Here is a 115,343-nt window from a genome sequence, read left to right on the forward strand (position 1 = left end):
CTCCTGACTTGGAAACAAGTAGAAGCATCAGATTGCGGTGTGTGAAGACGCAACGAACCGAAAGTTCGATGTTCACAAAACACCGAAAGCTGTCACATACCCAATTTGCTGAAGCGAGGCCAACTGGCCACGACTCAGTACCCGAATTTCTTGACGACCATAGAGCATTGGAACCACCTGATCCCATCCCGAACTCAGTAGTGAAACGATGCATCGCCGATGGTAGTGTGGGGTTTCCCCATGTGAGAGTAGGTCATCGTCAAGATTAAATTCCGAAACCCCATTTGCGAAAGCAGGTGGGGTTTTGTTTTGCTCGGTCGAAAAGTGCCCTAAAATTTCTGGGTGAATTCATGAATGTTCTCAGCGATAAATTTGCTGCAGTCGTCCCATTTTTTCCTACTCGTAAAGCGTCGGTTTCCCCAGAGCCTGCATCGCATCAATAGATGCGCTGACACGCTTCTGAATCCTGATGAGTTCTGGCGCGGGCGGCATTCGTCCATCACGTGAAGCAGTATCCCCGCTCGAAGCCCGAGCGGTGCTTTGGGTGGGCTTTGAGATAATCAGGAGGGGTGTTTTTAGCGGCCTTGCAAGGCCTCTGAGTGGGCTCGCTGGACTTTATGGTGGCTGGGGAGGCGGATGGTGCTAACTCGCTCTCTGGGCGCCGTTGCGGCCTCAGGGCGCTTTTCTATAGACGAAAAAAAAGACCTTGAAATTCAAGGTCTTTCTTTAAGATGGTGCCCCGAGGGAGACTCGAACTCCCACTCCTTTCGAAAACGGATTTTGAATCCGCCGCGTCTACCAATTCCGCCATCAGGGCTCAATGGCGGCGAAGTATAGAGATGAGATTACCGTTGGTCAATCACGTTTCATGGTCTATTTTCACTATTTCCGCTAGACTTCCCGGCCCTGCTAGACGAACCCCATCATGCGCGTTGCTGACTTTACTTTTGAACTCCCTGATTCGTTGATTGCTCGCCACCCTTTGGCCGAGCGTCGCGCCAGTCGACTGCTGACCCTGGACGGGGCCAGCGGCACCCTTGCACACCGTCAATTCACTGATTTGCTTGAGCATTTGCGTCCGGGCGATCTGATGGTGTTCAACAATACCCGGGTAATCCCGGCGCGTCTGTTTGGCCAGAAAGCATCCGGCGGCAAGTTGGAAATTCTGGTGGAGCGAGTGTTGGACAACCATCGTGTGCTGGCCCATGTACGCTCCAGCAAGTCGCCGAAACCGGGGTCGAGCATCCTGATTGACGGCGGTGGCGAAGCCGAGATGGTTGCGCGTCATGATGCGCTGTTCGAACTCCGATTCGCCGAAGAGGTTCTGCCGTTACTGGAGCGCGTCGGCCATATGCCATTGCCTCCTTATATCGACCGTCCCGACGAAGACTCGGACCGCGAGCGCTATCAAACGGTCTATTCCCAGCGCCTCGGTGCAGTTGCTGCGCCGACTGCCGGGCTGCATTTTGACCAGTTGCTGCTGGATGCGATTGCCGCCAAGGGCGTCGAGACGGCCTATGTGACCCTGCACGTGGGGGCCGGCACGTTTCAGCCGGTGCGTGTGGATAACATCGAGGATCACCATATGCACAGCGAATGGCTGGAGGTCAGCCAAGACGTTGTGGACGCGGTTAACGCCTGCAAGGCGCGTGGCGGGCGGGTGGTTGCGGTGGGCACCACCAGCGTGCGCTCCCTGGAGAGCGCGGCGCGAGATGGCGTGCTCAAACCGTTCAGTGGCGACACCGATATCTTTATTTACCCAGGCCGGCCGTTTCATGTGGTCGATTGCCTGGTGACCAACTTCCATTTGCCGGAATCCACGTTATTGATGCTGGTGTCGGCCTTCGCGGGTTATCCCGAAACAATGTCGGCGTATAAAGCAGCCATCGACAATGGATACCGTTTTTTCAGCTACGGTGATGCGATGTTTATCACCCGTAATCCGGCGCCGCGCGGCCCTGAGGAACAACTATGAGTCGTATGTCGTTTGAATTGCTCGCCACTGACGGCAAAGCCCGTCGCGGCCGCCTGACGTTTCCGCGCGGTACGGTAGAGACCCCGGCGTTCATGCCTGTGGGCACCTACGGCACCGTCAAAGGCATGCTGCCGCGTGACATCGTCGCCACCGGCGCCGAGATCATCCTCGGCAACACCTTCCACCTGTGGCTGCGGCCAGGCACTGAAGTGATCAAGAAGCATGGCGACCTGCATGACTTCATGAAGTGGCAGGGCCCGATCCTCACGGACTCGGGTGGTTTCCAGGTGTTCAGCCTGGGCGCCATGCGCAAGATCAAGGAAGAGGGCGTGACCTTTGCCTCGCCGGTGGATGGTTCCAAAGTGTTCATGGGGCCGGAAGAGTCCATGCAGGTGCAGCGCGACCTGGGCTCCGACATCGTGATGATTTTTGACGAGTGCACGCCGTACCCGGCTGACGAAGATGTCGCACGGATTTCAATGGAGTTGTCGCTGCGTTGGGCCCAGCGCTCGAAGAACGCACACGATGATAATACCGCTGCGCTGTTCGGTATCGTGCAGGGCGGTATGCATGAAAGCCTGCGCAAACGCTCGCTGGAAGGCCTCGACAAGATCGGCTTTGACGGCTTGGCCATCGGCGGTTTGTCGGTGGGTGAACCCAAGCACGAGATGATCAAGGTCCTGGACTACCTGCCAGGCCTGATGCCCGCTGACAAACCTCGTTACCTTATGGGCGTTGGCAAACCCGAAGATCTCGTAGAGGGTGTGCGCCGCGGTGTGGACATGTTCGATTGCGTGATGCCAACCCGTAATGCCCGCAATGGGCATCTGTTCATTGATACAGGCGTGCTGAAGATCCGTAACGCGTTCCATCGCCATGATGATTCGCCGCTGGATCCCACCTGTGATTGCTACACCTGCCAGAACTTCTCCCGTGCTTATCTGCACCATCTGGACAAATGCGGGGAAATGCTGGGTAGCATGTTGAATACCATCCACAATTTGCGTCACTACCAAGTCCTGATGGCTGGTTTGCGCGAGGCTATTCAACAGGGTACATTGGCCGCCTTCGTCGATGCCTTCTATGCCAAGCGCGGGCTCCCTGTGCCGCCCTTGGACTGAGTTTTCCGACCCTAAGATTCACTATTTTGCAACTGGAGTGCTAAATGAGCTTTTTTATCTCTAACGCCATGGCTGACGCCGCTGCGCCTGCTGCTGCCGGCCCTATGGGCGGTGGTTTCGAGTGGATTTTCCTGGTCGGCTTCCTGGTCATCTTCTACCTGATGATCTGGCGCCCACAGGCCAAGCGCGCCAAAGAGCAGAAGAACCTGCTGGGCAGCCTGCAGAAAGGTGACGAAGTTGTGACCACTGGCGGTATTGCCGGCAAGATCACCAAGGTTTCCGATGCTTTCGTGATTCTGGAAGTCTCCGACACCGTAGAAATGAAGTTCCAGAAAGGCGCCATCGCCGCCACGCTGCCAAAAGGCACGCTCAAAGCGATCTAAGTTCCAACCTTTACCAATCGACGGGGCGCGCAAGGCGCCCCGCGTTATAAGCGGGCGGCGTGATGCTGAACAAATACCCTCTGTGGAAATACGTACTGATCCTGGCGGTGCTGGCGATCGGTTTTATTTATTCCGCTCCCAATCTTTACCCTGATGACCCGGCGATCCAGATCACTGGCGCCAGCACTTCGCTGCAGGTCAACCAGGCTGATCTGGAACGCGCGAGCAAGGCACTGACCGACGCGGGCATCCAGGTTAAAGCGGCAACATTGGCAGCTGGTGCGAAGGGCGGGTTGTTGCGCCTGACCAAGCAAGAAGACCAATTGCCGGCAAAAGATGTCGTGCGCAAGGCCATGGGTGACGACTATGTTGTCGCGCTCAACCTGGCACAGACCACTCCGGCCTGGTTGCGCAGCATTGGCGCGCACCCGATGAAGCTGGGTCTGGACTTGTCCGGTGGTGTGCACTTCCTGCTGGAAGTCGACATGGACAAAGCCCTCGACGCGCGCCTGAAGGTCTACGAAGGCGACGTGAAGAGCCTGCTGCGTAAAGAGAAGCTGCGTTATCGCAGCCTGCCGCAGCTCAACGGTGCCATCCAGCTTGGCTTCTCTGACGAAGCCTCCCGCGAACAGGCCCGTGCGCTGATCCGCAAGAATTTCAACGATTTCGACATCGTACCGGCCGACCTGAACGGTCAGGCTGTACTGCGTCTGGCGATGAGCCCTGCCAAAATCGCGGAAATCCGCGAATACTCCATCAAGCAGAACTTGACCACGGTACGTAACCGCGTCAACGAGCTGGGTGTGGCTGAGCCGATTGTCCAGCGTCAGGGCGCCAACCGCATCGTGGTTGAGCTGCCGGGCGTGCAGGACACCGCTGAAGCCAAGCGTATCCTGGGTAAAACCGCCAACCTGGAGTTCCGCCTCGCGGCTGAGCCGGGGGCTTCCCGTGCAACTTCCGAAGAGTTTGAGTTCCGTGAAGGCAACCGTCCTCCAGCACTAATCGAGCGTGGCTTGATCATCACCGGTGACCAGGTGACTGACGCCAAGGCCGGTTTCGGTGAGCATGGTACCCCTGAAGTGAACATCCGCCTGGATGGTCACGGTGGCGAACTGATGAGCCGCGCCACACGCAGCAACGTTGGTCGCAGTATGGCGGTGATCTTCATCGAGCAGCGCCCGGTCACCACCTACACCAAGCAAATGGTCAACGGCGTCGAGAAAGACGTGCCGGTGCAGACCTTCAAGGAAGAAAAGAAGATCATCAGCCTGGCGACCATCCAGTCGCCGCTGGGTGCTCAATTCCGCATCACCGGCCTGAACGGCCAGGGCGAATCCTCGGAGCTGGCCCTGTTGCTGCGTGCCGGTGGCCTGGCTGCACCGATGTACTTCGCTGAAGAACGTACCATCGGCCCGAGCCTAGGGGCTGACAACATCACCAAGGGTATCGACGCGGCCTTGTGGGGCATGCTGTTCGTGTCGCTGTTCATCATCGCCATCTACCGCTTCTTCGGCATCATTGCCACCGTGGCCCTGGCGGGCAACATGGTGATGCTGCTGGCCCTGATGTCGCTGCTGGGCGCTACGCTGACCCTGCCAGGTATCGCCGGTATCGTACTCACCATGGGTATGGCGGTAGACGCCAACGTGCTGATCTTCTCGCGGATTCGTGAAGAGATCGCCGCCGGCATGACCGTGCAGCGTGCAATCAACGAAGGCTTCGGCCGGGCATTTACTGCGATTCTTGACTCCAACCTGACCACATTGCTGGTCGGCGGGATTCTCTTTGCCATGGGCACCGGCCCCGTCAAAGGTTTTGCGGTAACCATGTCCCTCGGTATCTTTACCTCGATGTTCACGGCCATCATGGTGACCCGCGCAATGGTCAACCTGATCTTTGGCGGGCGTGACTTCAAGAAGTTGTGGATTTAAGGGGCTGCCATGTTACGTACAATCAACTTCATGGGCGTTCGCAACGTTGCGTTCGGCGTCACCGTGCTCCTTACCGTTCTGGCGTTGTTCAGCTGGTTCCATAAGGGCCTGAACTACGGTCTGGACTTCACCGGCGGTACGCTCATCGAGCTGACCTATGAGAAGCCGGCCGACGTTACCCTGGTGCGCAATGAGCTGGTCAAGGCCGGTTATCACGAAGCCATCGTGCAGAGTTTTGGTGCGACCACCGACCTGCTGGTGCGCATGCCTGGCGAAGACCCGCAACTGGGGCACCAGGTAGCCGAAGCCTTGCAGAAGGTAGGTGGCGACAACCCGGCGTCGGTCAAGCGCGTCGAGTTCGTGGGCCCGCAAGTGGGTGAGGAGCTGCGCGATCAGGGCGGCCTGGGCATGCTGATGGCGTTGGTCGGCATCATGATCTACCTGGCTTTCCGCTTTCAGTGGAAGTTCGGTGTCGGCGCCATTGTGTCGCTGATCCACGACGTGGTCGTGACCGTGGGTATCCTTGCGTACTTCCAGATCACCTTCGACCTGACCGTGCTGGCGGCTGTACTGGCGATCATTGGTTACTCCCTCAACGACACCATCGTGGTATTCGACCGGGTTCGTGAGAACTTCCGTGTACTGCGCAAGGCGTCGTTGATCGAGAACATCAACATCTCCACCACCCAGACCCTGCTGCGGACCATGGCGACGTCGATCTCCACCTTGCTGGCGATCGCGGCACTGATGATCTTCGGTGGCGACAACCTGTGGGGCTTCTCCCTGGCGCTGTTCATCGGCGTTCTGGCGGGCACCTACTCGTCGATCTACATCGCCAACGTGGTGCTGATCTGGCTGAACCTCAACAGCGAAGACTTGATCCCTCCTGCCGCCACTGGCAAGGAGGTCGACGACCGCCCTTGATGGGCGCTTGTTGATCTGCTGTTACAAAGAAGGCGCGAGTATTGAACTCGTGCCTTTTTTTTTGCTCCAAGGCTGGGTATAGCGCGGATCTTTCGGTCCGTTTGTGATGGTCAGGAGGTTCAACGTGAACAAGTCGTTACTGGTTGGTGCGGTATTGGGTGCTGTCGGTGTAACTGCCGGGGGTGCTGTTGCCACCTACAGCCTGGTAAAAAGCGGCCCTGAGTATGCGCAAGTGCTGGCGGTGCAGCCGGTGAAAACCCAGATTAAAACGCCTCGTGAGGTCTGCAAGGACGTCGCAGTGACCCGGCAGAAGCCAGTGCAGGATCAGCATCAAATCGTCGGTACTGTGGTTGGTGCGCTGGCCGGTGGCCTGTTGGGTAACCAGGTCGGTGGCGGTAACGGCAAGAAGCTGGCCACCGTGGCCGGTGCGGTTGGTGGTGGTTATGCGGGTAACAAGGTTCAGGAAGGCATGCAGAACCGTGATACCTACACCACAACGCAGACTCGCTGTAACACCGTCAACGACATCAGCGATAAGGTAGTCGGCTACGACGTGCGTTACACCTTGGATGGCAAGGAAGGTTCGGTGCGCATGGATCGTGATCCGGGCGGCCAGATTCCGGTCGACAAGGAAGGGCGTCTCGTCCTGGGCCAGAACCAGCAGTAATTCCAAGGCCTGGTTCAATTCAAAGTTATTTAAGCCCGCAGCAAAAACCAGGCATAAAAAAAGCACCCCTCGGGGTGCTTTTTTTGTGCTCGCTCGCTTAGCGCTTCAGCGAGGCCGGCAGGTGCGGCTGGATCGCCGTCAATACCGCTTTGAAGCATTTGGTGTTGCCGGCAACCACGTGGCCTTTTTCCAGGAAGTCATGACCGCCAGTGAAGTCGCTCACCAGGCCACCGGCCTCTTGGATCAGCAGGGCGCCTGCAGCCATGTCCCACTCGGACAGGCCCGACTCCCAGAACGCATCAAAACGACCGGCAGCCACGTAAGCCAGGTCCAGGCTTGCCGCGCCAGCGCGACGGATGCCGGCGGTCTGGCCAACCAGGGCGCGGAACATGCCCAGGTAGTTCTCCAGGTTGTCCATCTGGTCGTCACGGAACGGGAAGCCGGTACCCAGCAGGGCGCCGTCCAGGCTGGTGCGACCGCTGACGCGCAGGCGACGACCGTTCAGTTGGGCGCCACGGCCACGGCTGGCGGTGAATTCTTCCTGGCGAACAGGGTCGAGTACTACAGCGTGTTCCAGGCGGCCACGGTATTTGCAGGCAATGCTGACAGCAAAGTGTGGGATGCCGCGCAGGAAGTTGGTGGTGCCATCCAGTGGGTCGATGATCCACAGGTAGTCTTCGCCTTCGTCGCTGCCTTTGTGCAGGCCGGTTTCTTCACCGAGGATGCCGTGGGTAGGGTAGGCCTTGCGCAGAGCGTCGATGATTTTCTGTTCGGCGGCGCGATCCACCTCGGATACATAATCCTTGGCGTCTTTTTCGTCGACCTTGATGGTATCCAGGCGCTCGATGGAGCGGAAGATCAATTCACTGGCGCTGCGGGCGGCGCGCAGCGCGATATTCAGCATGGGCTGCATGGATGTGTCACCTAAGGTTGTTAAAGAAAGCCGAGCATTCTAGCAGAAACTTTCTTCAGGTGAAGGACGACGTTAGCTTTCATGGCATAACCTTAGGCTGTTCTGTAAGATTTGCTCCCCTTTCCCGTGTCCGAGAGCGCCTACCTTGCTGCAAAACATTCGTGTCGTCTTGGTCAATACCAGTCATCCCGGCAATATCGGCGGTGTGGCGCGAGCCATGAAAAACATGGGGCTGACGCGCCTGGTGCTGGTCGAGCCGCGCGTGTTCCCACACCACGAAGCCGATGCCCGAGCATCCGGTGCCAATGACATCCTGGAAAAAGCCCAGATCGTTGCCACTTTGGAAGACGCCTTGGTCGGCTGCAACCTGGTGCTCGGCACCAGTGCCCGTGATCGCCGCATTCCCTGGCCACTGCTGGATCCGCGTGAGTGCGGCACCAAAGTGGTGGAAGAGGCTGCCGGCGGCGCTGAAGTTGCCCTGGTGTTTGGCCGTGAAGACTCTGGCCTGACCAATGAAGAGCTGCAGCGATGTCATTATCACGTGCACATTCCATCAGACCCTGAGTTCAGCTCGCTGAACCTCGGGGCAGCGGTGCAGGTGTTGAGTTATGAAGTGCGCATGGCCTGGCTGGCCGCTGAAGGTCAGCCGAGCAAGGTTGAGAAGGATGAAGTGGCGTCGACCAAGAGTGGCGAGTTGGCCACCATGGATGAGCTGGAGCGGTTCTATGAGCACCTGGAGCAAACCCTGGTGGCCATCGAATTCCTCGATCCGGAAAAACCGCGGCACTTGATGGCGCGCCTGCGTCGCCTGTACGGGCGCAGCTCGGTCAGTCGAGCGGAAATGAATATATTGCGTGGCATCCTCACGGAAACCCAGAAAGCGGCCCGTGGCGAGCTTCTTAAGCGGAAGGATTAAAAATGTTCGAGCGTTTGCGAGAAGATATCCAGAGTGTTTTTCACCGTGATCCGGCGGCGCGCAACGCGTTTGAAGTGCTGACCTGCTATCCAGGCATGCACGCGATCTGGATCCATCGCCTGTCCGGTGCCTTGTGGAATATGGGCTGGAAATGGCTGGCGCGGCTGGTGTCGAACTTCGGCCGCTGGTTGACCGGGATCGAAATTCACCCAGGTGCCAAGGTGGGGCGTCGCTTCTTTATCGATCACGGTATGGGCATCGTCATTGGCGAGACTGCCGAGATTGGTGACGACGTGACCTTGTACCAGGGCGTGACATTGGGGGGCACCAGCTGGAACAAGGGTAAGCGCCACCCGACGCTGGAGGATGGCGTGGTGGTGGGCGCGGGCGCCAAGGTGCTTGGTCCGTTCACGGTAGGGGCTGGCGCCAAAGTCGGCTCCAACGCTGTGGTGACCAAGGCTGTGCCGGCCGGCGCCACCGTGGTGGGTATTCCTGGGCGGATCATCGTCAAGCCGGAAGTGGGTGACGAGCAGGAGGCCAAGCGCAAGGCCATGGCCGAGAAAATCGGATTCGATGCCTACGGTGTCAGCGAAGACATGCCCGACCCGGTCGCACGTGCTATCGGCCAGTTGCTTGACCACCTGCAAGCGGTGGACGGCAAGCTGGACGGTATGTGCGGCGCGTTGAAGGAGTTGGGCAGCAGCTACTGTGCGAAAGACCTGCCTGAGCTGCGCGAAGAGGACTTCGCCGAGATCAAGGACGAAGCTACAACCAAGGCCGGCTGAGATCTCACATTCGCTGCAAAAACCATGTGGGAGGGGCCCTCGATGGCCATCTGTCAGTCACTCAATATATTGACTGATCCACCGCTATCGGGGGCAAGCCCCTTCCCACATTTGATCTCCATTGGTCTCGATATCGAGCCATCGCCCCGCTGCCGCTGTTCGTCCCTGCCCCACCCTGCTATGATTCGCGCGCCCTTTTTGCGGGTAATCCTGACTAAAGTACTAGGTCTTATAGTTGACTTAAATACTCGGGAATCGCATACTTGCTCCCATTCTGAAACACCTTGGTACTTGTCCATGAGACTGACTACAAAAGGCCGATACGCGGTAACCGCCATGCTTGACCTGGCCTTGCACGCGCAAACTGGGCCGGTGTCCCTGGCCGATATCTCCGAGCGCCAAGGCATTTCCCTGTCCTACCTCGAGCAACTGTTCGCCAAGTTGCGCCGTAGCAATCTGGTCTCCAGCGTACGTGGGCCGGGCGGCGGCTATCAACTGTCCCGTGACATGCAGGGCATCCAGGTAGCCCAGGTGATCGACGCGGTCAACGAATCCGTCGATGCGACCAAATGCCAGGGCCTGGGTGACTGCCACGCCGGCGACACCTGCCTGACGCACCACTTGTGGTGTGACTTGAGCCTGCAGATCCATGAGTTTTTGAGTGGTATCAGCTTGGCTGATCTTGTGACTCGCCGTGAGGTGCAAGAAGTAGCCCAGCGTCAGGACCAGCGCCGTTGCAACACCAAGGCGCCGCGTCTGGACAAGATCGAAGCGTCCGCCGTCGAGTGACAGCCGAAGAGCTAACGGCACGCCAGCCAGCCTGATTTAGGAGAAAGTCCATGAAATTGCCGATTTACCTTGATTACTCAGCGACCACCCCGGTTGATCCGCGTGTCGCGCAAAAGATGAGCGAATGCCTGTTGGTCGACGGAAACTTCGGCAACCCGGCCTCCCGTTCCCACGTGTTCGGCTGGAAAGCCGAGGAAGCGGTCGAGAACGCTCGTCGCCAGGTCGCTGACCTGGTTGGCGCAGACCCGCGCGAAATCGTCTGGACCTCCGGTGCCACCGAATCCGACAACCTGGCTATCAAGGGCGCGGCGCATTTCTACGCGACCAAAGGCAAGCACCTGATCACCACCAAGATTGAGCACAAGGCTGTCCTCGACACCATGCGCCAACTGGAACGTGAAGGTTTCGAGGTGACTTACCTCGAGCCAACCACCGACGGTATCGTCACCCCGGCCATGATCGAAGCCGTGCTGCGTGAAGACACCATCCTGGTTTCCGTGATCCACGTGAACAATGAAATCGGCACTATCAACGACATCGCGGCTATCGGCGAACTGACTCGCTCCAAGGGCATCCTGCTGCACGTCGACGCTGCTCAGTCCACCGGCAAGGTCGACATCGATCTGTCCAAGCTGAAGGTCGACCTGATGTCGTTCTCGGCCCACAAGACCTACGGTCCTAAAGGTATCGGCGCGCTGTACGTGAGCCGTAAGCCACGCGTGCGCATCGAGGCCACCATGCACGGTGGCGGTCACGAACGTGGCATGCGTTCGGGCACCCTGGCGACCCACCAGATCGTCGGCATGGGCGAAGCCTTCCGTGTAGCCAAGGAAGACATGGCTGCCGAAAACGTACGTATCAAGGCCCTGAGCGATCGCTTCTACAAGCAGGTCGAGAACCTTGAAGAGCTGTACATCAACGGCAGCATGACTGCTCGTGTACCGCACAACCTGAATTTGAGCTTCAACTATGTCGAAGGCGAGTCGCTGATCATGGCGCTCAAGGACCTGGCGGTTTCGTCCGGTTCGGCCTGCACCTCGGCTTCGCTTGAGCCTTCGTACGTACTGCGCGCCCTGGGCCGCAACGACGAACTGGCACACAGCTCGATCCGCTTTACGTTCGGCCGCTTCACCACCGAAGAGCAAGTCGACTACGCCGCGCAGAAAGTCTGCGAAGCCGTCAACAAGCTGCGCGTTCTGTCGCCGCTGTGGGACATGTACAAAGACGGTGTCGATATTTCCAAGATCGAGTGGGCGGCACACTAACTATAGAAGCCGCCACCCAAGCTCTGTAGGAACGTGGCGGAAAACGCAGGCGTTTTTACAGGGTTCCAGAGCGGCCCTGATGAGTGAGGATTCAGTACCATGGCTTACAGCGAAAAGGTCATCGACCACTACGAAAACCCGCGCAACGTCGGCAAGATGGACGCGGAAGATCCTGATGTCGGCACTGGCATGGTTGGCGCTCCGGCGTGCGGCGATGTGATGCGCCTGCAGATCAAGGTCAACGAAGCTGGCGTTATCGAAGACGCCAAGTTCAAGACTTACGGCTGCGGTTCGGCCATCGCCTCCAGCTCCCTGGCGACCGAATGGATGAAAGGCAAGACCCTGGATGAGGCTGTGACTATCAGCAACACCCAGCTGGCCGAAGAGCTGGCCCTGCCGCCAGTGAAAATCCACTGCTCCGTACTCGCTGAAGACGCCATCAAGGCGGCCGTTCGCGACTACAAGCAGAAGAAAGGCTTGATCTAAGCATTTGGCGACGAGTAAGGAGTCAACGATGGCTATCAGCATGACAGAAGCGGCTGCGCGGCACGTGCGACGCTCCCTGGATGGGCGCGGTAAAGGTGAGGGGATTCGTCTGGGTGTACGCACCACGGGCTGTTCCGGCCTTGCCTATGTGCTGGAGTTCGTCGACGAGGTGGTTGAGGAAGACCAGGTGTTCGAAAGTCACGGCGAGAAAGTGATCATCGACCCTAAAAGCCTGACCTACCTGGACGGCACCGAGCTCGATTTCGTCAAGGAAGGGTTGAACGAAGGCTTCAAGTTCAACAACCCCAACGTACGCGGTGAATGTGGCTGCGGCGAAAGCTTCAACATCTGAGGCTATTCGTGGGTACTCCTTGTCATTTCGCTTTATTCGAGCTGCAGCCGAGTTTTCGGTTGGACCTCGAGCAGCTTGCCACGCGCTATCGAGAATTGGCGCGTGGGGTGCATCCGGATCGCTTCGCTGACGCTTCCGAGCGTGAGCAACGCTTGGCGCTGGAGCAATCGGCCAGCCTCAACGAAGCCTATCAGACGCTCAAGAGCCCTCCGAAGCGCGCGCGTTACTTGCTCGCGATGAACGGTGGCGAGTTGCCGCTTGAGGTCACGGTGCATGATCCCGACTTCCTGATGCAGCAGATGCAGTGGCGTGAAGAGCTCGAAGACTTGCAGGACGAAGCCGATGTGGCGGGTGTCGCGGTCTTCAAGCGTCGTCTGAAAACCGCCCAGGATGAGCTCAACGAAAGCTTCGCAGCCTGTTGGGATGATGCTGCGCAGCGTGAACAGGCCGAACGCCTGATGCGGCGCATGCAGTTCCTCGACAAGCTCACCTACGAAGTGCGCCAGCTAGAAGAGCGCCTCGACGATTAACCCAGTGCTGCCCGTGATGCACGCCTGATAGACAGATAAGACCTGATTACCATGGCTCTACTGCAAATCGCCGAACCCGGCCAAAGCCCTCAACCGCACCAGCGTCGCCTGGCGGTGGGGATTGACCTGGGCACCACCAATTCCCTGGTTGCTGCCTTGCGCAGCGGCCTGTCCGAGCCGCTGCCCGACGCCGATGGCCAGGTGATCCTGCCGTCCGCCGTGCGCTATCACGCTGATCGCACCGAAGTGGGTGAGTCGGCCAAGCTGGCGGCGTCTACCGATCCTTTGAACACCGTGCTATCGGTCAAGCGCTTGATGGGTCGTGGTCTGTCCGACGTCAAGCAACTCGGCGACCAGTTGCCGTACCGTTTTGTTGGCGGCGAATCCCATATGCCGTTCATCGACACCGTCCAGGGGCCGAAAAGCCCGGTGGAAGTGTCGGCGGATATTCTCAAGGTGCTGCGCCAGCGCGCGGAAACCACGTTGGGCGGCGAACTGGTCGGTGCGGTGATCACCGTTCCGGCATATTTCGATGATGCACAGCGCCAAGCTACCAAGGACGCGGCGAAGCTCGCCGGCCTGAACGTGTTGCGCCTGCTCAACGAGCCGACCGCTGCGGCCGTGGCCTATGGCCTGGACCAGCACGCTGAAGGGCTGGTCGCTATTTACGACCTGGGCGGCGGCACCTTTGATATTTCGATCCTGCGCCTGACCGGCGGTGTGTTTGAAGTACTGGCTACCGGTGGCGATACAGCACTGGGTGGCGATGACTTCGACCACGCTATCGCGGGCTGGATCATCAGCAGCGCCGGCTTGTCCGCTGACCTGGATCCGGGCGAGCAACGTAACTTGCTGCAAACGGCCTGTGCCGCTAAAGAGGCGCTGACTGACGCCGCTTCTGTTGAGGTTTCCTACGGCAGTTGGTGCGCCCAGCTGACTCGTGAAGCCTTCGATTCGTTGATCGAGCCGATGGTTGCCCGCAGCCTGAAGGCCTGCCGTCGCGCCGTGCGTGATTCCGGTATCGAGCTGGAAGATGTCGGTGCCGTGGTCATGGTCGGCGGTTCCACCCGCGTCCCAAGGGTTCGCGACGCCGTTGCCGAAGCCTTTGGCCGCCAGCCGCTGACAGAAATCGACCCGGACCAGGTGGTAGCCATCGGTGCCGCCATCCAGGCTGACACCCTGGCCGGTAACAAGCGTGATGGCGGCGAATTGCTGCTGCTTGACGTGATTCCGCTGTCCCTGGGGCTCGAGACCATGGGGGGGCTGATGGAGAAGGTGATTCCACGGAACACCACCATCCCCGTCGCCCGCGCCCAGGACTTCACCACTTACAAAGATGGCCAGACGGCCATGATGATTCATGTGCTGCAAGGCGAGCGCGAACTGACCAGCGACTGTCGCTCCCTGGCGCGCTTTGAGTTGCGCGGCATCCCGGCCATGGTCGCGGGTGCGGCGAAGATCCGCGTGACCTTCCAGGTCGACGCTGACGGCCTGCTCAGCGTCGCCGCGCGTGAGTTGGGTTCGGGCGTTGAAGCGAGCATCCAGGTCAAGCCGTCCTACGGCCTGACTGACGGCGAAATCGCCAAGATGCTCAAGGATTCTTTCCAATACGCCGGTGACGACAAGGTCGCTCGCGTACTGCGTGAACAACAAGTGGATGCCCAGCGCCTGCTCGAAGCGGTGCAGGGCGCCCTTGACGCCGACGGCGAGCGCCTGCTGGATGCCGAAGAGCGCATGGTCATCGACCTGCAGATGCAGGAACTGGCCGAACTGATGAAAGGCAACGATGGTTACGCCATCGAGCAACAGACCAAGCGCTTGTCGCAGGTCACTGACGCCTTTGCCGCCCGCCGCATGGATCAGACGGTGAAAGCCGCACTGGCCGGGCGCAACCTGAATGAAATCGAGGAATAATTAATGCCGCAGGTCATTTTTCTGCCACACGCCGAGCATTGCCCGGACGGTATGGTTGTTGAGGCTGAGACCGGCAAGTCCATCCTCGAAGTTGCCCATGACAACCACATTGAGATCGAAAGCGCCTGTGGTGGTGTGTGCGCCTGCACCACCTGCCACTGCATCATTCGCGAAGGCTTCAACAGCCTGGAAGAGGCAGATGAGTTGGAAGAGGACTTTCTTGACCGCGCCTGGGGCCTGGAAGCCACTTCTCGCCTAAGCTGCCAGGCAAAGGTCGGGACTGAAGACATCACCGTCGAAATTCCGAAGTATTCGCTCAACCATGCGGCCGAAGCGCCGCACTGATTCAAGGAAGTGTCATGAGTCTTAAATGGGTTGATGTGCAAGAGATCGCTATCCTGTTGGCCGACGGCAACCCGGATATGGATCCCTATTCCCTGAATTTTGTTGCTTTGCGTGACATGGTCATGGCCTTGCCAGGCTTTGAGGATGAGCGCGATCGCGGCGGCGAAAAGGTTCTGGAAGCTATCCAGACCGCCTGGAAAGAAGAACAGGACTGACGCCTCCCTTACGCAGTTAGGCAATACCTAAGAACCCGCGTATAATTCGCGGGTTTAATTTTTCGTAAATTACCGTTTCTGGAGTTACACCATGGCTGTTCAACGTACTTTCTCCATCATCAAGCCTGACGCTGTTGCAAAAAACGTCATCGGCGAGATCACCACTCGTTTCGAAAAAGCCGGCCTGAAGGTTGTAGCTTCGAAACTCAAGCAACTGTCCAAGGCTGAAGCTGAAGGCTTCTACGCTGAGCACAGCGCTCGTGGCTTCTTCGGCGACCTGGTTGCCTTCATGATCTCCGGTCCTGTTGTTGTTCAGGTTCTGGAAGGCGAAAACGCTATCGCTTTGAACCGTGAGCTGATGGGCGCTACCAACCCTAAAGAAGCTGCTGCCGGCACCATCCGTGCTGACTTCGCTGACTCCATCGACGCCAACGCTGTACACGGTTCGGACTCCGAAGCCGCTGCTGCCCGTGAAATCTCGTACTTCTTCGCAGCTACTGAAGTAACCACTCGCTAAGCATCGGCTTAAAGAGTGAGGGTGAATCCATGACGACATCGACTGTAAAAACCAACCTGCTGGGTCTGACTCAACAGGAAATGGAAAAATTCTTCGACTCAATCGGGGAGAAGCGTTTCCGTGCCGGTCAGGTAATGAAATGGATTCACCACTTTGGCGTCGACGATTTCGACGCCATGACGAACGTCAGCAAGGCCCTGCGCGACAAGCTCAAGGCCATTGCTGAGGTCCGTGGCCCCGAAGTGGTCAGCGAGGACATCTCCAGCGACGGCACCCGTAAATGGGTGGTGCGCGTGGCGTCCGGCAGCTGCGTCGAGACCGTGTACATTCCCCAGGGCAAGCGCGGCACCTTGTGCGTTTCGTCCCAGGCAGGCTGTGCCCTGGATTGCAGTTTCTGCTCCACCGGCAAGCAAGGCTTCAACAGCAACCTTACCGCCGCCGAAGTGATCGGCCAGGTGTGGATTGCCAACAAATCCTTTGGCAGCGTCCCGGCGACCGTCGACCGTGCCATCACCAACGTGGTGATGATGGGCATGGGTGAGCCGCTGCTGAACTTCGACAACGTCATCGCGGCCATGCACCTGATGATGGACGACCTGGGCTACGGCATCTCCAAGCGCCGTGTGACCCTGTCTACCTCCGGTGTGGTACCGATGATCGATGAGCTGGCCAAGCACATCGACGTCTCCCTGGCGTTGTCGCTGCACGCACCCAATGACGCATTGCGTAACCAATTGGTGCCGATCAACAAGAAGTATCCGCTTAAGATGCTGCTCGAATCTTGCCAGCGTTATATGGCGACCTTGGGCGAGAAGCGCGTGCTGACCATTGAGTACACCATGCTCAAGGACATCAACGACAAGGTCGAACACGCGGTCGAGATGATCGAACTGCTCAAGAACACCCCGTGCAAGATCAACCTGATTCCGTTCAACCCGTTTCCCCATTCTGGCTACGAGCGGCCGAGCAACAACGCCATCCGCCGTTTCCAGGATCAACTGCACCAGGCCGGCTACAACGTCACCGTGCGCACCACCCGTGGTGAAGACATCGACGCCGCCTGTGGCCAATTGGTAGGACAGGTGCTGGACCGCACCCGTCGCAGCGAACGTTATATTGCGGTGCGTGAACTGAGCGCTGCCGACGATATGCCGCAAAGCGCTGTGAATCGAACCTGAGAGAGGATCTCTATGCCCTTGCGCCTTGCGCTGCTTCTGCTTGTTACCGGTCTCGTGGCCGGTTGTGTTTCATCGGGCCATGACAGCCCTTTGCAAACCGGCAAGGGCCGTGACGAGGCGCGAGTTGCCTATGTGCAACTGGGGTTGGGTTACCTGCGACAAGGCATGAGCGAGCAGGCCAAGGTGCCGTTGAAAAAGGCCCTTGAGCTGGACAGTGACGATGCCGATGCCAATGCCGCACTGGCCCTGGTGTTCCAGGCCCAGGCCGAGCCTGAACTGGCTGACCGGTATTTCAACAAAGCCCTGGCCGCAAGACCTGCCGACCCGCGGCTGCTGAACAATTACGGCAGCTTCCTGTTCGAGCAAAAGCGTTATGACCAGGCAGCCCTTTATTTCCAGCAAGCCAGCACCGATACCCTCTATCCTGAGCGCTCAAGGGTGTTCGAGAACCTTGGGGTGACCTCAATGCGCCTCGGCCAGCGCGACAGCGCACGCCAGCAGCTGGAAAAAGCCCTGCACTTGAACGGTCATCAGCCACGAGCGCTGCTCGAAATGGCTGAGTTGTCCTACGAAGACAGGCATTATGTGCCTGCACGTGACTATTACGAGCGTTTTAGCCTGCTCAGCGGGCAAAATGCACGTAGTCTATTGCTCGGCGCGCGCCTGGCGACGGTTCATGAAGAACGCGACACGGCCGCACGTTTTGGCCAGCAACTCGAACGACTCTATCCCGGTACGCCGGAATATCAGCAATACCTGTCGGAGCAATGATGAAAGCGGCGCACCCGGAAGTTGTAGCAGCTAATCGCGTAAACCCAGGCGACACTTTGCGTCAGGCCCGCGAAAGCAATGGTTGGTCGCTGGCGGAAGTGGCCCTCAAGCTCAATTTGACCACCACATCCCTGGGCAACCTTGAGGCCGGCGCATTCGACAAGCTGCCTGGGCATACCTTCGCCCGCGGTTATATCCGCGCCTACGCCAAGCTGCTGGGCATCGACCAGGCCATATTGGTCCAGCAATTCGATCAATTCACCGGTACCGACTCCCAGGGCAGCAGTGTCCATGGCCTGGGTCGTATTGAAGAGCCGGTACGGGTTTCCCACACAATCCTGCGTATTGTCAGCCTGTTGTTGCTGATCGCCGTGATCGGCGGCGGTTTTGTCTGGTGGCAAGACCAGACGTCCCAGCGTAGCAAAGACCTGACCAGCAACGCCATGGAGCACGTCGAAGTCGAGAGCGCTGACGGCACCACCCAGATACATCCGCTGGATGAGCCGGAAGACCAGGCCGTTGCCCAAGGCCAGGCTGCCCCTGAAATTCCGGCCGCCACCGAGCAGCCCGAACCGGAAACCGCGCCGACCGCTGCCGTACCGGCCCCAGTCACACCGGCCGCGCCAGCTCACACGCCGGCCGCCCCGATTGCCCAGGCCAATACACCGGCCGCTTCAGCCCAGGCGCCAGCAACTACGGCGCCAGCCGCTCCGGCCGCCCCGGCGATGTCACCACCCACCACCCCAGCGTTGATCGCCGGTGACGGGCGTGTACAAATTACCTTCGTAGCTGACTGCTGGACGCAAGTCACCGATGGCAACGGCAAAGTGCTGGTCAGTGGTCTCAAGCGTAAGGGAGATACGCTCGACCTGGGCGGCAAGCCTCCTCTGACGCTGCGTCTGGGCTTTGCCCGTGGCGCGCAAGTGGCCTACAACGGCCAGCCTGTGGACGTAGCGCAGTTCACCACTGGCGAGACCGCTCGCCTGAAGTTGGGACAATAGTCATGCACGGCGAATCTCCAATCAAACGTCGCGTATCGCGCAAGATCTGGGTCGGCTCGGTGCCGGTGGGTGGCGACGCCCCCATCGCGGTGCAAAGCATGACCAACAGCGACACCAATGACGTTGCCGCTACCGTTGCCCAGATCAATCGTCTGGAAGCGGCCGGAGTAGACATCGTCCGGGTATCCGTCCCGGACATGGATGCTGCCGAGGCTTTCGGGCGCATCAAGCAACTGGTCAAGGTGCCGCTGGTTGCCGACATTCACTTCGACTACAAGATCGCACTGCGCGTGGCCGAGTTGGGCGTCGATTGCCTGCGCATCAACCCGGGCAACATCGGTCGTGAAGACCGTGTGCGCGCCGTGGTGGACGCTGCCCGTGATCGCGGGATCCCGATCCGCATCGGCGTCAACGCCGGTTCCCTGGAAAAAGACCTGCAAAAGAAGTACGGCGAGCCCACTCCGGCAGCGCTGGTTGAGTCTGCACTGCGCCACGTTGAACACTTGGAACGCCTGAACTTCCAGGACTTCAAGGTCAGCGTAAAGGCCTCCGACGTGTTCATGGCGGTAGAAGCCTACCGCCTGCTGGCCAAGGAAATCGTGCAACCGTTGCACCTGGGGATCACTGAAGCCGGCGGTTTGCGCTCAGGCACAGTGAAATCTGCGGTCGGTCTCGGTATGCTGCTCGCCGAAGGAATTGGCGATACTATCCGCATCTCGTTGGCGGCAGACCCGGTAGAGGAAGTGAAAGTCGGCTACGACATTCTCAAATCCCTGCGTTTGCGTTCCCGCGGTATCAACTTCATTGCCTGCCCGAGCTGCTCGCGGCAGAACTTCGACGTGGTGAAAACCATGAACGATCTGGAGTTGCGCCTCGAAGACCTGCTGGTCCCGCTGGATGTTGCAGTGATCGGCTGTGTGGTCAACGGCCCGGGTGAAGCCAAGGAAGCCCATGTGGGCTTGACCGGCGGCACACCGAACCTGATTTACATCGACGGCAAGCCGTCGCAGAAGTTAACGAATGACAATCTGGTGGATCAGCTGGAAAAGTTGATCCGCGAGAAAGCGGCCGAAAAGGTCGCCGCTGACGCAGCGCTGATCGCTCGCGGCTGATTGAACGAATTTAAGGATTTGATGTGAGCAAGTCTCTGCAAGCCATTCGTGGCATGAACGACATCCTGCCGGAGCAAACGCCGCTGTGGCGCTACTTCGAGAGCACTGTCGCGCGCCTGCTGGATAACTACGGTTACAAGCAGATCCGCATGCCGATCGTCGAGTTCACCGAGCTGTTCAAGCGCTCCATCGGTGAAGTGACCGACATCGTCGAAAAAGAGATGTACACCTTTGAAGACCGTAACGGCGACTCCCTGACCTTGCGTCCGGAAGGTACCGCCGCGTGCGTGCGCGCCGTGCTAGAACATGGCCTTACCGGTGGCGGCCAGCCGCAGAAGCTGTGGTACATCGGCCCGATGTTCCGTCACGAGCGCCCACAGAAAGGCCGTTATCGCCAGTTTCACCAGATCGGCCTGGAAGTGTTCAATCTCGATGGTCCGGACATCGATGCCGAGCTGATCGTGCTGACCTGGCGCCTGTGGGGCATGCTGGGTATCCGCGATGCGGTCAAGCTTGAGCTTAACAGCCTGGGCACCAGCGAATCCCGGGGCCGCTACCGCGAAGCGCTGGTGGAGTTCCTGTCCGCCCACCTGGACAAGTTGGACGAAGACAGCCAGCGCCGTCTGAAGACCAACCCGTTGCGCGTGCTGGATACCAAGAACGCCGACACGCAAGCCGTACTGGTCGACGCGCCGAAAATGGCCGACTACCTCGACGACGAGTCCCGTACGCACTTCGAGGGCCTCAAGGCTCGCCTGGATGCGGCCGGTATTCCTTACGTGATCAACCCGAAGCTGGTACGCGGCCTCGATTACTACAGCAAGACCGTGTTCGAGTGGGTCACCGACAAACTCGGCGCCCAGGGCACTGTGTGTGCGGGGGGCCGTTACGACGGCCTGGTCGAGCAGATGGGCGGCAAGCCGACCACTGGCGTAGGTTTTGCCATGGGCATCGAGCGGCTGATCCTGCTGCTGGAAACCCTGGAGCAGGTTCCGGAAGAAATCTCCCGCCAGGTGGATGTGTACCTGTGCGCCTTTGGCGAGGCCGCCGAACTGGCCGCCCTGGCCCTGAGCGAAAAAGTACGTGACCAGTTGCCGAACCTGCGCCTGCAGATCAATGCCGGCGCAGGCAGCTTCAAGAGCCAGTTCAAGAAGGCCGACAAGAGCGGTGCACTGTATGCACTGATCCTTGGCGATGACGAGCTGGCCCAGCAAGTGATAGGTTTCAAACCCCTGCGTGGCCAGGGCGAGCAACAGAACATAGCCTTTGATGCGCTCGCTGCGCACTTGGCCACCTGCGTCGTGCAGGGTTGAAGCTGTCGAACAGCCGAATTTAGCGATTAAGGAGTATTGGGGTGTCGAGTACTGATGATGAGCAGTTGGCCGAGTTCAAGGACTGGTGGCAGCGTAACGGCAAGCCCCTGGTTACTGGCGGTCTGCTGGCTTTAGTGGTGGTGTTCGGCTGGCAAGCCTGGACAAAGTATCAGGCTAACCAGTCCCAAGGCGCCTCGATCGTTTATCAGCAATTGCTGGAAACCACCCTGACGCCGGATGGCAAGCCTGATCCTGCGCAAGTGGCGGACCTGGCTGGCAAGCTGAAGAACGAATTCGGCGGTAGCACCTACGCCCAATACGGCAGCCTGTTCGTCGCGAAGGTCGCGGTTGATACCGGCAAGCTGGATGACGCCGCCGCAGAACTGAAGGCCATCGCCGACAAGCCGACCAACCCGACCCTGGGTGAGATCGCACGTCAGCGCCTGGCCCAGGTATTGGCGGCACAGAACAAGGCCGACGAAGCACTCAAACTGCTCGACGGCGATGCGGACAAGGCATTTGTAGCCACTCGCGAAGAGCTCAAGGGCGACCTGTTGGTCCAATTGGGTCGTACCGACGAAGCCAATGCTGCGTACAAGAAAGCCAAGGCGGCGCTGTCTGATGAAGCGGCGGTCGGTGGCTTACAAATCAAGCTGGACGACCTGGCCAAAGGGGATGCGTGACGTGATCCGTTGGAAACATGCAGCATTGCTGGCTCTGGCCGTTCTGGCCGCGGGTTGCAGCAGCAACAGTAAAAAAGAACTGCCGCCGGCCGAGCTGACCAGCTTCAAGGAAGAAGTCGTCCTGCAAAAGCAATGGAGCCGCTCCATCGGTGACGGCCAGGGCGAGACCTACAACATGTTGGTGCCGGCAATCGACGGTGACAACATTGTGGCCGCTGACGTAACCGGCGTGGTGATCTCCATGGATCGCCTGAACGGCGACGTGAAGTGGAAGAAAGACCTCGAATTGCCTGTGTCCGGCGCCGTAGGCGTAGGTTACGGCATGGTCATGCTCGGCACGCTCAAGGGCGAAGTCGTAGCGCTGGACTCCAGCACCGGTGAAGAGAAATGGCGCGCTCGCGTGACCAGTGAAGTCCTCGCACCGCCTGCCACCAATGGCGATATCGTCGTGGTGCAAACCCAGGACGACCGTGTGATCGGCCTGGACGCCAGCACTGGCGAGCAGCGTTGGTTGTACGACAGCACCCCTGCGGTGCTGACACTGCGCGGTACCAGTGGTCCGGTTGTGACCAACAATCTGGCCGTTGCAGGCCTGTCGACCGGTAAAGTAGTCGCCTTGAACACCCAGAACGGCGTGCCGGCCTGGGAAACCCGTGTGGCCATCCCGCAAGGTCGTTCAGAGCTGGATCGCGTAGTGGACATCGACGGTGGCTTGCTGCTGTCGGGTGAAACCCTTTACGTGGCCACTTACCAGGGCCGTGTTGCTGCGCTGGACCTGCAGAGCGGCCGTGTTAACTGGCAGCGTGATGCGTCCAGTTATGCGGGTGTCGCCCAAGGGTTTGGCAGCGTCTACGTAAGCCTGTCGTCCGGCACCGTTGAAAGTGTCGACGAGCGTTCCACCACTGCACTGTGGAGCAATGACTCCCTGGCCCGTCGTCAACTGTCGGCCCCGGAAGTGTTCTCCAGCTACGTAGCGGTCGGCGACTTCGAAGGCTACCTGCACCTGCTGAGCCAGGTGGATGGTCGTTTTGTAGGTCGTGAGCGTATCGACAGCGATGGCCTGCGTGCCCGTCCGCTGGTCGTGGGTAACATGCTTTATGTGTTTGGCAACAGCGGCAAGCTGGAAGCCCTGACCATCAAGTAAAGGTTTGACTATGCTTGGGGTAAAACCCAGGCGGCCCCGCTTCGGCGGGGCATGCGGCATTTGAATATGCTGCCCCGAGCACCAGCCGCTGCCTTGCAGCGGCTTTTGTATTTTCTGAAATAACGAAGTGGAGAGCCGCATGGTTCCCGTAATCGCCCTGGTGGGCCGACCTAACGTCGGCAAGTCCACCTTGTTCAACCGCCTGACCAGGACTCGTGACGCCATCGTCGGCGACTTGTCCGGTCTGACCCGTGATCGCCAATACGGTGAGGCAAAGTGGCAAGGGCGCTCCTACATTATTGTCGACACCGGTGGTATCTCCGGTGATGAGCATGGCATGGACGAAAAGATGGCCGAGCAGTCGCTGCTGGCCATTGAAGAAGCTGATGTCGTGTTGTTCCTGGTGGACGCCCGCGCGGGTTACACCGCCGCCGACCAGATGATTGGCGAGCACCTGCGCAAGCGCAACAAGCGTTCCTATTTGGTCGCCAACAAGATCGACAACATCGATCCTGAGGCGGCCCGCGCCGAGTTCAGCCCAATGGGCCTGGGCGACGCGATCCCGGTCGCTGGTGCCCACGGTCGTGGTATCACCCAGATGCTGGAAATCGCCCTGCGCGACTTCCCCAAGGATGACGCCGAAGAAGAAGAGGGTGATGAAGAGATCGTTGCCGAAGGCGAGGAAGCCAAGCGCATTCCTGGCCCAAGCGAAAAAGACGGTATCAAGATCGCGATCATCGGCCGCCCGAACGTGGGCAAGTCGACCCTGGTCAACCGCATGCTCGGTGAAGACCGGGTAATCGTCTATGACCAGCCCGGCACCACCCGCGACAGTATCTACATCCCGTTCGAGCGTAACGACGAGAAGTACACGCTGATCGACACCGCCGGTGTGCGCAAGCGCGGCAAGATCCACGAGGAAGTTGAAAAGTTCTCCGTGGTGAAAACCCTGCAGGCGATCAAGGACGCCAACGTGGTGATCTTCGTGATGGACGCCCGCGAAGGCGTGGTGGATCACGACCTCAACCTGCTGGGCTTTGCCCTCGAAGCCGGTCGCGCCCTGGTCATCGCGATCAACAAGTGGGACGGCATGACGCCGAGCGAGCGCGATTTCGTCAAGATCGAGCTGCAGCGCCGCCTGTTCTTTGTTGAGTTCGCCGATATTCACTTTATCTCGGCCCTGCACGGCACGGGTGTGGGCAACCTCTACGCTTCCGTACAGAACTCGTTCAAGTCTGCGGTTACCCGCTGGCCGACCAACCGTCTGACCCAGATCCTCGAAGACGCAGTCGGCGAGCACGCACCGCCGATGGTCAACAACCGCCGGATCAAACTGCGTTACGCCCACTTGGGTGGTGCCAACCCGCCGATTATCGTGATCCACGGTAACCAGATCGAGAAGGTGCCCAAGTCCTACGTGCGTTACCTGGAAAACACCTACCGCCGTGTCTTGAAACTGGTCGGTACACCGATCCGTATCGAGTTCAAGGGTGGCGAGAACCCGTACGAAGGCAACAAGAACACACTGACTGACCGTCAGGTGAACAAGAAGCGTCGTTTGATGACTCACCACAAGAAGGCCGACAAGAAGCGCAGGGATAAAAAGTAGCAGCTGCAAGTTGTAAGCTACAAGCTGCAAGCTAAAGCGGGTTTGCTTGCGGCTTGAGGCTTACAGCTTGTAGCTCAAACCGCCAGGCACAAAAAAGGGCTCTGAATGAGCCCTTTTTTGTGCCTGTCGGTTTGCCCCTTGACCTGCTTGCAGCTTGCAGCTTAAAACTTGCAGCTCACCCGAAGGGGGCTCCCATGATCACCAGCAAGCTGCCAAATGTCGGCACGACCATTTTCACCACCATGTCGCAACTCGCTGCCGAAACCGGCGCGCTCAACCTGTCCCAGGGTTTTCCCGACTTCAATGGGCCTCAGGCTTTGCTCGATGCCGTGGGCAAACATGTTGCCAGCGGGCATAACCAATATTCCCCGATGACCGGCTTGCCGGCCCTGCGCCAACAAGTGGCGGCCAAGATCACCCGCAGCTACGGCGCCACGGTCAACCCTGACAGCGAAGTGACCATCACCCCTGGGGCCACCGCTGCGATCTTCTGCGCGATCCAGGCGGTAATTCGCAATGGCGATGAAGTCATTGTGTTCGACCCTTGTTACGACAGCTATGAGCCCTCGGTCGAGCTGGCCGGTGGCCGCTGCGTGCATGTGCAACTGAGTCTGGATGGCTTTGCTCTCGACTTCGAGAAGATCCAGGCCGCGCTGTCGCCACGTACGCGCATGATTATCCTCAACACCCCACACAACCCTACTGGCGCGCTGATCAGCCGCGCCGAGCTGGACCTGTTGGCGGCATTGATCCGCGACCGCGATATCTACCTGGTCAGCGATGAGGTGTACGAACACCTGGTATTCGACGGCGTGCCCCACGTGAGCGTGCTGGCCCATGAAGAGCTGTACCCGCGTGCGTTCGTGGTCAGCTCCTTTGGCAAGACCTACCACGTCACCGGCTGGAAAACCGGCTACGTCGTCGCGCCACCGGCCCTGACGGCCGAACTGCGCAAGGTGCATCAATACGTCAACTTTTGTGGGGTGACCCCGTTGCAGTTCGCGTTGGCCGATTTCATGGCCGAACACCCGGAGCACGTCGACGAACTGCCGGCGTTTTACCAAGCCAAGCGCGATCTGTTCTGTGACCTGCTGGCACCGTCGCGCTTGCGCTTTACCCGGGTGGCCGGAACCTACTTCCAGTTGGTCGATTACTCACAGATACGCCCGGACCTGGATGACGTCGCCATGTCTCTCTGGATGACCCGCGAACACGGCGTGGCGACCATCCCTATCTCGGTGTTCTACCAGCGCCCACCACAAGGCCAGCGCCTGGTGCGCCTGTGTTTTGCCAAGCGCGAGGAGACGCTGCGCCAAGCGGCTGAAAAACTATGCGTGATCTGACTGCATTGCCTGACTTGAATATCGCCCTGGTCCAGACCACCCTGGCCTGGCACGACCGCCAGGCCAACCTCGAGCATTTCGAGGGGCTGCTGGAGCAGGCCCGCGGCGCCGACCTGATCGTGCTGCCGGAGATGTTCACCACCGGTTTCTCCATGGACTCGCAAACCCTCGCCGAGCCGGAAAACGGCCCGACCCATCATTGGCTCCAGGCCCAGGCTGCGAAGTACAACGCCGTGATCACCGGCAGCGTGATCATCCAGGCCGCCGACGGCAGCCACCGCAACCGCCTGTTGTGGGCGCGGCCGGATGGCGAGGTGTTGCATTACGATAAGCGTCATCTGTTTCGTATGGCCGGTGAACACAATCACTACACCCCCGGCGAGCGCCAGGTGCAGTTCGAGTTGAAAGGCTGGCGTGTTCGTCCGTTGATTTGCTACGACCTGCGCTTTCCGGTGTGGAGTCGGGATGCCCGGGACACTGACTTGCTGCTGTACACCGCCAATTGGCCGGGGGCGCGGCGCCAGCATTGGAACCGATTGTTGCCGGCGCGGGCTATCGAGAACCTGTGCTACGTGGCGGCGGTGAATCGAGTGGGCACCGACGGCAAGGGCTTTGCCTATACCGGTGATAGCCAAGTGTTGGACTTCCAGGGCGAAAGCCTGCTGAGCGCTGGAGAGGCAGATGGGGTATTCCAGGTCTGCCTGGACGCGGTTGAACTGGCGGCGTATCGCACCAAGTTTCCGGCGAACCTGGATGCCGATAGCTTTCAGTTTGTCTGACAGACCGCTATCGGGGGCAAGCCCCTCTCACACTTTGATTTGTGAATACATTCAAAATGTGGGAGGGGGCTTGCCCCCGATGAGTCCCTGACAGGCAACCCAAATCTGAAACTCAATAAAAAGGCCCCTGGGTTCTCACCCAGGGGCCTTCTGTATTGCGGTGATGATTACGCCGCCTTCGCTTCCAACTGGCTCAGCGAGCGGTTCAGCGCGCTGAACACTGCCTTGAAGCTGGCGGTGGTGATGTTTTCATCAATGCCCACGCCATGCACCGGACGCTCACCGTTCACGCGTAATTCAATGTAAGCGGCAGCCTTGGCATTGGTGCCTGCGCCAATCGCGTGTTCGTTGTAGTCCATGATCTCCACGCCAATCGGCAGGGCGGCAACCAGGGCTTCCAGGGTGCCGTAGCCCTTGCCGTGCCAGCGCAGGTTGGTTTCGCCCTGGCCTTTGCCCGAGACTTCCACTTCCACCGAGCTGTTGCCGTTTTCTTCCTGCAGGCGATGGCTGACCAGCGCGTACGGGGTATTGGCTTGCAGGTATTCACGCTGCAGCAAGGCGTAGATCTGCGGCGCGGTCATCTCCAGGCCCACGCGGTCGGTTTCGGCCTGGACTACCTGGCTGAATTCGATCTGCATGCGGCGTGGCAAGCTGATGTCGTATTCCTGCTCCAGCAGGTAGGCGATACCGCCTTTGCCCGACTGGCTGTTCACGCGGATCACCGCCTCGTAGCTGCGACCGATGTCAGCCGGGTCGATCGGCAAGTACGGCACCTCCCACAGCGCGTCGGCTTTCTGCTGGGTAAAGCCCTTGCGGATCGCGTCCTGGTGAGAACCCGAGAATGCGGTGTGCACCAGGTCGCCGACGTACGGATGACGTGGGTGTACCTGGATCTGGTTGCACTCCTCGACGACTTTGCGCACACCGTCGATGTCGGAGAAGTCCAGTTGCGGGTCGAGGCCCTGGGTGTACATGTTCAACGCCACGGTGACCAGGTCGACGTTACCGGTACGCTCGCCGTTACCGAACAGGCAGCCTTCGACACGGTCCGCGCCGGCCATCAGGCCCAGCTCGGTGGCGGCTACGCCGGTGCCGCGGTCGTTGTGGGTGTGCAGGCTGATGATCACGCTGTCGCGACGGTTGATATGGCGACCGAACCACTCGATCTGGTCGGCATAGATGTTCGGCGTGGCGCACTCGACGGTGGCTGGCAGGTTGAGGATCATCTTGTGCTCAGGCGTCGGGTTCCAGACCTCGATCACCGCGTCACAGACTTCCTTGGCGAACTCCAGCTCGGTAGCGCTGAAGGTCTCCGGCGAGTATTCGAAGGTCCACTGTGTTTCCGGCTGCTGGGCGGCGTATTTGACGAACAGCTTGGCCGCGTTGACTGCGATGGCCTTGATGCCGTCCTTGTCCTGGTTGAACACGATGCGGCGGAACGACGGCGACGTAGCGTTGTACAGATGCACGATGGCTTTTTTGGCGCCGCGCAGGGATTCGAAGGTGCGTGCGATCAAGTCTTCACGGCCCTGGGTCAGCACCTGGATGGTGGTGTCCTCGGGGATGTGGTTGTCTTCGATCAGGGTACGCACGAAGTCGAAGTCGGTTTGCGACGCGGCGGGGAACGAGGCTTCGATTTCCTTCACGCCGACGGCGACCAGGGTCTTCCAGAAACGCAGCTTTTTCACCGCGTCCATCGGCTCGATCAGCGACTGGTTGCCATCACGCAGGTCAGAGCTGCACCAGATCGGCGCGGTGGTGATGGTCTTGGACGGCCAGGTGCGATCCGGAATATCGATGGTCGGAAACGCGCGGTACTTCGAAGACGGGTCTTTGAGCATGCTCATCGGGAAATCCTTTGTTGTAGGGGCCGAGAAAAGGCGGCCTGCCGTAGAACTGTTATTGGGGATAAAGCTTGAAGACGAGGCAGATCGATTCAGCCTGGCAGTCGTGCGCTGACGAGGCACAGGCTGCGGTGCTGGCGGAGCTGAATGAGGGTATGAGAGGTTTTCATAGGCTCAACCCTAACCCCAGAGGTGAAAGATGGCAAGCAGTCGCTAAAAATTGAGATAACTTCTTATATTCACGTAGGGGACGAGATTTTATGGCTGAGAATTGCTCTGTGGCTTGTTCCGATTGCGCGCTCATTATCGGGCGCGCAATTGGGCATTTCAGGGTTGGAACGCGCCGATAAAGATCGCCGGGTCTACCCGTGCATCGTTGAGGCTGACATTCCAATGCATATGGGGGCCGGTCGCGCGGCCGGTCGAACCGACTTTGCCCACTACCGCCCCGCGTACCAGTTGCTGGCCGACCTTCACGTCGATCTTCGACATATGGCAGAACATGCTGATAAAGCCCTGGCCGTGGTCAACGAACACGGTGTTGCCGTTGAAGAAATAGTTGCCGACCAGAATCACCTTGCCGTTCGCTGGCGTCTTGATCGGTGTACCGGCTGGCACGGCGAAATCCAGGCCCGAATGGGGATTACGCTCTTCACCGTTGAAGAAGCGACGAACGCCAAACTTGCTCGACAGCGGGCCGTTCACCGGTTTGTCCAGCACCAGATTGCTCGGCAGGTTCGGGCTGAAACTGCGATAGGCCTTGAGCTGTACGGCCAACTCGCCTTCGATGCGCTTGAGTTGCGCCGGGTCGGGGTTGACCTGGCTTTTGTTCTTCAAGGTGATGCGTTGCTCGGGGTACTTCTTGTAACCAACGATAAATGGCAGGTTGCGCCCACCGCTGCTGATGCGCTCATTGCCCGGCTTGACCGTCAGCGCAATACCGACAATCGCCAGCCAGTTGTCCTGCTCCTTCACCACCAACACCGGTTTGCCTTGGTACGTGGCTTTCGGCGCGGCAGCCGCAGGGCCCAGCTCAACCACCGCAACGCCGCCCGGCACCGGCTTGTTCAAGGTCCGGCTGATATAGCTGTCGGCATGGGCGTTAACGGTGAGGCATAGCAGCAACAACACACTAAGGAGACGTGGCATCAATCAATCCAATAACGAAAGGGTGACGGGTGTCAGGTGGTTGTCTTCCACCCGCACTTGCAATTGACCTTCACCGAGGCGAGCGGTGAGCCGCTGGCCGGTGTGGGTCTGTGCGGCGTTGCGGATGGCCTGGCCGCGCTCGTCAAGCAGGATGCTGTAGCCACGACCCAGCGTCGCCAGCGGGCTGACCACGTGCAGCGTCTGCACCTGGCTTTGCAGTTGCAGGCGACGCGCCTTGAGGCCTTCGCGCATGGCACGCGGCAGGCGTTCGGCAAGGCTGTCCAGGCGCTGGCGCAACAGGGCCAGTTGGCGGCCTGGATGCTGGCCGGCGAGGCGAGTTTCCAGGCGGATCAGGCGTTCGCGTCGCGTATTGAGGCTGCGCTCGAAGGCGCGGCGCAGGCGCATATCCAGGTCATCCAGGCGCTGGGCCTGCTGGCGCAGACGTTCGCCAGGGTGTCGCAGGCGCCGGGCCATGCCTTCCAGGCGCAGGCGGTCGTGGGTCAGGCGATTGCGCATCAGCATCACCAGGCGGCGGTGCAGGCTCTCGACCTGACGCACCAGGTTGCTGGCGTCGGGAGCCAGCAACTCAGCGGCCGCGGATGGTGTGGGCGCGCGCACGTCGGCGACGAAATCGCTGATGGACACATCGGTCTCATGGCCGACGGCGCTGACGATTGGCGTCACGCACGCGTCCACTGCGCGGGCCACGGCCTCTTCGTTGAAGCACCAGAGGTCTTCCAGCGAGCCGCCCCCACGGGCGAGGATCAACGCGTCAAAGCCACGGGCGTCCGCCAGTTTCAGCGCGCGCACAATCTGCGGGATTGCTTCGCGGCCTTGTACAGCGGTGGGGATCAACGTCAATTGCACTTGTGGCGCGCGGCGGCGGAACACGCTGATGATGTCGCGGATCACCGCACCCGTGGGCGAACTGATAATGCCGATGCGGCGCGGGTGGGCAGGCAGCGGCACCTTGCGTTCGGCGCTGAACAGGCCTTCGGCGCTGAGTTTTTCCTTCAGGGCGTCGAAGGCCAGGCGCAGCGCGCCATCCCCGGCGGGCTCGACGGTATCGAGGATCAACTGGTAGTCGCCACGGCCCTCGAACAGCGAGACCTTGCCGCGAACCTTGACCGCCAGGCCATCCTTCAGCGCCTGGCGAACCCGCGCGGCGTTATTGCGAAACAGTGCGCAACGCACCTGGGCGCCACTGTCCTTGAGCGTGAAGTACACATGGCCGGAGGCCGGGCGGGCGAGGTTGGAGATCTCGCCTTCGACCCAGATATTGGTGAACACGTCTTCCAGCAACACCCGCGCGCGGCCGTTGAGCTGGCTGACAGTCAGGACTTCGCGGTCGAGGCCCAAGCGGGCAAAAGGATCTTTAATCATGGGCGGCAGTTTATAGGCATTCGTGCAGGGTTTGACAGAATTGCTCCACCAATGCGCTCGGTGACTGCTGGCTGGCCAGGGCCACGGTGCTCAGGCAGTCCGGGTCGGCCAGGGGCAAGAAGTGCACGTTGGCCGGGGCGATGTCCTGCATGGACTTTGGTAACAAGGCAATACCGAAGCCGGCCTGGATCAACTGTAACTGGGTGGTCTTGCGTGACATCACCCGTGCGGCCTTAGGGAAGAATCCGGCACGCATGCACAGTTCGGCCGACAGATAACTCAGCCCGCCGCGCTGGGGATGAGGTATCGAGATAAACGCTTCGTCCTTGAGCTGTGCCAGGTCGACTGGCGCGTTGCTACGCGCCAGCGCGTGATTCGGCGGCACTGCCAGCAGCAATTGCTCCTTATAGATAGGTTCCACACGTACGCCTTCGCGCTGGCGCAACACGGGCAAACGTAGCAGGCCGACATCCAGGCGACCGTCAGCGATTTCCTCCAATTGCGCCTCGGAGGACAGTTGGGCGATATCCATCGACACGCCAGGACAGCGTTCCAGCCAAGTGCTGATGCCTCGCAGTAACGGGCCGCTCATCGGCACAGTGCTCGAATGGCTCAGGCGCAGGGTACCGAGTTGGCCATTGCCGACCTGGGTCGCCATTTCACTGGCCTTGTGCAGCTCACCCAGCAGGTTGCGCGCCCGTGGATAAAACGCTTCACCGGCGGCGGTCAGCCGGGGCTGGCGCGCGGTGCGTTCGAACAGCGCGGTTTGCAGTTGGGTTTCCAGCTCCTTGATCTGCCGGCTCAAGGCCGATTGCGCGACAAACAAACGTCCGGCGGCAGCACTGAAGCTGCCGCTGTCGGCGATTTCGACGAAGTAACGCAGTTGGCGAGTGGAAATCACGCGTCATGCCTTTTCGAGATGGGTGGAGGGCTTTGAAGATATTAGTCGCAACCCTCGCCGCTGGCTAAAGTGATGGCTATCTCTTACAAGGAATAACCCATGAGCCCGGTAGAGCTGTTGAGTCAGTGGTCGTTTGGCGGTGTCGATTGGCTGGTGATCGGCCTGGGCATCGTCGTGGCCTATATCGTGTTTGGCATCGCAGGCTTCGGCACGGCGTTGGTGGCGGGGCCGATCCTGCTTATGTTTATGCCGCTGTCGAAGATCATCCCGCTGTTGGTACTGCTGGATTTTGTCGCGGCATTTGGCGGCCTGCTGCAAACGCGACGGGACGTAAATAAGCCGGAGCTGCTGCGATTGCTGCCGTGCATGGCGATTGGCTGCACCTTGGGCGTGGTGTTTTTGCTCAATTTGCATTCGGATCTGTTGCTGCTGTTGATGGGGCTGTTTATCAGCGCCTATGCGATTTACAGCCTGGCGGTGAAAGCCCGGCCCACGCAACTGGCGGCGGGGTGGTCGATCCCGATGGGCACCGTGGGCGGGCTGTTTGGAGCGTTGTTCGGCAGTGGTGGCTTTTTATATGCAATCTATCTGAACAGCCGTTTGCCCAAGGACGCGGCACGCGCGACCCAAAGCGCGTTGATCAGTTGCAGCACGGTGGTGCGCCTGAGCCTGTTTTTGATCGCCGGGGTGTATGCTGATTTGCCGCTGCTGATGTTGGCACTCTGCCTGTTGCCCGCGATGGTCCTGGGGCTGTGGTGTGGGCGCAGGCTGACGATGCGCATGTCCCGTGAGGCGTTTGTGCGCTTGGTGACGTGGCTGGTACTGGCCAGTGGCATTGCATTGATTGGGCGGTACTTGAGCACTTGACCTGATTGCTTCAGGGATTAAGCTGCCGTCCTCCCGGGCGTCATCGCGGGCTTGCCTGCGATGACGCCAGCAGCCACACCGCAGGACTCTCATGAACTCCCAAAGCATCCTTGTCCCGAAAATCTCCACCTTGCCCGTCCACGAACCCCGCGCCCGGGCGATCGTGCGCTGGCTGGTGCGCAAGAACATCATCAAGGAAGAACTGACCACCTGTGGCCGTACCGGCAACCGCATGGCCTATGCCCTGGCCGACGGTGCCCGCGCCGTGGTGCTGCACCCTGAAGCGCTGCCGTTCAACGAGCCGGTCAATGGCCTGGAGATCATCTACAAACGCTGCATCTACACCCCGGCCAAGGGCTTTCTCGAAGAAGCCGGCTGCCCGGAATGCCTCAAGGAAGTCGGCGAGGCGTTGTTCGAAAGCCTGGAAGACTGGATGCCCGGCCACACCGATAACTTCACCTGCCCGCTGTGTGGGCATGAAGATGACATCAATGGGTTTCTGTTCCTGCAGGCGTGCGGGTTTTCCAACCTGGGATTCATCTTCAACAACTGGGCGGAGGCCGGGTTCAAGCAGAGCTTTATCGACGAATTCGCCGATTGGCTGGACCAGAAGATCAGTTGGGTCAAAGTCGAGTTGTAGTCCTTCTATCACTATTCCCAAATATGTCAGAGTTTTACATTGAGACCTGGGGGGTGTCTGAGTATAATGGCGCGCTTCCATTTTCCCGCTCGGGAGCCCCCGCGATGCTGCGTATCAGCCAAGAAGCTCTGACATTCGACGACATTCTCCTAGTGCCCGGTTATTCCGAGGTGCTTCCTAACGAAGTCAGTCTCAAGACCCGCCTAACCCGTGGCATCGAGCTGAATATTCCCCTGGTTTCCGCTGCCATGGACACCGTCACCGAAGCCCGTCTGGCCATCGCCATGGCTCAGGAAGGCGGTATCGGCATCATCCACAAGAACATGACCATCGAGCAGCAAGCTGCCGAAGTGCGCAAGGTCAAGCGTTACGAAGCTGGTGTGGTGAAAGATCCGATCACCATCGAAGCCGACGCTACCGTGCGTGACCTGTTCGACCTGACCCGCCTGCACAACATCTCCGGTGTTCCCGTGCTGCACGATGGTGACCTGGTCGGCATCGTCACTTCCCGTGACGTACGTTTCGAAAACCGTCTTGAAGTGACCGTCCGCGACGTGATGACGCCTAAAGAGCGCCTGGTCACGGTCAAGGAAGGCGCCGACAAGAACGACGTACGCGAACTGCTGCACAAGCACCGCATCGAGCGCGTGCTGATCGTCGATGACAAGTTCGCCCTCAAAGGCATGATGACCGTCAACGACATCGAAAAAGCCAAGGCGTACCCGCTGGCCAGCAAGGACGACCAAGGCCGTCTGCGCGTAGGCGCTGCGGTCGGTACCGGTAAAGACACCGGTGACCGTGTCGCGGCCCTGGTTGCTGCCGGTGTCGACGTGGTAGTGGTCGACACTGCCCACGGTCACTCCAAAGGCGTGATCGACCGCGTTCGCTGGGTCAAGCAGAACTTCCCTGAAGTGCAGGTGATCGGCGGCAACATTGCCACCGGCGCTGCCGCCAAGGCCCTGGCCGAAGCGGGCGCGGATGCAGTCAAGGTCGGTATCGGCCCTGGCTCGATCTGCACCACGCGTATCGTTGCCGGTGTAGGCGTGCCGCAAATCAGCGCCATCGCCAACGTCGCCGCGGCCCTTGAAGGCACCGGCGTCCCGTTGATCGCCGACGGCGGCATCCGTTTCTCCGGTGACCTGTCCAAGGCCATCGTTGCCGGTGCCTCTTGCGTGATGATGGGCTCGATGTTCGCCGGTACCGAAGAAGCACCGGGCGAGATCGAACTGTTCCAGGGCCGTTCCTACAAGGCTTACCGCGGCATGGGTTCGCTGGGCGCCATGTCCCAGGCGCAAGGCTCTTCCGACCGTTACTTCCAGGACTCCTCGGCAGGCGCCGAGAAGCTCGTACCGGAAGGCATCGAAGGCCGTGTGCCGTACAAGGGCACCCTGAGCGCCATCATCCATCAACTGATGGGCGGCCTGCGTTCCTCGATGGGCTACACCGGCAGTGCCGACATCGAAGAAATGCGCACCAAGCCAGAGTTCGTACGGATCACCGGCGCCGGCATGGCTGAATCCCATGTCCACGACGTGCAGATCACCAAGGAAGCGCCAAACTATCGGGTCGGCTGATGCCGACAGCTATAAGCCACAAGTTATAAGCTGCAAGCGGGGCTGCATTAGTGCAGCTACCGTGCGGCTTCCGATTACTTGCAGCTTGCAGCTTGAAGCTTGCAACTGCTTTTCAGAGTTTCTTTCATGGCCCTCGACATTCACGCCCACCGCATCCTGATCCTCGACTTCGGTTCCCAGTACACCCAGCTGATCGCCCGCCGCGTGCGTGAAATCGGCGTGTACTGCGAACTGCACCCGTTCGACATGGATGACGAAGCGATCCGCGAATTTGCCCCGAAAGGCGTCATCCTCGCCGGTGGCCCCGAGTCCGTGCACGAAGCCAACAGCCCGCGTTGCCCGCAAGCCGTGTTCGACCTGGGCGTGCCCGTCTTCGGTATCTGCTACGGCATGCAGACCATGGCCGAGCAACTGGGCGGCAAGGTTGAAGGTTCCGAGCTGCGTGAATTCGGTTATGCGCGTGTCGACGTGGTCGGCAAGAGTCGCCTGCTGGACGGCATCGAAGACCACGTCGACGCAGACGGCCTGTTCGGCCTCGACGTATGGATGAGCCACGGTGACAAAGTCACCAGGATGCCGGAAGACTTCCACATCCTGGCCAGCACCCCGAGCTGCCCGATTGCCGGCATGTTCAACGATGAGCGCGGCTACTACGGCGTGCAGTTCCACCCGGAAGTGACCCACACCAAACAAGGCGGGCGCATCCTGTCGCGCTTCATCCTCGACATCTGCGAGTGTGAAGCCCTGTGGACCCCGTCGAAAATCGCTGAAGACGCAATCGCCAACGTGCGCGCCCAGGTCGGCACCGACAACGTCCTGCTCGGCCTGTCCGGCGGCGTTGACTCCTCCGTGGTCGCCGCGCTGTTGCACAAGGCCATCGGCGACCAACTGACCTGTGTGTTCGTCGACAACGGCCTGCTGCGCCTGCACGAAGGCGAGCAAGTGATGGCCATGTTCGCCGAGAACATGGGCGTCAAGGTGATCCGCGCCAACGCCGAAGATCAGTTCCTCAACAACCTGGCCGGCGAGTCCGACCCGGAGAAGAAGCGCAAGATCATCGGTCGCACCTTCATCGACGTATTCGATGCCCAGTCCAACAAACTGGACAACATCAAGTACCTCGCCCAGGGCACCATCTACCCCGACGTGATCGAGTCGGCCGGCGCCAAGAGCGGCAAAGCCCACGTGATCAAGTCCCACCACAACGTGGGTGGCCTGCCTGAGGAAATGAACCTCAAGCTGGTAGAGCCGCTGCGCGAACTGTTCAAGGACGAAGTCCGCCGTCTGGGCCTGGAGCTCGGCCTGCCATACGACATGGTCTACCGCCACCCATTCCCAGGCCCGGGCCTGGGCGTGCGCATCCTCGGTGAAGTGAAGAAGGAATACGCCGACCTGCTGCGTCGTGCCGACCACATCTTCATCGAAGAACTGCGCAAGGCCGACTGGTACCACAAGGTCAGCCAGGCGTTCGTGGTGTTCCAGCCGGTGAAATCGGTTGGCGTGGTCGGCGATGGCCGTCGTTACGCCTGGGTTGTGGCCTTGCGTGCCGTAGAAACCATCGACTTCATGACCGCCCGCTGGGCACACCTGCCGTACGAACTGCTGGAGACTGTCAGCGGCCGTATCATCAATGAGATCGAAGGTATTTCGCGCGTTACTTATGACGTGTCGAGCAAGCCGCCGGCGACGATTGAGTGGGAGTGAAATCAGGTCCTTCGAGGACTATCGCCAGCTATCGAAAGATCGTCGTAACGTATTGATCCGTTAGGAAAAAGCGTCACGGCATCTATCGGTAGCTATCGCCGGCTAGCAAAACAGATTGACGGTAGCGTTGGCGGTAAGAATCGAGGCTGGATTAAGACACTCTCGTTGGGAGATCAGGCGGCAACGTAGCCCCTCTATCTGATAACAATAGAGAAAAGATGTAGTGGTCTAATGAAACCGGACACCCATTTAGGCGAGAATGCTCGCCAGATCGAGGTGTCAGATGACCAAACAACGCCGCTCCTTTACTCCTGAATTCAAGCGCGAGGCTGCCGACCTTGTGCTCAAACAAAACTACAGCTACATCGAAGCCAGCCGTTCACTCGGCATTGGTGAGTCGGCATTGCGCCGCTGGGTTGACCAGATTCAGAAAGAACATAAAGGCATCACTCCGCAGAGCAAGGCACTGACGTCGGAGCAGCAAAAAATTCAGGAGCTGGAAGCCCGGATTGCTCGGCTTGAGCGAGAGAAATCAATACTAAAAAAGGCTACCGCGCTCTTGATGTCGGAAGATCATGAGCGTTCGCGCTGATTGACCAGTTGAGCGCCCATGAGCCGGTTGATTGGCTGTGCAAGGTGTTTGACGTCACTCGCTCGTGTTACTACGCCCAGCGCCTGCGGCGCCGCACGCCCGATGTTGAACGGCTTCGATTACGTAGTCGCGTCAGTGAGCTGTTCTCGCAAAGTCGCAGCTCTGCGGGCAGTCGTAGCATTCTGTCGCTGATGCGTGAAGACGGTGAGCAACTCGGTCGATTCAAAGTGCGTAGCTTGATGCGCGAGCTTGATTTAGTCAGCAAACAACCCGGCTCCCATGCCTACAAACGAGCAACAGTAGAAAGACTGGATATCCCGAACACATTGAACCGCGAGTTCGACGTGCCAGCGCCCAATCAAGTCTGGTGCGGCGATATCACCTACATTTGGGCGCAAGGAAAGTGGCATTACCTGGCTGTCGTCTTGGATCTTTGTACGCGTCGGATCGTGGGTTGGGCGCTGTCGGAAAAGCCAGACGCTGAGCTGGTGATCAAAGCGTTGGATATGGCCTACGAGCAGCGTGGCAGGCCTTCGGATCTGCTATTCCACTCGGACCAAGGATCGCAATATGCAAGCCGACTCTTTCGCCAGCGGTTGTGGCGATACCGCATGCGCCAGAGCATGAGTCGACGAGGAAACTGCTGGGATAACGCACCGATGGAGCGCGTATTTCGCAGCTTGAAAACAGAATGGATACCGACCGTGGGCTATCGAACTGCGCTGGAAGCACAGCGCGATATCAGCCATTTTTTGATGCATCGCTACAACTGGATTAGGCCTCATCAATTCAACGATGGGTTGGCTCCAGCGCGGGCCGAGGAAAAACTTAACGTCGTGTCCGGGATTAGTTGACCACTACAAGATCTTTCCTACGATTTAACGGCTGCTCCCTTCTTCGCTTCGTCGAGCAGCCATTGAGCGAAAGCTTGTATTGGCTCTCTGCCCAATCCGATGGGCTCAGGGAGGATGAGGCAGAAGGTTTTGGAGATGGTTTTTCCCTCCGGCCACGGGGCGATCAGGCTTCCTGACGCAAGTTCGGTTTCAACGTACAGGCGCGGTACTAGCGCAACGCCCAGGCCGGCCAATGCGGCTTCTATCAACATTCCATGGAGATCAAAGCGTGCGCCAATTGCAGGATTGGTCAGCGGGCTTCCCGTCTCCTGGGCGTAGTGTTGCCAAGCTTCAGGGTTCTGTCGTCGGTGAAGGCGCGGTAATTCATCCAGTGCGGTTGTTCGATTGCGTCCTGTCAGAAGTTCAGGATGGCAAACCGGAACCAGCACTTCATGCAAAAGTTCGTGAGTCCGCATTCCCGTCCACGCTGGGTGCTCGAAATGGATGGCAGCATCGAATCCGCTCCCGGCCAGGACGAAGGGTTCCATGCGCTCGGCCAAATGCACAGTAATGTTCGGATGCTTCTGCTGGAATCGTCCCAAGCGAGGAATGAGCCATCGCATCGCGAACGTCGGGATAGTGGCAATGTCCAGGCTTGCGCCATCGTTCGGCTGCCCCATTAAGTACTGACTGTCCCGATCCAAGCGGTCAAGCGATTCGCGAACTTGGACCGCGTAACGCTCTCCGTTAGGAAGGAGTCGGACGCGATTGCCGACCCGCTCGAACAGCGTGACCCCGAGGAAGGCTTCCAGCCTGCCAATCTGGCGACTGATGGCTCCTTCAGTCAAAGACAGTTCCTCTGCCGCGCGCGCGAAGCTGCCGTGGCGCGCAGCCACTTCGAATGCCATCAGTGCCGTGCTGCTGGGGATCTTCCTTCGCATGAGCGTTCCTAGCTTAAAACTGGTGATCGGTTTAGCTTGATTTTTTGTCACTGAAGCATACCGAAAAATCGTTTTATACGTCGATTTCCAGGTCATACCATGATGAAACATCAACAGTGAGGACCGAACGCACAAGCGATTCGGTAGCGTGATTCCATGATCTATACCGTCGAGTGCAGCTTTGCCGACCCAGCCAGCGAAGCAGAGTGGAATGATTTCTATAGCCTGGAAAAGCTACCCGCGCTTATTTCCGTGAGCGGGTTCCATACTTCGCAGCGCTTCAAGGCGTTTAGCGATGGCTGCCCTGTCTACCTGGCCATGCACTCGATCGACGGTCTGGCTGTGCTTGAGGGTGACGAGTATCGCCAAAAGGGCGGGGGCAACTTCGCACGCTGGCAGCAGCACATCACCGATTGGCACCGCAATCTTTACGGCGGCCTTGAGCGTGCGCCTGCCATCGGTGAAGGCGAGCATCTGATCGTGAGCGCAGTCGGTCCCGAGCCGCTCATCGAGATGGGGCTCACGCCTGAGCAGATGTGGGCCGTCGCATTGGAGAAGTGTCCTGAAAACAGGTGGCTGGCGAAGCTGGATAGCGCCATTAGTCTTGGTGTAGATACCCTTCCGAAGAACGTGCATCTCTATGCCCCGATGACCGTGCAATTGACGAGTGGCAGAGGCGCAGAGCCCCAGACGCAGGTGCAGAACCGACATGCCTAACCTGACGATCTTCATCCAGGCGGACGAGATGCCACCCGACGCAAATCTGGCGGAACTCACCGAACGATGCACTCGACTTTGCACGGACGTCCTTCAGGCGGCGCTGGACAACGTGCATGTCATCTACGTCGCTGCCCGCCAGGGGCGTGGGCATCCTGCTTACGCGGAAATCAAGTACCGCCTCGAACCGTTCAGAACGCCATCGGTCATGGACGATTTCATGGCGCGACTGGATGAGGCAATAAAACGCCATGCGGGGCTAACGGCGCGCATCCGTTGCTTTGGCTATCCAGCCGATACCATCTACGCGCGGAACTGATGACCCGCAAGGAGTGCCGCAATGAACGACATGAAATTTCCAGGCCAGCAGATCGGCGAGTTTTCGATCACGGCCATCAGTGACGGATACCTTTGCGCAAGTCTAGATCTTCTCTCCAATATCGATCCTATGGAGGCGTCCAAGTTGCAGCAGGACGCAGGTGTGAGCGATCCATTCTCAATCCACATCAACTGTTACCTGGTGCGTGGAATGGGCCGCACGATCCTCATTGATGCGGGGGCTGGTGGTTTCAAGCAGTGGGGCGGCAAGCTAAAGGCGAATCTCGCGCGTGCTGGCGTGCAACCCGCTGACATTGACACCATTCTTCTGACCCATGCACATCCCGACCATGTTGGGGGGTTGCTTGACTCTTCAGGGGAAGCAGCCTTTCCCGATGCAGAGCTAGTCGTCCACCAGCGTGAGGTTTCTTTCTGGGAGGACGATGGCAATCTCAGTCGAGCGAGTGAACGTGCTCGTGGCAACTTCCTGTTTGCTCGGAAGGTGTTCGATCAGTATCGGGAGAAGACGCGCCTGTTTACTGATAGCGAAGTTCTCCCTGGCATTAGTGCGATGCCCCTTCCGGGGCATACCGCAGGACATTCCGGTTATCGTCTCGATTCCAATGGTCGTAGTCTGCTGGTTTGGGGGGATATCGTTCATTTCCCCCAAATTCAGATTGCTCGTCCCGACGTATCGATTGCATTCGACCAAGATCCGCTTCTTTCCGCCGAAACACGATCCAAACTATTGAATGTTGTTAGCTCGGATAAGATTCTTATCGCGGGTATGCACCTTGGCGAACTCGGTTTTGCACATGTCGAGCGGTTAGGCAAGACCTACAAAATTTCCTACGAAACTTAGCGGCTGTTCGAGATGCCTACGATGCGTCGGCAGCGTCGAATGAGGTCATTGATCCCACGGCGCCTCCTGCCAGCGGTCGAACAGAAAATCGCTGAACGCCGTCATCCGGCGCGGCACGGGTTCGCGCCGCGCCCGCACGATGCTGATCTTCGAGGGTGTGGCTTCCCATTCAGGCAACACGCGCACCAGCCTCCCGTCGCGCAGTTCCTCGTGAATGTCCCAGGTCTCGCGCAGCGAGATGCCCAGCCCGGCCACGCACCACGCATGTAGCACGTCGCCGTTGTCGCTGCACAGCGTACCGCTGACCGCGACAGGCGTCTCCCTGCGGCCCTTGCGCAGCGGCCAGGTGCTTTGCAGCAGGCCCGGATAGGCGAACACCAGGCAGTTGTGCCGTTCCAGTTCTTCCGGCTGCGCGGGACTGCCATGCGCCTTCAGGTAGGCGGGAGACGCAGCCAGGATGCGCCGGTTGTCGGCCACGCGCCGCGCCACCAAGCGCGAATCGGCCAACTCGCCCATGCGGATCGCCAGGTCGAGGTCGCCGCTATACAGATCCTGCACCTGATCGGACAGGCGCAGGTCGAAACCGACCCTGGGATGCAGGCGGCAGAAATCGTGGATAGCCGGGGCCACGAACTTGCGCCCGAACGGCGTGGGCGCGGTCAGGCGGATAGTGCCGCTCAGTTCCTGGCTGCCGCCGGTCGCCAGTTCCTGCACTTCTTCCAGCACCGCCAGGGCAACCCGTGCGCGCTCGGCGATGGCGCGGCCTTCGCTGGTGATGCGCAAGTTACGGGTGTTGCGCTCGAACAGCGTGGTGCCCAACGCTTGTTCCAGCCGGGCGATCTGCTTGCTGACCGTCTTAGGCGCGAGGTGCAGGTCGCGTGCGGCGGCGGAAAAGCTGTGGCGCTCCACAACATGCACGAACACCGCTAGGTCATCAAGATTGCGCAGGGCCATTTGGGTCATTCCGGGGAAAGTGTTTGTCTATTTTGGTCATTTAAACGATATACCGGATTCACCAGAATGAGGATCCCAACTTCCCACGCTGCGACACGCATGCCTCCGTTGGAGGTGTCCGGTGGTGTGCTCGATTCGCTGCAGGAGCTTCTGATGACCCAACGTATTCTTTTCGTCCTGACCAGCCACGACCGCAAGGGGCCGGCCGGCGCCGCCGATGCCGCGCCCAGCGGTTTCTATCTGTCCGAGGTCACGCATCCGCATCGGGTGCTGGCAGACGCCGGTCATGCGGTCGATTTCGTCAGTCCCAAGGGCGGCAAGACGCACGTCGATGGACTCGATTTGGACGATCCGATCAATGCCGCGTTCTGGAACGATGCGACGCTAAGAAGCGCCACCGAGAACACCATGGCACCCACGCAGGTCGATCCCGATGCCTACGCCGCGATCTTCTACGCCGGCGGCCACGCGACGATGTGGGACTTCCCGGACAACGCCGAACTGGCGGCCATTGCGGCGTTCATCTACGAGCGTGGCGGCGTGGTCGCGGCGGTGTGCCACGGGCCGGCCGGGCTGGTAAACCTCAAGTTGTCCGATGGCGGCTATCTGGTAACGGGTAAGGACGTGTCGGCCTTCACCAACGAGGAGGAGCGTGCGGTCGGCCTGTACGACACGGTGCCCTTCCTGCTGGCCGATGCTCTGCAGGAGCGTGGCGCCCGGCATGTGCCTGCGGCGAATTTCCAGGCGCAGGTAGTGGCGAGCGAGCGCCTGGTGACGGGGCAGAACCCGGCCTCGGCCAAGGGCGTCGCGGAAGCGATGCTGCCCCTATTAGCGGTGACAGCCGAGAAGCGAGCCTGAACCATGAATCCACGTATGCCTTTCGTCATCTACGTCTTCGCGCTTTGCGCGTTCGCCCTGGGCTTTACCGAGTTCGTCACCATCGGCCTGGTGTCCACTATTTCCGCTGATCTGCATGCCAGCGTCAGCCAGGTTGGCGCGGCGGTTACGGCCTACGCGCTGGGTGCGGTGATTGGTGCACCCGGCCTGACCGCGCTGGCAACCCGCTGGCCGCGCAAGCGGCTGCTGCTGGTGGCGATGGGGCTGTTCACGTTGGGCAACGCTGTAGTCAGTCTGTCCGATGCACTGACACCCATGCTGGTGGCCCGCTTCGCCTCCGGCCTGGGACATGGGGTGTTTCTCGCCGTAGCATCCAGCGTGGCAACCCAATTGGCGGGCCGACATCGCGCCGGTGCGGCGGTGGCCGTGGTGTTCGGCGGCCTGACGCTGGCACTGGCGCTGGGCGTACCGCTCGGCACCTACCTGGGCAGCGTGTTGAGCTGGCAGGTCATCTTCATGGCAGTGGCCGCAAGTGGTGCCATTGGGTTCGTCGGCCTGCTGGCCCTGATGCCGACAGATCGCAACGATGCCTCGGCGCAGGCCAATGCGATGGATGGCCTGAAAGCCATGTTCAATCAGCATCTGCTGGCCGGAGCCGGTATCACCGTGTTGGCGTATGCGGGATCTTTCGCGCTCTACACCTACATTTCGCCGATCCTGCTGCAAGTGACGAACGTGAGTGAAAGCATGGCGAGCCTGTTAATGCTGGGCTACGGCGTGATGGCCGCCATTGGCAATGTGTGGGGCGGGCGGCTGACCGACCGCAAGGGTGCCGACTTTGCGGTGATGACTGTGCTCGTCGGCCTGGCCGTCGTGCTGTTGGCGATATGGGCATCGGCACCATCGTTGCCGTTGATGGTGTTGCTGACGGGCCTGCTGGGTGCGCTGACCTATGCGGCGGTGCCGGCCTTGCAGGCGCGGGTGATCGGGCTGTCGCACATCCACGCGCCGCAGGCGCCAGCGGTGGCGGCTGGGCTGAACATCGCCGGCTTCAACGGCGGCATCGCGTTGGGTTCGCTGCTAGGCGGGGCCAGCCTGGAAGCGATGGGTCTGACCAGCACGGCCTGGGTCGGTGCGGTTGCCGTGGGCCTGGGGATCGTCTGGATGCTCTGGCAGATGCGGCGTCCCACGTTCCTGGGCGCAAGAACTCATATGTAGGTGAACAATGGATCTTCGGCATCTTCGCTGCTTCCTGGCCTGGGAGGCATGCAAGCACCCGTCATGATTGGGAAGGTATATCTCAAGGTATATGAGTTTGTATGTTCTTATAACTAATTGATTTTAATGATATTTTGTTTATTTTTGATAATGGGGTGGGAGTAAGGTTGATCTGCAACTGCCTGTTTACAAGTAAAAAATAAGATCGCTTTACCATCAGCCTCAAACAACAAAGCCCGCATTAGCGGGCTTTGTTGTTTCAGACGAAGACGTTGATCAGAAGTCGTAACGCACGTTCGCAGTGAAGGTGTCGGCGTCGAAACCACTGCTGGTCAGGTAGTTGTACATCCCTCCCACGCTCCACGCGCCCACGCGGTAGTTCGCGCCCAGTCCCAGCTCGTAGCTGTCGCGCGCCGGTGTCGCGCCGGTGGTGGTGAACGGGGTACCGCCGAGCACGAAGGTGGAGGTGGTGTCAGCCTTGTCGCCGATGAAATCGTGCCAGGCCATCAGCTTGGCTTCCGGTTCCAGGCTGCCTGCACCTACGTCAAAAGCGGCCGCCAGGCGAGCACCCAGGCCCATTTCGCCGATTTCGTAACGCTGGCTGCCGACGTTGAGAGCGGCTGAGCTACCTTTTTCACGGTACGAATCAATCGATACGTTGGCGTAGCGCGCACCGACCTGTGGTTCGAGCAGCCACTGCTTGTCGAGCTGGAAGGTGTAGCCTGCCAGTGCGTTGACGCCGAAGATCTCACTGTCATAGTCGGCCTTGGCGCGGGTGCCGGCGATGTAGCGTTTGGACTCGTTGTCGTTCCAGCCATACATCAGCGAGGTGTCGACAAAGAAGTTGTCACGGGCCCAGTTGCCGTACAGGGTCAGTGCATGGCCTTTGACGTCGGTTTTGTTGCCGAGGTCGGATTTGACGTCGCTGGTCAGGTAGCTGTAAGCCAGGCCCACGGTGGTGTCTGCGTTGAGCTTGCCGTCGGCACCCACGGCGATGCCGTTGGTGTTGGCGTCGTAGCCGTCGATACCGTGGCGGCTGTCCTGGTTGGCATCGCTGGACAGCGCTTGCAGCCATACGCCTTGTTCTGCCAGGACGTCACCGGAGGACAGACCGCTACGCGCTTTGCTGGCGCGGCGGTTGATGGCACTTGCGACCAGGTTCTGGCTGTTGGTGGCGGCGTTGATCGCCCCACGGCTGACGTCCGGGGTCAGGGTTTCGGCAAGTTTGGCCAGCTCTTCACTGGTGGCGGCGTTGGCGAAGCGCTGGAATACCGGGTCGCTTTCGTCCATCTGGCCCAGGACCGTGTTCTTGAGCGGCGTGATGGCGTTCACCGCGTTGCGCGAACCACGGGCACTCAGCAGGTCTTGCGTGATCACCTCATCACTGCGGGTGGCAACCAGTGCTTTCACGTCCTGGCCTTCGATGCCGAAGTTCCTCACCTCAAGCAGTGCCGAGGAGGAAACCACGGACAGGTTCTGCGGGTCTTCCCACGTGCCAGAGTTAATGAGGGTGTAGCGGGTGCCCTGGGCCGACGTGCGGAAGTCATCGGAGCGAGCCTGCAGTTCGATCTGGCTGCCTGGAGAGAAGAAGGTATTGCCGGTGACTTTCAGGATCGGCGTGTTGGGCAGCGTGTTGTTATCCAGCAGCAGCCGCAGGCGCGCAGTGTCGCTGTCCATATCGAGGTCGCCCACAATCGTGGTCTGCGGGCGAAGCAGCGTCAGGCGGCCACCGTCGATATCGACGTAACCGGCGCGGATGGTCGAGCCATCGAACATCGCGTCCCCCTGCACCAGCACACCACTCAGGCCCAGCAGGTCACCCTTGACCTGACCACCCTGCCAGTAGAAATACGAAGGGGAGGCATTGTCGTCCGCCAGAATGGCTGCGGTGCCGCCTTCTATCAGGCCACCTGTCTGCCTGATGGAGAGGGTGTCGAAACCGCCGGAGGTGTCGAGACTGCGAAAGCGGATACCAACCCCGTCAGCGGAGATAGTCCCGCTGTTGTTGATATCACTCTGGAAGGGAGCGCCTGTCATCTGACCCGTAAAGCGTGCCTTCTCGATGTCGATACCCACAGAGTCGATACCACGCGCGGTGATAGTGCCCGAGTTATTGATGCGCGCCTGGGTCGAGGTGATCAGCATGCCTTCGGCATTTGCGCCAGTCACAGTGATGTTGCCGTTGTTGTTCACTTCACCAGCGATCTTTGCCAGATACAGGTCCAGCCCGACGACGGCGTTGCCGCTCACCGTAATGTCGCCATTATTTACCAAGTCGCCACCGACGTTGGAATTGAGGGTCATGGCGATACCGGACGGGAAGTCGGTGGGGTTGGCAGCCGTCAGGTTGATGTTGCCCTGGTTGACCAGGTTGCCCGCCAGCGTCACGTTGTTCAGCGCTACACCTGCGTTTTGCGACGTCCCGGTGAAGGTGGCGTTATTAAAAACATCATCGGAGCTGCTGTAACCCCCGGTGCTCAGGTCGTGGTTGAGGTCGGGTGCGGGTGCGGCATGGACCGTGGCAGTGGTAGCCGCGACGGACAGCGCCAACAACGAGCGGCGCAGGTGGGAAATTTTCAAGGCAGTATCCTTACAGGGCAGAAACTGACAGGGAACAACCCACGCGTCAGCGTCTGTTTAGGCATCCCTGCCAGCTTGTCAGTGAAGTGCTGATTCAAGCGCGTTCAAATTTACACGATGCTTGTAGGGCAATTCATCATAAAAACAACCAATGACGAGAAAAAAGCTAAAAAGTGCGACGCTACAGATGTTTTTTGAGTCTTTTTGGGGTTATTCAGCAATAATTGGAACTTTAGAGGGTGGTTGCGGTCCCGCCCGGGTCAGGCAATAGGGGGAATAGCATTCGGATGTTTTCAACCGGTCTACCCACCCTGAATTCCAGCATTTTAATGTGCTAAAGGAGTTTTGGCCCATTGGCTCCATATCGCTTCCCACCCACTATCATGGCTCACACTTGGTACATGGACGCTTTGGGAGAGGGGCGAGCCAAGCGCCTGTTGGTACCTGTCAGCTAAAGTAGCTGGAATAATCAGGTCTGCTTCTCCGATGAGATGGCGCTGGGGTATCAAGGCGAGTCGATTACGATAGTCCAGCGGGTCCAGTGAACCGTCGAGTGGCGACAGTCCTTTCATCTTCGCCCACAGACGTGGACTGAGATTGCCAGCAAGGGTTTGCACCTGGGTAACATCATTGCGCTGCGCCGCTAACAATAATGCTAGAGCGGCTCCACCTGAATACCCCACTAGTTCGAACTCACTATTGCCATATCGCTGTTTTATTTGGTCCAGCGCCTGGCTGAGGCGGGTGACCACTTCCTGAGAAAATCGTCGATGGGTCCAGAGTGCTGATTGACAGGCTGCGGCCATGACGAACTGGCAGGGGCGTGCCAGGTAAGCATTCGGTGTCGGATCATCGACCGCCAGCCGTGGCACTAGCAGATTGTGCGGGCTCGGATCCAGGCTGGGTTGAGTGGCCGTCGCCCAGGCGTGGCCATCACCTTCCAGGTAAACACGCAGGCGAGTCATCTTTTCTGCAGTGCGCGGCGCAAGTATGACGAGGGGGAAGGCGTGTCCCGACAGGACGTCCAATTGTCGGCCGTGCTCCTCAGCCAGTTGTTGCAGTGCCTCGCGCGGCGATTGGCAGGCGATGAGAAGCGCGCTGATCATCACCATCCAGGCTTTATTGAAACCGGCCAATTTCCGACGATAGGGAAAGTGTCTACTCATCATATGTCACAACACAGCTTGGCAATGGAGGCATCGGCAGCAGTCAGTTATGACTGGCTGGCATTTTTTTTGGGGTAGAAAGTTCCGACGCAAGCGCTGTCGTTTTCAATGAACGGCAGGGCTGGCATAGGTATTAAAGGAACTGAGATCGAATCAAATCCGTATCGAACGGTGTTATTCCTTGATCAGGCGCAAACACCGCCTGTGCCTGCTGCGTTGAAGCCACTCGTTCTCCCCGTGCTCGAGCATGTAAATCGAACAGCGTCTCCAGATCCGGCCTTGGGGTGTGTACCAAAGCTCGCAGCATCAACGATACCCCACTGAGGTTGTTCTGGACGTTGTTCCACCACGGAGACGAAGTGAGCCCCAGGTCGGCCCAAATCATGCGTCGCTCCTGCAGGTCCATCACGAATGGCAGGCAGATTGCTGTGTTGGAAGCGATATCGATACGGTCGAACACGGAGCGCGGCTCGAACACTTCACCCGACGCCACGTCGACGCGGGCCATCCAGCCAGCGAAGCATTCTGGAAGATCGCAGTACGGCTGTTGGGTGAATGAGTTGATAGACGTGACGACATAACGGACACCCTTCTCGACAAGGACGTCGAGGTCAAGGTCGATGAACTCCGAAGCCCCCTTGGGCGCATCGACGATGTCGCCACTGTGGTAGCCACCGAAGCCCTTCAGGTTGTAGTACGCGACTGTTTGTTTGAACACGAAGTTGGCGTCGAAAAATGCTGCGGACAAGTCGATGTCCGTGCGTTCACGCCCGTTTTTCCACCACAGGAACAGGCGGATGAAACGTGTGTCAGGCATAGGTAGCCGACTGCCACGCACCAGCGTACGTAGCGACTTCGATGAGGCACGTTGCGACAGTGGCACCCTGTATTCGCGTAATGCTGGATCGATGAAGCAGCGGCCTAGTGGCGGCAGTGAAGTAAAACGCGTTACGAGAGCGTCCTCGCAGATGCTGGCTGCACGAGCCAGCACGGCGGGAGCGAGAGGTTCACGTCGATCCTTGATCCCATAGATTTTGGCAAACGCACCTTTTGGTGTGAAGGCCCGCAGGGGGAGGGGACGCGGAGCACGTAGGTGGGCCAGCAACTGCAGCAGAACAGGAGAGGACACCTGGGCAGCAACCGCCTCAAACGCGTCGAGAACCGGCTCTGGTTCCGTCGCACGCCGCAGGGCCACGTCCAGCCGTCGTGCGAACTCACCAGGACGGCTCTGTAATATCGGCGTAAGCGTGGCGATGTGGCGCTGGGCAAGTAATGTTTCGACACGTGATCCAAATGAAGCGGGCGCCTCGTTGCGCCGTGCTGCCGTGATCGCGGCCAGTGCTCGTGGGTACTTATCGGCGTAGTCGCCCGGATGCAGTACTTCAGCCAAGCGTTTCCAACGCTCGGCATGTCGCATCACGTCTTCTGCCGCGTTGGGTATGTGGTCGAGCAGGCGCAACAACAGACGGCGCATCGAGCGCTTCATCGCGGTGAAACGGGTCGAAGCGGTCGTCAGTGACACGTCCCCTCCATTCAGCGCGACCGCGAGTCGTAGCACGTCAGTCGCCGTTTCGACGTTTCGCTCCAGGAAGGCGTCTACTCGTGCATCGCCGGCCACATGCAGGATAAGTGCGCCGCCAACCTGTGCACGGATTTCCCGGAACGGGACGGCCTCAGGCAGTAGACGGAACACATCGCTTTTGTACTCTCGGATAAACCAGGCGACATCGGCAGTTTCCTCTTCGGAGAGCGAGGTGCGCGATGAAACGAGCGGCCCGAGCAGTGACTCGAATTCGGAGACGCTTCCCGGTTCGATAACGCGGGATATGAAGTTGCCTTCCAGCATTGGAGGGCGAGCGAGTTCAGCCGGTGGTAAACGCCGAAGCGTGAGGTAGTGCATGACGGCGTTAAGGTACAACTGCGCCTCTGAGGCCGTCAGAACCTGCTCTGGAAAGTCAGGATAAAACGGCCTGTGGTGTACATGAGCGCCAGTTTCCCGCCTAAGGACTCCGACAATTTCGCGCAGCCAGTGCTTGAGTTCTGGCGCTGACAACAGGCCGATTTGCTCAATCAGAGGCTCTGATAGTACGCATCGGAACGCCGTGACTTCACGAACAGCCGACGCGACCTGAGCGCGCGTGGCACCGCCAGTGCCCATCGGGACGTGAACTTTGCTACGGCGACGCAGGAACAGCCCCTGATTCATGCTTGATTTTCTCCTTAGGCCGTCGTCGTGGACGAGCTGTTGCATCGTTCTACAGCTGATGTAAAAACGCCTGCAAGAAGCAGGCGCGGTGTGGAGAGCGAAACCCCTAGGTCATAGGAGGTTAGAAGGAAGGTGTTCCATAGCCACGAACGCATTCTACGTAAGGCTGTATCTGTTTGTCAGGTCGCTGAGGATCTCAACGGTAACAAGCTGCTTCGCCTACGTGCTCGAAGGCTTAGCGCGGCAGCCTGCTTTGCAGGCTCATCCCGGTGTGGTTGAGCGCTCGGGACAATCTGTCCAATGTGGGGAAATGCACCTGGTGCACCAGCGGCCAGGTGGGGCGTTCAATGACGAAACTGCCATCGGCCAATCGTGCAATTGGGGTCATGACGATACCCTGGCTTCGACTGTGGTGGTACAGGGTGTATGAACCTTGGGACTCATCGATCAAATACATGCCCTTGCGGAACAGCAGTCGCTGGTTCTGCAGGACGGTGCGCTGTACCGGTGGTGCCTCGACCTGTACGCGCAGGTCGGCGTGCAGGGTGTCGAAGCTGTCGTCCGGACCGCCTTCCGGCGCTATCACGTCGTGATCGACTTCGATGCCAGGGTCCATGCGCAGATCGTTACCTTGCCCTGGGTATACCTCTTCAATACGTAGTCCGATCCCTCCCTCCAGTTCGCTGAGGCCTGCCACTTCCCTGAACGTGTTAGTGCTGGTGGAATGGGTCATGAGCAGCCATTTACCCCCCCTATTCAGGGCTCTGTCGGCGCGAAAAATTGTGTGACTCAGGTAGTTCCTCGCCATTTGCTCTGTGCGACTGACGAGGGGATCGGGGTATTTGAAGTGGGCGGCACAGTCGATGGCCTGGACGCGAATGCCATTGCTCCTGGCGGTTTTGACCAGTTCAAGTTCATTGAATTGTCCGGTGGGGTCGGTACTCATTCTGCTCAAGCTGGCTTCCAGGTCTTCCGACATGAACCCGTGCTGGAAGTAATAATTCAGGTCGTCTTGGGTGAAGTCGTTGAGCAAGCGTCGCATGTAGACGGTCTTGACGCCCTTGCGGGCAAGCAGCGGCATGTTCTCGATGATCAGGCGTGTGCTGGTGACGCGGTCCAGGGTTTCGCCGATGACGACGCCTGGCAAATCCTCCGGCAAACTTTCGATCAGCTCACTGAATGAAGTTGAAGGTTCAACCGCCGGAATGACCGGACGTTGCGGCAAGCGCGGCCAGGACAGTTCACGGTAGAAATTTTTGGCCGACTGCACCAGTTTGCCGTGGATGCCGCCGAAGTAGTGGGTGTAGCGGTCTATGTGCAGGAAGCGGCTGTGAATGTGGATCTCGTTGAGCCCAAGCGCCCACTTTCTCAGCTCGGGACGTGTCGAGGGCGGGGCGTCGAACTCGGTGGTGACCCGGCGAGTCGCGGTCGATGTTGTGGGTTCGGTTGCAGCCGGTAGTCTCGCGGGCGGTGTCTCTGGAACCGGCCGAACCTTGGCTGCTTTGCTGGAGTTACCGCCTCCACCCTTCAACCCCCGGCTACCGCGCAGCGGTTCCCACTTGCCCAGTTCGTTCACGCGTACCGGTATGGAACCGGAGAAGCTATTGGGGTTGGCCGGGTCGACGATGGCCCAGTGGCTTGGGCCGTTGAGGTCGTTTTCATACCGGATGTAATAGGGCTTATCGTTCATCATCATTGCGGTTTGAGGCATACCGTCCGACGTTTTCAGGGTATAGACCTGATAGAACTTTCCAGGCGCGGTGTTGAGGGTTTCGCCTTCCAGTATCAGGTTGCTCTCATAATGATCTGGTACTTCGTTTGTCGCGACCGGCTCATGGGGTTCCGGGGCTTCCACGGATACCTCTGCGAAGCTGTCCGAGGCCTCGGCGATATCCGGCAGTACCCCGTCGACTTTCAACAAGCCCAGATTGAACAGGCTATCGATAGCACTGAACACCGCACCTTGCTCCCCGGCCCGGCGTTCCTCCAGAGTTCTGCCGTTGACGGCCTGGTCGATATTGAGCCCCAGGCTGGTCACGCTGGCGCCGATCACCACCAGTGCCACCGGCCCGCCCACCACCGCCATGGGGCCGAAGAGTTTACTGAAGGCGTTCAGGTAGCCGACCCAAAGTTTTTTGCGCAGTTCGCCGTTGCTGTGCAGGCAGAAGTCAGCATCATTTTTCATGCGTGCCTTGCTGGAGCGGGCCAACCAGGTAAACGCATCGCCCTCAATGGACTGGTCCGCCTGATTAATCAGGTGGTGATTCCACTGGCCCCAGGTCACGAACAACTGATCGATCATCGCATTCAGGCCCTTGTCCACCCAGTCCGGCGGCAGCGTACCGGTCAGGGCCTGGCCGGTGCGGTAAATCAGCACCGGGGTCACCAGCATCTGCTTCCAGGTCACGGCGTCGGTATCATCCTGTTGGATCTGGGCCGACAGCGGAAAGTGCGTCATGAACTGTGCACGATTTTCCGGATGGTTGGTTTGACACAGAAGCCAGAAGTGCAGGTCGGCAGGCGTCTGGAAGCAGTGGAAGGCTTGGGCTTCGCCAGGCACATAGACAATTTGCCGGCCGTCGCTGTCGATGATACGCAGGGTATCGCTGGCGATATGCCCGCCAATATCCAGCGCCGCCAACCTCAGGCCCGGCGTGGCGGGCGCCTCGGTTTGCAGGTTGGCGACGGTCGGTGGCCAGCTCAGGTCGCTGGCAACGGCTTTGATCGCCGTCTGGAACTGCGCATCGGTCAGGTGCCTGGCCTGCCGGGCTTGCAGGGCCTGGGCGAGGAAGTTGACCTTGGCCAGTGTGCGGAAGTCGTCTTGGTGAGTGCCCCAGAAGTTGTCCATGTGGGCGGCATAGCGCTCGCTGAAGTTGATGTCCCAGAAGTCGTTGAGCACCGCGCTGGCGGACAGGCGTACCTCGTTACTGCCATCGAAAAGACGTGCGTCGGGCCCCACGCTATAGAAACCGCCGTCACCGTCGAGCAGGTCGGCATTGTCCTGGTCATGAAGGCTGAAACGGTGAATCACCAGTTGTGACAGGGTCATGGATTCCAACGGTTTTTCGTTATGGACCCAGCCGGTAAATGCTTGGGAGTCACCTATGCCACCCTTGAATCGGTGCCAGTACACCTGCTCAGGGTTCAGGCCTGCGAGGTCATGCCGGGCGAGAATTTCTCGGGCTGTGTCGGCCGCCAGCTTCTGCATGTTCGGGCAGGTGTCGAGCACCGCAGGTGCCAGGGCCTTGAGCTGTTGTTGGGCGGCGGAGGAGGTATCGGTAATCGGCATGCTGTTCTCCTGGGGCGATGGAGAAAAAAGCATGCCGGGACGACTGGGCAATGAAGCGGTAGATAGTTAGCGCCGAGCGATGTCGGAGAAGTAGAACTTGTCCAGCGTATGCCGCGACTCGGTGTATTCGAACTGCCGCCCATCCGCCAGAAACGTCTGGTTGCTTACCACGATCACGTGGCTCTGGCCGTCCAGGTCCAGGTGCAACTGATCATCCTTGCCCCGTGGCAATGCTTCGATGGTGCGCTGGGCGTAGCTGATCTGCAGCTGCAGGGTCTGCTCGATAAAGGCGTAGATCGACTGCTCGGCGATCGCGCGGTCGAGCCCTGGGATCAGGTCGGCGACGAAGTGGTTGATGTCGAGGATCACCCGCTTGCCACCGATGCGTCGTACCCGTTTGATGCGCGTGATCAGGCTGCCGGCTTCGGCTTCGATGTGCTCCAGCAGTGGCCCCTCCAGTGGGAACTGCGTGAACTCGACCACGTCGGTGCGTACGTCATCCCCCAGGTCCGCATGGGTTTCGCCGAAGCTGACAATCCCGCCCAACTGGAACTCGATGGGGTTGGGCGACAGCACGAATGTGCCTTTGCCATGGATCTTCTGCGCAAACCCACGCTCCTGCAGCTGCTCGATCGCCCGACGCACGGTGCCACGGCTGGCCTGGTAGCTGTCCATCAATTCGGTTTCGGAGGGCAGGCGCGTGCCGCGTTGCAGGCGTTCGGTGGTGATGCTGGCAAGCAGATCGGTATAGATCTGGTTGTATTTGCTCATGGGATGGCTCTGTGCCCGTCTTTATGAAGGTGAACTGCGCGTTCAAGGCAGGAACCTTAGAGGCAGAGGGTGGGTTTGTCCATTGGGCCTTGGAAAACCCAAATCAATATTTACAACTCGTACAGACGAGTTGTTGCTTTAACTCGTCTGTACGAGTACTTTTGGCTTCGGCGTGCTGCCAATGACTGCCCCCAATAAAAAAAATCAAAGTGGAAACCAAGCATGAGCCACGACTATTCGAACATTGCCCGCGAGATCCTCGAGCACCTCGGGGGCAGCGACAACCTTGAGCAAGCTGCCCACTGCGTGACCCGCCTGCGCCTGGCGCTCAAGGATCCGGGCCTGGTCAACAACAGTGCGTTGAACCAGGTCGATCTGGTCAAGGGCTCGTTCTTCACCGGCGGCCTGTTCCAGGTGGTGATCGGCCCTGGTGAAGTGGAAAAGGTCTACGCCGCCCTGCGCGAACAGACCGGCCTCGCCGCCGCCACCATCGCCGACGTGAAGAAGAAGGGCGCCGACAAGACCAACGCCATGCAGCGTCTGGTGCGGGTGTTTTCCGATGTGTTCATGCCGATCCTGCCTGCGCTGATCATTGCCGGCCTGCTCATGGGCGTGAACAACCTGATGGGCGCCAAGGGCATGTTCATCGAGGGCCAGACGCTGCTGGAGGCTTATCCGAACCTGGATGGCCTGTGGAGCCTGATCAACCTGATGGCCAACACCTCGTTCGTGTTCCTGCCGGCGTTGGTGGGCTGGTCGGCGGCCAAGCGCTTTGGCGGCAGTGAAATCCTCGGCATTGTGCTCGGCCTGATGCTGGTGCACCCGGACCTGCTTAACGCCTGGAACTACGGTAAGGCGGTCGCCGGCCTCGACGGCCAGAGCCTGCCGTACTTCGATATTTTCGGTTGGTTCAAGATCGAGAAAGTCGGCTACCAGGGGCAGATCCTGCCGATCCTGATGGCGGCGTATGTGATGAGCGTCATCGAGAAATGGCTGCGCGCTCGCGTGCCCAACGCCATTCAACTGCTGGTCGTGCCGATCACCACCATCGTCGTTACCGGCGTGCTGGCGTTGGCGATCATCGGCCCGGTGACCCGTCATCTCGGCATCCTGATTACCGAAGGCGTGGTCACCCTGTTTGACCTGGCACCGATGGTTGGCGGAGCGATTTTCGGTCTGCTGTACGCGCCGCTGGTGATCACCGGCATGCACCACATGTTCCTCGCCGTCGACTTGCAATTGATCTCCACCCAGGGCGGCACTTTTATATGGCCGATGATCGTGATGTCCAACCTGGCCCAGGGCAGCGCCGCGCTCGCGGTGTTCTACACCACCCGCAATGCGCGGGATAAAAGCATGGCCTCGACCTCAGCGATTTCCGCTTACTTCGGCATCACTGAACCGGCGATGTTCGGGGTGAACCTGCGCTTCAAGTTTCCGTTTTATGCGGCCCTGGTGGGCTCGGCGCTGGGCAGTATTTTCCTGTCGCTGAACAAGGTGCAGGCCTCGGCCATCGGCGTCGGTGGCTTGCCTGGGTTTATCTCGATCGTGCCGCAATCCATCTCGATGTTTGTGATCGGGATGGTCATCGCGATTGTCGTGCCGTTTGTACTGACCTGTGCGTTGAGCATGAAGATTGTTCGGCCCGGTTATCGCGTCGCCTGAACTATCGCTATCGGGGGCAAGCTCCCTCCCACAGGGGGCTTGCCCCCGATGAGGCCAGAGAGGCCTGCACAAAACTCTACTGAAGGAACCCACCATGCAAGACTGGCAACACTCGGTGATCTACCAGATCTACCCCAAAAGCTTCCATAGCCACGCGGGTAACGCCACCGGTGACCTGCTGGGCATCGTGGACAAACTCGACTACCTGAAATGGCTGGGCGTGGATTGCCTGTGGATCACGCCGTTCCTGCGCTCGCCGCAACGCGACAACGGCTACGACATCAGCGACTACTACGCGATCGACCCCAGCTACGGGACCATGGCCGACTGCGACCTGCTGATCAGCGAAGCGGCCAAGCGCGGCATCAAGCTGATGCTCGACATTGTGGTCAACCACACGTCCATCGAGCATGAGTGGTTCCAGCAGGCGCGCAGCAGCCTCGACAACCCCTACCGCGACTTCTACATCTGGCGCGACCAGCCGAACAACTGGGAATCCAAGTTCGGCGGTTCGGCCTGGGAATACGAGGCGCAAACCGGCCAGTACTTCCTGCACCTGTTCGACCACACCCAGGCCGACCTCAATTGGGATAACCCCAAGGTGCGTGCCGAGGTGTTCAAGTTGATGCGCTTCTGGCGCGACAAGGGCGTGGGTGGTTTCCGCCTGGACGTGATCAACCTGATCTCCAAGCCCGCCGACTTCCCCGAAGACAACAGCGACGGCCGCCGCTTCTACACCGACGGCCCGAACGTGCATGAATACCTGCAGGAGATGCACCGCGAAGTCTTTGACGGCCATGCCTTGATCAACGTCGGCGAGATGTCGTCCACCAGCCTGGAACATTGCATCCGCTACTCGAATCCTGAGTCGAAAGAGCTGTCGATGACTTTCAACTTTCATCACCTGAAAGTCGATTACCCGAACCTGCAGAAGTGGGTGAAGGCTGACTTCGATTTCCTCCAACTCAAGCAGATCCTCTCCGACTGGCAACAGGGCATGCAGGCCGGTGGCGGCTGGAACGCGCTGTTCTGGTGTAACCACGATCAACCCCGGGTGGTCTCGCGGTTTGGCGACGACGGTGAGTACCGCGTGGTCTCGGCGAAGATGCTCGCCACCGCGCTGCACTTCCTCCAGGGCACGCCGTTTGTGTACCAGGGCGAAGAGCTGGGCATGACCAATCCGGGCTTTGACAGCATCGATCAGTACCGCGATGTGGAGACCCTGAACATCTTCCGCCTCCAGCGCGATGCCGGTGAATCCGCAGCGGCGAGCATGGCGGCGATCATGCAGAAGTCCCGCGACAACGGCCGCACGCCGATGCAGTGGAGCGCGCAACCCAATGCAGGTTTCAGCACTGGCGAGCCCTGGATCGGCATCCCGGCGAATGCCGCGCAGATCAACGTTGAACACCAACTCGATGATCCCGACTCCGTGCTGCATCACTACCGCGCGCTGATCGCCTTGCGTCGTCATGAACCGCTGATTCAAGAGGGCGTTTACCGCCAACTGCTGCAAGACCATTTGCAGGTCTGGGCGTACCTGCGCGAAGGCCACGGCGAGCGCTTGCTGGTGCTGAATAACTTCTACGGCCAGCCCTGCGAAATCCAGCTGCCCGATCACGTCATCAGCGCCGCTACCGAGCAACGCCTGCTGATCAGCAACTACCGCGACTGCCCGCAACGCACGGCTACGGTCGTCCTGCGTCCCTACGAATCGTTCGTGCTGCACCTGATCGATTGATACGCCTCCTGTAGGAGCGAGCTTGCTCGCGAAAAACCTGAGAGCGCCGCGTTAAACCAGTATCGCTGCGTAATCGTTAGCGTTCTTCGCGAGCAAGCTCGCTCCTACGGGGAATCGTGTCGTGCAAGGACAGTAATAAAACAATAAAAATAGAAGGAGCATTCATGAAAACAACAATAAAGCTGGGCCTTGTTGCATCCTGCCTGAGCCTGCCATTCGGTGCGCAGGCCCTGGAATTTGCCGGTTACTTACGCAGCGGCGCTGGGACGTCAACAGGCAGCGGCAAGCAGCAATGTTTCCAACTGCCGGGGGCACAAACCAAGTACCGATTGGGCAACGAATGCGAGCAGTACGCCGAACTGGAATTGCGCCAGGACCTGCTGACCCTCGACGACGGCTCGGTGCTCAGCGTCGACGCCATGGCGTCGCTCTACAACAAGTACGACCGCGCCCTTAAATTCCAGGGTGAAGACAACGGCTCGGCGCGTATGCCGCAGATGTATGCGCAGTGGTCGAACCTGCCGGCCCTCAATGGCGGTTCGCTGTGGGCCGGTCGGCGTTACTACAAACGCAATGACATCCATATTTCCGACTTCTACTACTGGAACCAGAGCGCCACCGGCGGCGGCATCGAGGACGTGCTGATCGGCGACCTCAAATACAGCTACGCCATATCGCGCAAGGACAACCTGTACCAGAAGGAATATGCCACCCGTCATGACTTCAACGTGGCGGGCTTCAAGACCAACCCCGGTGGCGAGCTGGAGCTGGGCTTGAGCTATATCGAAAAGGCCGGCGGGCGCGACACCAACAGCGGTTGGGCGCTCACCGCGCAGCATGTGCAAAAAACCTTTCTGGGCGGCAAGAACAAATTCGCCCTGCAGTACGGCGAAGGTCCCGGCACCGGCCTGGGCTACACCGGCAATACCTTCCTGGATAACAGCAGCAAAAGTTATCGCGCCGTGGAGTTCTTCGACTGGCAAGTGACCCCGCGCTTTGGTGGGCAGATCGAAGCGGTGTACCAGAAGGATATTCGCCCCGGCAGCCAGGACCAGACCTGGATGTCTATCGGCGTACGCCCCGCGTATGCGATCAGCGAACAATTCAAACTGGTCACCGAGCTTGGGCATGATCAGGTCGATGCCACCGGCGGCACGCGCAAGCTGAGCAAATTTACCTTCGCCCCGACCTGGTCGCCCAAGGGCCCGGATTTCTGGGCGCGGCCGGAAGTGCGGTTGTACTACACCTATGCGACCTGGAACGAAGCGGCCAAGCGCGCAGCGAATGAACTGGCGGCAGGCTCGGCGTTGTCCGATACCGGCGCCTATGGCACCGCGCGGCATGGGTCGAACGTTGGCGTGCAAGTCGAATACTGGTGGAAATAAGTGTGGGCGGGGGCTTGCCTCCGATAGCGATGTGTCAGGCGGCACAGGTATTGGCTGACCCTCTGCCATCGGGGGCAAGCCCCCTCCCACAGTTGATCCCTGTCATCCATGGGATGTGTATCCACCCAATGGTTTTTTACAGAACAAAACAGCAGGTGAAGTCATGACCGCAACTCAACCCCTGGAATTGCTGGCGCCCTTGTCGGGTGTGCTGCTGGCACTGGACAAGGTGCCTGACCCGGTGTTCGCCAGCCGCATGATCGGCGACGGCCTGTGCATCGATCCCACCTCGCAGACCCTGTGCGCGCCGCTGGCCGGCGTGATCAGCAATATCCAGGACAGTGGGCATGCGGTCAGCGTCACCGACGACAACGGCGTGCAGGTACTGATGCATATCGGCTTGGACACCGTGAGCCTGGCGGGCAAGGGTTTCACCCGCCTGGTCGAGGAAGGCCAGCGGGTGGAAGCCGGGCAAGCACTGATCGAATTCGATGCCGACTACGTGGCGCTCAACGCCCGCAGTTTGCTGACCTTGATGCTGGTGGTCAGCGGCGAGCCGTTCACACCGTTGGCAAGCGGCCTGGTGGAACGGGGCCAGCCGGTGTTGCAGGTATCGTCCGGCAACCGGGTAGAGGAGGCCGATGAGGAGGAGGCCGATGCACGCTTCTCCAAGCCGTTGACCTTGCCCAACGCCAACGGTTTGCACGCGCGCCCGGCAGCGGTATTGGCCCAGGCGGCGAAAGGTTTTAACGCGAGCATTTACCTGCACAAGCAAACCCAAAGTGCCAACGCCAAGTCGCTGGTGGCGATCATGGCACTGCAAACCGTACAGGGCGATACCTTGCAAGTGAGTGCGGCAGGTGACGATGCCGATGCCGATGCGGCGATCAAGGCGCTGGTCGCGCTGTTGGTTGAAGGCTGCGGCGAGGCAATCGCGGCGCCGTCGGTACCGCTTGACGCGCGCGTGCCGGCGTCGTCGGCGACGCTGTTGCGAGGTGTTTGCGCATCGCCAGGGTCGGCGTTTGGCCAAGTGGTTCAGGTCGCTGAGCCCGAGCTGAAGGTGACTGAACAGGGGGCGGGAGAAGCCCTCGAACGCGCTGCGTTGGCACGTGGCTTGCTGGCTGCAAGCGAAGCGCTGCAAGCCTTGCAAACCCAGGCGGCAGGCAGTGCCCAGGCGCAGATTTTCCGCGCCCATCAGGAATTGCTCGAAGACCCTACGCTGTTGGAACAAGCCCATGGCCTGCTGGCCGAAGGCAAGAGCGCCGCGTTTGCCTGGAACAGCGCCACGGTCGCCACCGCCAAACTGTTCCAGGGCCTGGGCAATGCCCTGTTGGCCGAACGCGCGGCGGACCTGGCGGATGTTGGCCAGCGTGTGCTGAAACAGATTCTCGGTATTCAAGACCGCGCCTGGGACCTGCCCGACTGCGCGATCCTGGTCGCCGAACAACTGACGCCTTCGCAAACCGCCAGCCTCGACACCCAAAAGGTGCTGGGGTTTGTCACCGTCGGCGGCGGGGCGACCAGTCATGTTGCGATCCTTGCGCGTGCCCTTGGCCTGCCTGCCATGTGCGGGGTTGGGCCTGAAGTGCTGGCGCTGGCCAACGGCAAACAGGTCCTGCTCGACGCTGACACAGGTGAACTGCACCTGGACCCCAACCCTGCCGAGATCGAACAGTTGGAAACCGCGCGTAAGCAGCAATTGCTGCGACGTCAGCATGATGTGGCGCAGGCTTCAGTGCCTGCGATTACCCGCGACGGCCATCACGTCGAGGTGACCGCCAACGTCGCGTCGTTGCAGGAGGTGGAGCAAGCCCTGGCCCTGGGCGGCGAAGGCGTCGGCCTGTTGCGGTCGGAATTCCTGTACCTGGATCGCAATCGCGCGCCAAGCGTGGATGAGCAGGCCGCTACCTACAGCGCCATCGCCCGCGCCCTGGGTTCCGAGCGCAATCTGGTGGTGCGGACCCTGGATGTCGGCGGCGATAAACCGCTGGCGTATGTGCCGATGGACAGCGAAACCAACCCGTTCCTGGGCCTGCGCGGGATACGCCTGTGCCTGGAGCGCCCGGAGCTGTTGCGTGAACAACTGCGCGCGATCCTTGCGAGTGCCGGGCTGGCACGCCTGCATATCATGTTGCCGATGGTCAGCCTGCTGTCGGAGCTGCATCTGGCGCGCAAGATTCTTGAAGAGGAAGCCCAGGCCCTTGGGCTGCGCGAGTTGCCCAAGCTGGGCATCATGATCGAGGTGCCGTCGGCGGCCCTGATGGCGGATATGTTTGCGCCCCATGTGGACTTCTTCTCCATCGGCACCAATGACCTGACCCAATACACCCTGGCCATGGACCGCGATCACCCGCGCCTGGCCAGCCAGGCCGACAGCTTTCACCCGGCGGTGCTGCGTCTGATCGCCACCACCGTCAAGGCCGCCCATGCCCATGGCAAGTGGGTGGGCGTATGCGGTGCGTTGGCCTCCGAAGCACTGGCGGTGCCCGTGTTGATCGGGCTGGGCGTGGATGAGTTGTCGGTCAGTGTGCCGCTGATCCCCACCATCAAGGCCACTGTGCGCGAGCTGGACCTGTCCGACTGCCAGACCATCGCCCATCAGGTACTGGGCCTGGAAGAAGCCGCCCAGGTGCGCGAGGCCTTGCGCCTGTACCACGCGGCTACTGTTGAAACCTCACCTGTCGTGGAGCAATGAGCATGTTCGAGAAATTGCAGCGGGCATTCTGGAAAGCCCTGACCCCGGATTTGATTGCCGAGACGGTAGTGACTACTCCGACGCAGGGGCTGTTGTCGGCCGATGTGCTGAGTGCGTTGGGCGGTGCGGATAACCTCAAGTCGCAACAGCGTGTGGCGCTGACGCGGGTGAGGGTGCAATTGCAGGATACGGGGCGGCTGGATGAGGCGGCGTTGAAAGCGGCGGGTGTGCCAGGTGTGATGGTGTTGGCGGGAGGAGTGGTACACCTGATCACCGGCCTCTGATACCAGTGGAGACCCAAATGTGGGAGGGGGCTTGCCCCCGATGGCGGTGTATCAGTCAGCCTATGCAGTGGCTGACACTATGCCATCGGGAGCAAGTCGAATCGTCGCACCACCCCTCTCACATTGGCTTTTCAGTGTTCTTATAACTGCGGGGTGTCTTCCGGCGGCTTGGTTTTATCCACACCCGGCACATGCAAATTGCCCTCGACCACCTGGTTGCCCTCCAGCTGCGGCTGGGTCACCCACGTCAGGATGTCGTAGTAACGCCGGATGTTCGCCACAAAGTGCACCGGTTCGCCGCCCCGGGCGTAGCCGTAGCGGGTCTTGCTGTACCACTGCTTCTGCGACAGGCGCGGCAGCATCTTCTTCACATCCAGCCACTTGTTCGGGTTCAGCCCTTCCTTTTTCGCCAAAGTGCGTGCGTCGTCCAGATGGCCGGTGCCGACGTTATAAGCGGCGAGGGCGAACCAGGTACGGTCGGGCTCGGCGATGCTGTCGTCCAGTTCGTCCTTGATCTTGGCCAGGTACTTGGCGCCGCCCATGATGCTTTGCTTGGCATCCAGACGGTTGGACACACCCATGGCCTGGGCGGTGTTCTGGGTCAGCATCATCAGGCCGCGCACGCCGGTCTTGGAAGTGACCGCTGGTTGCCACAGCGATTCCTGATAGCCGATAGCCGCGAGCAGGCGCCAATCGACTTTTTCTTCCTTGGCGTAGGCGCGAAAGTGCTTCTCGTATTTGGGGAGCCGCTGCTGCAAATGCTGGGCGAAGGTGTAGGCGCCGACATAGCCGAGTACATCGACGTGCCCGTAATAGCGGTCTTTAAGGCGTTGCAGGGTGCCGTTCTTTTCTACCTTGTCGAGGTAGCTGTTGATCTCGTTGAGCAGGCTGTTGTCTTCACCGGCCGCCACGGCCCAGCTCTGGTGGCTGGCATCACCGAGGTCGAACGCCACGCGCACGTTGGGGAAATACACCTGGTTCATCGCCACTTCGTTGGAGTCCACCAGGGTCAGGTCGATTTGCCCCTCATCCACCATGCGCAGCAGGTCGACTACCTCAACCGCGTCGGATTCTTCGTATTCGATGGCAGGATTTTGCTTTTTCAGTTCCGCCAATTGCTCGGCATGGGTGCTGCCCTTGAGCACCATGATCTTCTTGCCCGCCAGGTCCGCCGCATTAGTGGGGCGCGACTGGCCGTTGCGGTAGATGATCTGCGGGGTCACTTCCAGGTACGGGTGGGAAAAACGTACCTGCTTCAGGCGCTGCTCGCTGCTGACCAGGCCGGCGGCGGCGAGGACCGGGCCGTTGGGTTTGCCCAACTGGCCGAACAGGTCGTCGAGGTTGTCGGCGGTCTCGATCTCCAGCTTCACCCCCAGGTCATCGGCAAAACGCTTGACCAGTTCGTATTCGAAACCGGTTTCACCGTTGCGGTCCTGGAAATACGTGGCCGGGCTGTTTCGGGTAATCACCCGCAATACGCCATCCTCCTTGATTCGCTCGAGCGTGCTGGGTTTATCAACACAGGCGCTGAGCATCAGGAAGAGTCCGGTTGCGATGAGCCATCTGGCGCATCGCGGGCGCAAAGCAGTTGGGGAGAACATCTGCGCAGTATACGCAAACGACCCACGGCGCCATATCTCGACAGCGGCGGACTTGTCTGCTAGCACCGCCAAAACTGTGCTGCAGCCCGCAGAAACGTGGCTTGGCGCCTGATTGTGACGGTTAAAATAACTGCGCGGAATGCCTTGGATAACGCCCCGATAGCGTGCAAACCGTGCCAACTGACGTTCGGCAGCAGCCAGCGGTGCCGTTTCGGGTGCCGTTGGCGCAGGTTTACGCTAGAATGCACGGCCTCAAAGCACACCCCTTCCCGAGGCTGTCCCGAAGATGTTGATCCTGCGCGGCGCTCCTGCCCTTTCTGCCTTTCGCCACAGCAAACTCCTTGAACAACTGAACCAGAAGGTTCCAGCGGTTACAGGCCTGTATGCTGAATTTGCTCACTTCGCCGACGTTACCGGCGTCTTGACCGCCGACGAACAGCAAGTGCTCGCACGCCTTCTGAAGTACGGCCCAAGCGTTCCCGTTCAAGAGCCGACCGGCCGCTTGTTCCTGGTTCTGCCACGGTTCGGCACCATCTCGCCCTGGTCGAGCAAGGCCAGCGATATCGCCCGCAACTGCGGCCTGGAGAAGATCCAGCGCCTGGAGCGTGGTATCGCTTTCTACGTCGCCGGCCAGTTCAGCGACGTCGAGGCCGAGCTGATCGCCAGCAGCCTGCACGACCGCATGACCCAGATCATCGTCGGCCAGCTGGAACAGGCTGCCGGCTTGTTCAGCCACGCCGAGCCCAAGCCGCTGACCGCGATTGACGTGCTTGGCGGTGGCCGCGCCGCCCTCGAGAAGGCCAACACCGAACTGGGCCTGGCCCTGGCCGAAGACGAGATCGACTACCTGGTCAACGCCTTCACCGGTCTCAAGCGCAACCCCCACGACATCGAACTGATGATGTTCGCCCAGGCCAACTCCGAGCATTGCCGTCACAAGATCTTCAACGCCAGTTGGGACATCGACGGCGAGAGCCAGGAAAAAAGCCTGTTCGGCATGATCAAGAACACCTACGTGATGCACAGCGAAGGCGTTCTGTCGGCTTATAAGGATAACGCCTCGGTGATCGTCGGCTCGGTTGCCGGCCGTTTCTTCCCGGACCCCGAAACCCGCCAATACGGCGCGGTGCAGGAGCCGGTGCATATCCTGATGAAGGTCGAGACCCACAACCACCCGACCGCGATTGCCCCGTTCCCGGGCGCAGCCACCGGTTCCGGCGGCGAGATCCGCGACGAAGGCGCCACCGGCCGTGGCGCCAAGCCAAAGGCCGGCCTGACCGGCTTCACCGTGTCCAACCTGCAGATCCCGGGCTTCGAACAGCCGTGGGAAGTGCCGTACGGCAAGCCCGAGCGCATCGTTACCGCGCTGGACATCATGATCGAAGGCCCGCTGGGCGGCGCCGCGTTCAATAACGAATTCGGGCGTCCGGCGCTGACCGGTTATTTCCGTACCTTCGAACAATCCATCACCACCCCGCGTGGCGATGAAGTGCGCGGCTACCACAAGCCGATCATGTTGGCCGGCGGCATGGGCAACATCCGTGAAGAACACGTCAAGAAAGGCGAGATCCTGGTCGGCTCCAAGCTGATCGTGCTCGGCGGCCCGGCGATGTTGATCGGCCTGGGCGGCGGCGCTGCCTCCTCCATGGCCACCGGCACCAGCTCGGCCGACCTCGACTTCGCTTCCGTACAGCGCGAAAACCCTGAGATGGAACGCCGTTGCCAGGAAGTCATCGACCGTTGCTGGCAGTTGGGTGACAAGAACCCGATCAGCTTCATCCACGACGTCGGCGCCGGCGGTTTGTCCAACGCCTTCCCGGAGCTGGTCAACGATGGCGACCGTGGTGGCCGCTTCGAACTGCGCAACATTCCAAACGACGAGCCGGGCATGGCCCCGCACGAGATCTGGAGCAACGAATCCCAGGAACGCTACGTACTGGCGGTCGGCCCTGAAGACTTCGCGCGCTTCCAGGCCATCTGCGAACGCGAGCGTTGCCCGTTTGCCGTGGTCGGCGAAGCCACTGCCGAGCCGCAACTGACGGTCACCGACAGCCACTTCGGCAACAGCCCGGTGGACATGCCCCTCGAAGTGCTGCTGGGCAAAGCCCCGCGCATGCACCGTTCGGCCGTGCGTGAAGCCGAGCTGGGCGATGATTTCGACCCAAGCGCCCTGGACCTGGCCGACAGCATCGAACGCGTGCTGCACCACCCGGCCGTGGCGAGCAAAAGTTTCCTGATCACCATCGGCGACCGCACCATCACCGGGCTGGTGGCCCGTGACCAAATGGTCGGCCCATGGCAGGTTCCGGTGGCCGACGTTGCCGTCACCGCCACCAGCTTCGACGTCTACACCGGTGAAGCCATGGCCATGGGCGAGCGCACGCCGCTGGCCCTGCTGGACGCCCCGGCGTCGGGCCGCATGGCCATTGGTGAAACCCTCACCAACATCGCCGCGTCGCGCATCGGCAAGCTGTCCGACATCAAGCTGTCGGCCAACTGGATGTCCGCTGCTGGTCACCCAGGTGAAGATGCGCGTCTGTACGACACGGTAAAAGCGGTCGGCATGGAGCTGTGCCCGGAGCTGGGCATCACCATTCCGGTGGGCAAGGACTCCATGTCCATGGCCACCCGTTGGAACGATGAAGGCGTGGACAAGAGCGTCACCTCGCCGCTGTCGCTGATCGTCACCGGCTTTGCGCCGGTCACCGACATTCGCCAGACCCTGACCCCGCAACTGCGCATGGACAAGGGCACCACCGACCTGATCCTGATCGACCTGGGCCGTGGCCAGAACCGCATGGGCGCCTCGATCCTCGCGCAAACCCACGGCAAGCTCGGCAAGCATGCGCCGGACGTGGATGACGCCGAAGACCTGAAAGCCTTCTTCGCCGTGATCCAGGGCCTCAACGCCGACGGCCACCTGCTGGCTTACCACGACCGTTCCGACGGTGGTTTGCTGACCAGCGTTGTCGAGATGGCGTTTGCCGGTCACTGCGGCCTGAACATCGTGCTCGACAGCGTTGCCGAGGACGCCTCTGAAATCAACGGCATCCTCTTCAACGAAGAGTTGGGCGCCGTGATCCAGGTGCGCCAGGACGCTACCCCGGATGTACTTGCACAGTTCAGCGCCGCTGGCCTGGACGACTGCGTGGCGGTAATCGGCCAGCCGATCAACAACGGTGAAATCAACATCTCGTTCAACGGCGACACCGTGTTTGCCGGCCAGCGCCGCCTGCTGCAACGCCAGTGGTCCGAGACCAGCTACCAGATCCAACGCCTGCGTGACAACGCCGACTGCGCCGAGCAGGAATTCGACGTGATCCTGGAAGAAGACAACCCAGGCCTGAGCACCAAGCTCAGCTTCGACGTCAACCAGGACATCGCCGCGCCGTACATCAAGAAAGGCATCCGCCCACAAGTTGCCGTGCTGCGTGAGCAGGGCGTCAACGGCCAGGTGGAAATGGCGGCCGCGTTCGACCGCGCCGGCTTCAATGCGATCGACGTGCACATGAGCGACATCCTCGCCGGTCGCGTTGACCTCAACGAGTTCAAAGGCCTGGTGGCCTGCGGTGGTTTCTCCTACGGCGACGTACTGGGTGCCGGTGAAGGCTGGGCCAAATCGGCCTTGTTCAACAGCCGTGCCCGCGACGCGTTCCAGGGCTTCTTCGAACGCAACGACAGCTTCACCCTGGGTGTGTGCAACGGTTGCCAGATGATGTCCAACCTCCACGAGCTGATCCCGGGCAGCGAGTTCTGGCCGCACTTCGTGCGTAACCGGTCCGAGCAGTTCGAAGCCCGTGTCGCCATGGTGCAGGTGCAGGAGTCCAACTCGATTTTCCTGCAAGGCATGGCCGGTTCGCGCATGCCAATCGCCATCGCCCACGGTGAAGGCCATGCCGAGTTCGAAAGCGAAGAAGCCTTGCTCGAAGCCGACCTGTCCGGTTGCGTGGCCATGCGTTTCGTCGACAACCACGGCAAAGTCACCGAAAGCTACCCGGCCAACCCGAACGGCTCGCCGCGCGGGATCACCGGCCTCACCAGCCGCGACGGTCGCGTCACCATCATGATGCCGCACCCGGAGCGTGTGTTCCGCGCCGTGCAGAACTCGTGGCGCCCCGAGGAGTGGGATGAAGACGGTGCGTGGATGCGCATGTTCCGCAACGCCCGCGTGTGGGTGAACTAAGGCCGTGTACAAGCTTGCCTTCTTTGTGCCCGACAGCCATGTGGAGACGGTGAAAACCGCCGTCTTCAAAGCTGGCGGCGGGCGCATCGGCGACTACGACAGCTGCGCCTGGCAAGTGCTGGGCCAGGGCCAGTTTCGCGCGTTGGACGGCAGTAAGCCGTTTATCGGGCAAGTGGGCCAGGTTGAAGTGGTTGAAGAGTGGAAGGTTGAGCTGGTGGTGGCGAACGAGTTGATCGTGGCTGTTGTGGCTGCGTTGAAGCTGAGCCATCCCTACGAGACACCGGCATATGAGGTGTGGCAGTTGGCGGATTTCTGATCCGTTGGCTGCATAAACAAGAAACCCGCTGGGCCAGTTTGGCCAGCGGGTTTTTTGTTGGCTGCGAACGCTCCATCGGCAGCAAGGCGAATCGTCCCGCCGTTGACCGAGTTCACTGGCCAGGGAAGGCCGTTATGGCGCAGGTGTCAGTTGCACCTCGGCACGAATGGTATCGATCAAGGTGGTCTGGTGGGCAAAGCGCTGTTGCGCCATGCCCCAGCGATCAATGAAAAACATCCCCTGATCGTCCACCTGGATTGGGGTCGAGACGATCTCGCCGCTTCTGGATTTGTGCAGCAGGTTGGTTTCTGCCATCGACGGATGTTCGACCAGGAAGTGCCCGGTAGCTTTCAGCCGGGTTCTGTCCAGAGGCACGAAGGCGTCTGGTTCACGTGTGCCGGCCACGCCGAGGTCCAACGTAAAGTCACTGCGTAATGCCGTCCAACGGGTTTTCAAGTGGGTTTCCCAACGGCCAGGGCGGATGTTGCTCGACATATTGGGTGGGACATCGCGGATATGCAGGCCGACAGCACCTTGCAGATCGGCCAGGCCGGGCACTTGCTGGTGAGTATTGGTATGACTGTTGCCGATGAAAGCCACCCACTGGTGGGGGCCATTTGCCGCCTGATCCGCCTTGATGACCTGTGAGGCGAAGTAACTGAACATCTCGTTGCGAGCCTCGGGGCCTGCACCTTTTACGTGGTAGCTGGCGCTGCAATCGAGCGCACGTACTCGAATGCCGTATTTGTTGGCGACCTGGACCACCTGCGAATAGGTATTGGGACCGCTGTAGAACGGCATGTGGCCGGTGTCCTGAAGCCTGAGATAGTCGTGCAGGTTGCGTGGCATTTTTGCTGTCCGAAAGAACGTATCCAGGTCTGCCTGGTGCAGATCGGTGAGCAGGTGTTCAACGTAGAGGGTTTTGACCTTCAGCGTCCTGAGTTTTTTCATATGCTCTATCAGGAACGCCTTGCCGGATTGGGCACTGTGGGCCTCACCGATGACCAGTCCCGGCAGCTTGCTCTTGCCGAACGTTTCAAGGAAGAGATCGGGCTGGGTTTGCGTACTCAGTGCTGAAAGATCGGCGCGAGCAGGTAGCTCCTCAGGGCTGCTTAGAAACTGTTTGGCGGCGTTGTGCAGGCGCTCTCGGGTGCTCTTGAAGGCAAAGAACGCTTCTCGCTGGTTTGGGGCTGGCAAGTAATGGGTATCCAGGCCATAGGGTTCGGTTGACTGTGTGCGGATGCTCTCGCGCAGGGAAGGCGCAATATCGTATTCGCTGTAATGCCCAATGGTGGGTAATGCTGCCGCGCCGGACGGGCCAGGCTGCTCGACAGCTTTGTACGAGGTGGGCAAGGCCAGGCGGTAATCACCTTTGGCGAGGGCATCGCCCGCGATGTTGCCCGGGCTGTCGACCCAGATGCCCACAGGCTGGCCGAGACTGACATCTTCAACCCGCAGGGCGACGGCGTTGTGCAAGTCGGCCAAACCAGGTTTTTGATTGAAGGTGGTCATGCGCGATGGGTCCACCAAGGCGATCCAGCGCTCGTTCGGCAAGTCTTCGATATCGCCTTCCAACACCTTGTGCGAGTAGTAGTTCCTGAGGAAGTTGTCGCGTGGGGTGGTGGGTGGGGTATCCCCAACACTCAGTGCATCGTCCAGTTGGTAGGACGTTGAAGCGTCGACGGCATAGACTTTCATGCCTTTCTTTTGAGCTTCGCGCATCAGGCTGAGGTAAGAGAACTCGGCGTTCTCGGTAAACCCCAGGGTTTTGTCGATGACTTTCAAGTGCCGCTCAATATTTTTCCAGGACTTTCCTCTATTGAATCTTTGCAGTTTCTCGCGGAAGACGTCGCCGGGCAGGTACTCCACGTACAGGCGTTTGAAGCCTTTTTGTATCAGGGCCTCCATGTTATCGATCAACAGCTGTTTGCTGGCGATGGAACCCGGTACTGCACCAATGATCAGGTTCGGGTTGGCCGTGAAGGCGACGCTGTCGGTGAGTACCGGCAAAGAAGTCGTCGCTTCGACAACCGGCACCTGCGCGCGGGGAGCAGCAGGAGTACGAGCGTTGAAGAAGTCTTCTGCATCCTTGGTCAGATGATTGACCTTTTGCTGATAAACCTCGAGTGCAGGCTGCAGGTCCCTGGCCACGATACCGCGAATGACGCCAGGATTATCCGGGAGCCAATCATTTGCAGCCGCGAGCACCTCTGGCGTGTCGGGGTTCACAACGTGTTTCAGGTTGTCCTGGTACTTGGCCGGCATCTCATAGTGCTTGAGCCTGTCAGGAGATTCCGCGACTTTTTCATACTTGGGCGCGCCGCCTGCCACGCCGGTTCGTTTCCACACCCCCTGGGCATCGGGCGCGGCCAGGCGCGTGGTCGAGACCAGCTTGCCGGTGACCGGGTCAAGACGATACAGCAAGTAACGGCCAATCGGGTCAGGGGCCTTGGGCGCCCAGAGCAGTTCGCCATTGAACAACGCCGGCTGCATGCCGGCTGGGGCGAGGGGGGCAGGTTCCAGCGGGCTGATCAGTTTCAGGGAGGGTGTGCGCGTAAGGCGTTTGCCTGAGCCACTCAGCGCGGGTTGCACAGCTGCTTCGCCCAGGCGCTTGAGTGAGCCAAGCGCTGGTCGCAGGTCGGTGAACAGCGCGCCGGCACTGTTGAGCAGGTAACCCATGAAATGTTCCAGCGCTTTTGCGTTATCCCCTTGATGATAAGCGTGCAGCGCGAGCATGCCATCCTTGAACGCCAGCAACAGGCCGGCGCTCAGGCTCAGGATGGGAAATGGCGCAGTGGCGACAGCCGTAATCCACTCCGCGCAGGTCCATAAGATGCCGCTGATCATTTGCACGCGGCTGACCGTGGTGGCCTCCACATCGTCGATGATGCGCTGCAGCTTCATGTTGTAGAGGTCTTTGCGCAGATCGGGCAGCGGCGTTTGTGCGTGACGCGAGTCGTACCGTGCGGGGCTGACAGTGGTTCTGTCCAGATGCTCGGGCAGCTGCTCTTTGGCCTTTTCCAGAAAGGCCTGGACCCTGGCCCTGGATGGGGTGGCGACGCGCGAGGTGAGGTACTGGATCATCCCCGAGGTCTTTTTCAGCAGGTAGTTGAACAGTTTGGCTTCGCGCCAGCTGGTACCGTCCGGTGCATTGGGGGTATAGAGCAGCGTTGGGTTGTCGCCATGACTGAACAGGTAGGTGCCCATCACCCAATCGCCATCAATCATCAGCCGGTGAATGGCATAGTCGCGACGGGTTTGTGCCGATGTACTGCCCATGGTCGCGATGCTGCGCTCCAGCCAGTGCAAATCGACACTGGCGATATGGCCCTGCAATTGACATTCAAGCGCCGCGTTCTGCATGCGCATTTGGGTCAGAACCAGCGTGGCATTGCGCCGCAGCTCATAGCCTGGGCTGTCAGTGTTCAGTAGCCGGGTCTTGATCTCGTTGGTGTAGCGTTGACCGATCCAGACGCCGGTGATCGAGCGCGCGACCTTTTCCGCCGTCAGCTGGCTGAGGTCCACCTTGTCCGGCCCTTTGAAACGCGCGGAGCGGGAGAATTTCTCGTCGAGAAAACCAATGCCATCGGCGTATCCGTCGCGGTAGAGCTGGGTATAGGAAATAGGCGCGGGTGTGGAAATGCCGACCAATGAGGGCGGTGAGTAGGCCCACACAGTGTCCGGGTCGACCTCAACGTGAGGGTGACCGAGCAGTGTGTTCAGCTGGGTCCTGGCCTGTTCATGCAAGTAGTCGGTAAAGGTGGGGACGCTCGCTTCAGACAGCGGAAAGTCGTTATAGGTACGCGTTCCACCTTCGGCGTCCTCCGCCAGTTTCAGCAGTTTGCGGCGAGTACCGGCAGGCGCGGAACGGTACCAACCGGGGGTACTGAACTCATAGTCATCGACACGGGTGGCCAGTACATGGGCCGCCATGTCCTTGAGGCAATCGGTGTGGCTGTTGCTCCGACCGAAGGTGACTTCCTCGTGCTCAAGGTCCTGAGGCTTGAAGCTCAAGCCGCTGAGTACCTGCTTCATCTTGTTGCGAAAACGCAGGGCAACGCGGCTGATCAGGTAATCGGTCATGGTACCGGTTGGCGCTTTGAGGCCGTTGTCCAGGGTCCAGCCGAGGATATGACTCTGGCAGGCCGCTTCACTGTTGAAGGCCTGGAATTGTTGCTCGCGTGGGGCATCGGGCGTGCATAGCAGCACGCGTATGACCACATCCTCGGCGTTGCGCTGGCGCAGCACCCACAGGTCCTGCAATTGGGCTTCATGCAGTGACAGGGTCGAGGCGCTCAGGCCGGTACCGCTGCCTTGGCGCAGGCTTTGGATCAGGCTGTAGTCGTTTTCGCTGAGGTGGCCTTGCAATAGCGCCGTATAGGCCAGTGCGCTGATTCTGAGATCAAGCATGGCTTCGATGGCTTGGCTGACTTCAGGCTTGGCATGCAGTTGTTTTTGCAGCTCGCCAAAATCGATACGCGGTTGCAGCGTACCCAACTGTTCCAGCAACCAGGCGGGCGTCAGGTGGTTGTGCGCCGGCGCCAGCGGTGCGCCGTTGCAGGTCAGCGTGGTCTTTTTCAGGAAGTCGGAGTCGAGGTGTTCATCGCCTGTATGCAGGCCGCGCAGAGCCAGTTCGACCAGGCTTCGGTCGTGCTCATATTCGCCGATGGGGTCCAGAACACGGCGAGTATTGACCTCTATCTGCTGCGGGTCGAGATCGTGGATTTCCAGGTCGTCGTTCAAGCGTTCCAGCCATTGGTAACGGGCCAGGGCGTCTGGCGTGGTGACCGGCCCCAATAAGTCCAGCAGGTGTTGCCGGGCTTCGTTATAGCGGCGCAAATGGTCGGCCAGCAGTGTGCGGCGCGCTTCGTTGGCGCTGCGGTACCACTCTGGCGCGCTGTGGCGCAGCCATCCGTCCAAAAGCACCTGGGCACGCCATTCAAGGCGGGCAGTCAGGTCGGGCAGGGCATCGTTAATGGCGCGGTCCAGCGCATCAATCAACTGGCCTGCGTCGTTGTGAGGGTTGTCGACCAGGCTCAAGGCCCGGTCAATGTCCTTGCCTCGTTTGGTGATCAGCGCGTTGTAGGTATGTTCGAACAGTGGCGCAGCGTCGATAGGTACCAGCGTCAATGGCCAGATCGCCTCAGGGCTGATGGCGTGATAACGCACCGGAAGCAGGCTCAGGACATCACGGCGTTCACCGGCGTTATCCAGGCTTGATCGCAGCCGGGTGTTGAGGTCGGTCAGTGAGTCGAAGGCTTCGATTCCGCGTGACGGTGTGAACAACATCACCCTGCCCACTGCCGCATTGGCCGTCAGTTCGGTCACCACTGGGCTGGATTTTTCGGTGACGACAAAGGCTCCGGCCAGCTCGACGGTCTGGTCCTGGTACTCCATGGTCAGTGCGTATTGGCCGGGGCGTAGCGTCGGGCCCAGCGAGAGGCGATCGAGCATGGCCCGCTCTTGCGGATGCAACAGGCGGTCCGTCTCTCCCAGGGCCGCCTCGTTGGCCAAGGCCGTGTAACCCGCTTCATACGTCATGAAGGCTTTTTGGCTTTTGCCATCGATTTGCTCACGCAGGTCCATCGCCAGTAACTGGGTGTTCAGCGACGACTTGAGGCTGGCCAACAGCGCCAGCCCCGCAGGGCTGTTCAGCTCGCTGTGGGTTAACGCCGAGTAGAGTGTCCGGCCTTTGTTCAGGACCTGTGTGCGGTGTTCTTGTAGAAGACGGTTCACGCGCTCCAGATACGCCAACGCGGCGGACGCCTTCTGCTCTGGCAGCAGCGGTGTATCAACCTTGAGCAGGTGATGGCCGATCAGGTTGAGCGAGCCTTTGATCTCATCAAAGGACAGGGGGGTAGTGGAAGTGCTCACGGGCACGGGCTCCATGCTGAGGGTATGAACCCTCAGCATGGACAGCGGCGCCCCGGCCGGGGCGGTAGATAGGTAGCGGTGTCAGGCGTCGGCACGCACCGCAGGGCGATTGGCCAGGGCCTGGAGTGCATCGCTCAACCCCTGGGCCTGCTCGCCGATCAACAGGTGCCACACGCCTTTTTCAAGCTGGCTGACACCCTGGCAACCGAGGGCGGTGAGCTGTGGCTGCGACAGCGCCTTTTCATCCGCCAGTTGCAGGCGAATGCGGGTCATGGCGACGCAGTCCAGTTGCAGCACATTGTCGCGGCCGCCCAGCGCATCGAGCCATTGTTGCGCCTGGGGCGTGGCAACGCTGGCGGCTTGAGGTGCCGCAGTGGCGGTCGACAGCGACGCAGGGGCAAACGTTGGCATGGCCAGGCGGATCTCATCGGCGATGCTGTCGGCCATCGGCCCGACCACCACCTGCAAGCTGCCACCGTTACCGGGGCGCACCACGGCCATCGCACCGAGGGCTTTCAGCTCGGCATCCACGGCCTTGTTGCGGTCGACCATATCCAGGCGCAGGCGCGTGGTACAGGCGCCGACGCTGAGCAGGTTGTCGGCACCGCCCAGGGCGCGGATGTAGGCCCCGGCGCGCTGGTTGTCGGTCATGGTTTCGGCCTGCGCGACCTGGATGTCCTCACGCCCCGGTGTCTTCAGGTTGAAGCGGCGGATGCAGTAGTTGAACACGCTGTAGTAGATCACCGCGTACGCCAGGCCCACCGGGATCACCCGCCAGCCATTGGTGGACCTGCCCCAGCCGAGGACCATGTCGATGAACCCACCGGAGAAGGTAAAGCCCAGGTGGATGTTCAGCAGGTTGGTCACTGCCATCGACAGGCCGGTCAGCAATGCATGCAGCAGATACAGGAACGGCGCGAGGAACATGAAGGCAAACTCAATCGGCTCGGTCACGCCGGTCAAAAACGAGGTCAACGCCATCGACAGGAAGATCCCGCCCATCACCTTGCGCCGTTCCGGCAGGGCGTTGCGGTACATCGCCAGGCACGCGGCGGGCAGGCCGAACAGCATCACCGGGAACATGCCGGTCATGAACTGGCCACCTTTGGGGTCGCCGGCGAAATAGCGGGTCAGGTCGCCGGTCACCACTGCCCCCGTTACCGGGTCGGTGAAGGTGCCGAACACGAACCAGGCCATGTTGTTGAGGATGTGATGCAGGCCGGTGACGATCAGCAGGCGGTTGAACACGCCGAAGACAAAGGCGCCGAAGCTGCCGCTCTCCATCAGCAACACACCGAAGCTGTTGATGCCGTGCTGGATCGGCGGCCAGATCAGGCCAAAGATTACCCCCAGGGCGACGGCCGAGAACCCGGTGACAATCGGCACAAACCGTCGCCCGCCGAAGAACGCCAGGTATTCCGGCAGCTTTATGTCCTTGAAACGGTTGTACAGCGCACCGGCCATCAAGCCGCTGGCGATACCGGCGAGCATGCCCATGTTGATGCTGCTGTCCATCACCTTGAGCGTGGAGACCATCACCAGGTAACCAATTGCACCGGCAAGTCCCGCCGTACCGTTATTGTCGCGGGCAAAGCCCACGGCGATACCGATGGCGAAGATCAGTGCCAGGTTGGCGAAGATCGCCTGGCCGGCATCGTGCATCACCGCGATGTTCAACAGGTCGGTGTCACCCAATCGCAGCAGCAGGCCGGCAATCGGCAAGATGGCGATGGGCAGCATCAGCGCGCGGCCCAGGCGTTGCAGCCCTTCGATAAAAAGTTGGTACATGGCGGGTCTCCTTTTTCTTGTTGTTGTCAGCTCAGCGGCCAGTGGTGTTGACAGGCTTGGCGAACTGCCCTGGCGCTGCTCAGGTCAAGCAGGCCTTGGCTGAGTTGCCGGCATTGCGCCGCGTCCAGGTGGCGGACGCGGTCCTTGATTTCTGCGATTTGCGGCGGGCTGACGGACAGCTCGCTGACGCCCAGGCCGATCAGCGCCGGGGTCGCCAGCGGGTCGGACGCCAAGGCGCCGCACACGCCGACCCAACGCCCGTGTTTGGCCGCGCCGGTGCAGGTCTGGGCGATCAATCGGAGCAAGGCTGGGTGCAAGGCATCGACACGCGCGGCGAGGCCGGCGTGGTCGCGGTCCATGGCCAGGGTGTACTGGGACAGGTCATTGGTGCCGATGGACAGGAAGTCCGCGTGCTCGGCCAATTGCTCGGCCATCAGCGCCGCGGCGGGCACTTCGATCATCACCCCCAGCTCGGGGCGTTGGGTCAGTTCCAATTCGGCACACAACTCATCCAGGCGCTGGCGAATCTGCAGCAGTTCGTCGACTTCGCTGACCATCGGCAGCAGGATGCGGCAGCGCGCCAACGGCGAAACCTGCAGGAGCGCCCGCAGTTGCTGGTCGAGCAGTTCCGGACGTACCTGGGCCATGCGGATACCGCGCAGGCCCAGCACCGGGTTGGCTTCGACGGGCAGCGGCAGGTAGTCGAGCTGCTTGTCGCCGCCGACGTCGATGGTGCGGATGATCACGGATTTGTCCCCCATGGCGTCCAGCACGGCTTGATAGGCGTGGCGTTGTTCCTGTTCATCCGGCGCGGTGTGGCGGTCGACGAAAAGGAATTCGGTGCGCAGCAGGCCGACGCCATCGGCGCCGTTTTCAAACGCTATGTGCGCCTCGGCACTCGACGCCACATTGGCGGCGACTTCGATGTTCACGCCGTCGCGGGTCAGGGCCGGCGATTGGGCTTGGGCCTGCTGTTGCTGGCGGCGCAGTTTTTGTGCGTCACGCATCTGGTGTACTTCGGCATGGCGCGCCTCGCTGGGGGCCAGCTCCAGGCGGCCGTTGACCGCGTCGAGCACCACGCGCTGGCCTTGAGGCACAGCGAGCACTTCAGCACCCAGGGCGACCACGCAAGGCAAGCCCTTGCCCCGCGCCAGGATCGCCACATGGGAGGTGGCGCCGCCTTCGGCCATGCAGATCCCGGCAGTCTGTTGCGCGCTCAGTTGCAGCAAATCCGAAGGGGTTAGTTCATGGGCACTGACAATCGCCCCCGTAGGCAATTCGAAATGCCAGGCTTCGCCCAACAGTGCGCGCAGGACCCGTTGTTGCAGGTCGCGCAGGTCGTTGGCGCGTTCGGCGAACAGCGGTTTACCCAGGGCCAGTAATACCGCGCACTGCGCCTGGATCGCATCGCGCCAGGCGTGGGTGGCGGCGCTGCCGTGTTCGATGGCATCGGTGGCGGCCTCCAGCAGGGCGGGGTCTTCGAGCAGGGCCAGGTGGGCGGCGAAGATCTCTTCTTCTTCGACGGCCTTGCGTTGGCGAGCGTGGTCCAGGGTGCTGCGGATTTCACCGCGCACCTGCTCCAGGGCCGTGTCCAGGCGTTGCAGTTGTTCGTCGGTGACGTGATTGCCGGGGTCTGACGGCAACTCGATAGCCGCCAACCGGAACAACGGCCCGCAGACCAGGCCCGGTGCCGCACACACGCCCTGCAGCACATCAACTTCAGTATTTACCCGGCGTGGCATGGCGACGACCGGTGCGTGGTGGTCTTCCTTAACGGCGGCGGACAAGGCCGCGACCAGCGCCTGCAGCGCGGCCTCGGCGTCCTTGCCGCGACAGCTCACGCGCACCTCGTCACCTTCACCAATGCCCAGCCCCATCAGGCCGATCAGGCTGTCGCAAGCCGCCGACTTGGCGCCGAAGTGCACCTTTGCCTGGCTGCTGAAACCCTGGGCGGTCTTGCGGACTAACGCCGCAGGCCGTGCGTGCAGGCCGCCACGGTGAGTCACGCGCACGCTGGCGCTGACTTCGGCGACGGCGTCATCCACAGCCGTTTGCAGTGGCGCGGTGGCACGTGGCACGACCTGCAACAGCGGTTCGCCCAGCTTGACGGTTTTCGCGGCAAGCGGGCGCAGTTCAAAGTGTTCACCATTGGTGAGGATGATCAGGCTGATCAGGCTTTTGCACTGGCGGGCGATACGGTCCAGATCAAAGCGCACCAGCGCCTGCCCATTGCGGACCCGGGCGCCTTGCTTGACCAGCAGGGCAAACCCTTCGCCGTTCAATTCGACCGTGTCGATGCCGATGTGCAGCAGCACTTCGGCGCCGTTGTCGGCACGAATCGTCAAGGCATGGCCGGTGCGGGCGACATGGATGACCACGCCATCACACGGCGCATGCAGGCAATCGTTGAGCGGGTCGATAGCCGTGCCGTCGCCCATGGCGCCGCTGGCGAACACCTCGTCAGGCACGTTGCCCAGGGCCAGCACCGGCCCACTGAGGGGGGCGCTGAGGGTCAGTTCATTATTGTTGTTGGACATGGGCACGGTACTCATCAGGAAAACGCGGCAATCGACTCAGTGAGTGCGGGTGACTTTGCTCAGGTGGCGCGGCTGGTCCGGGTCCATGCCCCGGGCGACCGCGAGTCCCGCAGCCATGACGTAGAAACTCATGATCGCCAGGATCGGGTCGAGGCTCGGGTGTTCGGCGCGGCTCAGGGTCAGGTCGCGTTCGGCGATATCGTCCGGCGCGGCGAGCAGCACGCGGGCACCGCGTTGACGCATATCGGCGGCCAGGCTCAACAAGCCGGCTTGCTCGGCACCCCGTGGCGCGAACACCAGCAGCGGGTAGTCCGCGCCGATCAAGGCCATCGGCCCGTGGCGCACCTCGGCGCTGCTGAAGGCTTCGGCCTGGATCGCCGAGGTTTCCTTGAGCTTGAGCGCGGCTTCCTGGGCGATGGCAAAACCGGCGCCACGGCCGATCACCATCAGTTGCTGGCAGCCACGCAGCGCCTCGATGGCGTGCGTCCAGTCCTGCCCGGCGGCTTCACGCAGGCCTGCGGGCAGGGCCTGGCAGGCTTGCAGCAAGTCGGGCTCCTGGTTCCAGTGGCCGATCAACAGTGCGCTGGCGCTGAGGGTGGCGATAAAGCTTTTGGTCGCGGCCACGCTGAGTTCCGGCCCGGCGCACAGCGGCACATGGAATTCGCAGGCGGCTTCCAGCGGAGAGTCTTCGGCGTTGACCAGCGAAATGCTCAAGGCACCCCGTTTGCGCAGCAGGCGCAGGCTGTTGACCAGGTCCGGGCTTTGCCCCGACTGGGAGAAACCGAACGCCACTTGGCCGCTGACTTTCATCGGCGCTTGCAACAAGGTCACCACCGACATCGGCAACGACGCCACCGGAATGCCGACATGCTGCATGGCCAGGTAGGCGAAGTAGCTGGCGGCGTGGTCCGAGCTGCCGCGCGCAATGGTCATCGCCACTTGTGGCGGTTGGCGGCGCAGGCGGCCGGCGACGTCCTCCAGCAGCGGGTCCAGGCGTTGCAGTTGCGCCGCGACGGCGTCACAGGAGGCCAAGGCCTCTTCAAGCATTTTTGAAGACAATGGTTTCTCCTTCGACCATGACGTCGGTGAGGTGCAGGAAGCGGTCCAGGCGCACGCAGTCGGCGAAGCTGCCGGGTTGCAGGCGGCCGCGTTCTTCCAGGCCCAGGTAGTCCGCCGGAAATTGCGACAGGCGTTGTGAGGCTTCGCTGATGGGCAGGCCGATTTTCACCAGGTTGCGCAACGCCTGATCCATGGTCAGGGTGCTGCCGGCCAGGGTGCCGTCGGCCAGGCGTACGCCGCCCAGGCATTTGGTCACGGTGTGGCTGCCCAGCTTGTACTCGCCGTCGGGCATGCCGGCGGCGGCGGTGGAGTCGGTGACGCAGTACAGGCACGGGATCGCGCGCAGGGCCACGCGCATGGCGCCGGGGTGCACGTGGAGCAAGTCCGGGATCAGCTCGGCGTATTTGGCATGGGCCAGCGCAGCGCCGACGATCCCGGGTTCACGGTGATGCAACGGGCTCATGGCGTTGTACAAATGGGTGAAGCTGGTGGCGCCGGCAGCGAGGGCGGCGACGCCTTCCTCATAGCTGCCCAAGGTGTGACCGATCTGCATGCGCACGCCGCGCTCGCTGAGGGCGCGGATCAGGGCGTCGTGGCCGGCGATTTCCGGGGCGATGGTGATCACCCGGATCGGCGCCAGGCGCAGGTAGGCTTCGACTTCGGCCATCAATGCGGTGTGGGCGAAGTTGGGTTGCGCGCCGAGTTTTCCCGGATTGATGTAGGGACCTTCCAGGTGCACGCCAAGTACCCGGGCGCTGCCGGCAGGGCGCTGCTCGCAGAAGTTGCCGAGCTGGCCCAGTACGCTGGAGATTTCATCCACCGGCGCGGTCATGGTGGTGGCCAACAGCGACGTCGTACCAAAACGCACGTGGGTGCGGGTGATGGTCTCGAAGGCGTCGGCGCCCTCCATGATGTCTTTACCGCCACCGCCGTGGACGTGCAGGTCGATAAAGCCCGGCAGCAGATAGGGCAAGTCGTTTTCAGCCGGGTCGCAAGGCTCGCCTTCAATGGCGATGACCTTGCCGTGTTCGTGCACCAGGCGGCCGCGGATCCAGCCGTGGGGCGTGAGGATATTGTCTTCGGACATGGGCAGTTCTCTAAGGCCGCAACTCGGCGGCAAAGTCATAACGGCGAAGCTCTGCGACAAAGTCGTAGTAGTCGTTGCGGCAGTAGGTGTCGGTGATTTCGATCGGCGTGTTATCGGCGGTGTAGCCGACACGGGTCATCAGCAGCATGGCGGTGCCGGGGGCGATGCCCACCAGTCTGGCGAACTCGTCCGAGGCGTTGATCGCCTGGATATGTTGCAAGGCGCGGACGATGGGTTTGCCGATGCCCTCCAGGTATTCGTACAACGAATTACCAATGGCTTGCGGCTGCGGCAGCACCGAGGCCGGCATGGCGGTCATCTCGATCGCCATCACCGTGTCGTCGGCCTTACGCAGGCGTTTGAGACGCGCGACCTTGTCGGTCGGTGACAGGCACAGGCGGATCAGTTCTTCATGGGTCGGCGGGGTGATTTCGCGCTCCAGCCATTGGGAGCTTGGCACAAAGCCCTTGAGGCGCAACATCTCGCTGAACCCCGACAAGCGCGATAGCGGCTGCTCCAGGCGTGGCGTGATAAACGTGCCGGAGCCCTGGCTGCGGCGGATCAGGCCTTGGGCGAACAATACTTCCAACGCTTTACGGGCGGTCACCCGCGAAATGCTCAACTGTTCGCTGAGGGCGCGTTCCGAGGGCAGGGCCTGTTCGGATTTCCACTGCCCGGCATGGATCGCCGCTTCCAGGTTGCGGGCCAATTGCAGGTACAGCGGCGTGGATTGTTTGTCGTCGGGACGCAGCGTCAGGATGGGGTTCATCTATGAAGTTTCCGATGCGGTTATTGGAGTGTTGTCGCCCGGTATTGGCCGGAAATTAATACCACTTAAATACCATGTCAATGCAGCTAAAACGGTGCAGGTACCGGTTTCAGGGCACCTTAATGGTGCTGGGTGTCAAGTGGTATTAGAGAGGTCTGTATCGAGCGCAGAGGTGCGCAGCCCGCGCGGTGAATTGGTATTCACCGGCAGGCGTTGGCGGGGGAGGGAAATATTTTTTAATTAAATTACGAACGGTCGAAGATTTACGGGCGGATCTCGATCAGCGTGCCGTCCTTGACCAGGTTCCAGACTTCGCGCATGTCGACGTTACGCATGCCGATGCAGCCGTCGGTCCAGTCCAGGGTGTGGAACCACTGCTCCGGGTACTCTTCGGTGTCGGGCGTGCCGTGGATCATGATCATGCTGCCGGGCCTCACGCCTTCGCGGCGGGCGCGGGCGGCGTCGCTGATATTGGGGTAGGAGATGTGCATGGACAGGTAGTAGCGGTCGCTGGTCTTGCGCCAGTCGATCCAGTACAGGCCTTCCGGGGTGCGGCGGTCGCCCTCGATCAGCTTGTGGCCCTTGGGGTTTTTGCCCAGGGAAATCCGGTAGGTCTTGAGGGGCTTGCCGTCGTTGATCAACTGCAATTGATGGGCGGACTTGAGCACCAGGACTTTTTCGACCGTCTTGCCGCCCAGGGTTTCCACGGTAGAGGCTGGCGACAGCGTGGCGAACGACAGGCAGATCAGAGCAAGCAACCAACGCATTAAAACGGTATCCCTGTGGCGACGAGCTGCCGAACGGTTATTGGGCGGGCTTTGAAAGAGGTGGCACGGCTTCGCTGCGCACCGGGAACGACTGCTGGCGGCGGTCAGCGAAAAAGTATTCTAGGGTACGCCCGACCGTACGGAAAGCCAGCTCGGACCAAGGGATGTCAGCCTCATCGAACAGCTGCACTTCAAGGCTTTCGGGGCCAGCGGCGAAGTCCAGGTCGACCAGTTCGGCACGGTAGAAGATATGCACCTGGCTGATGTGCGGCACATCGATCAGGGTGTAGATGCTCAGGTTGCATACGCGGGCACAGGCTTCTTCGAGGGTTTCGCGCAGGGCGGCCTGTTCCACGGTCTCGCCGTTTTCCATAAAGCCTGCGGGCAGGGTCCAGTAACCCAGGCGCGGCTCAATGGCGCGGCGGCACAGCAGCACCTTATCGCCCCACACCGGCACGGTACCGGCGACGATATTGGGGTTCTGGTAGTGAATGGTCGAACAGTGATCACACACAAACCGCAGGCGGGCGTCGCCTTCGGGAATGCGTTGGGTAACCGGTTTACCGCACTGGCTGCAGAAATTCATGCTGGGGTTCCTGGAAAGTGCGTCTATCTTGGCTTGGCCGGCAGGGCCCTGCAAGTTGTCGTTTAGCGACATGCCTCGGGTTTTGGGGTTGGGCACCCGGCGGCTTTGGTGCATGATGCAAGGTAGCCAACAGACCGAGATGACTCATGCTGGACGAGCTACTTCGCCGGGTAAGCAATCACACCCCCCACACGCTGGAAACCGACGGGCGTTTCCCCGAGGCCGCGGTGCTGGTGCCGATTACCCGCAGTGACGAACCTGAGCTGATCCTGACCCTGCGCGCCAGCGGCCTGTCGACCCATGGTGGCGAAGTGGCCTTTCCCGGCGGGCGTCGCGACCCCGAAGACCCGGACCTGATCTTTACCGCCCTGCGTGAAGCCGAAGAAGAAATCGGCCTGCCCCCCGGCCTGGTGGAAGTCATCGGCCCGCTGAGCCCGCTGATTTCCCTGCACGGCATCCGGGTCACGCCCTATGTGGGGGTAATCCCCGATTACGTCGAATACCTGGCCAACGATGCCGAGATTGCCGCCGTCTTCAGCGTGCCCCTGGATTTTTTCCGACAGGACCCGCGCGAACATACCCACCGAATCGATTACCAGGGCCGCAGTTGGTACGTGCCCAGCTATCGCTTCGGCGAATACAAGATCTGGGGCCTGACGGCAATCATGATCGTCGAGTTGATCAACCTGCTTTATGACGACGCCAAGATCAGCCTGCACCAGCCGCCCAAGAGCTTCATCAATACCTAAGCCGTCGCTTGAACGGCCAGCCGTGAGGGAAAACCATGAAATACCGCCTGGGCGACGCCCGCGTCGAGACGCATCCACACAGCTGGGTGGCGCCGAATGCCACGCTGGTGGGCAAGGTCAAGCTGGAGGAGGGCGCCAACGTCTGGTTCAACGCGGTGCTGCGCGGCGACAACGAGCTGATCCTGATCGGCAGGAACAGCAACGTGCAGGACGGCAGCGTGATGCACACCGACATGGGCTACCCACTCACCCTGGGCACCGGCGTGACCATCGGCCATAACGCCATGTTGCACGGCTGCACGGTCGACGATTACAGCCTGATCGGTATCAACGCGGTGATCCTCAACGGCGCGAAGATCGGCAAGCACTGCATCATCGGCGCCAATTCGTTGATCGGTGAAGGCAAGGAAATCCCCGATGGTTCCCTGGTGATGGGCTCGCCGGGCAAAGTGGTGCGTGAATTGACTGACGCACAGAAGCGCATGCTGGAAGCCAGCGCCGCACACTACGTGCATAACGCCCAGCGTTACGCACGGGATCTGGTTGAGCAGGAAGAATGAGTGCAGTTGAACGCCCCGTCGCCTCGCCGTGCGTGAGCATTTGCGCGCTGGATGATGACGATATTTGCACCGGCTGCCAGCGCACCGTGGATGAAATCACGCGCTGGAGCCGCATGGACAATTCCGAGCGCCGAGTGGTGTTGGGGTTGTGTCATGAGCGGGCGGTGGCGGGTGGGTTGGTGTTTATGGTTTCTGGTAAGACCGGCGCCTGATAGATCGCCATCGGGGGCTTGCCCCCGATGAGCATGAGTATCTACACAACTTCAATAGAATAGTGCGTAGCAGCTGTCGAGCCTTGGCGAGGCTGCGTCAGGCGCGCTGCCGATTCAGGCTCGAGGCGCGGCCGACGCAGCCTCGCTTGCGCTCGGCAGCTGCTACGGATTTGCGCGGTGTTGGATAAGACGGTATCTACGCAGAAGGCTCGCTCAAGTTGTGTAGATACCCATGCCCCGATGAGGCCCTCCCAGACGACATGTTTCCAAATGTGAAGTACCCTGTGCCCCTTGTTCACAGGTCCCTCGCCCCATGCTCTTCCTGATCGCCTACATCAGCAGCGTCGTGCTGATCAACTTCGCCTTCTCCACAGCCCCGCACCTGGATGTCATCTGGTCGGCCTGGGGTGGCCTGGTGTTTATCCTGCGTGACATGGTGCAAACCCGCTTCGGCCACGGTGCGATCATCGCCATGCTGGCGGCGCTGGCGTTGTCATATATCACCTCCGACCCGTCCATCGCCCTGGCCAGCGCCACGGCATTCGCGGTGTCGGAATGCATCGACTGGCTGGTGTTCAGCATCACCAAGCGCCCGCTCCACGACCGCCTGTGGATAAGTTCGGCGCTGAGCATTCCCCTCGACACGTTTATCTTTTTCGGCCTGATCGGCGCACTCACACCTGCCGTGGTGGGCACGGCCCTGGCGTCGAAATTCGCCGGGGTCACGGTGGTGTGGCTGATCATGGCCTGGCGTATCCGCAAGCGGGCCGTCGCCAACTGAGGCCAATTTTTACAGTTCATGTAAAATGCCGGCCTTTCTCCCCATGATCCGCTCCCCTGAGGACCTGAGATGACCCGAATCGGAACTCCATTGTCGCCAACCGCGACCCGCGTTTTGCTGTGTGGCTGCGGTGAGCTGGGCAAGGAAGTGGTGATCGAACTGCAACGCCTGGGCGTTGAAGTGATTGCCGTGGATCGCTACGCCAATGCGCCCGCCATGCAGGTTGCCCACCGCAGCCATGTGATCAACATGCTTGACGGTGCCGCCCTGCGTGCGGTGATCGAAGCGGAAAAACCGCACTTCATCGTGCCGGAAATCGAAGCCATTGCCACCGCCACCCTGGTGGAGCTGGAGGCCGAAGGTTTCACCGTGATCCCGACCGCCCGCGCCACGTCGCTGACCATGAACCGCGAAGGTATCCGTCGCCTGGCCGCTGAAGAGCTGGACCTGCCGACCTCGCCGTACCACTTCGCCGACACCTTCGAAGACTACAGCAAGGCCGTTCAGGACCTGGGCTTCCCGTGCGTGGTCAAGCCGGTGATGAGTTCGTCGGGCAAGGGCCAGAGCCTGCTGCGCAATGCTGACGATGTACAGAAAGCCTGGGACTACGCCCAGGAAGGCGGGCGTGCCGGTAAAGGCCGGGTGATCATCGAGGGCTTTATCGATTTTGACTATGAAATCACCCTGCTGACTGTGCGTCACATCGGCGGCACCACCTTCTGTGCGCCGGTCGGCCATCGTCAGGAGAAGGGCGACTACCAGGAATCCTGGCAGCCGCAAGCCATGAGCCCGATTGCCCTGGCTGAGTCCGAGCGCGTGGCCAAGGCGGTGACCGAGGCGTTGGGCGGTCGTGGCCTGTTTGGCGTGGAGCTGTTCATCAAGGGTGATCAGGTGTGGTTCAGCGAAGTGTCGCCGCGCCCCCATGACACCGGTCTGGTGACCCTGATTTCCCAGGACCTGTCGCAGTTTGCCCTGCATGCGCGCGCCATCCTGGGCCTGCCAATCCCGTTGATCCGTCAGTTCGGGCCTTCGGCTTCGGCGGTGATTCTGGTGGAGGGGCAGTCGACCCAGACCGCATTCGCCAACCTCGGCGCCGCCTTGAGCGAGCCGGACACGGCGTTGCGTCTGTTTGGCAAGCCGCAAGTGAATGGCCAGCGCCGCATGGGCGTGGCATTGGCGCGGGATGAGTCGATTGAAGCGGCTCGGGCCAAGGCGACCCGTGCTTCCCAAGCGGTCGTGGTAGAGCTCTAAAAGCATCGGGGCGATACGACGGTCCGACAAGCCCCCTCCCACACTTTGAAGTGTGAACCTTCAAATGTGGGAGGGGGCTTGCCCCCGATAACTGTTTATCAGGCAACCTTGTTCAAATCATTATCCCGCGTCTCTTTCAGGCACAGCACAGCAATCAAGCTGAGTAACGCTGCCGCCGACACATACCCGCCGACATAACTCAGCCCACCCATTGCCACCAGCTTGGTTGCGAAGAACGGTGCGGCCGAAGCGCCCACAATCCCACCCAGGTTATACGCCGCCGATGCCCCGGTATAACGCACGCGAGTCGGAAACAGTTCCGGCAGCATTGCGCCCATCGGCGCGAAGGTCACGCCCATCAGGAACAGCTCCAGGGCCAAAAACAGCGCTACGGCCCAGGTCGAGCCGTGGGTCAGCAGGGGCTCCATGGTGAAGCCCGACAGAATCGCCAGGACCGCGCCGACGATCAGCACCGGCTTGCGCCCGTAGCGATCACTGGCCAAGGCCGCCAGCGGCGTGGCCAGGCCCATGAACAGCACTGCAAAGCACAGCAATCCGAGGAACGTCTCGCGGCTGTAGCCCAGCGTCGAAACGCCGTAGCTCAGGGAAAAGGCCGTCGTGATGTAGAACAGTGCGTAACACACCACCATCGACATGGCGCCCAGCAGTACCGGCAACCAATGCTGGCTGAACAGTTCCACCAGCGGCACTTTCACCGGGGCTTCTTTCGCCACGGCATTGGCGAACACTGGGGTTTCATGCAGCTTCAAGCGCGCATACAGGCCGACCATCACCAATGCTGCGCTGAGGATGAACGGGATACGCCAGCCCCAACTACGGAACTGCTCGTCATTCAGGCTCATGGCCAGGATCAGGAACAAACCGTTGGCCGCCAGGAATCCGATCGACGGGCCCAGTTGCGGGAACATGCCGAACCAGGCGCGCTTGCCCTTGGGCGCGTTCTCGGTGGCCAGCAATGCCGCGCCACCCCACTCGCCGCCAAGGCCCAGGCCCTGGCCGAAACGCAGCACGCACAACAGGATAGGCGCCCAGGCACCGATGCTGTCATAACCGGGAAGCAAGCCGATCAGCGTGGTGCACACGCCCATCAACAGCAGCGAGGCCACCAGGGTCGACTTACGGCCGATGCGGTCGCCGAAGTGGCCGAACAGCGCCGAGCCCAACGGACGGGCGATAAAGGCGATGCCGAAGGTCAGGAACGACGCCAGCATCTGCGCGGTACCGGAGGTCTGCGGAAAGAACACCGGCCCGATCACCAGCGCGGCAGCCGTGGCGTAGATATAGAAGTCGTAGAACTCGATGGCGGTGCCGACGATGCTTGCGGTGGCGACACGTGCGGTCGAGTTGGTCGGGGCGGCGGTCGCAGCCTCGTTATAGGTGGTGCTCATGGAGGTATCCCTGACGGTCGTTGCGCGTTTGGACGCGGATTATTATTGGTCGAACACCCATGGATCAGGGTTGTATGCGGTCGGGCGAAGCTTGGGTAAGCCGCAGGGATTATAGGAAGGGGTCTGGAATTACAACAAGAGCCGACACGCCGCAAATCAAAATGTGGGAGGGGGGCTTGGAACTGTTTACCGTCAGGCAGTTACGCGGCGACGGGTATCCGGCTGGTATGCCAGATCAATACCTTGCTCACCCGGTTGTCCTCGGTCTCGAGGATTTCCAGGCGGTAGCGGCCGATCTTCAGGCACACCGCGCAATCCGGAATGGTTTCCAGGGCTTCGGTGACCAGGCCGTTGAGGGTCTTGGGGCCGTCGCTGGGCAGGTGCCAGCCCAGGCTCTTGTTCAACTCGCGGATCGAAGCGGCGCCGTCGATGATATAGCGGCCATCCGGCTGCGCTTCAATATGCGGGTTGTCCGCACTTTGCTCGTTTTCGAATTCGCCGACGATTTCTTCGAGAATATCTTCCAGGGTGACGATACCCAGTACTTCGCCGTATTCATCCACCACCATGCCCAGGCGGCGCTGCTGCTTGTGGAAGTTCAGCAGTTGCAGTTGCAGGGGTGTGCTTTCCGGAACGAAATAGGGTTCGTAGGAGGCCTCGAGCAAGGCGTCCTTGGTCAGGCTGGCGTCCGGCAGCAGGTGCTGGATCAGCCGGGTATTCAGTACGGCTTCGACTTGGTTGATGTCACTGTGGAACACCGGCAGGCGAGTGCGCGGGGAGGTGCGCAGCTGCTCGATGATCTCTTCGATCGAGTCATCCAGGTTGATACCGTCCACTTCGCTGCGGGGCACCAGGATGTCATTGACGGTGATGTTGTCCAGGGCGTGGATGCCCGGCATGCCTGGGCTGCGGTCTTTGTCGGCCTCGGGCTCCGGTTCATCGTCGTGGTCGGGCTGTGGCTCGTCGCTGTTTTTCACCACGCCGGCCTTTCGGGCAAACGGGCGCAGCAGCAACAGGCTGATGCCATTGAGCAGCCAGGCGGCGGGATAGAGGATTTTCAATGGCACGCCCAGCAGCGTGTTGCCAAAACCCAGCACCGCTTGCGGATGGCGGGTTGCCAGGGCCCGGGGCAGGTAGTCGGCCAGGATCAGCAGAACGGCGCAGGAGATCAGCCAACCAAGCCATGGGCCGTTTTGTGCCCAGGCATAAATTGCCAGCAGGGTGCAGAGGATCACCACGGCCGCGCGGCACAGGCTGTTGCACAGGATCAGGCTGTGGCGCGGGAAGCTCAGGCGGGCGGCGGCTTTGTCGCCCTGGCGTGTACCGGGGCGCAGTGCCAGCAGGTGTTGTTGTGCGGCTTCGATGGCGGTAAACAGCGCCGCCCATAACACCAGCAAGGCGATTACCGCGAGCATCGGCCCCAGGGGCAAGTTGTCCATTTTTGCTGCCCGTCAGATATGCAGGATGTATTCGCGAACCAGCTTGCTGCCGAAATAGGCCAGCATCAGCAGGCAGAAACCGGCCAGGGTCCAGCGGATCGCCTTGTGCCCGCGCCAGCCGAGGCGGTTGCGGCCCCACAGCAATACGCTGAACACCACCCAGGCCAGGCACGCCAGCAGGGTCTTGTGCACCAGGTGCTGGGCAAACAGGTTTTCGACGAACAGCCAACCGGAAATCAGCGACAGCGACAGCAGCGTCCAACCTGCCCACAGGAAACCGAACAGCAGGCTTTCCATGGTTTGCAGCGGCGGGAAGTTCTTGATCAGCCCGGAAGGGTGCTTGTGCTTGAGCTGGTGGTCCTGCAACAGCAGGAGCAAGGCCTGGAACACCGCGATGGTGAACATGCCGTAGGCCAGGATCGACAGCAGGATATGGGCGAGGATGCCTGGCTCCTCATCGATCACCTGCACCGTACCGGTGGGGGCGAACTGCGCGAGCAGCACCGTCAGCACGCCCAACGGGAAGAGCAGGACCAGCAGGTTCTCGACGGGAATCCGATAACAGGCCATCAGCGTCAGCGCAATGACCGCCGCCGCGATCAGGCTGGCGGCGCTGAAGAAGTCCAGGCCCAGGCCAACCGGCGTCATCAGGTGAGTGAACAGGCTCGCTGCATGGGCCAGCAGGGCGAGGACGCCAAGGCCGACCAACAGGCGTTTGTCCGCCTTGGCGCCTTGGGCCAGACGAGAGCCCTGATAGAGGGTCGCAGCGGCATACAAGATGGCGGCGGCGAGGCTGGGTAGCAAACTGGGTGACAAGGGGACCATAAATCCTGATAGACAAGCCCGAAAGGCGCTGAGTTTGGCATACACCTGCGTTCCACGAAAGACTCCAGGGCCAGACAGCGGGTGTGCATGGGCGCAGTCTTCGCTATAATCCGCGACCTGCCCACGCCGCAGGCTTGCCGAGCGCTGTTTTTAATAGCGATTTACCACAGCCTGGGCCGCCATTACCTCGGTCTACCAATGCATTTCGATGAATAGGGCCTGAAAGGATCGCGCATGTTTGAAAACTTGACTGACCGTCTCTCGCAGACGCTGCGCCACGTAACCGGCAAGGCCAAGCTGACCGAGGACAATATTAAAGACACCCTGCGCGAAGTGCGCATGGCGTTGCTGGAAGCCGACGTCGCCTTGCCTGTGGTCAAGGACTTCGTCAACTCGGTCAAGGAGCGCGCGGTCGGCACTGAAGTGTCCCGCAGCCTGACCCCGGGCCAGGCCTTTGTGAAGATCGTCCAGGCCGAACTCGAAAGCCTGATGGGCGCGGCCAACGAAGACCTGAACCTCAGCGCCGTGCCACCGGCCGTCGTGTTGATGGCCGGCCTGCAAGGTGCGGGTAAGACCACCACCGCCGGCAAGCTGGCGCGCTTCCTTAAAGAGCGCAAGAAGAAGTCCGTGATGGTGGTGTCGGCCGACGTGTACCGTCCGGCGGCCATCAAGCAGCTCGAAATGCTCGCGGGCGAAGTGGGCGTGACCTTCTTCCCGTCCGACCTGAGCCAGAAGCCGGTCGACATCGCCAACGCAGCTATTAAAGAAGCCCGGCTGAAGTTCATCGACGTGGTTATCGTCGACACCGCCGGTCGCCTGCACATCGATGAAGAGATGATGGGTGAGATCAAGGCGCTGCATGCCGCGATCAACCCGGTCGAGACGTTGTTCGTGGTCGACGCCATGACCGGCCAGGATGCGGCCAATACCGCCAAGGCCTTCGGCGACGCACTGCCGCTGACCGGGGTGATCCTCACCAAGGTCGACGGCGACGCCCGTGGCGGTGCCGCGCTGTCGGTGCGTGCCATCACCGGCAAGCCGATCAAGTTCATCGGTATGGGCGAGAAGAGCGACGCGCTCGAACCGTTCCACCCTGAACGTATCGCCTCGCGTATCCTCGGCATGGGTGACGTGCTCAGCCTGATCGAACAGGCCGAAGCCACCCTCGACAAGGACAAGGCCGATAAACTGGCCAAGAAGCTGAAGAAGGGCAAGGGCTTCGACCTCGAAGACTTCCGCGACCAGTTGCAACAAATGAAGAACATGGGCGGCCTCGGCGGCCTGATGGACAAGCTGCCGAACATCGGCGGTGTGAACCTGGCGCAAATGGGCAATGCTCAGGGCGCGGCAGAGAAGCAGTTCAAGCAGATGGAAGCCATCATTAACTCCATGACCCCGGCCGAGCGCCGCGACCCTGAGCTGATCAGTGGTTCGCGCAAGCGTCGGATCGCCATGGGTTCCGGCACCCAGGTGCAGGACATCGGTCGCTTGATCAAGCAGCACAAGCAGATGCAGAAGATGATGAAGAAATTCTCCGCCAAGGGCGGAATGGCCAAGATGATGCGCGGCATGGGCGGTATGTTGCCCGGCGGCGGCATGCCGAAAATGTAAAGAATTCGAGCGGGGGTTCACTCCTGCTCCGACCCACAGGGATGTGGGATCTCCAGCAAACCCGCCGTTGGCGGGGGCTGACCTGCCGTTTTAACCGACGGCTCTATAGCAGATCTGAATGGCACGCTGATAGGCGCCAGAAAAAGACATTTGCAAAAGTCCGGATATTCCTTAGAATATGCGGCCTTTCGGGCACCTATGCCCGCTGTGCATTTAGATTTGCAGCACCGACTACAGGAACGATGTTCACATGCTAACAATCCGTCTTGCCCTTGGCGGCTCCAAAAAGCGCCCGTTTTACCACTTGACCGTAACTGACAGCCGCAACCCACGTGACGGCTCTCACAAGGAACAAGTAGGTTTCTTCAACCCGATCGCTCGTGGTCAAGAAGTCCGCCTGTCCGTGAACCAAGAGCGCGTAGCCTACTGGCTGAGCGTTGGTGCACAACCGTCTGAGCGTGTTGCCAAGTTGTTGAAGGACTCGGCTAAGGCCGCAGCCTGAGCAATATGACCGCGACGCCAGCTGTTGCTGATGATTTGATCGTTATCGGCAAGATTTATTCTGTTCATGGCGTTCGCGGCGAAGTGAAGGTGTATTCCTTTACTGATCCGACTGAAAACCTGTTGCAGTACAAAACCTGGACGCTCAAGCGCGAAGGTAGTGTGAAACAGGTCGAGCTGGTCAGTGGACGCGGGAGCGATAAGTTCCTGGTCGCAAAGCTCAAGGGTCTTGATGACCGTGAAGAAGCTCGTCTTCTGGCTGGTTATGAGATCTGCGTGCCGCGCAACCTGTTCCCTGAATTGACCGATGGCGAGTACTACTGGTACCAGCTGGAAGGTCTGAAGGTTATTGATCAACTCGGGCAATTGTTCGGGAAAATCGATCATCTTCTGGAAACCGGCGCCAATGATGTAATGGTGGTCAAGCCTTGCGCTGGCAGCCTGGATGATCGCGAACGCCTGTTGCCCTATACCGAGCAATGCGTGTTGGCTGTCGACCTGGCAGCGGGCGAGATGAAGGTGGAATGGGACGCGGACTTCTAAGCGTGGCTAATTTGCGCATTGAAGTGATCAGTTTGTTTCCCGAGATGTTTTCCGCCATCAGCGAGTACGGCATCACCAGTCGGGCGGTGAAACAGGGGCTGTTGCAGCTTACCTGTTGGAACCCGCGAGACTACACGACGGATCGACATCACACTGTGGACGATCGCCCATTTGGCGGTGGCCCGGGCATGGTGATGAAGATCAAGCCCCTGGAAGACGCGTTGGCTCAGGCCAAGGTTGCTGCCGGGGAGAAGGCGAAGGTAATTTACCTGTCCCCTCAAGGCCGCCAGCTGAAACAGGCTGGGGTCCGCGAACTGGCGAATGAGGAAGCACTGATCCTGATTGCCGGTCGCTATGAAGGCATTGACGAGCGTTTTATTGATGCTCATGTCGATGAAGAGTGGTCGATTGGGGACTATGTCCTGTCTGGCGGCGAGCTGCCGGCGATGGTCCTGATAGATGCGGTTACACGACTGCTGCCTGGAGCTTTAGGGCATGCGGACTCCGCGGAGGAAGATTCCTTCACGGATGGTTTGCTGGATTGCCCGCACTACACCCGACCGGAGGTGTATGCGGATCAGCGTGTTCCCGACGTATTGCTAAGTGGCAATCACGCACACATCCGGCGTTGGCGTTTACAGCAGTCCCTTGGTCGGACCTATGAACGACGCGCCGATCTTCTGGAAAGCCGCTCGCTTTCTGGAGAAGAGAAGAAGCTGCTCGAGGAATACATCCTCGCGCGGGACGATAGTTAACAACGTATCGATGGTAGGTCCATTGACTTACCTTAGGAGCACAGCATGACTAACAAAATCATCCTTGCACTCGAAGCAGAGCAGATGACCAAAGAGATCCCTACCTTTGCCCCAGGCGACACCATTGTCGTCCAGGTGAAAGTGAAGGAAGGCGACCGTTCGCGTCTGCAAGCGTTCGAAGGCGTGGTAATCGCCAAGCGTAACCGTGGTGTGAACAGTGCTTTCACTGTTCGTAAAATCTCCAACGGTGTTGGCGTAGAGCGTACTTTCCAGACCTACAGCCCGCAAATCGACAGCATGGCCGTTAAGCGTCGCGGTGACGTACGTAAAGCCAAGCTGTACTACCTGCGTGACCTGTCCGGTAAAGCAGCTCGCATCAAGGAAAAACTGGCTTAAGTCCAGCTTCCCGATGCAGAAAAAAGCAGCCTACGGGCTGCTTTTTTGTGCCCGCGATTTGAGCTGCCCTTGGCGGAAAATGCGGCCTGCTGCGACGGTTCATACCTTCAAGCGTGTGTACATGGCTGGGCTGCGATAGGATCTACCCGATACCCGCACTTTCCTTACCTGAGCCCCCATGCCCGCCATTGACCACCCCCTGATCGACCGCTTCCTCGATGCCCTTTGGCTGGAAAAAGGCCTGTCAGACAACACCCGCCAGGCCTACCGCAGCGACCTGGCGCTGTTCAACGGTTGGTTGCAGGAGAAACACCTGGAACTGATCAATGCCGGCCGCGAGCTGATCCTCGATCACCTGGCCTGGCGTCTGGAGCAGAACTACAAACCCCGTTCCACTGCACGGTTTCTCTCCGGTGTGCGTGGTTTTTATCGCTATTTGTTGAGGGAAAAACTGATCGCCCTCGATCCAACCCTGCAAATCGATATGCCGCAACTGGGTAGGCCTTTACCCAAATCCCTGTCGGAAGCCGACGTCGATGCCTTGCTTGCTGCGCCCGACCTCAGCGAAGCCATCGGCCAGCGTGACCGCGCCATGCTGGAAGTTTTGTATGCCTGCGGCCTGCGGGTCACGGAGCTGATCAGCCTGACACTCGAGCAAGTCAATCTGCGCCAGGGGGTGCTGCGGGTAATGGGCAAGGGCAGCAAGGAGCGGCTGGTGCCAATGGGCGAGGAAGCAATTGTGTGGGTCGAGCGCTATATGCGCGATGCCCGTAGCGAGCTGCTTGGCGGGCGGCCAAGCGATGTGCTGTTTCCCAGTCAGCGTGGCGAGCAGATGACCCGCCAGACGTTCTGGCATCGCATCAAGCACCAGGCCAAGGTGGCGGGGATCGGCAAGAGCCTGTCACCCCACACCTTGCGCCATGCATTCGCCACTCATTTGCTCAACCACGGTGCGGATTTGCGCGTCGTGCAAATGCTGCTCGGGCACAGCGACTTATCCACCACTCAGATCTACACCCACGTGGCGCGTGCGCGATTGCAGGATATGCACGCCAAGCACCACCCGCGAGGCTGAAAACCGCCAATTTATTCCGCCACGGGCTGCCCTGCGGCCCAACTGTGGTAGGCTTTGCCGGTTAGCAAAGGGGACGGCCCGCACCCGTGTTTCCGTATCGGCGTACCTGCCCCCGTCCCTGCATCTGCCTTCAGGAGTTTCCATGCGCTTGACCCAGATTATTGCCGCCGCAGCCATTGCGTTGGTTTCCACCTTTGCCGTTGCCGATGATGCTGCCGAGCAGACCATCCGCAAGAGCCTGGCCAACCTGCAGCTCGACACCCCGATCGAAAGCATCGGCGCCAGCCCGATGGCCGGCCTGTATGAAGTCAAGCTCAAGGGCAGCCGCGTGCTGTACGCCAGTGCGGACGGTCAGTACATCGTCCAGGGCTACCTGTTCCAGCTCAAGGACGGCAAGCCGGTCAACCTGACCGAGAAAGCCGAGCGCCTGGGCGTATCCAAGCTGATCAACGGCATCCCGGTGGCTGAAACCGTGGTTTACCCGGCCATCGGCGAGACCAAGACCCATATCACCGTGTTTACCGACACCACCTGCCCGTACTGCCATAAGTTGCACGCCGAAGTGCCTGCGCTGAACAAGCTGGGTGTGGAAGTACGCTACGTAGCGTTCCCGCGCCAGGGCCTGGGTTCGCCGGGCGACGAGCAGCTGCAAGCCGTATGGTGCTCGGCCGACAAGAAAGCGGCCATGGACAAGATGGTCGATGGCAAGGAAATCAAGGCCGCCAAGTGCGCCAACCCGGTGTCGAAGCAGTTTGCCCTGGGCCAGTCCATCGGCGTCAACGGTACACCGGCCATCGTTTTGGCTGACGGCCAGGTGATTCCGGGCTACCAGCCAGCACCACAAGTTGCCAAACTGGCGCTGAGTGCCAAATAAACCAGCATCGTCGAACCTTTGACGATCATGGCCCGTGGATAAGTCGACGGGCCATTAATTGAAAGCCGCAGTTGTGCGGCTGTTTTCCACGGCCGACCTAGCGTCGGCCGTTTCATGGGGAGTTCTTCAGTGAAACCGGTCAAAGTAGGCATCTGTGGGTTAGGGACCGTCGGTGGCGGTACCTTCAACGTACTTCAGCGTAATGCTGAAGAAATTTCCCGCCGTGCAGGGCGTGGGATTGAAGTGGCGCAAATTGCCACGCGTTCGCCAAAGCCTCAGTTCCAAACGACCGGTATTGCGATTACCAACGATGTCTTCGCCGTGGCCACCAACCCTGAAATCGATATTGTCATCGAACTGGTAGGCGGTTACACCGTGGCTCGCGAGCTGGTGCTCAAGGCTATCGAGAACGGCAAGCACGTGGTCACCGCCAACAAGGCGCTGATCGCCGTACACGGCAACGAGATCTTCGCCAAGGCCCGCGAGAAGGGCGTGATCGTCGCGTTCGAAGCCGCGGTTGCCGGTGGCATCCCGGTGATCAAGGCGATCCGTGAAGGCCTGTCCGCCAACCGCATCAACTGGGTGGCCGGCATCATCAACGGCACCGGTAACTTCATCCTCACCGAAATGCGCGAGAAGGGCCGTACCTTCGAAGACGTGCTGGCCGAAGCCCAGGCCCTGGGTTACGCCGAAGCCGACCCGACATTCGACGTGGAAGGCATCGACGCGGCGCACAAGCTGACCATCCTGGCGTCCATCGCCTTTGGTATCCCGCTGCAATTCGACAAGGCCTACACCGAAGGCATCACCAAGCTGACCACGGCCGACGTGAACTACGCCGAAGCCTTGGGCTACCGCATCAAGCACCTCGGTGTCGCGCGTAGCACCCCGGCGGGTATCGAGTTGCGTGTGCACCCGACGCTGATCCCGGCCGACCGCCTGATCGCCAACGTCAATGGCGTGATGAACGCCGTGATGGTCAACGGTGACGCGGCCGGCTCCACCCTGTTCTACGGCGCCGGTGCCGGCATGGAGCCGACCGCGTCGTCGGTGATCGCCGACCTGGTGGACGTGGTTCGCGCCATGACCAGCGACCCGGAAAACCGCGTGCCGCACCTGGCCTTCCAGCCGGATTCGCTGTCGGCCCACCCGATCCTGCCGATCGAGGCATGCGAAAGCGCCTACTACCTGCGCATCCAGGCCAAGGATCACCCGGGCGTATTGGCCCAGGTGGCCAGCATCCTGTCGGAGCGCGGTATCAACATCGAGTCGATCATGCAGAAAGAAGTCGAGGAACAGAACGGCCAGGTGCCGATGATCCTGCTGACCCACCGCGTGCTTGAGCAGCATATCAACGATGCCATCCAGTCACTGGAAGCTCTCCAGGGTGTGGTTGGGCCGGTAGTACGGATTCGCGTCGAACATTTGAATTAATTCAGCTGCAAGCGCCAAGTTGCAAGCTTCAAGTAGAAGCAGATCTGCTCTAACTTGAAGCTTGTCACTTGAAGCTTGAAGCCCAAACCGAAGGTTTGCCCCTATGCGCTACATCAGCACCCGCGGCCAGGCACCGGCCCTGAATTTCGAAGACGTTTTGCTGGCAGGCCTTGCCACTGACGGCGGCCTGTACGTGCCGGAAAACCTGCCACGTTTTACCCAGGAAGAAATCGCTTCGTGGGCCGGCCTGCCGTATCACGAGTTGGCGTTCCGGGTGATGCGCCCGTTCGTCACCGGCAGCATCCCCGATGCGGATTTCAAAAAGATTCTGGAAGAGACGTATGGCGTGTTTTCCCACAGCGCCATCGCCCCTCTGCGCCAGCTCAACGGCAACGAATGGGTGCTTGAGCTGTTCCATGGCCCGACCCTGGCGTTCAAGGACTTTGCCCTGCAACTGCTGGGTCGCCTGCTGGACTACGTGCTGGAGAAGCGCGGCGAGCGCGTGGTGATCATCGGTGCCACCTCGGGTGATACCGGTTCGGCCGCCATCGAAGGCTGCAAGCACTGCGAAAACGTCGACATCTTCATCCTGCACCCGCACAAGCGTGTGTCGGAAGTGCAGCGTCGCCAGATGACCACCATCTTCGGCGAGAACATCCATAACATCGCCATCGAAGGCAACTTCGATGACTGCCAGGAAATGGTCAAGAACAGCTTCGCCGACCAGGGCTTCCTCAAAGGCACACGCCTGGTGGCGGTGAACTCGATCAACTGGGCGCGGATCATGGCCCAGATCGTCTACTACTTCCACGCCTCGCTGCAGTTGGGTGGCCCGGCGCGCTCGGTGTCGTTCTCGGTGCCGACCGGCAATTTCGGCGACATCTTCGCCGGCTACCTGGCCCGTAACATGGGCCTGCCGATCAACCAGTTGATCGTCGCCACCAACCGCAACGACATCCTGCACCGCTTCATGAGCGGCAACCAGTACGTCAAGGAAACCCTGCACGCCACCCTGTCGCCGTCCATGGACATCATGGTGTCGTCGAACTTCGAACGCCTGCTGTTCGACATGCACGGTCGCAACGGCGCAGCCATTGCCGGCTTGATGGACACCTTCAAGAGCGGCGGCGGTTTCAGCGTTGATGAAGAGCGCTGGACCGAAACCCGCAAGCTGTTCGACTCCCTGGCCGTGGACGACGCGCAGACCTGCGAAACCATCGCCGAGGTCTACGCCCAGACCGGCGAGTTGCTCGACCCGCACACCGCCATTGGGGTCAAGGCCGCCCGCGAATGCCGTCGCAGCCTGGATATCCCGATGGTGATCCTCGGCACCGCCCATCCGGTCAAATTCCCGGAAGCGGTGGAGAAGGCTGGTGTCGGCAAGGCGCTGGAACTGCCGGTGCATCTGACCGACCTGTTCGAGCGTGAAGAGCGTTGCACGGTGCTGCCGAATGACTTGAAGGCGATGCAGGCGTTTGTCAGCCAGCATGGCAACCGTGGTAAGCCTTTGTAAGGCAAGTCACGAAGACAAAAACGCCGCTTTCCCTTCCTTGGGTCAGCGGCGTTTTTTGTTTCTGGCAGGCCCGGCCTCAGCGCCTGGCAAACCCCAAGAACAGCAGCCCATTGCATAAGCATTTATGTGCCGCCGTTTTTTGCCTGTCATGTTGCAAGTGCATGCTGGAGACGTCATCCCCCGACAACCCCACATAAACGAAAAAGCGAACTTTCCTACGTCACAACCAGTCACTTAGGATAGATGCAGCTCCCGTTTACAAGAATGTTTGCGAACTATTGAGTGGTGATCGAGATGGAAAGTATCAGCCTATTGCTCGAAGAAGCACTGAGCCCGTATCAGGTGACGTTGACCACTGCCGGTGTGCAGGGCGAGTGCCTGGTAACCGTGAAGAACCCCGCCGGCGCGATCATGGTCGAGCGTGAAGTCGACCGGGCGCAATTGCTCGATAAGCGCGTATTGGTGGATGTGGTGGATTGCCTGCTGCGCGACCTCAAGATCGCTGAAGGACGCCTGGAGCCCTCGGTCATCGCAGCCTTGCGCAACGCGGCCCAGACTCGCAGCGCTGCCGTTGCATGAAGAATTGTTTATAGGTGGAAACTTCCTAGGTCATGGCCGGTCAGATTTCGTAACAGCAAGAGCAAACATTGTGCTCCGGTGTTTGTGCCTTGTTGTACTGGTCTCTGTAGGCCACGTTTAACCCCGAAGTGTCTCCCCACTCTTCGGGGTTTCTTTTTGCCTGCGATTTGTCACGGCTCTGGCGAGTCCTGGAAAAAGCTCGGGTTGTCTCGCAGGTAATGTTCACGCATGACAGGGTCCAGCCAGGCGGCATAGGACTGCTGTACTTGTTCCAGCGCAATGCTGAGCAGAACCTGGTTGATCTGTTCCATGACCTCGCGCCCCTGAGGCGTATCCGAACAGCCGATATGCGTGCGTTGGTAAGGCGCCGTGCCCTTGATGGGGTAGAAGCTGAGGTCGTCGGCAGCGATCCCCTGTTGCATCGCGTGGTAGCGGATTTCCGGCCAATAACCCAGCACCGCCTCCAGCCGGCCCAGGCGCTGCATCTGCAGCAAGCTGCCAAGGGCATCGTTGCCGTAGTGCAGTGCCAGTTTGTGCGGGTCGGCCAGTTTCAGCCGCTCATCGATAACGGGGCCGTAGCTGCGCTCCGCGATCGCGCCAACCCTTGCCTTATCGGCGTCGAAGAAAGCCTGCAGGTCAAACTGGCTGTCCACGATAAACGGCGCCAGGGCGTCCTGCTGGCTGCGTCGGATCGTGATGCCATTGCTGGCGACCACAAACGCCTGGCTGGAAAATACGATGTACCTGGCCCGCTCGGCCGTCCACAGCAACGATGGATCGCAGGTGAGCGTTGGCTCGCGAAGCATCTGCATGCCGCGCGCGCGATTGACGTGCAGTATCTGGTGGCGATAGTCGGGCAAGTGCTCGATCAATATCGGCAGCAATTGGTCCAGCGCACCCTGGCCTTTGCGCGGCCCTTCGAAAATGGTCAGCGGCGGCAAGTCGCGCAACAACCAGATCAACGTATCCCCGGCATTCGCCGACACGGGCCAGCCGCCAGCCATCATGACGGCCAGGTACAGCGCAATGAGCCAGTGTTTGCAACGATGGGGCATCAGATTGCGCCTTTCTCACGCAAGCGGACAATGGCAGCGGCGTCGTATCCCAGCTCGCCCAACACCACGCCGTTGTGTTCACCCAGTTGCGGTCCCACCCATTCGCAACTGCCCGGTGTGTCCGACAGCTTGGGCACGATGCCCGGCATCTTGAAGTCCTTGCCGCCGGGAAGCTGTGCCTTGAGGAACATCTCGCGCGCAAGGAATTGCGGGTCGCCCAGCATGTCTTCGGCGCTGTAGATACGGCTGGCGGGCACCTCAGCCTTGTTGAGTTGTTCCACCACCTGCTCCAGCGGCAGCGAGTTCACCCAGCGATCAATCACGCCATAGAGTTCATCGCGACGGCTATCGCGCCCGTCATTGCTGGCCAGTTGTGGGTCGTTCGCCAGGTCGTCACGGCCGATGGCGCTCATGAACCGTTTGAAGATGGCATCACCGTTGGCGCCAATCTGTACGTGCTTGCCGTCCGCACTGGTGTGGATCGACGACGGCGTAATGCCGGGCATGATGTTGCCGGTGCGTTCGCGAATAAACCCGAACACGTCGAACTCGGGGATCATGCTTTCCATCATGGCGAAGATGGCTTCATACAGCGCCACATCCACCACCTGGCCGACGCCACCGTTGACCTCGCGATGACGCAGCGCCATCAACGCACCGATTACCGCCCACAGCGCGGCGATGGAGTCGCCAATGGAGATCCCGGTGCGCACCGGCGGGCGGTCCTCGAAACCGGTGATATAGCGCAGCCCGCCCATGGACTCGCCCACTGCGCCAAACCCCGGCTGGTCTTTCATCGGCCCGGTCTGGCCAAAACCCGAGAGGCGCACCATCACCAGTTTCGGGTTCAGCGCGTGCAGGGTTTCCCAGCTCAGGCCAAGTTTCTCCAGTACACCGGGGCGAAAGTTCTCGATCAGGATGTCGGCGTCGGCCAGCAACTGCTTGAGAATCGCCAGGCCGTCCGGGTGCTTGAGGTTCAACGTCAGCGACTTTTTGTTGCGCGCCTGCACAAACCACCACAGCGAGGTGCCTTCATACAGCTTGCGCCATTTGCGCAGCGGGTCGCCGCCATCCGGGGATTCGACCTTGATCACCTCGGCGCCGAACTCAGCGCAGATGCGTGAGGCAAACGGGCCGGCGATCAGGGTGCCGAGTTCGATGACTTTCAGGCCGGCAAGCGGTTTGGCATTAAACGACATGGGGATCCTTTCGGGCGCGGAACGGGTGTGTGATGCCTTTTAACATAGGCGAGTGGCGCAGGGATAAGGATGATGCAGCGCAGGATTCGGTGAATGACCTCGCCATCGGTTAGACTGGCCGCCTTTCCCTGTCTCTAGAAGCCCGTTCATGGCCCAGCCGTCCACGACCTACAAATTCGAACTCAACCTCACCGACCTCGACCGTTCGGTGTACGAGAGCGTCAAGCAGACCATCGCTCGCCACCCCTCGGAAACCGAAGAGCGCATGACCGTGCGTCTGTTGGCCTACGCCCTTTTTTACAACGAACAGTTGGCGTTCGGTCGTGGTCTGTCAGATGTAGACGAGCCAGCCCTGTGGGAAAAAAGCCTGGACGATCGGGTTTTGCATTGGATCGAAGTCGGCCAGCCGGATGCCGACCGACTGACCTGGTGCTCGCGCCGCACTGAGCGCACCAGCCTGCTGGCATACGGCAGCTTGCGCGTTTGGGAAGGCAAGGTGGTGCCGGTGGCGAACAACCTGAAGAATGTGCACATCGCGGCGGTGCCCCAGGAGATTCTGGAGGTTCTGGCCAAGGACATGCCCCGCGTGATCAAGTGGGACGTGATGATCAGTGAAGGCACGGTCTTCGTCACCGACGACCGTGGCCAGCACGAAGTGCAATTGCAGTGGCTGGTTGGCGAACGCGGTTGAATTGGAGCTGCAAGCCTCAAGCCTCAAGCTACAAGCTACAAGCTACAAGCTACAAGCTACAAGCTACAAGCTACAAGCTTCAAGCTACAAGCTACAAGCTTGAAGCTTGAAGCTTGAAGCTTGCAGCTAATATCCCCCTACAGAGAACTCCCCAACGTCCCATGCGTATCGATCCCCGCCCGTTGCCCGCCGTCTTGCCCTTCCTGGGTGAATTGCCACCGCTATTGACCCGTCTCTACGCCGCTCGTGGCGTGCAGTCCGAGGCCGAGCTGGACAAGAGCCTGGCGCGGTTGATTCCCTATCAGCAGCTCAAGGGCATCGACGCGGCGGTGGACTTGCTGGTGACGGCATTGGAGCAGCGCCAGCGCATCCTCATCGTCGGTGACTTCGACGCCGATGGTGCCACCGCCAGCACCGTAGGTACCCTGGGCCTGCGTTTGCTCGGTGCGGCCCATGTCGATTACCTGGTGCCCAACCGCTTCGAATATGGCTATGGGCTGACCCCGGAAATCGTCGCTGTGGCCCTGCAGCGCGAGCCGCAGTTGCTGATCACCGTGGACAATGGCATCTCCAGTGTCGAAGGCGTGGCGGCGGCGAAAGCGGCGGGGTTGCAGGTATTGGTGACCGATCACCACTTGCCTGGGGATGAGCTGCCGGCGGCGGATGCCATCGTCAACCCGAACCAGCCGGGCTGTGAGTTCCCAAGCAAGGCGCTGGCCGGCGTGGGGGTGATCTTCTATGTGCTGATGGCCCTGCGCGCGCGCCTGCGCAGTTTGGGCTGGTACGAGAATACGCCTCAACCGAATATCGGCGAGCTGCTCGACCTGGTTGCACTGGGCAGCGTCGCCGACGTGGTGCCCCTGGACGCCAATAACCGCATCCTCGTGCATCAGGGCTTGGAGCGTATTCGCGCCGGTCGCGCGCGGCCGGGGATCAAGGCGATCCTCGAAGTGGCCAAGCGCGATGCGGCGCGTATAACCTCCACCGATCTCGGCTTTATCCTCGGGCCACGCTTGAACGCCGCTGGGCGCCTGGATGATATGAGCCTGGGCATCGAATGCCTGCTCACCACGGATTTTGCCGCGGCACGGGAAATGGCTGCGCAATTGGACGGCATGAACCAGGACCGAAAATCCATCGAACAAGGCATGCAGCGCGAGGCCCTGGCCCAGCTCAAGGACTTGCCGGTGGAGTCGATGCCCTATGGCTTGTGCCTGTTCGATCCGGACTGGCACCAGGGTGTGATCGGCATTCTTGCCTCGCGCATGAAGGAGCGGTACTTTCGCCCGACCATCGCCTTCGCCGATGCCGGTGATGGGCTGCTGAAGGGCTCTGGACGCTCCGTGCAAGGCTTTCACATCCGCGATGCCCTGGCGGTGGTCGCGAGCCAGCATCCCAACCTGATCGCCAAATACGGCGGCCACGCCATGGCGGCGGGGTTGACCTTGCCGGAGGAGAATTTCCCACTGTTTGCCGAAGCTTTTGATGCCGAAGTGCGTCGGCAACTGCGTGAAGAAGACCTCACCGGGCGCCTGCTGTCAGACGGCACCCTGGCGGTGGAAGAGTTTCACCTGGAACTGGCGCGCGCATTGCGGCATGCCGGGCCGTGGGGTCAGCACTTTCCCGAGCCGCTGTTCCATGGTGTGTTTCAGCTGGTGGAACAGCGGGTGGTAGGGGAGCGGCACTTGAAAGTGGTGCTCAAGAGCGAATGCGGGTCGGTGAAGCTCGATGGCATTGCCTTCGGCGTCGACCGGGAAGTCTGGCCGAACCCGACCGTGCGTTGGGTGGAGTTGGCCTACAAGCTGGATGTGAACGAGTTTCGTGGCAATGAAACCGTGCAATTGATGATCGCGCATATCGAACCGCGTTAAATCTCACTGACACCACAAACAACTATGGGAGGGGGCTTGCCCCGATAGCGGTGTTTCAGTCAGCTTACCTCTAGCTGACCCACCGTCATCGGGGGCAAGCCCCCTCCCACATTTTTTATCGCCTACAGCCTGAGATTACTCGGCTTTGTCCTTGGCCTGGTGCTTGACGATGATATCCACCAACCGCTTGGCCAGTGCCGGATAGTTCTCATCGAAGTGATGCCCGCCCGGCAGCTTCACAGCCTCGCCCACGGCGGTCTTGTCGGTGCAGCCACTCTCGTCGACTTCTTCGGCACCGTAGATGCACACCACCTTGTCAGCCGGCAGCTTGGCCATTTCCGGGCCGGTCGCGGCTTCTTTGCCGGCGTTGCCCAGCCAGCCTTCCACTTCGATTTCAAAGCTGCCGGTGCGGGCGAATGCCAGCAGGATGATGACGTCTACCCGCTGCTGTTCGTTTTCCGGCAGGCGGTTGTAGATCGCCGGCAGTACGTCGGCGCCGAACGAGTAGCCGGTCAGTACAAAGCGCTTGGTGCCCCACTTCTGCCGGTAGTGCTGCATCAGCTCGGAGAGGTCCTTGGCGCTTTGTTCCGGGGTCTTGTGCTGCCAGTAGTAGCGCAGGGTGTCGATGCCGACCACCGGGTAGCCGATCTTGGCCATCTCGCCGGCCACATCGCGGTCCAGGTCACGCCAGCCGCCGTCACCGGAGAGGAACAGGGTCACGGTGTCCTTGGCCTGGCCAGCCGGTACTTCCACTACGGGAATCGCCAGGCCGCCGTTGTCCGAACCCACCAGTTGCTTGCGCAGTTCGTTGTTCAGTACTTGCGGGTAGTGAATATCGTAGTCGCTGATGCTGGTGGTGGCGCGCGGAGTGTCACGTACGAAACTGGCGCTTTCATCGTCAGGGTTGTCGTTCCAGGCCACCAGCCAGTTACCGTGCGCGGCGGTTTTCGGCAGTGGGTCCTTGCAACCTTCCTGCACCAGCGCGAAGCCGACGGAGATGGCGTTGGCCTTGTCGTCGTTCTGTGTGGCCAGCCAGCGCCAGGCGAGGGCGGCGCCAGGGCCGATGCCGCTGACCAGGGTCGCGGGCCCTTTGAGCTGGCCCAGGGCGCTTTGCAGCGCTTGTTCCTGCAGCTTGCAGTCATCCTTTGGCAGGATCACCTGGACGATCTGCGCCTTGCCGCCTTGGCTCAGGGTAATCAGCTGGCTATCCGTCAGGGTTTCGTCAGCCATCACCGCTACCGCGACGCGGGCTTTCGGGGTGCCGGCCGGGGTCACGCGGGTCATCACCGAGCCGTCGGCCTGGGGCAGTTGCTCCAGGGTCGGCTGCGGGGCAGGGCGGTTCCAGAACCAAAAGCCGCCGCCCAGGACCAGGGCGAGCAGCACTACAAAGGCCAATACATACCGCCAGGAGCGTCGAATCATCAGCGTTTCACCAATCCAGTCAAGCCGCCCGCGATCAGGGCGGCGGTATCGGCCAGTGCCACCAGCGGGTCAAGTCCCGCGGGCACAGCCATGTAACGGGGTTCCCAGTCAGGCTGGAACTTGTCTTTGAAGCGGCGCAAGCCTTGGAAGTTATACAGTTGCTCGCCGCGACGGAACACCATCGAGCCCAGGCGCTGGGTCAGTGGTGCGCCGCGTCGCGGTTGCAGGCCCGACAACGGCACCATGCCGAGGCTGAAACGGGCGTAGCCGTGACTCTTATAATGTTGAATCAGGCCGACCATCATGAATTCCATGGTCAACTTGGGCGCATCCGGGTGGGCGCGCATCAGGTCGAGACTGGCCAGGTCGTGGTTGTAGGTCTCGAGCAGGTTGGCGAAGGCCACCGGGCGCCCTTCGAAGCGAATGATCGCGATGCGAAAGTGCTTGAGGTAGTCGTCGCTGAAGCGTCCGAGGGAAAAGCCTTTTTCCCGCACATTCTTACCGGTCAGCCAGGCGTCCGAGATGACTTTTAATTCATCCATCGGCGCCGTGCCCGGTTCAAAGATCTCCAGGGACAGGCCGTCGCGGGTGCCACGGTTCCAGGTGTAGCGCAGGTCCTTCATCTCTTTGCCCTTGGCTTCCAGGTCAAAGCGTTTGAGGTCGACGCGGGCCTCTTCGCCCAGTTTGATCGCGGTGAGACCGATGTCCATGTAATAGGGCAGGTTCTCGGCGCGTACCTGATAGAACACGGGGCGCGCATGATGGATGTCGCACAGGTCGCGGAACTGCCAGATCATTTCGGCACGGGGCTGGGTCGGGCCGATCGGGTCATACAAGGCCACCAGGCTACGCCCGCGACGGGCGTACATCAGGAACGCTTCGTCATTCGGGTGGAACAGCAGCGCCTTGTCGCCGGTCAGCGCCAGGCCGCCGTCGGGTTGCGACGACGCCATCAGGATCTTGGTGGCGCGTTCCAGCTCATCAGGTGTCGGCAGGTGGATCACCGGGCGTGCGGTGCGCAGCAACCAGGTCAGCGAGACGATAACCAGCAGCACCGCGGCGCCCAACAGCGAGCGCAGGCCGCGTGGGGCGTTGGCGTCGAGGGTGAACTGCCACCATAGTTGATGGCTGTACGGTACATCTTGATACGCGAACAGCAGCAGCCAGATAGAAGCCCCCAGCACACAGACACTGGCGACCAGATACAGCGGTGAAAAAGGCAGCTCGGTCAGGCGGCTGGCGCGATAGAACGAGCGGCGGAAGATCGCCAGCAGTATTGCCGTCATGGTCATCAGACTGGCTTCTTCCCAGTCGAAACCCTTGAGCAGCGAGAGGAGGGCGCCCGCCAGCAGCAGCACCATGGTCAACATCCAGGCCGCCGACAAGCGTCGACGCAGGCCCTGGGCCAGTAACAGGCACAGCACGCCGATCAGGCTGGCACCAAAGTGCGAGGCGTCAATCAGGCGGTGGGGAATCAGGAAGCCGATGTTTTCCAGGCGTGAGTCGATTTCCGGCGTGGCGCCGGAAAACAGCAGGACCACGCCGGACAAAAAAACCAGTACGGCCAGCACCGGTGCGGCCAAACCCGAGGCTACCCGCAGGCTTTGCTGAGTCTGGAACAGGCGCTGGGCTTCGTTGACCAGCAGGAATACGCAGGCGATCAGCAGCGGCAGGACCACGTAGATCATGCGGTACAGCAACAGGGCGGCGGCCAATGGCGCGGCCCCGAGCTTGTCGGCGAATGCGGCGAGCAGGATGGCTTCGAAAACGCCTACGCCACCTGGCACATGGCTGAGTACACCCGCGGCCAGCGCCAGCAGATACACCAGCAGGAACGGGCCGAAAGGCGGTGCTTCCGGCAGCAGCATATAAAGGACGGTAGCGGCAGCGGCAACGTCCAGTGCGGTGATGATCAGTTGCAGGAGCGTCAGGCGGCGGCCAGGCAGGCGCAGGGTTCGACGGCCAGCTTTTACCAGCAGGTTGTCCGGGTACGGTTGTTCCGGCAGGCGGCGGCGATAGATGCCGATGCACAACACGGCCGACAGCAACAGCACCGCGCCGGCCACACCGCCGAGCACGCTTTGCGGTAAATGCAGGTAGGTCGACGCCGCCGGCAAGTTGCTCAGCGTGGCCAATGCAGCCAGCGGGGGCAGGGCGCAGCCCAGTGCCAGGCTGGCGAACACGGTCATGTGGGCGACTTCCGAAGCCCCGATGCCATGGCGTGCATATAAACGGTAGCGCACCGAGCCGCCCGAGAGCATCGACAAGCCAATGGCATTGCCGATCGCAAAGGCAGTAAAACCGCCAAGGGCCAAGGTCTTGGCCGGTAGATTCACCCCGGCATAGCGTGCGCCGGAAAACTCATAGCCCAACAGAATCACAAACCCGGCGACGGCGGCGGCGAATGCGCCGAGCAACGCGGGCTTGGGCACTTCCAGGATCGAATCGTGGAGGGCGTAGAGGTCCAGTTCCAGCAACAGGTGTCGGCAGGCGATCAGGGCGATAGCGAACAACAACAAGGTCACGGCCAGCCCGATGGGTTGCCGGTATTTGCTCAACAGATCCAGCCAGCGCAAGCGGGTGGGAGCGATAGGTTGTTCTGCTGTGACGGTGTCTTGTGGTTCAGACGAGTTGGCGCGCATCAATCACCTCGTGGATTGTGCGCGACAGGATGGGGGTATCCAGCCAAGTTACCAATCCCTATGGACAAAATAATTACAAATATTAACGCGGATCACCGGGGGCGGCGACTGCGGCCATTGGTCGTAGAGGCGTAAGCGTAGCTTGCAATGAGATGGACTCTACAAACCGTGTACGGTTTCATGAAAGATGCCATGCCATTGTTTCAGAAGAACTTTTTCATCGGATACAAAAAAGGCCACTCTTTCGAGTAGCCTTTTTTGATGTTTGGTTGCGGGAGCCGGATTTGAACCGACGACCTTCGGGTTATGAGCCCGACGAGCTACCAGACTGCTCCATCCCGCGTCTGTGGGCGGCATTCTACAGCCAAGCGGCGAGGTGTCAACCGTTAATGAGCCGATGGGTCAAATAAGTGCGAAATGAGCGGTGAAGGTCGGCTACGGAAGGTAAGTGCGCGATGGGTAAAGATTTTTTGTCTTACAATTTTCGCACAAGCACAAAACAGGCACGCACAAAAAAGGCCACTCTTTCGAGTAGCCTTTTTTGATGTTTGGTTGCGGGAGCCGGATTTGAACCGACGACCTTCGGGTTATGAGCCCGACGAGCTACCAGACTGCTCCATCCCGCGTCTGTGTGTCGGCATTCTACAGAGGATGCCGACTGTGTCAACCCGTGAATCGAAGAAAAGCGCTTGTGGTTCAATCGGTTAGCTCTCCAAACAGAGCCATTTTGGCCGTGCGGGCCAGTCGGGCCAAGGGTTTCAGCTCTATTGAGATGCTAATTTCGATTGAGAAAATAAATTCATCTGGGAAATCTCCTACCGCTCAGGCGGAAGATTCAAACTACTGGTGCTATATACAGGGGTGGATGCGATACTGCCCACCCGTTGGATTACACCCCTCTTCTATCTATGACGCAGCGCAAAATCATCCACGTTGACTGTGATTGCTTCTACGCCGCCATTGAGATGCGCGATGACCCGAGCCTGGCGCAAAAGCCCCTGGCGGTGGGTGGATCGGCAGATCGAAGGGGCGTGATCGCTACGTGCAACTACGAAGCGCGCGCGTATGGGGTGCGTTCAGCCATGTCATCGCGCCATGCCCTCAAGCTCTGCCCGGACCTGACCATCGTCAAACCGCGCATGGATGCTTATAAGGAAGCGTCGAAGGAAATCCAGACGATCTTTCGCGATTACACCGACCTGATCGAGCCTCTGTCGCTGGACGAGGCCTACCTGGATGTCTCCGACAGCCCGCACTTTGGCGGCAGCGCCACACGCATCGCACAAGACATTCGCCGCCGGGTCTCCAACCAATTGCACATCACCGTGTCTGCCGGTGTGGCGCCGAACAAGTTCTTGGCCAAGATCGCCAGCGATTGGAAAAAACCCAATGGCCTGTTCGTCATCACCCCGGATCAGGTCGAGGACTTTGTCTCCCAATTGCGCGTGAGCAAGTTGCACGGCGTGGGCAAGGTGACCGCAGACAAGCTGGCGCGCCTGGGCATCGAAGACTGCCTGCAATTGCGCGAATGGAACAAGCTGGCGCTGGTGCGTGAATTCGGCAGCTTTGGCGAGCGGCTCTGGAGCCTGGCCCGTGGGATAGATGACCGTGTGGTGCAGAATGACAACCGGCGGCAGTCCATCAGTGTGGAAAATACCTACGATGTGGATTTGCCGGATCTCTCAAGCTGCCTGGCGAAACTTCCAGAGTTGATGGAAACCCTGGCCGGGCGAATGGCGCGTATCGACAGCAGCTATAAGGCGGGCAAGCCGTTCGTTAAGGTGAAGTTTCATGACTTTACCCAGACGACGTTGGAACAGGCGGGAGCGGCGCGGGATCTGGAGAGTTATCAACAGCTGATGACCCAGGCGTTTAATCGTGGTGGGAAACCGGTGCGATTGTTGGGTATTGGCGTGCGGTTGCTGGACTTGAGCACCGGCAATGAACAGTTGGAGTTCTCCTGGTAGAAATCGGGAGCAAAAAATGTGGGAGGGGGCTTGCCCCCGATTGCGGCGGGTCAGCTATATATAAGCTTGCTGATCCACTGCTATCGGGGGCAAGCCCCCTCCCACATTTGGATCTTCACATGGCTTGAAGCTCAGCGTGCGCCGGGATCCGCCACCAACCGCCCCGCATCCTTGGTCAGCGCTTGCAGGAACTCCTGCTGCAACTCGGGATCATTGCGGGTCAGTTCGATCAGGCTTTGTTCCAGTTCGCTGGCTTCTTCTTCCAGGCCCAGCTCCGACAGGCGCTTGACCCGGTGCACCCACTGGCTGACTTCATCGTCTTCCAGGTCGTCGTAGATCAGGCCATGGGCTTCCAGCAACTTGCCGCGCAGGGTGCTGCTGATCGCCAGGGTCGAGTCCGAGTGCACGTCGTCCTGGCCATCTTCCACGCTGATCTTCAAGGTTGTGACGCGGTTCAGGTCCTGCTCGGCAAACGGGCTGTCCAACAGGTTCAGGCGCAGGACGCCGTTGCGGTCGGTGGTCAGCTCATGGGTCTGTTTGCCGGCGGTGACCTGGACCGGGCGTTCGCTCCAGGGCAGGCTCGAATACTCCACGCGCTTGTCGCGCTGGACTTCATCGATACCTGCCAGGTTCTGTTGCGCACGGCCATGGGACTGCACGTTCATGAACGGGTTGAGACCGTCCACGCCGTAGGTCAGCCAGTCGTGGGTCATGCTGGTGGGCAGGTTGCCGAGGGCGAAGATGTTCGCCACATTGGCGCCCGCACCCGCTACCAAGGCAACTGCACCCAGGGGCATCTCATAGAGTTTGCGCCAGGGCTGGTAAGGGGTGTAGCGGTCGTAACGACGGGTGACTTCGAATTCGGTGACCTCGAAGGTCTTCTGCTCGTGAATACGAACCCGGCGTTGCGGCAGTTCCAGCACTTTGGGTTCGCCTACATCGATCTGCAGGCTGTGGTCGAGCAACTTACGCTCGACCCGCTCCTCGTGCTCACTGCGTTGCGACATCTGATTGGCGCAGCCGCTGACCAGCAGGGCGCCGCACAAGGCGGCGCCCCCCAGGGCTCTGGTGTTTCGCTTGAACATGACTTCTCTTGATCTGGTTTTCAGCGACGAATACGCGCCTGGAGGAAAGACAGCACGTCAGCCACCGGCAACGGTTGGGCTTCGGCTTCGGTCCGGCTCTTGTATTCCAGATTGCCATCGGCCAGGCCGCGGTCACTGACCACGATCCGGTGCGGGATGCCAATCAGCTCCATGTCGGCGAACTTGATGCCCGGGCTGGTTTTCTTGTCCCGGTCATCCAGCAGCACTTCAAAACCGGCAGCCGTGAGTTCGGCATACAGTTTGTCGGTGGCTTCGCGTACTTGCTCGGTTTCGTAACGCAGCGGTACCAGGGCCACCTGGAACGGCGCCAGGGCGTCACTCCAGATAATGCCTTTCTCGTCGTTGTTCTGCTCGATGGCAGCGGCAACCACACGCGATACGCCAATGCCGTAGCAACCCATGTCCAGGGTGATCGGCTTGCCGTTCTCGCCCAGCACTTCGCACTTCATCGCCTTGCTGTACTTGTTGCCCAGCTGGAAGATGTGCCCGACTTCGATGCCGCGCTTGATTTCCAGGGTGCCCTTGCCATCCGGGCTTGGGTCCCCGGCCACCACGTTGCGCAGGTCGGCAACGGTCGGAACCGGCAGGTCACGCTCCCAGTTCACGCCGAAGTAGTGCTTGTCGTCGATGTTCGCGCCGATACCGAAGTCGCTCATCAGTTCGACCGAACGGTCGATGATGATCGGCAGCGGCAGGTTCAGCGGGCCGAGGGACCCGGCACCGGCGCCAATGGCGTCGCGCAGTTCGGCATCGCTGGCCATGACCAGCGGGCTGGCCACGCCAGGTTGCTGGGCAGCCTTGATTTCGTTGAGTTCGTGGTCGCCACGGATCACCAGGGCGATCAGCTTGCCTTCTTCTTCGGCGTGCACGATCAGGGTCTTGATGGTCTTTTCAATCGGCAGATTGAATTTCTCCACCAACGCCGCGATGGTCTTGGTCTCTGGCGTATCCACCAGGCGCAGCTCTTCAGCCGGGGCTGGACGGGACGTTTCCCGTGGCACGGCTTCGGCTTTCTCGATGTTCGCCGCGTAGTCGGAACCGTTGCTGAACACGATGTCGTCTTCGCCGGACTCGGCCAGCACGTGGAATTCGTGGGAGCCGGCACCGCCGATGGAGCCGTTGTCCGCTTCAACCGGGCGGAACTTCAGGCCCAGGCGTGTGAACACGTTGCAGTAGGCCTGGTGCATGCGGTCGTAGGTGGCCTGCAGCGATGCCTGGTCAGCGTGGAACGAATAGGCGTCCTTCATGATGAATTCGCGGCCGCGCATCAAGCCGAAGCGTGGGCGGATTTCATCACGGAATTTGGTCTGGATCTGATACAGGTTGAGGGGCAGCTGTTTATAGCTGCTCAACTCGTTGCGCATCAGGTCGGTGATCACTTCTTCGTGGGTCGGGCCGGCGCAGAAGTCGCGGCCATGACGGTCCTTGAAGCGCAGCAACTCAGGGCCGTACTCTTCCCAGCGTCCGGATTCCTGCCACAGCTCGGCCGGTTGGGTGCTCGGCATCAACACTTCGAGAGAGCCGGCAGCGTTCATTTCTTCGCGAACGATGGCTTCGACCTTGCGCATCACCTTCAAGCCCATGGGCAGCCAGGTGTACAGGCCGGAGGCCAGTTTGCGGATCATGCCGGCGCGCAGCATCAGCTGGTGGCTGATCACGACCGCATCGGAAGGCGTTTCTTTCTGTGTGGCGAGCAAATATTGACTGGTACGCATGGTAGGCCGTTGTCGGTTGCTTGGACTTGAAATGACTTGGGATTGTACGGGCGCAAACTGCCGCCGTACAGGCATCAGAATGTAGGGCTGTTTGTAGGAGCAGAGCTTGCTCGCGATGGGGGCGTCGCGGTCTGGCTTTTAAAGGGCCCCCAAAATCAGTCCTCTGCCGGCGGATTCAGCCGAATCCGCCGATTCTCCTGATACCAGTGCAACGCAATCAGCAGCAGTGTCGGCACGCCCAGCATGCAGGTGATCAGGAAGAAGTTGTGATAGCCGAACTTCTCCACCATTACCCCTGAATACCCACCGATCAGGCGCGGTAGCAGCAGCATGATCGAGCTGAGCAGCGCATATTGAGTCGCGGAAAACTTGAGGTTGGTCAGGCTCGACAGGTAGGCCACGAACGCCGAGGTGGCCAGGCCCGAGCTGAAGTTATCCAGGGAGATGGTGAAGATCAGCATCTGCAGGTCGGGGCCCATGTCGGCGAGCATCACGAACAGCAGGTTGGTGCCGGCCGACGCGATACCGCCGATAAACAGGATCGGCAGGATGCCGAAGCGCACGATCAGCAGGCCACCCATGCCGGCGCCGAGCAGGGTCATGATCAGGCCGAAAATCTTGCTGACCCCGGCAATCTGGTCCTTGGTAAAGCCCTGGTCGATATAGAACACGTTGGCCATCACGCCCATCACCGTGTCGGACATGCGATAGGTGGCGATCAGCCCCAGCAGCAGCAATGCCTGCCAGCGGTAGCGCAGGATAAAGTCGTTGACCGGCGTGAGCACCGGCGCCAGGCCCCGGCGCCCCATGGCCGACAGGCAAATCGCGGTGAGGGTGATATACAGAATGGCGCGCAGGAAGGCGCGGTCCTCCATCAGCAGGTCCCACAGGCTGACACCTTGAAACAGCACGCTGGCGAAGTCGGTGTTGTACAGCTGGGTAAACATGGCGGGCACCGACACCAGCAACACGATCAGCACAAACACCGACACCAGTTGATGCACGAAGCTGTAGCGCCCGGCTTGCAACTGGGTGCGCAGTGGCACATTGGGTTCGCGCATGAACAAGGTGGTCAGCAGCGCCGGGATCATCAGCACGCCGAACAACACATAGGTGCCGGTCCAGGCCGAGTGCTTATAGTTGAAGCCAGTGGAGCCGAAGCCTTCGGCAAAGAACAGCGCACCGGCCGTGGCCAGCAGGGCGGCGATGCGATAGCCGGACATATAGCTGGCGGCGAGGGCGGCCTGGCGGCTGTCGTCGGCGATTTCCAGGCGGTAGGCGTCGACCGCGATGTCCTGGGTGGCGGAAGCGAAGGCGACCACGACGGCAATGGCGATCAACCAGGACAGGTGTTTCTGCGGGTCGCAGAAACCCATGCCGATCAATCCGAGGATCACCAGCGACTGTGCAAGCACAAGCCAGGAGCGACGACGTCCGAGTTTACCGAGCAGCGGCAGGCGCCATTGGTCAAGCAGTGGCGACCAGACCCATTTGAAGGCATACGCCAAACCGATCAGGCTCGCATAGCCGATGGTCTCGCGGGCCACACCGGCCTCACGCAACCACACCGAAAGCGTCGAGAACACCAACATGTAAGGCAAGCCGGCGGCAAAGCCGAGCAACAACAGCACTAACGTCGAGGGGCTGGCATAGGCGGCGAGCGCGGCGCGCCAGGTTTTACGGGGCATGGGCTGGAGTCTGCCTCAGATTCACGGAAACAAAGCGCGCACTCTAACCGCTGTGCTCTACCGGGCGCCAGCCATGGCGCTGAATATCCACGCGATTGTTGCGCACCGTGACGCCCTCGTCGCGCAAGCGCGCGCGTTGCTCGTCGCCTGAGGCGCTGCCCACCGGCAGACTTATCCGACCACCGGCACCCAGCACGCGATGCCAGGGCAATGTGGTGCCCTCGGGAAGTTGACTCAAGGTGCGTCCCACCCAGCGCGCCGCGCGTCCCAGTCCGGCCAGTTGCGCCAGTTCGCCGTAACTCACCACGCAACCTGGTGGGACTTGCGCCAGTGTCAGGTACAGCGCGGTGCGGCGCATCTCGGCGGGGCTTTGTGGCGCATCGGCAGGTTGATTCACTGTGGGCCTATCCGTTGGGATTGTCGGTCTTTTGTAAGAAACGTCTGTAAGTATGCTGATGAGAATTGAACTCAACACAAATCCTTGAGTCAGTCCTAGCTATCTAACACGATAATCGCCCCTTTTCGCCAACCTCGAGCTCCCTATCCGCTTATGTTGTCCAGAACCCTGCTGTGCCTCGCTGTTTTCAGTGCATCCACGCCCCTGCTGGCCGATACCGTCTGGTTAAAGAACGGTGACCGCCTGACCGGCAAGATCAAGGTCTTCGACGGTGGCAAGCTACTGATCCAGACCGACTACGCCGGCGCCATTCCGGTGGACTGGAAGCAGGTGAAAACCCTCGAGAGCGACCAGGAACTGCTGGTCAAGCAGGATGCCTATACCGGCGAGAAGGCCAAGTCCCTGCAGGCGGCGGACGATGGCAAAGTGGTGCTGGCCA

The 115,343-nt window shown here is 60.3% G+C and carries 94 protein-coding genes, 3 tRNA genes, 1 rRNA gene and 1 pseudogene (1 of these 99 running past the window's edge); 64 read left to right on the forward strand and 35 right to left on the reverse strand.

Going from position 1 to position 115,343, the window contains the following annotated elements; genetic code table 11:
* Positions 1-149: 149 nt before the first annotated feature.
* Positions 150-265: ribosomal RNA gene (gene rrf / locus AB1462_RS04665) — 5S ribosomal RNA — on the forward strand.
* 467 nt (positions 266-732) lie between these two features.
* Here rrf and AB1462_RS04670 read toward each other — a convergent pair.
* Positions 733-817, reverse strand: a tRNA-Leu gene (locus AB1462_RS04670).
* A gap of 108 nt (positions 818-925) precedes the next feature.
* On the opposite strand from AB1462_RS04670, the gene queA reads away from it, so the two are divergent.
* The 6 genes from queA to AB1462_RS04700 all read left to right on the forward strand — a co-directional run bounded on the left by queA (position 926) and on the right by AB1462_RS04700 (position 7,001).
* A complete protein-coding gene (gene queA, locus AB1462_RS04675; RefSeq protein ID WP_367246271.1) occupies positions 926-1,975 on the forward strand; it encodes a tRNA preQ1(34) S-adenosylmethionine ribosyltransferase-isomerase QueA in 1,050 nt (349 codons plus the stop codon).
* A gap of 5 nt (positions 1,976-1,980) precedes the next feature.
* Positions 1,981-3,096: a tRNA guanosine(34) transglycosylase Tgt gene (gene tgt, locus AB1462_RS04680; protein ID WP_367246398.1), complete on the forward strand. Its 1,116-nt coding sequence runs from the start codon at positions 1,981-1,983 to the stop codon at positions 3,094-3,096.
* 44 nt (positions 3,097-3,140) lie between these two features.
* On the forward strand, positions 3,141-3,479 hold the full coding sequence (yajC, locus tag AB1462_RS04685; protein ID WP_053135483.1) for a preprotein translocase subunit YajC: 339 nt from the start codon (positions 3,141-3,143) through the stop codon (positions 3,477-3,479).
* 62 nt (positions 3,480-3,541) lie between these two features.
* A complete protein-coding gene (secD, locus tag AB1462_RS04690) occupies positions 3,542-5,410 on the forward strand; it encodes a protein translocase subunit SecD (protein WP_090400684.1) in 1,869 nt (622 codons plus the stop codon).
* Positions 5,411-5,419: 9 nt separating this feature from the next.
* Positions 5,420-6,334 (forward strand): protein translocase subunit SecF, encoded by a 915-nt coding sequence (gene secF / locus AB1462_RS04695; protein WP_090400683.1) that lies wholly within the window; start codon positions 5,420-5,422, stop codon positions 6,332-6,334.
* 124 nt (positions 6,335-6,458) lie between these two features.
* Positions 6,459-7,001, forward strand: a complete 543-nt coding sequence (locus AB1462_RS04700) for a glycine zipper 2TM domain-containing protein (RefSeq protein WP_015885750.1) — start codon at positions 6,459-6,461, stop codon at positions 6,999-7,001.
* Between the two features lie 97 nt (positions 7,002-7,098).
* On the opposite strand, the gene suhB is transcribed toward AB1462_RS04700, so the two are convergent.
* Positions 7,099-7,914 (reverse strand): inositol-phosphate phosphatase, encoded by an 816-nt coding sequence (suhB, locus tag AB1462_RS04705; protein ID WP_367246273.1) that lies wholly within the window; start codon positions 7,912-7,914, stop codon positions 7,099-7,101.
* A gap of 145 nt (positions 7,915-8,059) precedes the next feature.
* On the opposite strand from suhB, the gene trmJ reads away from it, so the two are divergent.
* The 21 genes from trmJ (at position 8,060) to AB1462_RS04810 (ending at position 26,961) form a co-directional block, all read left to right on the forward strand.
* Positions 8,060-8,830 carry a tRNA (cytosine(32)/uridine(32)-2'-O)-methyltransferase TrmJ gene (gene trmJ / locus AB1462_RS04710; protein ID WP_367246274.1) on the forward strand — a complete coding sequence of 257 codons (771 nt, stop codon included), beginning with the start codon at positions 8,060-8,062 and terminating at the stop codon, positions 8,828-8,830.
* A gap of 2 nt (positions 8,831-8,832) precedes the next feature.
* Positions 8,833-9,615 (forward strand): serine O-acetyltransferase, encoded by a 783-nt coding sequence (gene cysE, locus AB1462_RS04715; protein ID WP_090400681.1) that lies wholly within the window; start codon positions 8,833-8,835, stop codon positions 9,613-9,615.
* Positions 9,616-9,912: 297 nt separating this feature from the next.
* Positions 9,913-10,404: a Fe-S cluster assembly transcriptional regulator IscR gene (iscR, locus tag AB1462_RS04720; protein ID WP_003194020.1), complete on the forward strand. Its 492-nt coding sequence runs from the start codon at positions 9,913-9,915 to the stop codon at positions 10,402-10,404.
* A 50-nt stretch (positions 10,405-10,454) separates the two neighbouring features.
* Positions 10,455-11,669, forward strand: a complete 1,215-nt coding sequence (locus tag AB1462_RS04725; RefSeq protein WP_090400680.1) for an IscS subfamily cysteine desulfurase — start codon at positions 10,455-10,457, stop codon at positions 11,667-11,669.
* Positions 11,670-11,768: 99 nt separating this feature from the next.
* Complete coding sequence (gene iscU / locus AB1462_RS04730) at positions 11,769-12,155, forward strand: Fe-S cluster assembly scaffold IscU (RefSeq protein WP_010565229.1); 387 nt, start codon at positions 11,769-11,771, stop codon at positions 12,153-12,155.
* A 28-nt stretch (positions 12,156-12,183) separates the two neighbouring features.
* On the forward strand, positions 12,184-12,507 hold the full coding sequence (iscA, locus tag AB1462_RS04735) for an iron-sulfur cluster assembly protein IscA (protein ID WP_048722793.1): 324 nt from the start codon (positions 12,184-12,186) through the stop codon (positions 12,505-12,507).
* Positions 12,508-12,515: 8 nt separating this feature from the next.
* The gene (hscB, locus tag AB1462_RS04740; protein ID WP_090400679.1) at positions 12,516-13,037 is read left to right on the forward strand and encodes a co-chaperone HscB; all 522 of its coding nucleotides are present in this window, start codon (positions 12,516-12,518) and stop codon (positions 13,035-13,037) included.
* Between the two features lie 51 nt (positions 13,038-13,088).
* Positions 13,089-14,951, forward strand: a complete 1,863-nt coding sequence (gene hscA, locus AB1462_RS04745; RefSeq protein ID WP_367246275.1) for a Fe-S protein assembly chaperone HscA — start codon at positions 13,089-13,091, stop codon at positions 14,949-14,951.
* 3 nt (positions 14,952-14,954) lie between these two features.
* Positions 14,955-15,296: an ISC system 2Fe-2S type ferredoxin gene (gene fdx, locus AB1462_RS04750; RefSeq protein ID WP_003175958.1), complete on the forward strand. Its 342-nt coding sequence runs from the start codon at positions 14,955-14,957 to the stop codon at positions 15,294-15,296.
* 14 nt (positions 15,297-15,310) lie between these two features.
* On the forward strand, positions 15,311-15,511 hold the full coding sequence (gene iscX, locus AB1462_RS04755) for a Fe-S cluster assembly protein IscX (RefSeq protein ID WP_090400677.1): 201 nt from the start codon (positions 15,311-15,313) through the stop codon (positions 15,509-15,511).
* Positions 15,512-15,602: 91 nt separating this feature from the next.
* Positions 15,603-16,028 carry a nucleoside-diphosphate kinase gene (gene ndk, locus AB1462_RS04760; protein WP_017846179.1) on the forward strand — a complete coding sequence of 142 codons (426 nt, stop codon included), beginning with the start codon at positions 15,603-15,605 and terminating at the stop codon, positions 16,026-16,028.
* 29 nt (positions 16,029-16,057) lie between these two features.
* Positions 16,058-17,206, forward strand: a complete 1,149-nt coding sequence (rlmN, locus tag AB1462_RS04765) for a 23S rRNA (adenine(2503)-C(2))-methyltransferase RlmN (protein ID WP_053135498.1) — start codon at positions 16,058-16,060, stop codon at positions 17,204-17,206.
* 12 nt (positions 17,207-17,218) lie between these two features.
* On the forward strand, positions 17,219-17,977 hold the full coding sequence (gene pilW, locus AB1462_RS04770) for a type IV pilus biogenesis/stability protein PilW (RefSeq protein ID WP_259191494.1): 759 nt from the start codon (positions 17,219-17,221) through the stop codon (positions 17,975-17,977).
* On the forward strand, positions 17,977-18,978 hold the full coding sequence (locus AB1462_RS04775) for a RodZ domain-containing protein (protein WP_367246277.1): 1,002 nt from the start codon (positions 17,977-17,979) through the stop codon (positions 18,976-18,978). Before pilW ends, AB1462_RS04775 begins: the two co-directional genes overlap by 1 nt.
* 2 nt (positions 18,979-18,980) lie before the next feature.
* The gene (gene ispG / locus AB1462_RS04780; RefSeq protein ID WP_034115889.1) at positions 18,981-20,090 is read left to right on the forward strand and encodes a flavodoxin-dependent (E)-4-hydroxy-3-methylbut-2-enyl-diphosphate synthase; all 1,110 of its coding nucleotides are present in this window, start codon (positions 18,981-18,983) and stop codon (positions 20,088-20,090) included.
* A 23-nt stretch (positions 20,091-20,113) separates the two neighbouring features.
* The gene (gene hisS, locus AB1462_RS04785; RefSeq protein ID WP_053135507.1) at positions 20,114-21,403 is read left to right on the forward strand and encodes a histidine--tRNA ligase; all 1,290 of its coding nucleotides are present in this window, start codon (positions 20,114-20,116) and stop codon (positions 21,401-21,403) included.
* Positions 21,404-21,444: 41 nt separating this feature from the next.
* The gene (locus AB1462_RS04790) at positions 21,445-22,086 is read left to right on the forward strand and encodes a YfgM family protein (protein ID WP_027605420.1); all 642 of its coding nucleotides are present in this window, start codon (positions 21,445-21,447) and stop codon (positions 22,084-22,086) included.
* Positions 22,079-23,230, forward strand: coding sequence for an outer membrane protein assembly factor BamB (gene bamB / locus AB1462_RS04795; protein WP_090400674.1), 1,152 nt, complete (start codon positions 22,079-22,081; stop codon positions 23,228-23,230). The genes AB1462_RS04790 and bamB overlap by 8 nt, the downstream gene beginning before the upstream one ends.
* A 139-nt stretch (positions 23,231-23,369) precedes the next feature.
* The gene (der, locus tag AB1462_RS04800) at positions 23,370-24,839 is read left to right on the forward strand and encodes a ribosome biogenesis GTPase Der (protein ID WP_090400673.1); all 1,470 of its coding nucleotides are present in this window, start codon (positions 23,370-23,372) and stop codon (positions 24,837-24,839) included.
* 194 nt (positions 24,840-25,033) lie between these two features.
* Positions 25,034-26,182: a pyridoxal phosphate-dependent aminotransferase gene (locus tag AB1462_RS04805; RefSeq protein WP_259191492.1), complete on the forward strand. Its 1,149-nt coding sequence runs from the start codon at positions 25,034-25,036 to the stop codon at positions 26,180-26,182.
* Positions 26,170-26,961 carry an amidohydrolase gene (locus AB1462_RS04810; RefSeq protein ID WP_090400671.1) on the forward strand — a complete coding sequence of 264 codons (792 nt, stop codon included), beginning with the start codon at positions 26,170-26,172 and terminating at the stop codon, positions 26,959-26,961. The genes AB1462_RS04805 and AB1462_RS04810 overlap by 13 nt, the downstream gene beginning before the upstream one ends.
* 167 nt (positions 26,962-27,128) lie before the next feature.
* On the opposite strand, the gene leuA is transcribed toward AB1462_RS04810, so the two are convergent.
* The 4 genes from leuA to AB1462_RS04830 form a co-directional block, all read right to left on the reverse strand.
* Positions 27,129-28,808, reverse strand: a complete 1,680-nt coding sequence (gene leuA, locus AB1462_RS04815; protein WP_090400670.1) for a 2-isopropylmalate synthase — start codon at positions 28,806-28,808, stop codon at positions 27,129-27,131.
* 324 nt (positions 28,809-29,132) lie between these two features.
* Positions 29,133-29,954 carry a peptidoglycan DD-metalloendopeptidase family protein gene (locus AB1462_RS04820; RefSeq protein WP_315338569.1) on the reverse strand — a complete coding sequence of 274 codons (822 nt, stop codon included), beginning with the start codon at positions 29,952-29,954 and terminating at the stop codon, positions 29,133-29,135.
* A 3-nt stretch (positions 29,955-29,957) separates the two neighbouring features.
* Entirely contained in the window at positions 29,958-31,337 is a 1,380-nt protein-coding gene (xseA, locus tag AB1462_RS04825; RefSeq protein WP_259191490.1) for an exodeoxyribonuclease VII large subunit, read from the reverse strand.
* 10 nt (positions 31,338-31,347) lie between these two features.
* Positions 31,348-32,238, reverse strand: coding sequence for a LysR family transcriptional regulator (locus AB1462_RS04830; protein ID WP_090400667.1), 891 nt, complete (start codon positions 32,236-32,238; stop codon positions 31,348-31,350).
* Positions 32,239-32,337: 99 nt separating this feature from the next.
* Here AB1462_RS04830 and AB1462_RS04835 point away from each other — a divergent pair, with 99 nt between their 5' ends.
* The 5 genes and pseudogenes from AB1462_RS04835 (at position 32,338) to AB1462_RS04855 (ending at position 38,469) form a co-directional block, all read left to right on the forward strand.
* Entirely contained in the window at positions 32,338-33,105 is a 768-nt protein-coding gene (locus tag AB1462_RS04835; RefSeq protein WP_259191488.1) for a sulfite exporter TauE/SafE family protein, read from the forward strand.
* Between the two features lie 91 nt (positions 33,106-33,196).
* Positions 33,197-33,745, forward strand: coding sequence for a sugar ABC transporter ATPase (locus AB1462_RS04840; RefSeq protein ID WP_065924854.1), 549 nt, complete (start codon positions 33,197-33,199; stop codon positions 33,743-33,745).
* 104 nt (positions 33,746-33,849) lie between these two features.
* Positions 33,850-35,319, forward strand: coding sequence for an IMP dehydrogenase (gene guaB, locus AB1462_RS04845; protein WP_090400665.1), 1,470 nt, complete (start codon positions 33,850-33,852; stop codon positions 35,317-35,319).
* A 126-nt stretch (positions 35,320-35,445) separates the two neighbouring features.
* The gene (guaA, locus tag AB1462_RS04850; RefSeq protein WP_090400664.1) at positions 35,446-37,023 is read left to right on the forward strand and encodes a glutamine-hydrolyzing GMP synthase; all 1,578 of its coding nucleotides are present in this window, start codon (positions 35,446-35,448) and stop codon (positions 37,021-37,023) included.
* Positions 37,024-37,306: 283 nt separating this feature from the next.
* Positions 37,307-38,469, forward strand: a pseudogene (locus tag AB1462_RS04855) (IS3 family transposase).
* A gap of 17 nt (positions 38,470-38,486) precedes the next feature.
* On the opposite strand, the gene AB1462_RS04860 reads toward AB1462_RS04855, so the two are convergent.
* Positions 38,487-39,485 carry a LysR substrate-binding domain-containing protein gene (locus tag AB1462_RS04860; RefSeq protein WP_367246279.1) on the reverse strand — a complete coding sequence of 333 codons (999 nt, stop codon included), beginning with the start codon at positions 39,483-39,485 and terminating at the stop codon, positions 38,487-38,489.
* 60 nt (positions 39,486-39,545) lie between these two features.
* Here AB1462_RS04860 and AB1462_RS04865 point away from each other — a divergent pair, with 60 nt between their 5' ends.
* Genes AB1462_RS04865 through AB1462_RS04875 form a run of 3 tightly spaced genes read left to right on the forward strand, consistent with a single transcriptional unit; the run spans position 39,546 to position 41,286 of the window.
* The gene (locus AB1462_RS04865) at positions 39,546-40,106 is read left to right on the forward strand and encodes a sugar ABC transporter (protein ID WP_069787744.1); all 561 of its coding nucleotides are present in this window, start codon (positions 39,546-39,548) and stop codon (positions 40,104-40,106) included.
* Complete coding sequence (locus AB1462_RS04870; RefSeq protein WP_069787743.1) at positions 40,099-40,425, forward strand: hypothetical protein; 327 nt, start codon at positions 40,099-40,101, stop codon at positions 40,423-40,425. The genes AB1462_RS04865 and AB1462_RS04870 overlap by 8 nt, the downstream gene beginning before the upstream one ends.
* Positions 40,426-40,446: 21 nt before the next feature.
* The gene (locus AB1462_RS04875) at positions 40,447-41,286 is read left to right on the forward strand and encodes an MBL fold metallo-hydrolase (RefSeq protein WP_259191486.1); all 840 of its coding nucleotides are present in this window, start codon (positions 40,447-40,449) and stop codon (positions 41,284-41,286) included.
* 45 nt (positions 41,287-41,331) lie between these two features.
* Here the strand turns inward: AB1462_RS04875 and AB1462_RS04880 are convergent, their stop codons facing one another.
* Positions 41,332-42,240: a LysR substrate-binding domain-containing protein gene (locus AB1462_RS04880; RefSeq protein ID WP_367246281.1), complete on the reverse strand. Its 909-nt coding sequence runs from the start codon at positions 42,238-42,240 to the stop codon at positions 41,332-41,334.
* Positions 42,241-42,393: 153 nt separating this feature from the next.
* On the opposite strand from AB1462_RS04880, the gene AB1462_RS04885 reads away from it, so the two are divergent.
* Complete coding sequence (locus AB1462_RS04885; protein ID WP_259191483.1) at positions 42,394-43,098, forward strand: type 1 glutamine amidotransferase domain-containing protein; 705 nt, start codon at positions 42,394-42,396, stop codon at positions 43,096-43,098.
* A 3-nt stretch (positions 43,099-43,101) separates the two neighbouring features.
* Positions 43,102-44,295 (forward strand): MFS transporter, encoded by a 1,194-nt coding sequence (locus AB1462_RS04890; protein ID WP_259191482.1) that lies wholly within the window; start codon positions 43,102-43,104, stop codon positions 44,293-44,295.
* 276 nt (positions 44,296-44,571) lie between these two features.
* Here AB1462_RS04890 and AB1462_RS04895 read toward each other — a convergent pair whose 3' ends face one another.
* The 5 genes from AB1462_RS04895 to treR all read right to left on the reverse strand — a co-directional run bounded on the left by AB1462_RS04895 (position 44,572) and on the right by treR (position 54,307).
* A complete protein-coding gene (locus AB1462_RS04895) occupies positions 44,572-46,875 on the reverse strand; it encodes an autotransporter outer membrane beta-barrel domain-containing protein (protein ID WP_367246283.1) in 2,304 nt (767 codons plus the stop codon).
* 326 nt (positions 46,876-47,201) lie between these two features.
* Entirely contained in the window at positions 47,202-47,981 is a 780-nt protein-coding gene (locus tag AB1462_RS04900) for an alpha/beta hydrolase (RefSeq protein WP_367246284.1), read from the reverse strand.
* A gap of 193 nt (positions 47,982-48,174) precedes the next feature.
* The gene (locus tag AB1462_RS04905) at positions 48,175-50,247 is read right to left on the reverse strand and encodes a TerD family protein (RefSeq protein WP_367246285.1); all 2,073 of its coding nucleotides are present in this window, start codon (positions 50,245-50,247) and stop codon (positions 48,175-48,177) included.
* 235 nt (positions 50,248-50,482) lie between these two features.
* Positions 50,483-53,536, reverse strand: a complete 3,054-nt coding sequence (locus tag AB1462_RS04910; RefSeq protein WP_315338552.1) for a membrane-targeted effector domain-containing toxin — start codon at positions 53,534-53,536, stop codon at positions 50,483-50,485.
* A gap of 66 nt (positions 53,537-53,602) precedes the next feature.
* Complete coding sequence (gene treR, locus AB1462_RS04915; RefSeq protein WP_259191478.1) at positions 53,603-54,307, reverse strand: trehalose operon repressor; 705 nt, start codon at positions 54,305-54,307, stop codon at positions 53,603-53,605.
* 222 nt (positions 54,308-54,529) lie between these two features.
* Between treR and treP the strand changes: the two genes are divergently transcribed.
* From treP to AB1462_RS04940, 5 genes are all read left to right on the forward strand, one after another.
* Complete coding sequence (gene treP, locus AB1462_RS04920; RefSeq protein WP_090400654.1) at positions 54,530-55,972, forward strand: PTS system trehalose-specific EIIBC component; 1,443 nt, start codon at positions 54,530-54,532, stop codon at positions 55,970-55,972.
* A gap of 94 nt (positions 55,973-56,066) precedes the next feature.
* On the forward strand, positions 56,067-57,713 hold the full coding sequence (gene treC / locus AB1462_RS04925; RefSeq protein ID WP_259191476.1) for an alpha,alpha-phosphotrehalase: 1,647 nt from the start codon (positions 56,067-56,069) through the stop codon (positions 57,711-57,713).
* Positions 57,714-57,877: 164 nt separating this feature from the next.
* Positions 57,878-59,098: a carbohydrate porin gene (locus AB1462_RS04930; protein WP_259191475.1), complete on the forward strand. Its 1,221-nt coding sequence runs from the start codon at positions 57,878-57,880 to the stop codon at positions 59,096-59,098.
* A 163-nt stretch (positions 59,099-59,261) separates the two neighbouring features.
* A complete protein-coding gene (ptsP, locus tag AB1462_RS04935; protein ID WP_367246286.1) occupies positions 59,262-61,793 on the forward strand; it encodes a phosphoenolpyruvate--protein phosphotransferase in 2,532 nt (843 codons plus the stop codon).
* Between the two features lie 2 nt (positions 61,794-61,795).
* Positions 61,796-62,077: a PTS transporter subunit EIIB gene (locus AB1462_RS04940; RefSeq protein WP_090400650.1), complete on the forward strand. Its 282-nt coding sequence runs from the start codon at positions 61,796-61,798 to the stop codon at positions 62,075-62,077.
* Between the two features lie 140 nt (positions 62,078-62,217).
* Here the strand turns inward: AB1462_RS04940 and mltF are convergent, their stop codons facing one another.
* A complete protein-coding gene (gene mltF / locus AB1462_RS04945) occupies positions 62,218-63,678 on the reverse strand; it encodes a membrane-bound lytic murein transglycosylase MltF (protein ID WP_259191473.1) in 1,461 nt (486 codons plus the stop codon).
* Between the two features lie 286 nt (positions 63,679-63,964).
* Between mltF and purL the strand changes: the two genes are divergently transcribed.
* Together purL and AB1462_RS04955 are read left to right on the forward strand one after the other, a co-directional pair.
* On the forward strand, positions 63,965-67,861 hold the full coding sequence (gene purL, locus AB1462_RS04950) for a phosphoribosylformylglycinamidine synthase (RefSeq protein WP_090400648.1): 3,897 nt from the start codon (positions 63,965-63,967) through the stop codon (positions 67,859-67,861).
* 4 nt (positions 67,862-67,865) lie between these two features.
* Positions 67,866-68,177, forward strand: a complete 312-nt coding sequence (locus AB1462_RS04955; RefSeq protein ID WP_090400647.1) for an NGG1p interacting factor NIF3 — start codon at positions 67,866-67,868, stop codon at positions 68,175-68,177.
* Between the two features lie 132 nt (positions 68,178-68,309).
* Here AB1462_RS04955 and AB1462_RS04960 read toward each other — a convergent pair whose 3' ends face one another.
* The 8 genes from AB1462_RS04960 to AB1462_RS04995 all read right to left on the reverse strand — a co-directional run bounded on the left by AB1462_RS04960 (position 68,310) and on the right by AB1462_RS04995 (position 82,644).
* A complete protein-coding gene (locus AB1462_RS04960; protein WP_367246288.1) occupies positions 68,310-74,051 on the reverse strand; it encodes a DUF6543 domain-containing protein in 5,742 nt (1,913 codons plus the stop codon).
* Between the two features lie 81 nt (positions 74,052-74,132).
* Positions 74,133-75,839, reverse strand: a complete 1,707-nt coding sequence (gene nagE / locus AB1462_RS04965; protein WP_090400645.1) for an N-acetylglucosamine-specific PTS transporter subunit IIBC — start codon at positions 75,837-75,839, stop codon at positions 74,133-74,135.
* A 26-nt stretch (positions 75,840-75,865) separates the two neighbouring features.
* Positions 75,866-78,376 (reverse strand): phosphoenolpyruvate--protein phosphotransferase, encoded by a 2,511-nt coding sequence (gene ptsP / locus AB1462_RS04970; RefSeq protein ID WP_367246289.1) that lies wholly within the window; start codon positions 78,374-78,376, stop codon positions 75,866-75,868.
* Positions 78,377-78,412: 36 nt separating this feature from the next.
* Positions 78,413-79,435 (reverse strand): SIS domain-containing protein, encoded by a 1,023-nt coding sequence (locus tag AB1462_RS04975; RefSeq protein WP_090400644.1) that lies wholly within the window; start codon positions 79,433-79,435, stop codon positions 78,413-78,415.
* On the reverse strand, positions 79,416-80,522 hold the full coding sequence (nagA, locus tag AB1462_RS04980; protein ID WP_259191470.1) for an N-acetylglucosamine-6-phosphate deacetylase: 1,107 nt from the start codon (positions 80,520-80,522) through the stop codon (positions 79,416-79,418). Before nagA ends, AB1462_RS04975 begins: the two co-directional genes overlap by 20 nt.
* Before the next feature lie 10 nt (positions 80,523-80,532).
* Positions 80,533-81,291 (reverse strand): GntR family transcriptional regulator, encoded by a 759-nt coding sequence (locus AB1462_RS04985; RefSeq protein WP_090400642.1) that lies wholly within the window; start codon positions 81,289-81,291, stop codon positions 80,533-80,535.
* Between the two features lie 263 nt (positions 81,292-81,554).
* Positions 81,555-82,058, reverse strand: coding sequence for a murein L,D-transpeptidase family protein (locus AB1462_RS04990; protein WP_367246290.1), 504 nt, complete (start codon positions 82,056-82,058; stop codon positions 81,555-81,557).
* Between the two features lie 37 nt (positions 82,059-82,095).
* Positions 82,096-82,644: an NUDIX hydrolase gene (locus AB1462_RS04995; protein ID WP_090400641.1), complete on the reverse strand. Its 549-nt coding sequence runs from the start codon at positions 82,642-82,644 to the stop codon at positions 82,096-82,098.
* A 146-nt stretch (positions 82,645-82,790) separates the two neighbouring features.
* Between AB1462_RS04995 and AB1462_RS05000 the strand changes: the two genes are divergently transcribed.
* From AB1462_RS05000 to purT, 5 genes are all read left to right on the forward strand, one after another.
* On the forward strand, positions 82,791-83,393 hold the full coding sequence (locus AB1462_RS05000) for a CoA pyrophosphatase (protein WP_071489281.1): 603 nt from the start codon (positions 82,791-82,793) through the stop codon (positions 83,391-83,393).
* A 35-nt stretch (positions 83,394-83,428) separates the two neighbouring features.
* On the forward strand, positions 83,429-83,953 hold the full coding sequence (locus tag AB1462_RS05005; protein ID WP_090400640.1) for a gamma carbonic anhydrase family protein: 525 nt from the start codon (positions 83,429-83,431) through the stop codon (positions 83,951-83,953).
* Complete coding sequence (locus AB1462_RS05010; protein ID WP_315338543.1) at positions 83,950-84,165, forward strand: DUF1289 domain-containing protein; 216 nt, start codon at positions 83,950-83,952, stop codon at positions 84,163-84,165. Before AB1462_RS05005 ends, AB1462_RS05010 begins: the two co-directional genes overlap by 4 nt.
* A gap of 313 nt (positions 84,166-84,478) precedes the next feature.
* A complete protein-coding gene (locus tag AB1462_RS05015) occupies positions 84,479-84,946 on the forward strand; it encodes a VUT family protein (RefSeq protein WP_027605452.1) in 468 nt (155 codons plus the stop codon).
* A 69-nt stretch (positions 84,947-85,015) separates the two neighbouring features.
* Positions 85,016-86,197 carry a formate-dependent phosphoribosylglycinamide formyltransferase gene (gene purT, locus AB1462_RS05020; RefSeq protein ID WP_090400638.1) on the forward strand — a complete coding sequence of 394 codons (1,182 nt, stop codon included), beginning with the start codon at positions 85,016-85,018 and terminating at the stop codon, positions 86,195-86,197.
* 98 nt (positions 86,198-86,295) lie between these two features.
* Here purT and AB1462_RS05025 read toward each other — a convergent pair whose 3' ends face one another.
* The 3 genes from AB1462_RS05025 to AB1462_RS05035 form a co-directional block, all read right to left on the reverse strand.
* Positions 86,296-87,606, reverse strand: a complete 1,311-nt coding sequence (locus tag AB1462_RS05025) for an MFS transporter (RefSeq protein ID WP_090400637.1) — start codon at positions 87,604-87,606, stop codon at positions 86,296-86,298.
* Positions 87,607-87,806: 200 nt separating this feature from the next.
* Positions 87,807-89,045 carry a transporter associated domain-containing protein gene (locus AB1462_RS05030; protein WP_090400636.1) on the reverse strand — a complete coding sequence of 413 codons (1,239 nt, stop codon included), beginning with the start codon at positions 89,043-89,045 and terminating at the stop codon, positions 87,807-87,809.
* Positions 89,046-89,057: 12 nt separating this feature from the next.
* On the reverse strand, positions 89,058-89,861 hold the full coding sequence (locus tag AB1462_RS05035) for an inner membrane protein YpjD (protein WP_169898637.1): 804 nt from the start codon (positions 89,859-89,861) through the stop codon (positions 89,058-89,060).
* A 243-nt stretch (positions 89,862-90,104) separates the two neighbouring features.
* Between AB1462_RS05035 and ffh the strand changes: the two genes are divergently transcribed.
* The 10 genes from ffh (at position 90,105) to AB1462_RS05085 (ending at position 99,151) form a co-directional block, all read left to right on the forward strand.
* Positions 90,105-91,481 (forward strand): signal recognition particle protein, encoded by a 1,377-nt coding sequence (ffh, locus tag AB1462_RS05040; RefSeq protein WP_024077237.1) that lies wholly within the window; start codon positions 90,105-90,107, stop codon positions 91,479-91,481.
* Positions 91,482-91,731: 250 nt separating this feature from the next.
* Positions 91,732-91,983 (forward strand): 30S ribosomal protein S16, encoded by a 252-nt coding sequence (gene rpsP / locus AB1462_RS05045; protein WP_003238923.1) that lies wholly within the window; start codon positions 91,732-91,734, stop codon positions 91,981-91,983.
* A gap of 5 nt (positions 91,984-91,988) precedes the next feature.
* Positions 91,989-92,525: a ribosome maturation factor RimM gene (gene rimM / locus AB1462_RS05050; RefSeq protein WP_367246293.1), complete on the forward strand. Its 537-nt coding sequence runs from the start codon at positions 91,989-91,991 to the stop codon at positions 92,523-92,525.
* Positions 92,507-93,280, forward strand: coding sequence for a tRNA (guanosine(37)-N1)-methyltransferase TrmD (gene trmD, locus AB1462_RS05055; protein WP_184743990.1), 774 nt, complete (start codon positions 92,507-92,509; stop codon positions 93,278-93,280). Before rimM ends, trmD begins: the two co-directional genes overlap by 19 nt.
* Positions 93,281-93,325: 45 nt before the next feature.
* Positions 93,326-93,676 carry a 50S ribosomal protein L19 gene (gene rplS / locus AB1462_RS05060; protein ID WP_003175895.1) on the forward strand — a complete coding sequence of 117 codons (351 nt, stop codon included), beginning with the start codon at positions 93,326-93,328 and terminating at the stop codon, positions 93,674-93,676.
* A gap of 178 nt (positions 93,677-93,854) precedes the next feature.
* Positions 93,855-94,751, forward strand: coding sequence for a site-specific tyrosine recombinase XerD (xerD, locus tag AB1462_RS05065; protein ID WP_367246295.1), 897 nt, complete (start codon positions 93,855-93,857; stop codon positions 94,749-94,751).
* A gap of 142 nt (positions 94,752-94,893) precedes the next feature.
* Positions 94,894-95,625 carry a thioredoxin fold domain-containing protein gene (locus AB1462_RS05070; protein ID WP_367246296.1) on the forward strand — a complete coding sequence of 244 codons (732 nt, stop codon included), beginning with the start codon at positions 94,894-94,896 and terminating at the stop codon, positions 95,623-95,625.
* Between the two features lie 129 nt (positions 95,626-95,754).
* The gene (locus tag AB1462_RS05075; protein WP_074847565.1) at positions 95,755-97,059 is read left to right on the forward strand and encodes a homoserine dehydrogenase; all 1,305 of its coding nucleotides are present in this window, start codon (positions 95,755-95,757) and stop codon (positions 97,057-97,059) included.
* Positions 97,060-97,162: 103 nt separating this feature from the next.
* Complete coding sequence (gene thrC, locus AB1462_RS05080) at positions 97,163-98,572, forward strand: threonine synthase (protein WP_027605462.1); 1,410 nt, start codon at positions 97,163-97,165, stop codon at positions 98,570-98,572.
* Positions 98,573-98,866: 294 nt separating this feature from the next.
* Positions 98,867-99,151, forward strand: a complete 285-nt coding sequence (locus tag AB1462_RS05085; protein ID WP_090400632.1) for a DUF3509 domain-containing protein — start codon at positions 98,867-98,869, stop codon at positions 99,149-99,151.
* A gap of 170 nt (positions 99,152-99,321) precedes the next feature.
* Here the strand turns inward: AB1462_RS05085 and AB1462_RS05090 are convergent, their stop codons facing one another.
* Positions 99,322-100,206, reverse strand: coding sequence for a TIGR02285 family protein (locus AB1462_RS05090; protein ID WP_090400631.1), 885 nt, complete (start codon positions 100,204-100,206; stop codon positions 99,322-99,324).
* Positions 100,206-101,405 (reverse strand): CaiB/BaiF CoA-transferase family protein, encoded by a 1,200-nt coding sequence (locus AB1462_RS05095; protein ID WP_259191464.1) that lies wholly within the window; start codon positions 101,403-101,405, stop codon positions 100,206-100,208. Before AB1462_RS05095 ends, AB1462_RS05090 begins: the two co-directional genes overlap by 1 nt.
* 148 nt (positions 101,406-101,553) lie before the next feature.
* Between AB1462_RS05095 and AB1462_RS05100 the strand changes: the two genes are divergently transcribed.
* The gene (locus AB1462_RS05100) at positions 101,554-102,096 is read left to right on the forward strand and encodes a YaeQ family protein (RefSeq protein ID WP_090400629.1); all 543 of its coding nucleotides are present in this window, start codon (positions 101,554-101,556) and stop codon (positions 102,094-102,096) included.
* Positions 102,097-102,257: 161 nt separating this feature from the next.
* Positions 102,258-103,967: a single-stranded-DNA-specific exonuclease RecJ gene (recJ, locus tag AB1462_RS05105; RefSeq protein ID WP_259191462.1), complete on the forward strand. Its 1,710-nt coding sequence runs from the start codon at positions 102,258-102,260 to the stop codon at positions 103,965-103,967.
* Positions 103,968-104,102: 135 nt separating this feature from the next.
* On the opposite strand, the gene AB1462_RS05110 is transcribed toward recJ, so the two are convergent.
* The 4 genes from AB1462_RS05110 to AB1462_RS05125 form a co-directional block, all read right to left on the reverse strand.
* Positions 104,103-105,389, reverse strand: a complete 1,287-nt coding sequence (locus tag AB1462_RS05110; protein ID WP_315339186.1) for an AcvB/VirJ family lysyl-phosphatidylglycerol hydrolase — start codon at positions 105,387-105,389, stop codon at positions 104,103-104,105.
* On the reverse strand, positions 105,389-108,031 hold the full coding sequence (gene mprF, locus AB1462_RS05115) for a bifunctional lysylphosphatidylglycerol flippase/synthetase MprF (protein ID WP_090400625.1): 2,643 nt from the start codon (positions 108,029-108,031) through the stop codon (positions 105,389-105,391). The genes AB1462_RS05110 and mprF overlap by 1 nt, the downstream gene beginning before the upstream one ends.
* Positions 108,032-108,297: 266 nt before the next feature.
* Positions 108,298-108,374, reverse strand: a tRNA-Met gene (locus AB1462_RS05120).
* A 206-nt stretch (positions 108,375-108,580) separates the two neighbouring features.
* Positions 108,581-108,657: transfer RNA gene (locus AB1462_RS05125), tRNA-Met, on the reverse strand.
* A 282-nt stretch (positions 108,658-108,939) separates the two neighbouring features.
* Here AB1462_RS05125 and dinB point away from each other — a divergent pair.
* On the forward strand, positions 108,940-109,998 hold the full coding sequence (gene dinB, locus AB1462_RS05130; protein WP_259191460.1) for a DNA polymerase IV: 1,059 nt from the start codon (positions 108,940-108,942) through the stop codon (positions 109,996-109,998).
* 131 nt (positions 109,999-110,129) lie between these two features.
* Here the strand turns inward: dinB and AB1462_RS05135 are convergent, their stop codons facing one another.
* The 4 genes from AB1462_RS05135 to AB1462_RS05150 all read right to left on the reverse strand — a co-directional run bounded on the left by AB1462_RS05135 (position 110,130) and on the right by AB1462_RS05150 (position 114,904).
* A complete protein-coding gene (locus AB1462_RS05135) occupies positions 110,130-111,083 on the reverse strand; it encodes a hypothetical protein (RefSeq protein WP_065925011.1) in 954 nt (317 codons plus the stop codon).
* Between the two features lie 20 nt (positions 111,084-111,103).
* A complete protein-coding gene (locus AB1462_RS05140) occupies positions 111,104-112,819 on the reverse strand; it encodes a proline--tRNA ligase (RefSeq protein ID WP_090400623.1) in 1,716 nt (571 codons plus the stop codon).
* A gap of 155 nt (positions 112,820-112,974) precedes the next feature.
* Positions 112,975-114,507 carry an AmpG family muropeptide MFS transporter gene (locus AB1462_RS05145; protein WP_259191456.1) on the reverse strand — a complete coding sequence of 511 codons (1,533 nt, stop codon included), beginning with the start codon at positions 114,505-114,507 and terminating at the stop codon, positions 112,975-112,977.
* A gap of 43 nt (positions 114,508-114,550) precedes the next feature.
* Positions 114,551-114,904, reverse strand: a complete 354-nt coding sequence (locus tag AB1462_RS05150) for an MGMT family protein (protein WP_090400621.1) — start codon at positions 114,902-114,904, stop codon at positions 114,551-114,553.
* A gap of 153 nt (positions 114,905-115,057) precedes the next feature.
* Here AB1462_RS05150 and AB1462_RS05155 point away from each other — a divergent pair, with 153 nt between their 5' ends.
* Positions 115,058-115,343, forward strand: partial view of a DUF481 domain-containing protein gene (locus AB1462_RS05155; RefSeq protein ID WP_259191453.1) — the 5' end (the start) only. The gene runs 722 nt beyond the window's last position; 286 of the gene's 1,008 nt are visible here — the first part of the coding sequence; its start codon is at positions 115,058-115,060; the stop codon falls past the right edge of the window.

This window comes from Pseudomonas sp. SB113 (genome assembly GCF_040754745.1).
In the GTDB taxonomy this organism is placed as follows: domain Bacteria; phylum Pseudomonadota; class Gammaproteobacteria; order Pseudomonadales; family Pseudomonadaceae; genus Aquipseudomonas; species Aquipseudomonas grimontii.

Excerpts from the sequence above, each read along its gene's own strand:
- queA (WP_367246271.1), top strand. The coding sequence starts at position 926 with ATGCGCGTTGCTGACTTTACTTTTGAACTCCCTGATTCGTTGATTGCT.
- tgt (WP_367246398.1), top strand. The coding sequence starts at position 1,981 with ATGTCGTTTGAATTGCTCGCCACTGACGGCAAAGCCCGTCGCGGCCGC.
- yajC (WP_053135483.1), top strand. The coding sequence starts at position 3,141 with ATGAGCTTTTTTATCTCTAACGCCATGGCTGACGCCGCTGCGCCTGCT.
- secD (WP_090400684.1), top strand. The coding sequence starts at position 3,542 with ATGCTGAACAAATACCCTCTGTGGAAATACGTACTGATCCTGGCGGTG.
- secF (WP_090400683.1), top strand. The coding sequence starts at position 5,420 with ATGTTACGTACAATCAACTTCATGGGCGTTCGCAACGTTGCGTTCGGC.
- suhB (WP_367246273.1), bottom strand. The coding sequence starts at position 7,914 with ATGCAGCCCATGCTGAATATCGCGCTGCGCGCCGCCCGCAGCGCCAGT.
- cysE (WP_090400681.1), top strand. The coding sequence starts at position 8,833 with ATGTTCGAGCGTTTGCGAGAAGATATCCAGAGTGTTTTTCACCGTGAT.
- iscR (WP_003194020.1), top strand. The coding sequence starts at position 9,913 with ATGAGACTGACTACAAAAGGCCGATACGCGGTAACCGCCATGCTTGAC.
- AB1462_RS04725 (WP_090400680.1), top strand. The coding sequence starts at position 10,455 with ATGAAATTGCCGATTTACCTTGATTACTCAGCGACCACCCCGGTTGAT.
- iscU (WP_010565229.1), top strand. The coding sequence starts at position 11,769 with ATGGCTTACAGCGAAAAGGTCATCGACCACTACGAAAACCCGCGCAAC.
- iscA (WP_048722793.1), top strand. The coding sequence starts at position 12,184 with ATGGCTATCAGCATGACAGAAGCGGCTGCGCGGCACGTGCGACGCTCC.
- hscA (WP_367246275.1), top strand. The coding sequence starts at position 13,089 with ATGGCTCTACTGCAAATCGCCGAACCCGGCCAAAGCCCTCAACCGCAC.
- fdx (WP_003175958.1), top strand. The coding sequence starts at position 14,955 with ATGCCGCAGGTCATTTTTCTGCCACACGCCGAGCATTGCCCGGACGGT.
- iscX (WP_090400677.1), top strand. The coding sequence starts at position 15,311 with ATGAGTCTTAAATGGGTTGATGTGCAAGAGATCGCTATCCTGTTGGCC.
- ndk (WP_017846179.1), top strand. The coding sequence starts at position 15,603 with ATGGCTGTTCAACGTACTTTCTCCATCATCAAGCCTGACGCTGTTGCA.
- rlmN (WP_053135498.1), top strand. The coding sequence starts at position 16,058 with ATGACGACATCGACTGTAAAAACCAACCTGCTGGGTCTGACTCAACAG.
- pilW (WP_259191494.1), top strand. The coding sequence starts at position 17,219 with ATGCCCTTGCGCCTTGCGCTGCTTCTGCTTGTTACCGGTCTCGTGGCC.
- AB1462_RS04775 (WP_367246277.1), top strand. The coding sequence starts at position 17,977 with ATGAAAGCGGCGCACCCGGAAGTTGTAGCAGCTAATCGCGTAAACCCA.
- ispG (WP_034115889.1), top strand. The coding sequence starts at position 18,981 with ATGCACGGCGAATCTCCAATCAAACGTCGCGTATCGCGCAAGATCTGG.
- bamB (WP_090400674.1), top strand. The coding sequence starts at position 22,079 with ATGCGTGACGTGATCCGTTGGAAACATGCAGCATTGCTGGCTCTGGCC.
- der (WP_090400673.1), top strand. The coding sequence starts at position 23,370 with ATGGTTCCCGTAATCGCCCTGGTGGGCCGACCTAACGTCGGCAAGTCC.
- AB1462_RS04805 (WP_259191492.1), top strand. The coding sequence starts at position 25,034 with ATGATCACCAGCAAGCTGCCAAATGTCGGCACGACCATTTTCACCACC.
- AB1462_RS04810 (WP_090400671.1), top strand. The coding sequence starts at position 26,170 with ATGCGTGATCTGACTGCATTGCCTGACTTGAATATCGCCCTGGTCCAG.
- leuA (WP_090400670.1), bottom strand. The coding sequence starts at position 28,808 with ATGAGCATGCTCAAAGACCCGTCTTCGAAGTACCGCGCGTTTCCGACC.
- AB1462_RS04820 (WP_315338569.1), bottom strand. The coding sequence starts at position 29,954 with ATGCCACGTCTCCTTAGTGTGTTGTTGCTGCTATGCCTCACCGTTAAC.
- xseA (WP_259191490.1), bottom strand. The coding sequence starts at position 31,337 with ATGATTAAAGATCCTTTTGCCCGCTTGGGCCTCGACCGCGAAGTCCTG.
- AB1462_RS04835 (WP_259191488.1), top strand. The coding sequence starts at position 32,338 with ATGAGCCCGGTAGAGCTGTTGAGTCAGTGGTCGTTTGGCGGTGTCGAT.
- AB1462_RS04840 (WP_065924854.1), top strand. The coding sequence starts at position 33,197 with ATGAACTCCCAAAGCATCCTTGTCCCGAAAATCTCCACCTTGCCCGTC.
- guaB (WP_090400665.1), top strand. The coding sequence starts at position 33,850 with ATGCTGCGTATCAGCCAAGAAGCTCTGACATTCGACGACATTCTCCTA.
- guaA (WP_090400664.1), top strand. The coding sequence starts at position 35,446 with ATGGCCCTCGACATTCACGCCCACCGCATCCTGATCCTCGACTTCGGT.
- AB1462_RS04860 (WP_367246279.1), bottom strand. The coding sequence starts at position 39,485 with ATGACCTGGAAATCGACGTATAAAACGATTTTTCGGTATGCTTCAGTG.
- AB1462_RS04865 (WP_069787744.1), top strand. The coding sequence starts at position 39,546 with ATGATCTATACCGTCGAGTGCAGCTTTGCCGACCCAGCCAGCGAAGCA.
- AB1462_RS04870 (WP_069787743.1), top strand. The coding sequence starts at position 40,099 with ATGCCTAACCTGACGATCTTCATCCAGGCGGACGAGATGCCACCCGAC.
- AB1462_RS04875 (WP_259191486.1), top strand. The coding sequence starts at position 40,447 with ATGAACGACATGAAATTTCCAGGCCAGCAGATCGGCGAGTTTTCGATC.
- AB1462_RS04880 (WP_367246281.1), bottom strand. The coding sequence starts at position 42,240 with ATGGCCCTGCGCAATCTTGATGACCTAGCGGTGTTCGTGCATGTTGTG.
- AB1462_RS04885 (WP_259191483.1), top strand. The coding sequence starts at position 42,394 with ATGACCCAACGTATTCTTTTCGTCCTGACCAGCCACGACCGCAAGGGG.
- AB1462_RS04890 (WP_259191482.1), top strand. The coding sequence starts at position 43,102 with ATGAATCCACGTATGCCTTTCGTCATCTACGTCTTCGCGCTTTGCGCG.
- AB1462_RS04900 (WP_367246284.1), bottom strand. The coding sequence starts at position 47,981 with ATGATCAGCGCGCTTCTCATCGCCTGCCAATCGCCGCGCGAGGCACTG.
- AB1462_RS04905 (WP_367246285.1), bottom strand. The coding sequence starts at position 50,247 with ATGAATCAGGGGCTGTTCCTGCGTCGCCGTAGCAAAGTTCACGTCCCG.
- AB1462_RS04910 (WP_315338552.1), bottom strand. The coding sequence starts at position 53,536 with ATGCCGATTACCGATACCTCCTCCGCCGCCCAACAACAGCTCAAGGCC.
- treR (WP_259191478.1), bottom strand. The coding sequence starts at position 54,307 with ATGAGCAAATACAACCAGATCTATACCGATCTGCTTGCCAGCATCACC.
- treP (WP_090400654.1), top strand. The coding sequence starts at position 54,530 with ATGAGCCACGACTATTCGAACATTGCCCGCGAGATCCTCGAGCACCTC.
- treC (WP_259191476.1), top strand. The coding sequence starts at position 56,067 with ATGCAAGACTGGCAACACTCGGTGATCTACCAGATCTACCCCAAAAGC.
- AB1462_RS04930 (WP_259191475.1), top strand. The coding sequence starts at position 57,878 with ATGAAAACAACAATAAAGCTGGGCCTTGTTGCATCCTGCCTGAGCCTG.
- ptsP (WP_367246286.1), top strand. The coding sequence starts at position 59,262 with ATGACCGCAACTCAACCCCTGGAATTGCTGGCGCCCTTGTCGGGTGTG.
- AB1462_RS04940 (WP_090400650.1), top strand. The coding sequence starts at position 61,796 with ATGTTCGAGAAATTGCAGCGGGCATTCTGGAAAGCCCTGACCCCGGAT.
- mltF (WP_259191473.1), bottom strand. The coding sequence starts at position 63,678 with ATGTTCTCCCCAACTGCTTTGCGCCCGCGATGCGCCAGATGGCTCATC.
- purL (WP_090400648.1), top strand. The coding sequence starts at position 63,965 with ATGTTGATCCTGCGCGGCGCTCCTGCCCTTTCTGCCTTTCGCCACAGC.
- nagE (WP_090400645.1), bottom strand. The coding sequence starts at position 75,839 with ATGTACCAACTTTTTATCGAAGGGCTGCAACGCCTGGGCCGCGCGCTG.
- ptsP (WP_367246289.1), bottom strand. The coding sequence starts at position 78,376 with ATGTCCAACAACAATAATGAACTGACCCTCAGCGCCCCCCTCAGTGGG.
- nagA (WP_259191470.1), bottom strand. The coding sequence starts at position 80,522 with ATGTCCGAAGACAATATCCTCACGCCCCACGGCTGGATCCGCGGCCGC.
- AB1462_RS04985 (WP_090400642.1), bottom strand. The coding sequence starts at position 81,291 with ATGAACCCCATCCTGACGCTGCGTCCCGACGACAAACAATCCACGCCG.
- AB1462_RS04990 (WP_367246290.1), bottom strand. The coding sequence starts at position 82,058 with ATGCGTTGGTTGCTTGCTCTGATCTGCCTGTCGTTCGCCACGCTGTCG.
- AB1462_RS04995 (WP_090400641.1), bottom strand. The coding sequence starts at position 82,644 with ATGAATTTCTGCAGCCAGTGCGGTAAACCGGTTACCCAACGCATTCCC.
- AB1462_RS05000 (WP_071489281.1), top strand. The coding sequence starts at position 82,791 with ATGCTGGACGAGCTACTTCGCCGGGTAAGCAATCACACCCCCCACACG.
- AB1462_RS05005 (WP_090400640.1), top strand. The coding sequence starts at position 83,429 with ATGAAATACCGCCTGGGCGACGCCCGCGTCGAGACGCATCCACACAGC.
- AB1462_RS05010 (WP_315338543.1), top strand. The coding sequence starts at position 83,950 with ATGAGTGCAGTTGAACGCCCCGTCGCCTCGCCGTGCGTGAGCATTTGC.
- AB1462_RS05015 (WP_027605452.1), top strand. The coding sequence starts at position 84,479 with ATGCTCTTCCTGATCGCCTACATCAGCAGCGTCGTGCTGATCAACTTC.
- purT (WP_090400638.1), top strand. The coding sequence starts at position 85,016 with ATGACCCGAATCGGAACTCCATTGTCGCCAACCGCGACCCGCGTTTTG.
- AB1462_RS05025 (WP_090400637.1), bottom strand. The coding sequence starts at position 87,606 with ATGAGCACCACCTATAACGAGGCTGCGACCGCCGCCCCGACCAACTCG.
- AB1462_RS05030 (WP_090400636.1), bottom strand. The coding sequence starts at position 89,045 with ATGGACAACTTGCCCCTGGGGCCGATGCTCGCGGTAATCGCCTTGCTG.
- ffh (WP_024077237.1), top strand. The coding sequence starts at position 90,105 with ATGTTTGAAAACTTGACTGACCGTCTCTCGCAGACGCTGCGCCACGTA.
- rpsP (WP_003238923.1), top strand. The coding sequence starts at position 91,732 with ATGCTAACAATCCGTCTTGCCCTTGGCGGCTCCAAAAAGCGCCCGTTT.
- rimM (WP_367246293.1), top strand. The coding sequence starts at position 91,989 with ATGACCGCGACGCCAGCTGTTGCTGATGATTTGATCGTTATCGGCAAG.
- trmD (WP_184743990.1), top strand. The coding sequence starts at position 92,507 with ATGGGACGCGGACTTCTAAGCGTGGCTAATTTGCGCATTGAAGTGATC.
- rplS (WP_003175895.1), top strand. The coding sequence starts at position 93,326 with ATGACTAACAAAATCATCCTTGCACTCGAAGCAGAGCAGATGACCAAA.
- xerD (WP_367246295.1), top strand. The coding sequence starts at position 93,855 with ATGCCCGCCATTGACCACCCCCTGATCGACCGCTTCCTCGATGCCCTT.
- AB1462_RS05070 (WP_367246296.1), top strand. The coding sequence starts at position 94,894 with ATGCGCTTGACCCAGATTATTGCCGCCGCAGCCATTGCGTTGGTTTCC.
- thrC (WP_027605462.1), top strand. The coding sequence starts at position 97,163 with ATGCGCTACATCAGCACCCGCGGCCAGGCACCGGCCCTGAATTTCGAA.
- AB1462_RS05085 (WP_090400632.1), top strand. The coding sequence starts at position 98,867 with ATGGAAAGTATCAGCCTATTGCTCGAAGAAGCACTGAGCCCGTATCAG.
- AB1462_RS05090 (WP_090400631.1), bottom strand. The coding sequence starts at position 100,206 with ATGCCCCATCGTTGCAAACACTGGCTCATTGCGCTGTACCTGGCCGTC.
- AB1462_RS05095 (WP_259191464.1), bottom strand. The coding sequence starts at position 101,405 with ATGTCGTTTAATGCCAAACCGCTTGCCGGCCTGAAAGTCATCGAACTC.
- AB1462_RS05100 (WP_090400629.1), top strand. The coding sequence starts at position 101,554 with ATGGCCCAGCCGTCCACGACCTACAAATTCGAACTCAACCTCACCGAC.
- recJ (WP_259191462.1), top strand. The coding sequence starts at position 102,258 with ATGCGTATCGATCCCCGCCCGTTGCCCGCCGTCTTGCCCTTCCTGGGT.
- AB1462_RS05110 (WP_315339186.1), bottom strand. The coding sequence starts at position 105,389 with ATGATTCGACGCTCCTGGCGGTATGTATTGGCCTTTGTAGTGCTGCTC.
- mprF (WP_090400625.1), bottom strand. The coding sequence starts at position 108,031 with ATGCGCGCCAACTCGTCTGAACCACAAGACACCGTCACAGCAGAACAA.
- dinB (WP_259191460.1), top strand. The coding sequence starts at position 108,940 with ATGACGCAGCGCAAAATCATCCACGTTGACTGTGATTGCTTCTACGCC.
- AB1462_RS05135 (WP_065925011.1), bottom strand. The coding sequence starts at position 111,083 with ATGTTCAAGCGAAACACCAGAGCCCTGGGGGGCGCCGCCTTGTGCGGC.
- AB1462_RS05140 (WP_090400623.1), bottom strand. The coding sequence starts at position 112,819 with ATGCGTACCAGTCAATATTTGCTCGCCACACAGAAAGAAACGCCTTCC.
- AB1462_RS05145 (WP_259191456.1), bottom strand. The coding sequence starts at position 114,507 with ATGCCCCGTAAAACCTGGCGCGCCGCGCTCGCCGCCTATGCCAGCCCC.